The organism is Aureimonas sp. AU22 (assembly GCF_001463745.1).
In the GTDB taxonomy this organism is placed as follows: domain Bacteria; phylum Pseudomonadota; class Alphaproteobacteria; order Rhizobiales; family Rhizobiaceae; genus Aureimonas.
Genome location: NZ_BBWJ01000028.1, coordinates 1 through 92716, shown reverse-complemented (window position 1 = coordinate 92716; position 92716 = coordinate 1). Strand labels below are relative to the sequence as shown.

Annotated in this window: 72 protein-coding genes; 36 read left to right on the top strand and 36 right to left on the bottom strand. The window is 69.7% G+C overall.

Translation table 11 applies throughout. The features are described 5' to 3' along the window. The first annotated feature begins 415 nt into the window (after positions 1-415). Entirely contained in the window at positions 416-2527 is a 2112-nt protein-coding gene (gene betB / locus AUL34_RS10145) for a betaine-aldehyde dehydrogenase (RefSeq protein ID WP_061933588.1), read from the top strand. A 15-nt stretch (positions 2528-2542) separates the two neighbouring features. Continuing rightward, complete coding sequence (gene betA, locus AUL34_RS10140; RefSeq protein WP_082653287.1) at positions 2543-4213, top strand: choline dehydrogenase; 1671 nt, start codon at positions 2543-2545, stop codon at positions 4211-4213. A gap of 4 nt (positions 4214-4217) precedes the next feature. Here betA and AUL34_RS10135 read toward each other — a convergent pair whose 3' ends face one another. From AUL34_RS10135 to AUL34_RS10095, 9 genes are all read right to left on the bottom strand, one after another. Further along, positions 4218-4655: a DUF1810 domain-containing protein gene (locus tag AUL34_RS10135; protein WP_061933587.1), complete on the bottom strand. Its 438-nt coding sequence runs from the start codon at positions 4653-4655 to the stop codon at positions 4218-4220. A gap of 26 nt (positions 4656-4681) precedes the next feature. After that, positions 4682-5746, bottom strand: a complete 1065-nt coding sequence (locus AUL34_RS10130; RefSeq protein WP_061933586.1) for a dipeptidase — start codon at positions 5744-5746, stop codon at positions 4682-4684. 24 nt (positions 5747-5770) lie between these two features. Continuing rightward, positions 5771-6541: an ABC transporter ATP-binding protein gene (locus AUL34_RS10125; protein ID WP_061933585.1), complete on the bottom strand. Its 771-nt coding sequence runs from the start codon at positions 6539-6541 to the stop codon at positions 5771-5773. Next, the gene (locus AUL34_RS10120; protein WP_061933584.1) at positions 6538-7377 is read right to left on the bottom strand and encodes an ABC transporter ATP-binding protein; all 840 of its coding nucleotides are present in this window, start codon (positions 7375-7377) and stop codon (positions 6538-6540) included. The genes AUL34_RS10125 and AUL34_RS10120 overlap by 4 nt, the downstream gene beginning before the upstream one ends. Then, positions 7374-8297 carry an ABC transporter permease gene (locus AUL34_RS10115; protein ID WP_061933583.1) on the bottom strand — a complete coding sequence of 308 codons (924 nt, stop codon included), beginning with the start codon at positions 8295-8297 and terminating at the stop codon, positions 7374-7376. Before AUL34_RS10115 ends, AUL34_RS10120 begins: the two co-directional genes overlap by 4 nt. Then, complete coding sequence (locus AUL34_RS10110) at positions 8294-9388, bottom strand: ABC transporter permease (RefSeq protein ID WP_082653286.1); 1095 nt, start codon at positions 9386-9388, stop codon at positions 8294-8296. Before AUL34_RS10110 ends, AUL34_RS10115 begins: the two co-directional genes overlap by 4 nt. Positions 9389-9397: 9 nt before the next feature. Beyond that, positions 9398-11002: an ABC transporter substrate-binding protein gene (locus AUL34_RS10105; RefSeq protein ID WP_061933582.1), complete on the bottom strand. Its 1605-nt coding sequence runs from the start codon at positions 11000-11002 to the stop codon at positions 9398-9400. A 133-nt stretch (positions 11003-11135) separates the two neighbouring features. Then, entirely contained in the window at positions 11136-11903 is a 768-nt protein-coding gene (locus AUL34_RS10100) for an SDR family oxidoreductase (RefSeq protein WP_061933581.1), read from the bottom strand. Between the two features lie 212 nt (positions 11904-12115). Beyond that, entirely contained in the window at positions 12116-12970 is an 855-nt protein-coding gene (locus AUL34_RS10095; RefSeq protein WP_061933580.1) for an amidohydrolase, read from the bottom strand. Positions 12971-13308: 338 nt separating this feature from the next. On the opposite strand from AUL34_RS10095, the gene AUL34_RS22220 reads away from it, so the two are divergent. The 7 genes from AUL34_RS22220 to AUL34_RS10065 all read left to right on the top strand — a co-directional run bounded on the left by AUL34_RS22220 (position 13309) and on the right by AUL34_RS10065 (position 20310). After that, the gene (locus AUL34_RS22220; protein ID WP_156420867.1) at positions 13309-13467 is read left to right on the top strand and encodes a hypothetical protein; all 159 of its coding nucleotides are present in this window, start codon (positions 13309-13311) and stop codon (positions 13465-13467) included. A 156-nt stretch (positions 13468-13623) separates the two neighbouring features. Next, positions 13624-14763 carry an acyl-CoA dehydrogenase family protein gene (locus tag AUL34_RS10090; RefSeq protein ID WP_061933603.1) on the top strand — a complete coding sequence of 380 codons (1140 nt, stop codon included), beginning with the start codon at positions 13624-13626 and terminating at the stop codon, positions 14761-14763. Positions 14764-14770: 7 nt separating this feature from the next. Next, positions 14771-16366 carry a carboxyl transferase domain-containing protein gene (locus AUL34_RS10085; RefSeq protein WP_061933579.1) on the top strand — a complete coding sequence of 532 codons (1596 nt, stop codon included), beginning with the start codon at positions 14771-14773 and terminating at the stop codon, positions 16364-16366. A 2-nt stretch (positions 16367-16368) separates the two neighbouring features. Beyond that, positions 16369-18222: a biotin carboxylase N-terminal domain-containing protein gene (locus tag AUL34_RS10080; RefSeq protein ID WP_061933578.1), complete on the top strand. Its 1854-nt coding sequence runs from the start codon at positions 16369-16371 to the stop codon at positions 18220-18222. Continuing rightward, positions 18222-18677 carry a MaoC family dehydratase gene (locus AUL34_RS10075; protein WP_061933577.1) on the top strand — a complete coding sequence of 152 codons (456 nt, stop codon included), beginning with the start codon at positions 18222-18224 and terminating at the stop codon, positions 18675-18677. Before AUL34_RS10080 ends, AUL34_RS10075 begins: the two co-directional genes overlap by 1 nt. Next, a complete protein-coding gene (locus AUL34_RS10070; protein ID WP_061933576.1) occupies positions 18674-19525 on the top strand; it encodes a CoA ester lyase in 852 nt (283 codons plus the stop codon). The genes AUL34_RS10075 and AUL34_RS10070 overlap by 4 nt, the downstream gene beginning before the upstream one ends. Continuing rightward, on the top strand, positions 19522-20310 hold the full coding sequence (locus tag AUL34_RS10065; protein ID WP_061933575.1) for a thioesterase family protein: 789 nt from the start codon (positions 19522-19524) through the stop codon (positions 20308-20310). Before AUL34_RS10070 ends, AUL34_RS10065 begins: the two co-directional genes overlap by 4 nt. 58 nt (positions 20311-20368) lie before the next feature. On the opposite strand, the gene AUL34_RS10060 is transcribed toward AUL34_RS10065, so the two are convergent. The 3 genes from AUL34_RS10060 to tkt all read right to left on the bottom strand — a co-directional run bounded on the left by AUL34_RS10060 (position 20369) and on the right by tkt (position 24363). After that, a complete protein-coding gene (locus tag AUL34_RS10060; protein WP_061933574.1) occupies positions 20369-21205 on the bottom strand; it encodes a Cof-type HAD-IIB family hydrolase in 837 nt (278 codons plus the stop codon). A gap of 1 nt (position 21206) precedes the next feature. Further along, positions 21207-22184 carry a phosphogluconate dehydrogenase (NAD(+)-dependent, decarboxylating) gene (gene gnd / locus AUL34_RS10055; protein ID WP_061933573.1) on the bottom strand — a complete coding sequence of 326 codons (978 nt, stop codon included), beginning with the start codon at positions 22182-22184 and terminating at the stop codon, positions 21207-21209. 79 nt (positions 22185-22263) lie between these two features. Next, entirely contained in the window at positions 22264-24363 is a 2100-nt protein-coding gene (tkt, locus tag AUL34_RS10050) for a transketolase (protein WP_082653285.1), read from the bottom strand. Positions 24364-24673: 310 nt separating this feature from the next. Here tkt and exbB point away from each other — a divergent pair, with 310 nt between their 5' ends. The 3 genes from exbB to AUL34_RS10035 are packed head-to-tail and all read left to right on the top strand — an operon-like array spanning position 24674 to position 27197. After that, positions 24674-25777 (top strand): tonB-system energizer ExbB, encoded by a 1104-nt coding sequence (gene exbB / locus AUL34_RS10045; RefSeq protein WP_082653284.1) that lies wholly within the window; start codon positions 24674-24676, stop codon positions 25775-25777. Positions 25778-25782: 5 nt separating this feature from the next. Beyond that, positions 25783-26250: a TonB system transport protein ExbD gene (gene exbD / locus AUL34_RS10040; protein WP_061933571.1), complete on the top strand. Its 468-nt coding sequence runs from the start codon at positions 25783-25785 to the stop codon at positions 26248-26250. Then, entirely contained in the window at positions 26247-27197 is a 951-nt protein-coding gene (locus AUL34_RS10035; RefSeq protein ID WP_061933570.1) for an energy transducer TonB, read from the top strand. Before exbD ends, AUL34_RS10035 begins: the two co-directional genes overlap by 4 nt. Positions 27198-27201: 4 nt before the next feature. On the opposite strand, the gene AUL34_RS10030 is transcribed toward AUL34_RS10035, so the two are convergent. Next, a complete protein-coding gene (locus tag AUL34_RS10030) occupies positions 27202-28533 on the bottom strand; it encodes an NAD(P)H-dependent oxidoreductase (RefSeq protein ID WP_061933601.1) in 1332 nt (443 codons plus the stop codon). Positions 28534-28707: 174 nt separating this feature from the next. On the opposite strand from AUL34_RS10030, the gene AUL34_RS10025 reads away from it, so the two are divergent. The 5 genes from AUL34_RS10025 to AUL34_RS10005 all read left to right on the top strand — a co-directional run bounded on the left by AUL34_RS10025 (position 28708) and on the right by AUL34_RS10005 (position 35397). Further along, positions 28708-29382 carry a response regulator transcription factor gene (locus AUL34_RS10025; RefSeq protein ID WP_061933600.1) on the top strand — a complete coding sequence of 225 codons (675 nt, stop codon included), beginning with the start codon at positions 28708-28710 and terminating at the stop codon, positions 29380-29382. Between the two features lie 217 nt (positions 29383-29599). Beyond that, the gene (locus tag AUL34_RS10020) at positions 29600-32020 is read left to right on the top strand and encodes an extracellular solute-binding protein (RefSeq protein ID WP_244492512.1); all 2421 of its coding nucleotides are present in this window, start codon (positions 29600-29602) and stop codon (positions 32018-32020) included. A 231-nt stretch (positions 32021-32251) separates the two neighbouring features. Next, positions 32252-33202 (top strand): tripartite tricarboxylate transporter substrate binding protein, encoded by a 951-nt coding sequence (locus tag AUL34_RS10015; RefSeq protein WP_061933569.1) that lies wholly within the window; start codon positions 32252-32254, stop codon positions 33200-33202. Then, positions 33202-33690, top strand: a complete 489-nt coding sequence (locus AUL34_RS10010; RefSeq protein WP_061933568.1) for a tripartite tricarboxylate transporter TctB family protein — start codon at positions 33202-33204, stop codon at positions 33688-33690. The genes AUL34_RS10015 and AUL34_RS10010 overlap by 1 nt, the downstream gene beginning before the upstream one ends. Before the next feature lie 96 nt (positions 33691-33786). Then, a complete protein-coding gene (locus AUL34_RS10005) occupies positions 33787-35397 on the top strand; it encodes a tripartite tricarboxylate transporter permease (RefSeq protein WP_061933567.1) in 1611 nt (536 codons plus the stop codon). A gap of 87 nt (positions 35398-35484) precedes the next feature. On the opposite strand, the gene AUL34_RS10000 is transcribed toward AUL34_RS10005, so the two are convergent. Continuing rightward, complete coding sequence (locus tag AUL34_RS10000) at positions 35485-35664, bottom strand: hypothetical protein (RefSeq protein WP_061933566.1); 180 nt, start codon at positions 35662-35664, stop codon at positions 35485-35487. Positions 35665-35893: 229 nt separating this feature from the next. Here AUL34_RS10000 and AUL34_RS09995 point away from each other — a divergent pair, with 229 nt between their 5' ends. After that, complete coding sequence (locus AUL34_RS09995; RefSeq protein WP_244492511.1) at positions 35894-37894, top strand: AI-2E family transporter; 2001 nt, start codon at positions 35894-35896, stop codon at positions 37892-37894. A 202-nt stretch (positions 37895-38096) separates the two neighbouring features. Here the strand turns inward: AUL34_RS09995 and glgX (AUL34_RS09990) are convergent, their stop codons facing one another. Next, the gene (gene glgX, locus AUL34_RS09990; RefSeq protein WP_244492510.1) at positions 38097-40319 is read right to left on the bottom strand and encodes a glycogen debranching protein GlgX; all 2223 of its coding nucleotides are present in this window, start codon (positions 40317-40319) and stop codon (positions 38097-38099) included. Positions 40320-40505: 186 nt separating this feature from the next. Here glgX (AUL34_RS09990) and AUL34_RS09985 point away from each other — a divergent pair, with 186 nt between their 5' ends. Next, positions 40506-40934, top strand: a complete 429-nt coding sequence (locus tag AUL34_RS09985) for a CBS domain-containing protein (protein ID WP_082653282.1) — start codon at positions 40506-40508, stop codon at positions 40932-40934. Here the strand turns inward: AUL34_RS09985 and AUL34_RS09980 are convergent. From AUL34_RS09980 to AUL34_RS09970, 3 genes are read right to left on the bottom strand one after another with little or no spacing between them, the layout of a single operon-like run. Continuing rightward, a complete protein-coding gene (locus AUL34_RS09980) occupies positions 40912-41505 on the bottom strand; it encodes a DUF533 domain-containing protein (protein ID WP_156420866.1) in 594 nt (197 codons plus the stop codon). The genes AUL34_RS09985 and AUL34_RS09980 overlap by 23 nt on opposite strands. An 11-nt stretch (positions 41506-41516) precedes the next feature. Beyond that, a complete protein-coding gene (locus AUL34_RS09975) occupies positions 41517-41897 on the bottom strand; it encodes a response regulator (protein WP_061933564.1) in 381 nt (126 codons plus the stop codon). Next, positions 41894-45274: a response regulator gene (locus AUL34_RS09970; protein ID WP_156420865.1), complete on the bottom strand. Its 3381-nt coding sequence runs from the start codon at positions 45272-45274 to the stop codon at positions 41894-41896. The genes AUL34_RS09975 and AUL34_RS09970 overlap by 4 nt, the downstream gene beginning before the upstream one ends. 135 nt (positions 45275-45409) lie before the next feature. Between AUL34_RS09970 and AUL34_RS09965 the strand changes: the two genes are divergently transcribed. Beyond that, entirely contained in the window at positions 45410-47179 is a 1770-nt protein-coding gene (locus AUL34_RS09965; protein ID WP_061933562.1) for an SLC13 family permease, read from the top strand. Positions 47180-47186: 7 nt separating this feature from the next. Here AUL34_RS09965 and AUL34_RS09960 read toward each other — a convergent pair whose 3' ends face one another. The 9 genes from AUL34_RS09960 to fni form a co-directional block, all read right to left on the bottom strand. Beyond that, on the bottom strand, positions 47187-48641 hold the full coding sequence (locus AUL34_RS09960; protein WP_061933561.1) for an alkaline phosphatase D family protein: 1455 nt from the start codon (positions 48639-48641) through the stop codon (positions 47187-47189). Between the two features lie 84 nt (positions 48642-48725). Next, positions 48726-49847 carry an ABC transporter ATP-binding protein gene (locus AUL34_RS09955; RefSeq protein ID WP_061933560.1) on the bottom strand — a complete coding sequence of 374 codons (1122 nt, stop codon included), beginning with the start codon at positions 49845-49847 and terminating at the stop codon, positions 48726-48728. Then, the gene (locus AUL34_RS09950) at positions 49844-50659 is read right to left on the bottom strand and encodes an ABC transporter permease (RefSeq protein WP_061933559.1); all 816 of its coding nucleotides are present in this window, start codon (positions 50657-50659) and stop codon (positions 49844-49846) included. The genes AUL34_RS09955 and AUL34_RS09950 overlap by 4 nt, the downstream gene beginning before the upstream one ends. Then, the gene (locus tag AUL34_RS09945; RefSeq protein ID WP_061933558.1) at positions 50656-51546 is read right to left on the bottom strand and encodes an ABC transporter permease subunit; all 891 of its coding nucleotides are present in this window, start codon (positions 51544-51546) and stop codon (positions 50656-50658) included. The genes AUL34_RS09950 and AUL34_RS09945 overlap by 4 nt, the downstream gene beginning before the upstream one ends. A gap of 215 nt (positions 51547-51761) precedes the next feature. Beyond that, complete coding sequence (locus tag AUL34_RS09940) at positions 51762-52787, bottom strand: ABC transporter substrate-binding protein (RefSeq protein ID WP_370539039.1); 1026 nt, start codon at positions 52785-52787, stop codon at positions 51762-51764. A gap of 370 nt (positions 52788-53157) precedes the next feature. Beyond that, a complete protein-coding gene (locus AUL34_RS09935; protein ID WP_244492509.1) occupies positions 53158-54216 on the bottom strand; it encodes a TerC family protein in 1059 nt (352 codons plus the stop codon). A 270-nt stretch (positions 54217-54486) separates the two neighbouring features. Next, the gene (rpe, locus tag AUL34_RS09930; protein ID WP_061933556.1) at positions 54487-55164 is read right to left on the bottom strand and encodes a ribulose-phosphate 3-epimerase; all 678 of its coding nucleotides are present in this window, start codon (positions 55162-55164) and stop codon (positions 54487-54489) included. 1 nt (position 55165) lies between these two features. Continuing rightward, a complete protein-coding gene (locus AUL34_RS09925) occupies positions 55166-56209 on the bottom strand; it encodes a class 1 fructose-bisphosphatase (RefSeq protein ID WP_061933555.1) in 1044 nt (347 codons plus the stop codon). 77 nt (positions 56210-56286) lie between these two features. After that, entirely contained in the window at positions 56287-57357 is a 1071-nt protein-coding gene (gene fni / locus AUL34_RS09920; RefSeq protein WP_244492508.1) for a type 2 isopentenyl-diphosphate Delta-isomerase, read from the bottom strand. A 178-nt stretch (positions 57358-57535) separates the two neighbouring features. Between fni and AUL34_RS09915 the strand changes: the two genes are divergently transcribed. Both AUL34_RS09915 and AUL34_RS09910 read left to right on the top strand, forming a co-directional pair. After that, positions 57536-58468 (top strand): polyprenyl synthetase family protein, encoded by a 933-nt coding sequence (locus AUL34_RS09915; protein ID WP_061933554.1) that lies wholly within the window; start codon positions 57536-57538, stop codon positions 58466-58468. Between the two features lie 127 nt (positions 58469-58595). After that, positions 58596-59105: a sterol desaturase family protein gene (locus tag AUL34_RS09910; RefSeq protein ID WP_061933553.1), complete on the top strand. Its 510-nt coding sequence runs from the start codon at positions 58596-58598 to the stop codon at positions 59103-59105. On the opposite strand, the gene AUL34_RS09905 is transcribed toward AUL34_RS09910, so the two are convergent. From AUL34_RS09905 to AUL34_RS09890, 4 genes are read right to left on the bottom strand one after another with little or no spacing between them, the layout of a single operon-like run. Further along, positions 59102-60028, bottom strand: a complete 927-nt coding sequence (locus AUL34_RS09905; protein WP_061933552.1) for a phytoene/squalene synthase family protein — start codon at positions 60026-60028, stop codon at positions 59102-59104. The two genes, AUL34_RS09910 and AUL34_RS09905, sit on opposite strands and share 4 nt — an antisense overlap. After that, positions 60015-61532: a phytoene desaturase gene (locus tag AUL34_RS09900; RefSeq protein ID WP_061933551.1), complete on the bottom strand. Its 1518-nt coding sequence runs from the start codon at positions 61530-61532 to the stop codon at positions 60015-60017. Before AUL34_RS09900 ends, AUL34_RS09905 begins: the two co-directional genes overlap by 14 nt. Continuing rightward, complete coding sequence (gene crtY / locus AUL34_RS09895) at positions 61529-62695, bottom strand: lycopene beta-cyclase CrtY (RefSeq protein ID WP_061933550.1); 1167 nt, start codon at positions 62693-62695, stop codon at positions 61529-61531. Before crtY ends, AUL34_RS09900 begins: the two co-directional genes overlap by 4 nt. Next, complete coding sequence (locus AUL34_RS09890; protein ID WP_202814943.1) at positions 62692-63954, bottom strand: glycosyltransferase; 1263 nt, start codon at positions 63952-63954, stop codon at positions 62692-62694. Before AUL34_RS09890 ends, crtY begins: the two co-directional genes overlap by 4 nt. 137 nt (positions 63955-64091) lie before the next feature. On the opposite strand from AUL34_RS09890, the gene AUL34_RS09885 reads away from it, so the two are divergent. Further along, complete coding sequence (locus tag AUL34_RS09885; protein WP_061933549.1) at positions 64092-64673, top strand: DUF2585 family protein; 582 nt, start codon at positions 64092-64094, stop codon at positions 64671-64673. A 3-nt stretch (positions 64674-64676) separates the two neighbouring features. On the opposite strand, the gene AUL34_RS09880 is transcribed toward AUL34_RS09885, so the two are convergent. The 5 genes from AUL34_RS09880 to AUL34_RS09860 form a co-directional block, all read right to left on the bottom strand. Then, on the bottom strand, positions 64677-65201 hold the full coding sequence (locus tag AUL34_RS09880; protein WP_061933548.1) for a GNAT family N-acetyltransferase: 525 nt from the start codon (positions 65199-65201) through the stop codon (positions 64677-64679). A gap of 49 nt (positions 65202-65250) precedes the next feature. After that, positions 65251-66771 carry an ATP-binding protein gene (locus tag AUL34_RS09875; RefSeq protein WP_082653280.1) on the bottom strand — a complete coding sequence of 507 codons (1521 nt, stop codon included), beginning with the start codon at positions 66769-66771 and terminating at the stop codon, positions 65251-65253. 134 nt (positions 66772-66905) lie between these two features. Continuing rightward, entirely contained in the window at positions 66906-67604 is a 699-nt protein-coding gene (locus AUL34_RS09870; RefSeq protein ID WP_061933592.1) for a D-lyxose/D-mannose family sugar isomerase, read from the bottom strand. Positions 67605-67877: 273 nt separating this feature from the next. After that, complete coding sequence (locus AUL34_RS09865) at positions 67878-69356, bottom strand: UdgX family uracil-DNA binding protein (RefSeq protein WP_061933547.1); 1479 nt, start codon at positions 69354-69356, stop codon at positions 67878-67880. Next, positions 69356-70591 (bottom strand): putative DNA modification/repair radical SAM protein, encoded by a 1236-nt coding sequence (locus AUL34_RS09860; RefSeq protein ID WP_061933591.1) that lies wholly within the window; start codon positions 70589-70591, stop codon positions 69356-69358. Before AUL34_RS09860 ends, AUL34_RS09865 begins: the two co-directional genes overlap by 1 nt. Before the next feature lie 229 nt (positions 70592-70820). Here AUL34_RS09860 and AUL34_RS09855 point away from each other — a divergent pair, with 229 nt between their 5' ends. The 13 genes from AUL34_RS09855 to mutL all read left to right on the top strand — a co-directional run. Beyond that, positions 70821-71261 (top strand): BA14K family protein, encoded by a 441-nt coding sequence (locus AUL34_RS09855; RefSeq protein ID WP_192845727.1) that lies wholly within the window; start codon positions 70821-70823, stop codon positions 71259-71261. Positions 71262-71447: 186 nt separating this feature from the next. Next, a complete protein-coding gene (locus AUL34_RS09850; RefSeq protein WP_061933545.1) occupies positions 71448-71894 on the top strand; it encodes a BA14K family protein in 447 nt (148 codons plus the stop codon). A 394-nt stretch (positions 71895-72288) separates the two neighbouring features. Continuing rightward, entirely contained in the window at positions 72289-74262 is a 1974-nt protein-coding gene (locus AUL34_RS09845; RefSeq protein WP_244492507.1) for an autotransporter assembly complex family protein, read from the top strand. Continuing rightward, a complete protein-coding gene (locus AUL34_RS09840; protein WP_061933543.1) occupies positions 74263-79641 on the top strand; it encodes a translocation/assembly module TamB domain-containing protein in 5379 nt (1792 codons plus the stop codon). A 175-nt stretch (positions 79642-79816) separates the two neighbouring features. Beyond that, on the top strand, positions 79817-80044 hold the full coding sequence (locus AUL34_RS09835) for a hypothetical protein (protein ID WP_061933542.1): 228 nt from the start codon (positions 79817-79819) through the stop codon (positions 80042-80044). A gap of 201 nt (positions 80045-80245) precedes the next feature. Further along, positions 80246-81895, top strand: coding sequence for a glucose-6-phosphate isomerase (pgi, locus tag AUL34_RS09830; protein ID WP_061933541.1), 1650 nt, complete (start codon positions 80246-80248; stop codon positions 81893-81895). Positions 81896-81903: 8 nt separating this feature from the next. Further along, positions 81904-84393: a glycogen/starch/alpha-glucan phosphorylase gene (locus AUL34_RS09825; protein WP_061933540.1), complete on the top strand. Its 2490-nt coding sequence runs from the start codon at positions 81904-81906 to the stop codon at positions 84391-84393. A 227-nt stretch (positions 84394-84620) separates the two neighbouring features. Continuing rightward, the gene (gene glgC / locus AUL34_RS09820) at positions 84621-85889 is read left to right on the top strand and encodes a glucose-1-phosphate adenylyltransferase (RefSeq protein ID WP_061933539.1); all 1269 of its coding nucleotides are present in this window, start codon (positions 84621-84623) and stop codon (positions 85887-85889) included. Further along, a complete protein-coding gene (glgA, locus tag AUL34_RS09815) occupies positions 85886-87331 on the top strand; it encodes a glycogen synthase GlgA (RefSeq protein WP_061933538.1) in 1446 nt (481 codons plus the stop codon). The genes glgC and glgA overlap by 4 nt, the downstream gene beginning before the upstream one ends. Beyond that, on the top strand, positions 87328-88959 hold the full coding sequence (locus AUL34_RS09810) for an alpha-D-glucose phosphate-specific phosphoglucomutase (protein WP_061933590.1): 1632 nt from the start codon (positions 87328-87330) through the stop codon (positions 88957-88959). The genes glgA and AUL34_RS09810 overlap by 4 nt, the downstream gene beginning before the upstream one ends. Next, positions 88956-89546, top strand: a complete 591-nt coding sequence (locus tag AUL34_RS09805; RefSeq protein WP_202814944.1) for a DUF2585 domain-containing protein — start codon at positions 88956-88958, stop codon at positions 89544-89546. The genes AUL34_RS09810 and AUL34_RS09805 overlap by 4 nt, the downstream gene beginning before the upstream one ends. A gap of 12 nt (positions 89547-89558) precedes the next feature. Continuing rightward, positions 89559-91577 (top strand): glycogen debranching protein GlgX, encoded by a 2019-nt coding sequence (glgX, locus tag AUL34_RS09800; protein WP_061933537.1) that lies wholly within the window; start codon positions 89559-89561, stop codon positions 91575-91577. A gap of 69 nt (positions 91578-91646) precedes the next feature. Continuing rightward, a partial coding sequence (mutL, locus tag AUL34_RS09795) for a DNA mismatch repair endonuclease MutL (RefSeq protein ID WP_156420863.1) occupies positions 91647-92716 on the top strand: 1070 nt, incomplete at its 3' end.

Sequence of the window (92716 nt, the reverse complement as noted above, 5' to 3'; positions counted from 1 at the left end):
ACGGGAGAGCCGCGATCACGAGGGTGGCAAGGCTTGCGGCCAGAACCCGGCTCGACGACATCATTCGCTCTCCCTCCGGACCCCGGATATCCCCGCCATCGCAGTGATGACAACAAACGAACCGCCTTGCGGATCGCCCGATCAATCGAACCGTCGCCGCCTATTGAGAACTGCGTCCCGGCGCCTGTCAAGCACCTGTTGAACGCACGTTCAATTCTTGTGGCCGAAGACGTTCCCGGACCAATTCGAAGTCAGCGTGCACGAGTTTTGCGCATATTTCTCGCTCTACTGCCGGTAACGAAGCCGGTACGCTTGTGCGCCTGCGCGGCATCGGGGATTGCATCGGCCGGGTTTTCGGTCGATTGAATGGGTGATCAACCCGCTCTGCCCTTCGCATGCGACGGAGACTGTCTTCATGGGCCGCCCCAACACCGCCCCTCGTTTCGGCCTCGAAGACCAGCGCCGCAGGCAGCTGATCGAGGCAACGATCGAGGCGCTCGCCGATGTCGGCTTCGCGGCCGCGAGCCTCTCGGAGATCGCTGGCCGTGCGGGGGTCGCGCCCTCGCTGGTGTCGCACTACTTCGGAGACAAGGACGGCCTCCTCGAGGCGACGCTACGTCACCTGGCGACGCGCGTCTCCGACGGCACGCGCTGGCGCCTCCAACGGGCCGACGGCCCGCGCGAGCGGATCCAGTGCGTGATCGACGCCAACCTCGCGCCGGAAGAATTCGATAGCCGCACGGGCTCCGTCTGGCTCGCCTTCTGGGGGCAGGTGCTGCATTCGGCCCGGCTGAAGCGCGTTCAGCGGGTCTACCAGCAGCGCATGCTGTCCAACCTGCGTCACGACCTCCGGCAGCTGGTGGCGGCCGAGGACGTCGGCCGGGTCGCGGTGGCCATCGCCGCGGTGATCGACGGGCTCTGGCTGCGCTCCTCCCTGTCCGATGCCGGGGAAACCGACAGCGCGGCGGCTTGCGCCATCGCCACGAGCTTCACCGACGTGCAGATCGCCGAAGCAAGGCCGAAACCCGCGAACCGGCGCCTGGGCGCGACACCGCGCATGCCGGGCGTGCCGGTGCTCACCAGTCATGTCGGCGGAGCCTACCTGCCGCAAGAGGCCGAGACCGAGACCTTCGCCACGATCAACCCCGCGACCGGGAAGGTGCTGGCCGAGATCGCGATCGCCGGCGAGCGGGAGGTGAACGAGACGGTGGCGCTGGCGCGCGAGGCGCAGCGGGCCTGGGGCGCGATGACCGGCGCCGAGCGCGGGCGCATCCTCAACCGCGTGGCCAGCCGGCTGCGCGAGCGCAACGACGAGCTCGCGCTCTTGGAGACGAAGGACACCGGCAAGCCGATCCAGGAAACGCTCGCCGTCGACGTCCTGTCGGGCGCCGACTGCATCGAATACTTCGCCGGGCTCGCCGCCGGCATCGCGGGCGAGCACGTCGATCTCGGCCCCTCCGCCTTCGGCTATGTCCGGCGCGAGCCGCTCGGGGTCGTCGCCGGCATCGGCGCCTGGAACTATCCGCTCCAGATCGCCTGCTGGAAGGCGGCTCCCGCGCTCGCCGCCGGCAACAGCTTCATCTTCAAGCCGGCCGAACTGACGCCGCTGACCGCCCTGAAGCTCGCCGAGGTGATGGCCGAGTGCGGCGTGCCGGCCGGCGTCTTCAACGTCGTGCAGGGCGACGGGCGCACCGGGCGCCTCCTGTCGCGCCATCCCGGCATCGCCAAGATCTCGCTGACCGGCGAGGTCGGCACCGGCAAGAAGGTGATGGCCGACGCCGCCACCACCTTGAAGCAGGTGACGCTGGAGCTCGGCGGCAAGTCGCCCCTGATCGTCTTCCCCGACGCCGACCTCGATGATGCCGTCGGCGGCGCGATGCTCGCCAACTTCTATTCGGCCGGCGAGGTCTGCTCCAACGGCACGCGCGTCTTCGTCCACGACGACGTGCGCGAGGCGTTTCTGCGCAAGCTCACCGAGCGGACCCGCGCCATGGTCGTCGGCGATCCCGCCGACCCCGCGACGCAGGTCGGCGCCCTCATCTCCGAGGCGCACATGAAGAAGGTCCTGTCCTACATCGAGGCGGGCAGGCGCGGCGGCGCGACGCTCCTGGCCGGCGGCGAGCGCGCGACCGCCGGACCTCTGGCGGACGGCTTCTTCGTCGAGCCGACGATCTTCGACGCCTGCACGGACGACATGGCGATCGTGCGCGAGGAGATCTTCGGCCCCGTCATGACCGTGCTGCCGTTCCGCGACGAGGACGAGGTGGTACGCCGCGCCAACGACACGCGCTTCGGCCTGGCCGCCGGCGTCTTCACCCGGGATCTGGCCCGCGCGCACCGCGTCGTGGCGCGCCTCGAGGCGGGTACGACCTGGATCAACACCTACAACATCACGCCGATCGAACTGCCCTTCGGCGGCGCAAAGGAATCGGGGCTCGGCCGCGAGAACGGGCGCGCGGCGCTTCTGGCGCACACGCAGGCCAAGAGCGTCTACGTCAATCTCGGGCGCGTCGACGCCCCCTACTGACCGGAGCGGCAAGCCGTGGAGATCGAGAGCTTCGACTATGTGATCGTCGGCGCCGGCTCGGCCGGCTGCGTCCTTGCCAATCGGCTGAGCGAGGACGGCCGGAGCACCGTCCTCGTCCTTGAGTTCGGCGGCTCGGACCGCTCGGTGCTGATCCAGATGCCGAGCGCGCTGTCGATCCCGATGAATATGCGCAAGTACAACTGGGGCTATGCATCCGAACCGGAACCGCATTTAGGCGGCCGGCGGATGAACTGCCCCCGCGGCAAGGTGCTGGGCGGCTCGTCCTCGATCAACGGCATGGTCTATGTGCGCGGCGCGCCGGCCGATTTCGACCGCTGGGAGAACGAGGGTGCCGCGGGCTGGAGCTACCCGGACGTCCTGCCCTACTTCCGCCGGGCCGAGAACCGGCGAGCGGGGGGCGATCCCTATCGCGGGGCCGAGGGCGCGCTGCACACGACCTACGGCACGCTCGCCAACCCGCTCTACGACGCCTTCGTGCGCGCGGCGGGCGAAGCCGGCCATGCACTCAACGAGGACATCAACGGCGCGACGCAGGAAGGCTTCGGCCGGATGGACATGACCGTCCACAACGGCCGGCGCTGGTCCACCGCCAACGCCTATCTGAAGCCGGCGCTCGGCCGGCCGAACCTCAAGGTCGTCACGCATGCGCTGGTGGAGCGCGTCCTCTTCGACGGCACCGCCGCGTCCGGCGTCGCCTACCGGGTCGGCGGTGTGGCGCGCCGGGCGCTGGCCCGGCGCGAGGTGATCCTTGCCGCCGGGTCGATCAACAGCCCGAAGCTCCTGAAGCTGTCCGGCGTCGGACCCGGCGCCGAGCTGAAGAGCCACGGGATCGCCGTCGTGGCGGACCGACGCGGCGTCGGCGAGAACCTGCAGGATCATCTGGAATTCTATTTCCAGGTCGCCTGCCGCGAGCCGATCACGCTGTTCTCTGCGATGACGCCGTTTGCCAAGGGATCGATCGGCGCGCGCTGGCTCTTCACCAAGCGGGGTCTCGGGGCCACCAACCATTTCGAGAGCTGCGGCTTCATCCGCTCGCGCCCCGACGTCGAGCATGCCGACATCCAGTACCACTTCCTGCCGCTCGCCGTGACCTACGACGGGCGCGGCCTCGCTTCCGAACACGGGTTCCAGGCCCATGTCGGACCGATGCGCTCGAAGTCGCGCGGCCACGTGCGCCTCGCCTCCGGCGATCCGGCGGCAGCGCCCCGCATCCTCTTCAACTACATGAGCCATCCCGACGACTGGGCGGAGATGCGCGCCTGCGTGCGTCTGACGCGCGAGATCTTCGCGCAGCCCTCGTTCGACCGCTATCGGGGCCGCGAGATCCAGCCGGGCGAGGCGGTGCAGAGCGACGAGGAGATCGACCGCTTCGTCACCGAGCACGTGGAGAGCGCCTACCACCCGTCCTGCACCTGCAAGATGGGAGCGGTGGACGATCCGCTGGCCGTGGTGGACCCCGAAACGCGCGTGATCGGGACGCAGCGGCTTCGGGTGGTCGATTCCTCGATCATGCCCTCGATCACCACCGGCAATCTCAACGCGCCGACCATCATGATCGCGGAAAAGGCCGCCGACATCATTCGCGATCGCGCAGCGCTGCCGCGCGCCGACGTGCCCTACGAGCGGGTGGCCTTCCTGCCGATGCCCGCGCAAGGAGCGCTGTAGCGCCTCAACGCTTGGGCGCGCCACCCAGAATGCTGAGCGTCGCGGGGTCGGCCGCGCCGGCGAAGTACTTGTCCAGCGCGGCGGCGAAGGGCGGGTCACCGTCGGAGGCATGGTTGAACAGCGTCATGCTGGAGTGGAACTTCACGTCGTCCGGCGAGCCGAAGATCTCGAGAACGGAGCGTCCGGCGACGGCGTTGACGAGTTCGGTGCAGCGCCGAAGGCGGGTGCCGAGTTCGGGATGGGCGAGAAAGGCCTTTGCCTCGTCCAGCGACGCGATGGCGTAGTGCTGCGCCGTCGGGCTTCGACCGAGGCCCGCGATCTGAGGAAAAACGAACCACATCCAGTGGCTGCGCTTGCGGCCATTCCGGAGCTCGGCGAGCACGGCGTCCATCACGGGCTCCTGTGCATCGACGAAACGCTGCAATCGGTGGGGGTCGTCCATCTCGTTCCTCCCGAACCTCGTCCCGATCAGCTCCCCCAGGTCCGACGCAGGACCGACAGCCAGTTGCGCCAGGCGATGCGCTCGACGAGGTCGCGCCCGTAGCCGGCCGCCGCCATCGCTTCCAGGAGACGCGGCAGGCCGGCGGCGGTTCCGATCGCGGCGGGGATCGTCGCGCCGTCGAAGTCGGAGCCGAGCGCGACGCCGTCCTCGCCCAAGTGCTTCAGGAGATGGTCGAGATGGCGCAGCATCGGGTCGAGGCCGATCGTCTCGTCCATGCCCCCGTCGCCGAGAAATGCGGTGGCGAAGTTGAGGCCGACGAGGCCGCCCGTCGCGCGGATCACATCCAGCTGCCGGTCGGTGAGGTTGCGGCTGTGCGGCGTCACCGCATGGGCGTTGCAGTGGGTGGCGACGAGCGGTGCGTCGGTGAGGGCCGCGACGTCGTCGAAGCCCTTCTCGTTGAGATGCGACAGGTCGACCAGGATGCGCAGCTCGTTGCAGCGCTGGACCAGCCGCTTGCCGGCATCCGTCAGGCCCGGCCCGGTGTCCGGCGAAGAGGGAAAGCGCATGGGCACGCCATGGCCGAAATGGTTCGGGCGGCTCCAGAGCGGCCCGACCGAACGCAGGCCCGCGGCATGGAGGACGTCGAGCGCGTCGAGATCGGCGTCGATCGCCTCGGCGCCCTCGATATGGAGGACCGCGGCGAAGCGCCCCGCGATCATCGCCGCTTCGATATCCCCGGCCGTGCGGCAGATCGCGAACGCGCCCTTCGAGGCACGCTCCAGCCGCAGGAAGATCGCGACCATCCGGAGCGTCGTCTCGCGCGCTTCAGCGAGACTCGGCGTGTGCGGAAACGGCAGGGAGTAAGGCGGCACGCGCATCGCGTCGGAGAGCGAGGCGTCCATGTGCGAGGGCGGGAACACGGCGAAGAGTCCGCCGGCAAGGCCCCCTTCCCGCGCCAACGCCATGTCGATATGACCGCCCGCCCCGCCCTCGAAGAAGCGACGTTCGGCCTCGCCGGTCGCATCCTCCATCAGGCGGAGCAGCGTGTCGTTGTGACCGTCGAAGACGGGAATGCGGTCGGTATTCGACAAAATCTCGAGTCCTTCGGAAAGGCGTCACACGGCAGCGGGGCGCACGAAGCCCTCGCTCGCCTTCATCAGCGCCTGGGTATACGCGCTTTCCACCTGCCGTGTCGCCAGCGCCTCGGCGTCCAGTTCCTCCACGGCCTCGCCCGCGCGCATCACCAGGAGGCGATCGCACATGTGGTCGATCACCGCGAGGTCGTGGCTGACGAAGAGGTAGGTGAGCCCATGCTCTCGCCGCAGCCGCGCCAGGAGGTTCAGGATCTCGGCCTGGATCGAGGCGTCGAGTGCGGAGGTCGGCTCGTCGAGCAGCAGGACGCTCGGCTCGAGGATCAGCACCCGCGCGATGGCCACGCGCTGACGCTGCCCGCCCGACAGCTGGTGCGGCAGGCGGAAGCGGAAGGCGGGATCGAGCCCGACATCGGCGAGCGCCGCCTCGATGCGGCGGTCGCGGTCGGACAGGCCGTGGATCGACAGCGGCTCGGACAGGATGCGGTCGATCGTGTGGCGGGGATGGAGCGACCCGTAGGGGTCCTGGAACACCATCTGCACCTGGCGCGTGAACGCGCGGCTGCGACGCCCCGAAAGCGCCTCGCCGTCGAAGAGGACGCGTCCACCCGACACCGGCGCGAGGCCGCACAGCGCCCGGAGAACGGTGGACTTGCCCGATCCCGATTCGCCGACGAGGCCGAACGCTGTGCCCGGCTCGACGCTGAAGGACACGGCCTTCACCGCCTCGACCCGACGCGCGCCCTCGCCGTAGACGGTGGTAAGGGCGTCGACGGCGATACGCGGCACGCTCATGCTTCGCTCCAGGCGGCCTGGCGCTCCAGCACCGGCAGGTCGCCATGCCCGCCGCCGATGCGGGGCAGGCAGTTGAGAAGACCCTGCGTATAGGGGTGCGTCGCCTGGTGCAGGCGTTCGGCCGCGATCTCCTCGACGATCCGGCCGCGATACATGACGAGCACCCGGTCGCAGAAGGTCGAGACGAGGCGCAGGTCGTGGCTGATGAAGACGAGGCCCATGCCGCGTCGCCGCACGAGGTCGTCGAGGATGCGCAGGACTTCGAGCTGCACCGTGACGTCGAGCGCGGAGGTCGGCTCGTCGGCGATCAGGAGCTCGGGCTCGGTCACCAGCATCATCGCGATCATCACGCGCTGGCCCATGCCGCCCGAGAGTTCGTGCGGATAGGCGGCGAGCACCCGTTCGGGGTCGCGGATCTGCACTTCCGTCAGCATGTCGATCGAGCGGCGCCGGATCTCGGCGGCGGACGGGCGGCCATGGACGCGCAAAGCTTCCGCGATCTGCCGCTCGACCCGCATCACCGGGTTCAGCGAGTAGCGGGGATCCTGCATCACCATCGAGATGCGCCGGCCGCGGATCGTGCGCATCCGGCGCTCCGGCAGCCCACGCAGATCGGTGCCGTCGAACACGATGCGGCTCGCCTCGACGCGGCCGGGCGGGCGCACGAGGCCGAGCACCGCGCGCCCGGTCATCGACTTGCCGGAGCCCGATTCGCCGACGATGCCGACACGCTCGCGCCCGACGTCGAACGAGACGCCGCGCACCGCTTCGAAGGGTCCGCGCCGCGTGTCGAAGGTGACGCGAAGATCGAGAACGGACAGGAGAGGCTCGGTCATCGCGCGCCGCTCCGGGGGTCGAGGATGTCGCGCAGCGCGTCGCCCAGAAGGTTGAAGCCGAGGCTGACGGTGAGAATCGCAAGGCCCGGGATCGTCGCCACCCACCAGTGCGACAGCAGGAACTGGCGGCCCGTCGAGATCATCGCCCCCCATTCGGCCTGCGGCGGCTGTGCGCCGAGGCCGAGGAAGCCGAGACCGGCGGCGGTGAGGATGATGCCGGCCATGTCGAGCGTCACGCGCACCACGACAGAAGACAGGCACATCGGCATGACGTGGCCGATGATGATGCGCAGCGTCCCGGCCCCCTGCAGCCGCGCGGCGGCGATGTAGTCGGAGCGTCGCACCGTCAGCGTCTCGGCCCGTGCGACGCGCGCATAGGCCGGCCAGGCGGTGAGCGCGATGGCCAGCACCGCGTTGACGATGCCCGGCCCCAGCGCCGCCACGAAGGCCAGCGCCAGGATGAGGCGCGGAAAGGCGAGGAAGATGTCGGTGACGCGCATCAGGACGCGATCGGTCCAGCCGCCGAGCGTGCCCGACACCGTGCCGATCACGAGCCCGAAGACCGGTGCCGTCACCGCCACCAGCGCCACGATGTAGAGCGTCACGCGCGAGCCGTAGACGAGGCGCGAGAAGATGTCGCGGCCGAGTTCGTCGGTGCCGAGGAGGTGGCCGTTCCAACCCGGCGGGTTGAGGCGGCCTGCGAGATCCTGCGCGTTCGGCGCATGGGTCGCGATGACCGGCGCGAAGGCGGCCATCAGGACGAGGAGGACGATGATCCCGAGGCCGACCATCGCGAGCGCGTTGCCGGTGAGCGTCCTCCATCCGTTCCAGGCGGCGATGCAGCGCGCCTGAAGTCGCGAACGCGGCGTGTCCGAGCTGAGCCAGGCGCGCCAGGACGACGGGGGGGCCGGAACGCTCATCGCGCCCTCGGATCGACGAGCGTGTAGAGGAGGTCGGACAGGAGGTTGAGGACGATGAACGTCGCGCCGATCACCAGCGTGCCTCCCAGAACCGCGTTGAAGTCGGCGGCAAACAGCGCCTGCGTGATGTAGAGGCCGAGCCCCGGCCAGGCGAACACGGTCTCGGTCAGCACCGAGCCCTCCAGCAGGGAGGCGTAGGACAGGGCGATCACGGTGATCAGCGGCACCATCGCGTTGCCGAGCGCATGGACCCAGACGACGCGCCATTCCGGCACGCCCTTCACGCGGGCGGCCGTCACGTATTCCTGGCCGAGCTGCTCCAGCATGAAGGAGCGCGTCATGCGCGCGAGGTAGGCCATGGAGAAGTAGCCCAGGACGCCTGCCGGCAGCACGACATGGGCGAGCGCGTTGCGGAGCACGTCCCAGGCCCCGGAAAAGGCGCTGTCGAGGATCACCGAGCCGGTGTAGCGGGTGACGTCCATCTCGTAGGTGAACTGCTCCGTCACGTCGAGCCGGCCCGGGCCCGCGGTCCAGCCGAGCTGTCCGTAGAAGACGAGGAGCGCCACGAGACCCAGCCAGAACACCGGCATGGAATAGCCGAGCAGCCCGACGACGCGGATCACCTGGTCGGGCCAGCGGCCTTGGGTCACCGCTCCGACGACGCCGGCCGGAATGCCGAGGAGGACGCCGATGAGGGTGGCGAGCGTCGCAAGCTCCAGCGTCGCCGGAAAGGCGCGCGCGATATCCTCGAGAACCGGGCGGGAGGTGAGGTTGGACTGCCCGAGATCGCCGCGCACGACCTCCGAGACGTAGCGCACGAACTGCTCGGGCAGCGGCCGGTCGAGCCCGAGCTCGACGCGCGCCGCCTCGTACTGCGCCTGCGTCGCCCGGTCGCCGACCACCGCGAGCACCGGGTCGAGCGGCACCACGCGGGCGATCAGGAAGGTGACGAGGAGGAGACCGAACAGGGTGACGAGAAGCGAGAACAGGAGGCCCGCGCCGCGCGCCAGAATGCGCGGGGCGCCAAGACGGGCGAGCACTCCCGCGCGCGCGAAGGTCCCGCGCGGGGTCCCGGTATCGAACGTGCTCATGCCGGCGCGTTACTGCGTCTTGTGCACCGGCCAGTAGAAGGCCGAGGCGACGGCGCCGCCGGCCGTGAAGTCCGTCACGTTCTGGCGCATCGCGGTCTGCTCGATCCGCTGGAACATCAGGATGAAGGGCGAGGACTTCTGCGAGATGCGCTGCATCTCCTCGTAGAGGGCGCGCCGCTTGGCCTCGTCCTTCTCGACCACCGCCGCTTCCACCATCGGGGTCGTCTCGGTGGCGGCGTAGTCGTTGCGCCAGGCAAGGTTGCCGGTCAGCTGTGCGGCGTCCGAGTTGTCGGCATTGGCGGCGAAGACGGACGCGTTGGTGTGCGGGTCGGGATAGTCCGGCCCCCAGGTCTGGAGCGTCAGCTGGTGGTTGCGCGCACGGTAGATCGACAGGGCTTCCGCGCCCGTCGTCGAGCGGATCGACAGGTTGATGCCGGCCTGCGCAAACTGGCCCTGCAGCGCCTGGCTGATGTCGATCCGCTCCTGCTCGTTGCGGATCAGGACCTCGATGTCGAAGCCGTTGGGATAGCCCGCCTCGGCGATGAGCGCCTTCGCCTTCGCCGGATCGAACGAGAAAGGTTTGTCGTCGATGGCGCCCAGGAACCCGGCCGGCAGGAAGGACTGGTGGACGACGTTGGTGCCTTTCACGATCGTGTCGGCCATGCCCTTGTAGTCGATCGCGTAGCGCAGCGCCTCGAGGACCTTGGGCTTGGCCAGGATCTCGTTCTTCTGGTTGGCGGAGAGGTAGTAGATCTGGCCGCGCAGGTTGTCCTCGATCTTGACCCCGTCCTTGCCCTGGATCGCCGCGACGTCGGTGGGCGTCATGTTGCGCGCCATGTCGACGTCGCCCTTCTCCAGAAGCAGGCGCTGGGTCGCAGGCTCCACCACGTGGCGCACGAAGACGCGCTTCATCGCCAGTTCGCTGGCGCGGAACCAGTTGGGGTTGGCCTCCAGGATCACCGATTCGTTGGGCGACCAGGAACGCAGCGTATAGGGCCCCGATCCCGCCGAATGGCGCGACAGCCAGGCGTTGCCGAGGTCCTCGCCGGAGGCGTTCGCCATCACCGTCTCCATGTCCACCACGGAGCCGGCCTCCGCCGTCAGGGCGTTGTAGAGGAAGGACGGCGCGAAGGGGCGGTCGGTCTCGATCACCAGCGTCCGGTCGTCGGTCGCGCGCACCTTGGCCTCGACGTTCTCGGGCGTCAGCCCGAACTGGCCGATCACGAAGGCGGGCGTCTGGTTGAGCTTGACGACGCGCTGCAGCGAGAAGGCGGCGTCCTGCGCCCGCACCGGATTGCCGGAGGCGAACTTGCGTCCCTCCGTCATGACGAAGGTGAAGGTCTTGCCGTCCTCGGATACCGACCACTGGGAGGCGAGGCCCGGGATCGGGGTCAGCGTCTTCGGATCGAGCTCGACCAGTGTCTCGTAGAGATTGTTGACCTGATCCTGGCCGGAGAACTCGAAGCTCTGGGCGGGGTCGAGCGAGATCATGTCGTCGATCGCGTTGGCGATCACCAGCGTATCGGCCGGCGTATCCGCAAAGGCCGGAAGGTTGGTCGCCAGGGCGCCGAGAAGCATCGTGCCGGCGAACAGAGACGTCGTGAAACGGAACATGGGGGACCTCGCCTGGTGACCGCCGGCAGCATTGGCGCGCCGGCATGCTTCCTTGAGTCGCGACGCTATGCGATGCCGAAATTTCTGGCAATGCCTCTTCACGGGGCAGGTCGGCGGCAGCCTCCGGCCCCTTCTAGAGGGTGGCCAGAACCCCGCCGTCGACATAGACGATCTGCCCGTTGACGAAGTTCGAAGCATCGGAGGCGAGGAAGATGCAGGCGCCCTGCAGCTCCTCTACCCGCCCCCAGCGGCCGGTCGGCGTCCGCTGGGTCAGCCATTGCGTGAACGCCGGATCGTCCACCAGCGCCTGGTTCAGCGGCGTCTCGAAATAGCCGGGGCCGATGGCGTTGACCTGCAGCCCATGGCGCGCCCAGTCCGTGCACATGCCCTTGGTGAGGTTCAGCACCGCGCCCTTCGTCGCGGTGTAGGGGGCGATCGAATAGCGCGCGGCCTGCGCCTGGAGGCTGGCGATGTTGACGATCTTGCCGCGCCGGCGGCCGATCATGTGCCGGGCGACAGCCTGACCGACGAAGAACACCGAGTCGACGTTGGCGCGCATGATCTCGGACCAGGTCTCCGCCGGGTAGTCCTCCAGCGGCGCCCGGCGCTGGATGCCGGCGTTGTTGACGAGGATGTCGATCGGACCGATCCCGGCCTCGATGCGATCGACGCCGGCCTTCACCGCGGCGTGGTCGGTCACGTCGAAGACGGCGACCTCCGCCGCGATGCCCTCGGCCCGCAGGCGCTCGGCGGCCGCATCGAGCTTGGCCCCGTCCCGGCCGTTGAGCACGACGCGCGCGCCGGCCCGGCCAAGCCCTTCGGCGAGCGACAGGCCGATGCCCTGGCCGGAGCCGGTGACGAGCGCCGTGCGCCCACTCAGGTCGAAAAGCTTCAAGGACATATCCCCTCCCGGTCCCATGCCATCCCCTGCGATGCTGATAACCGCGCCCCGTCGATCGCGCGAGGGCGTTTTGCCGGGCCGGCAAGACGAACCGGCCGCCTGGCGGCCGTTCGGGCGGGATGGAGGGGCGCCGCATGCCGCAAGAGCGCGGACTTCCCGGGATGAAGACCGGACCGACCGAAACCCTTTCGTGGGAGGGAACAGACGAACCTTCAGGCGCCGAGGCCGTAGAATCGCGCGGCGTTTTCGCCGAACACCTTGGCCATCTCGTCCGGCCCGAAATGGCGTCCGAGAAGGGCCCGCGCCGCGTGGGCGACCTCGCCGTATTCGGCGGCGAGCGTCGCGACCGGCCAGTCCGAGCCGAACAGGAGCCGGTCCGCGCCAAAGCAGCGGGCGACGTGGTCGACGTAAGGCGCGAGATCGTCGAGCGTCCAGTCGGTTCCTGCCTCCGTCACCATGCCGGACACCTTGCACGAGACGTTCGGAAAGGCCGCGACCGCCGCGATGTCGGCGGCCCAGGGGTCGAGGTCGCCGGTCGCGATCGCCGGCTTGGACAGGTGATCCACCACGGCGCGCAGGCTCGGCACCCCCTCCAGCGCCTTGGCGACGTTCGGCAGATGGCGCGGGAAGGTCAGGATGTCGAAGGCGAGACCGCTGTCGGCGACCCGCCGGAGGTTGTCGAGGACGCGCGGGCGCAGGATGAAGGCGTCGTCCTCGAGATCCTGCAGCATCGGCCGCAGCCCGACGAAATACGGGTTCGCCCGGTAATGCGCGAGGCGCTCGGCAAAGCCGTCCGCATCCATGTCGAGCCAGCCGACGACACCCGCGACGAAGGGCGTGCGGGCCGCGATCTCGAGGAGGAAGTCGGTTTCGGCTTCCGTTTCTGCCGCCTGGACGAGGATCGTCCGGTCGATGCCGGCGCGGCGCAGGAGGGGCTCGAGATCGCCCGGCATGAAGTCGCGCAGGAGCGGCTTCACATGATCGCCCATCCAGCCGTAGTCGCCACGCGAGGTCAGCCAGAAATGCTGGTGGCTGTCGATGGCACTCGGCCGGATGGTGGATGTCATGGATGCAGCATTCCCTTGCGAAGCAGAACGTCACCATACAGCCGCCGCTCGCCAGTGGCGATCAGGGCGGCGGCATTTCGGGATGCCTGATGACCTCGGCCGGCGATCGCCGACGGAGCCGCTCCGGAACAGGCGATCGCCGGGAATGCAGGCGGTCCATAGGCGCATCGGGCCCCGGCGATGCATGCGGGAGACCCATTCTCGGTCGACGGCGACGGAACGTGCGCGACCGGCTTTTCGGCGCGCGGGTAGGGTTAACGAACGGTTGCGACTGGTCCGCCCGACGCCTCGCGCGATATGCATCCCGGCGCCCCGTCCATTTCCGAAGGAGACGTCCGATGTTGCCCCCCATGCCCGGGCCGAACCCGAATGCTCTAGGGGCGCTGGCGCTCGTGCTTGCCATCGGCGCGGGCGGCACGGTTCTGGCGATCGCCGCGCTCCTCGGCTGGACCGCGCTCGAACTCGCCTGTCTGATCGAGCACTACGGCGAAGCGTAGGGCGGCGCCGGTCCGCCCGGACGCCTAGCGCGGCGCCGCGTTCTCGTGGCCGCTGCCCCCATCTTTCGATTTTGCGCGCCGCGCCCGGGAGCCGTAGACTTGGTTCCGGCAGCTTGGGAGGGCGCGTTGACGGACCTGGATTACGGCCTCGGGGAAATGGCGGATACGATCCGCAGCACCACGCGACGCTTCGCGCTGGACCGGATCGAGCCGATCGCAGCTGAGATCGACAGGCAGGACCGCTTCGCCCGCGAACTCTGGCCGCAGATGGGAGCGCTCGGGCTCCATGGCATCACGGTTGAGGAGGCGGACGGCGGCCTCGGGCTCGGCTATCTCGAGCACCTCGTCGCCTGCGAGGAGGTGAGCCGCGCGTCGGCTGCCATCGGCCTTTCCTACGGCGCCCACTCGAACCTGTGCATCAACCAGATCCGCCGCTGGGCGAGCCCCGAGCAGAAGGCGCGGTATCTGCCGGGGCTCGTGTCCGGCGAGCATGTCGGAAGCCTCGCCATGTCGGAGGTGTCAGCCGGCTCCGACGTCGTCTCGATGAAGCTGCGGGCCGACCCTGTGGACCGCGGCTGGCGTCTCAACGGCACCAAGTTCTGGATCACCAACGCGAGCCACGCCGATACGCTGGTGGTCTACGCCAAGACCGATCCGCAGGCCGGCTCGAAGGGGATCACCACCTTCCTGGTCGAGAAGGGGATGGCCGGCTTCACCATCGGCCAGCATATCGACAAGGTCGGCATGCGCGGCTCGCCGACGGCCGAACTCGTCTTCGACGACTGCTTCGTTTCGCACGAACAGGTGATGGGCCCGTTGAACGGCGGCGTGCAGGTGTTGATGTCCGGGCTCGACTACGAACGCGTGGTGCTGTCCGGCATCCAGATCGGCATCATGCAGGCCTGCCTCGACGTGGTCGTCCCCTTCGTGCGCGAGCGCCGGCAGTTCGGCCGCCCGATCGGCGAGTTCCAGCTGATGCAGGCGAAGGTCGCCGACATGTATGTCGCGCTGAACGCCTCGCGGTCCTACTGCTACGCGGTGGCGAAAGCCTGCGACGCCGGCCGCGTCACGCGCTTCGATGCGGCGGGATGCATTCTCCTCGCCTCCGAAAGCGCGGTGCGGGTGGCGGGCGAGGCGATCCAGGCGCTCGGCGGGGCCGGCTATACGCGCGACTGGCCGGTGGAGCGCTACTGGCGCGACGCCAAGCTCCTCGACATCGGCGCCGGAACCAACGAGATGCGGCGCATGCTGGTCGGCCGCGAGCTGATCGGCCAAGCCGCGCCGCGCGTGCAGTAGGCCGACGATGCCGACGCTTCGATCGCTGGTCGACACCCGCTCCAACACCTTCGCCGCCCAGGCCACCCACAACCGCGCGCTGGCAGAGACCCTGCGCGAGACCACGGCCAAAACGGCGCTCGGCGGCTCGCCCGAGCACCGCGCCCGCCACGTGGCGCGGGGCAAGCTCCTGCCGCGCGACCGGGTCGGCCGCCTCCTCGACCCGGCCTCGCCCTTCCTCGAAATCGGCGCGCTCGCCGCCAACGGCATGTATGGCGACGGCGCGCCCGGCGCCGGGATGATCGCCGGCATCGGCCGCATTGCGGGGCGCGAATGCATGATCGTCGCCCACGACGCGACCGTGAAGGGCGGCGCCTATTTCCCGATGACGGTGAAGAAGCACCTGCGCGCGCAGGAGATCGCCTGGGAGAACCGCCTCCCTTGCGTCTATCTCGTGGATTCGGGCGGGGCCAACCTGCCGCATCAGGCCGAAGTCTTTCCCGACCGCGACCATTTCGGCCGCATCTTCTTCAACCAGGCGCAGATGTCGGCGACGGGCATTGCGCAAATCGCCTGCGTCATGGGCTCGTGCACGGCGGGCGGCGCCTATGTGCCGGCGATGTGCGACGAGACCGTGATCGTCCGCAACCAGGGCACGATCTTCCTCGCCGGCCCGCCGCTGGTGAAGGCGGCGACGGGCGAGGTGATCTCGGCGGAAGACCTCGGCGGCGCCGAGACGCACGGCCGGCGCTCCGGTGTCGTCGATCATGTCGCCGAGAACGACAGCCACGCGCTCCTCATCGTGCGCGACATCCTCGGCACGCTCAACCGGCCGAAGGCCGTGGACATCGAGCGCCAGCCCCCGCGCCCGCCGCTCCACGACCCGGCCGAACTCTACGGCATCGTGCCGACCGACCTTCGCACCACCTACGACGTGCGCGAAGTGATCGCTCGACTGGTGGATGGGTCCGAGTTCCACGAGTTCAAGGCGCTCTACGGCACCACGCTGGTCTGCGGCTTCGCCCATCTCTGGGGCATGCCGGTGGCGATCCTCGCCAACAACGGCGTCCTGTTCTCTGAGAGCGCCTTGAAGGGCGCCCATTTCATCGAGCTCGCCTCGCAGCGCCGCGTGCCGCTCCTCTTCCTCCAGAACATCTCGGGCTTCATGGTCGGCGGCCGTTACGAGGGCGAGGGCATCGCCAAGAACGGCGCCAAGCTCGTGACGGCTGTGGCGACCGCCACCGTGCCGAAGATCACCGTCCTCATCGGCGGCAGCTTCGGGGCCGGCAACTACGGCATGTGCGGGCGGGCCTACTCGCCACGCTTCCTGTTCTCCTGGCCGAACGCGCGCATCTCGGTGATGGGCGGCGAGCAGGCGGCGAGCGTTCTGGCCACCGTCCACCGCGATGCCGAGAGCTGGAGCGCGGAAGAGGCAGAAGCCTTCAAGGCACCGATCCGCCGGAAATACGAGGACGAAGGCAACCCCTACTACGCCACCGCCCGGCTCTGGGACGACGGTATCATCGACCCGGCCGAGACGCGCGACGTCCTTGGCCTCGCCTTCTCGGCGACGCTCAACGCCCCGATCCCGGAGCGCCCGCGCGCCGGCCTGTTCCGGATGTGACGATGATCGAGAGCCTCCTGATCGCCAATCGCGGCGAGATCGCCCGCCGCATCCTCCGCACCGCCCGGCGGCTCGGCATCCGCACGGTGGCCGTCCATTCCGACGTCGATGCCGCGATGCCCTTCGTCGCGGAAGCCGACGAGGCCGTCTGCATCGGCACCGCGCCCGCCGGCGACAGCTACCTCCGGCAGGACCGCATCCTCGACGCCGCCCGCAGGACGGGGGCCGAGGCGATCCATCCCGGCTACGGCTTCCTGTCGGAGAATGCCGAATTCGCGGAAGCCGTGGCTGCTGCGGGTCTGGTCTGGGTCGGCGCCCCCGCCGCCGCGATCCGCGCCATGGGCCTGAAGGACGCCGCCAAGGCGCGGATGATCGAGGCCGGGGTCCCCGTCACGCCGGGTTATCTCGGCGCCGACCAGAGCCCCGAGCGCCTCCTGCGCGAGGCGGAGGCGATCGGCACCCCGCTCCTGATCAAGGCGGTGGCGGGCGGCGGCGGCAAGGGCATGCGCCGCGTCGACGCGCTGGCCGACTTTCCCGCCCTCCTGGAAAGCTGCCGGCGCGAGGCGGCCGCCGCGTTCGGCGACGACCGCGTGCTCTTGGAACGTTACATCACCGCGCCCCGGCACATCGAGGTGCAGGTCTTCGGCGACACGCATGGCAACGTCCTCCACCTCTTCGAGCGCGACTGCTCGCTCCAGCGCCGCCACCAGAAGGTGATCGAGGAGGCCCCCGCCCCCGGCATGGACGAGACGACGCGGCACGCCGTGTGCGAGGCGGCGGTGCGCGCGGCCAAAGCCGTCGACTACGTCGGGGCCGGTACGATCGAGTTCATCGCCGACGGGTCGGAAGGGCTGCGAGCGGATCGCATCTGGTTCATGGAGATGAACACGCGTCTCCAGGTCGAGCACCCCGTCACCGAAGCGATCACCGGCCAGGATCTCGTGGAGTGGCAGTTGCGCGTGGCCTCCGGCGAGCCCCTGCCCCTCGCCCAGGATGACCTTTCGATCAACGGGTGGGCAATGGAGGCGCGTCTTTACGCCGAGAATCCGGCGACGGGCTTCCTCCCCTCCACCGGCCCGGTCGAGCGCCTGCGCTTTCCCCCGGGCGTTCGCGTGGATAGCGGCGTCGACGAAGGGGATGCAATCACGCCTTTCTACGACCCGATGATCGCCAAGCTCGTCGTGCACGGCGCGACGCGCGTGGAGGCGGCGCGGCGTCTGGCGAAGGCCGCGCAAGGCGTGCAGGTCTGGCCGCTGAAGACCAATGCGGGATTTCTCGCCCGGGCCGCCGGCCATCCGGATTTCGTGGCGGCGGAGGTCGACACCGGCTTCATCGAGCGCCACGCGGAAGCGCTGGTCCCCGCAGCCGAGCCGCCGGATCGTGTGGTGGAAGCGGCCGCGGCCGCGCTCCTGCCAGCCCACACCGGCGACCCGTGGACCGACCTCGCCGGCTTCCGCCTCAACGCCCCGCCCGAGAGGGCCGTGGAGCTCGACATCGCCGGGATGCCCTATCGCGGCGATCCGAAGCGGCATCCGGCCGTCGCGATCGCGGGCGGCGTCGCCTTTCTCGACGGCGAGGCCTGGCCCTTCGGCCCTCGCCGAAGCGCCGGCGCCGGGACACAGAGCGAGGGCGACGGCGCCATCCTCTCGCCGATGCCGGGCACCGTCATCGCGGTCCATGTCGGCGAGGGGCAAAGCGTCGCCAAGGGTGAAAAGCTCATGGTGCTGGAGGCGATGAAGATGGAGCAGGCGCTTGTCGCGCCCTTCTCCGGGATTGTGACCGCGTTGAAGGTGGCGCAGGGCGCGCAGGTGCCGGAGGGCACGCTGCTCGCCCGGATCGAACGGGAGACGGTCTGATGGCGGGGCGCCCCTTCGAGGACTGGACCGTCGGCGAGCGGATCGTCCACGACATCCGCCGCACCGTGACGGAAACGGACAATCTTCTCTTCACGGTGATGACCCACAACCCGCAGCCGCTCCACCTCGACGCCGAGGCGGCGCGCGCGAGCGAGTTCGGCCAGATCCTCGTCAACGGCACCTTCACCTTCGCGCTGATGGTGGGCCTTTCGGTCGGCGATACGACGCTCGGAACGCTCGTTGCCAATCTCGGCTACGACAAGCTCGTGATGCCGAAGCCGGTCTTCCTCGGCGACACGCTGCGCGCCGAGACCGAGATCCATGCGCTGAAGGACAGCCGCTCGCGCCCGGAGGCCGGCATCGTCACCTTCGCGCACCGCATGCTGAACCAGCGCGACGAGATCGTGTGCGAGTGCCTGCGCACCGCGCTCGTGAAGCGGAAGGCAGTTGCGTGAACCTCCGCTCGCTTCTCTTCGTGCCCGGCGACCGGCCGGACCGATTCGCGAAGGCGGGATCCAGCGGCGCCGACGCGGTGATCCTCGACCTCGAGGACGCCGTCGCCCCCAGCGCAAAGGATGCCGCCCGCGCCGCAGTAGCGGATCGTCTCGGACAGGAACGCGGCCGGGCGCGCCTCCTCGTTCGGGTCAACCCGCTGGGAACGCCGCTCTTCGAGGCCGATCTCCGGGCGCTGCGGGGTCTTTCACCGAACGCCGTGATGCTGCCCAAGGCCGAAGGGGCGGCGGATGTCCGCGCCTGCGCCGCGCGGCTAGCGGAGGCCGGGATCGACGCGCCCATCCTGCCGATCGCCACCGAGACCCCCGCCGCGATCTTCGGGCTCGGCAGCTACGCCGAGGTCGGGGATCGGCTGGCCGGACTCACCTGGGGCGCCGAGGACCTGCCGGCCGCGATCGGCGCGTCCGCGAGCCGCGAGGCGGACGGCCGCTTCACGCCGCCCTACGAGCTCGCCCGCTCGCTCGCCCTTTTCGCCGCCCACGCGGCGGGCGTCGCCGCGATCGAGACCGTCTACCCGGACTTGCGCGACGAAGCCGGCCTTCTCGCCTTCGCGACCCGCGCCGCGCGCGACGGCTTCACCGGCATGATGGCGATCCACCCCGCCCAGGTCGCCGCGATCAACGCCGCCTTCACGCCGGATGCGGCGGCCGTGGCGAGCGCCCGGCGCATCGTCGCCGCCTTCGCCGCCGCGCCGGGGGCCGGGGCGCTTCAGGTGGACGGGCGCATGGTGGACGCGCCGCACCTTGCCCAAGCCCGCAAGCTTCTCGCCCGTGCAGGGGACATCGCATGACCGACCGACCCGGTTCCTATTTCGAGCGCGAGGGCGCCCGCGCCTTTCGCGCGACCCGTCTCACCGAAGGCGCATGGAACCCCGCCGAGCAGCACATCGCCCCGGCGCTCGGCCTCGTCGCCCATGCGATCGAGGCGGACATGCGGGAGCGGCGCGGCGCCGATCCGCTGGTGGTCTCTCGCGTCTCCTACGACATTCTCGGCGTCGTCCCGATCGGCGTCGTGACCGTCGAGACGAGCGTCCTGCGCCCCGGCCGAACGATCGAGCTCGTCGAGGCCCGGCTTCTCTACGACGGACGGCCGGTGCTGCTCGCGCGGGCCTGGCTGCTCAAGGCTTTCGACGCCTCGAGCATCGCCGGCACGGCCCTCACACCGCTCGCGCCCCCCGAAGGACTGCCCGACCACGCGTTCGACGGCTCATGGGCCGGGGCCTGCGTCGCCTCGATCGAGGGACGCCGCGAGCCGCTCGGCCAAGGCCGGGCACGAGGCTGGATCCGCACGCCCCACGCCCTCATTGGCGGCGAGAGCGTCAGCGGCACGGCCTGGGCGCTCGGCATGGTGGATTTCGCCAACGGCATCACGCCGCGCTTGCGGCCGGACGAGGCCTTCTTCCCCAACGTGGACCTGACCGCGCATCTCCTGCGCGTGCCGGCGCCGGGATGGCTCGGCTTCGACACGAGCGTCACCTTCGATGCCGGCGGGATCGGCCTGACGCACTCGATCCTGCACGACGCGAACGGCCCGCTCGGCTCGGTGGCGCAGAGCCTCACGGTGCGACCGCGCTAAGGACCCCGCAGCGAAATCCGGCGCGGCCTTCGGGTTCGCTGGGTGCGGCAAAGGAGGCTCAGTCGCGCTGCGCCTCGACCAGTCGATCGAGGAAACGCGCCACGCCGTCCTCCTCGTTGGACGCGGTGACGAACCCAGCCGCCGCGCGCACCGCCTCCCCGGCCTGTCCCATCGCGACGCCGAGCCCGGCGCGCGTCAGCATCGGGATGTCGTTCGGCATGTCGCCGACCGCCGCCGTCCGTTCGAGCGGCACGTCGTGGGCCTTCGCCAGGAATGCCGCCCCGTCGCCCTTGTTGGCGACCTTCGCGGTCACGTCGAGAAAGTAGAGCTGCGAGCGGACGACGTTGGCGGTCCGCCCCAGCGTGGCTCCGATCTCCCGCTCCATGCGCTCGACCAGGGGATGGTCGTCCGACACGCCGACCACCTTGTCCGTCCGGTCGAACCAGGGCGAGAAGTCCTGGACGATCGTCGGATCGACGCACGCCGCCTTGCGCTCGCGGTCTCCGTGGAGCGCGTCCTCCGAACGGGCGAGCCACAGCCCGTCGGCGAAGACCCAGACCGGAACTCCGGCCGCATCCAGACGCTCGACCGCCTCCCGCGCGTCCGCCGCCGCCAGGCGATGGGCCTCGATCACCTCGCCGTCCGCCCGGAAGAGAGTGCCGCCGTTGAAGGCGCCGACAGCACCTGCGATCTGGAGATCGCGCACGATGCTTCCGAGTCCGCTCGCCGGCCGCGCGCTGATGAGCGTGACCGCGATGCCGGCCTTCTGCGCACGGGCGACGGCCTCGACCGTGGCGTCCGCGAGGGTCTTGTCGTCGCGCACCATCGTGCCGTCGATGTCGCAGATGACGAGGCGGATGGACCTGGCGAGATGGAGGTCGAGCGTCGTTCCCATCCTATTGCGGGATCTCGACGTGGCCGCCGAAGCCGTAGCGCATGGCCGACAGCATCTTGTCGCCGAACGTCGCCATCTGGCGCGAGCGGTAGCGGGCGTAGAGGGCGGCCGAAAGCACGTTGACCGGCACCGCCTCCTCCATCGCCGCTTCCAGCGTCCAGCGTCCCTCGCCGGAATCGGCGACATTGCCGGAGAAATGCTCGAGGTTCCGGTCGCCTGCCAGCGCGATGGCCGTGAGGTCGAGGAGCCAGGAGGAGATCACCGAGCCGCGGCGCCAGACCTCGGCAATGTCGGGGAGGTTGAGGTCGAACCGCTCATCGGCAGGAAGATGCTCGGAATTCTTGGTCTTCAGGATGTCGAAGCCCTCGGCATAGGCCTGCATCAGACCGTATTCGATGCCGTTGTGGACCATCTTGACGAAATGGCCGGCGCCGGCCGGTCCGGCATGGATATAGCCCCGCTCGGCGCGGTCGTCCGGGGCATTGCGGCCTCGCGTGCGCTCGATGTCGCCATAGCCCGGCGCCAGGGCGTCGAAGATCGGATCGAGCTCGCGCACCGTATCCTCCGGCCCGCCGATCATCATGCAGTAGCCGCGCTCCAGCCCCCAGACGCCGCCGGAAGTGCCGACGTCGACGTAGCGGATGCCCTTCGGCTCCAGTTCCTTGGAGCGCCGGATGTCGTCCTTGTAGAAGGAGTTGCCGCCGTCGATCACGACGTCGCCGGGCGAGGCCAGGTCGGCAAGCTCGCGGATCGTGGCCTCCGTCGGTTCTCCGGCGGGCAGCATGACCCAGAAGACGCGCCGTCCGGTGAAGAGGCCGGCGAGCTCGCCGAGCGACGAGGCCCCCTTGGCGCCCTCGCCAGCCAGGCCCGAGACTGCCTCCGCGTTGCGGTCGAAGACGAGGCATTCGTGGCCGTGCGCCATGAGGCGGCGGGCGATATTGCCGCCCATGCGGCCGAGGCCGATGATCGCGATCTGCATGATGATCCTGCGGTTTTTTCTGGAAGATCGGTGGGAAGTGGCGGACGGCGTTGGGGGGAGCACGCCGCCCGAAGGCCCGTCAGCGGCCGGCGGCCGCCTGCTCCTTGGCAAGCTTCACGACGTTGTCGACCGTGAAGCCGAACTTCTCCTGGAGCTTGGCGATGGGAGCCGAGGCGCCGAAGGTCTTCATGACGATCTTGGCGCCCTTCGAGCCGGCATACTGGTCCCAGCCGAGCGAGCCGCCCTGCTCCACCGCGACGCGCGCCATGACGTCCGGGGGCAGAACCTCATCGCGGTAGCTCTCGTCCTGGCGTTCGAAGAGGTGCCAGGACGGCATGGACACGACCCGCGCCTTGATGCCCTCGCCGGCCAGCCTGTCGCGCGCCTCGACGCAGAGCGACACTTCCGAGCCGGTGGCGAGAAGGATCACGTCCGGCTTGCCGCCTTCGGCCTCGGCCAGGATGTAGGCGCCCTTCCGAAGCCCGGAGGCGGGTGCGAACTTCGAGCGGTCGAGCGTCGTCAGCGGCTGGCGCGAGAGCACCAGCGCGGTCGGCTCGTGCGTCTGTTCCATCGCGACGCGCCAGGCTTCCGCCGTCTCGTTGGCGTCGCAGGGGCGGATCGTGTTGAGGCCGGGAATGGCGCGCAGGCTCGCCAGGTGCTCTACCGGCTGGTGGGTCGGCCCGTCCTCGCCGACGCCGATGGAATCGTGCGTGTAGATCCAGACCACCGGGATTTCCATGATCGCCGACAGGCGCACCGGCGCCCGCATGTAGTCTGAGAAGACGAGGAAGGTCGCAGCATAGGGCCGGACGTAGGAGAGCGCCATGCCGTTGGCGATCGCCCCCATCCCATGCTCGCGGATGCCGAAATGAAGGTTCCGGCCGCCGTAGTCGTCGGCCTCGAAGGAGCCCGCGCCTTCGAAGCCGAGCTTCGACTTGTTCGACGGCGCAAGGTCGGCCGAGCCGCCGATGAGGTAATGCACGCGCTCGGCGATGGCGTTCAGCACCTTGCCCGACGCGTCGCGCGAGGCGACGCCCTTGGCATCCGGCTCGAAGGTCGGAATGCCGGCGTCCCAGCCGTCCGGCAGCTTGCCCTCGCGCATGGCGTCGATCTCGGCGGCGAGGTCCGGGTGCGCCTGCCGATAGCGGGCGAAATCGGCTTCCCAGGTCTCGCGCGCGGCCTTGCCGCGCGTCTCGACGCGCGAGCGAAAGTCCTGCGCGACGCCGTCCGGTACGTAGAAGCTCTTGTCCTCGGGCCAGCCGTAGGAGCGCTTGGCGCCTTTCACGTCCTCGGCGTCGAAGGCCTCGCCGTGGGCGGCGGCCGTGCCCTGCTGCTTCTTGAGCCCGTAGCCGATCACGCTGTCCACGACCACCAGCGTCGGCCGGTCGTCGGTCCGGCGGAACTCCGCCACCGCCTCGCGGATCGCGCCGAGGTCGTTGGCGTCCGAGACATGCAGCGTCTTCCAGCCGTAGCCCCGGAACCGCTTCGCGACGTCCTCGGAAAAGGCGAGGCTGGTGAAGCCTTCGATCGACACCTTGTTGTTGTCGTAGATCCAGAGAAGGTTCGACAGCTTGAGGTGGCCGGCGAGCGAGGCGGCCTCGGAGGACACGCCCTCCATCATGTCGCCGTCACCGCACAAGACGATCACGTCATGGTCGAAGACGGTGGCCTCCGGCTTGTTGTAGCGCGCCGCCAGCCAGCGCTCGGCGATCGCCATGCCGACCGAGTTGCCGCAGCCCTGGCCGAGCGGGCCCGTGGTCGTCTCGACGCCCGTCGTCATCCGGTATTCCGGGTGGCCCGGCGTCTTCGACGAAAGCTGGCGGAACTGTTCGATGTCCTCCAGCGAGACGGCAGGCTTGCCGGTCTTCTTGCCGTGGGCGTCGATCTCCTCGACGCCGGTGAGATGCAGCACCGAATAGAGCAGCATCGACCCGTGGCCGACGGAGAGCACGAACCGGTCGCGGTTCGGCCAGTCCGGCCGGCCGGGATCGTAGCGCATGAACTCGGTCCACAGCGTGTAGGCGACGGGGGCAAGGCCCAGCGGCGCGCCGACATGGCCCGAATGGGCCTTGAGGACGGCATCCATCGACAGGGTGCGGATCGTGTCGATGGCCTTCTGCTCGGGCGAGCCGGCTCCAGTCGATCCGTGATCGGGTGCGGCGGCGGGGTTCGCGCTCATGGGCGGTCCTTCCTTCGAGGCCGGGCACATCGCGGCGGTTCGATCCTGCGGCGCGGCGTCCCTTGATATTTGCGCCTTATGGTGGGGCGCATCGCGACCTTGTCGATGGGGGCGACCCTCGGAGGGGGCCGTCGAACTGGCAAAGCCCTGCGGTGGGGAGAGTTGGAACGGGGGCTTGTGCGATGGGGACCCGGTGCGTATGGAAAACATGACTTCATGGTTCATGTATTGCAGCCAAGCAGTCGGCGCCCCCCCGCCGGCGGCACTGCGGCACGGGCGACGCCTCGCCCGATCGACGAAAAGGTCGACGATGGCACACGACACGGTCTCTTTCGCAGGGCGCCCCCGGGCCGGGCGCGCGCTCCTCGGCGCAGTTCTCGCCCTGCCCCTCCTGATAGGCGGCGCCCTCGCGCAGGACGCGGCAAGCCCGGCACCCGCCGCACCCGCGACGGCTTCGGCTCCGTCCCCGGCCGCCTCGTCCCCGGCTGCCGCTCCGGGATCGGTGATGCCCCAGACGCCGGGCACGGTCTTCCCCTCCGGCATGCCGAGTTCGATCCCACCGCTCGGCAGCCCCCCTGCGACAGCCGACGAACCGGCCCAAAGCGCGGACAGCGTCCCCGCCACGGCGCCGGCGGCCACGCCGGTCGTGCCGTCCGGCACCCCGGAGACCGAAGCCCCGACGGTAACTGGTGCCGCCAGCCTGCCGCACGACCTGTCCCCCTGGGGCATGTTCATGGCGGCGGACTACGTGGTGAAGGCGGTGATGATCGGCCTCGCCTTCGCCTCCGTCGTCACCTGGACGATCTGGCTCGCCAAGGTACTGGAGCTGACCGCGGCCAAGACGCGCGCCGGCGCCGGTGTTCGGCGTCTCGGCCGGGCCGAGGGGCTGCCGTCCACCGACGCGGTCGATGCCGAGGGCTGGAAGCGCGGGCCCGTCGCCGCGATGGTGCGGGCCGCGGCCGACGAGCGGTCGCGCTCCGCCGGCCTTCCCGCCGACGGCGTCAAGGAGCGCGTCGCCGCCGCCCTGCAGCGCATCGAGGCGCGGGCCGGCCGGCGCATGGCGCGCGGCACCGGGCTTCTGGCGACGATCGGCTCCACCGCGCCCTTCGTCGGACTGTTCGGCACGGTCTGGGGCATCATGAACTCGTTCATCGGCATCAGCCAGGCCAACACGACCAACCTCGCGGTGGTCGCGCCCGGCATCGCCGAGGCGCTGCTCGCCACCGCCATCGGCCTCGTCGCCGCCATTCCCGCCGTGATCATCTACAACGTCTTCGCCCGCGCGATCTCGGGCTACCGGGCGGTGCTTTCCGACGCTTCGGCCGCCGTGCTCCAGCACCTGTCGCGCGACCTCGATCGCGCCAGGATGGCCGCGCCGCGCGCTGTCTATCCCCACTCGGCGGCGGCGGAGTAGGCGCGATGGGTGTCAGCCTGAAAAACTCCGACGACGACGATTCCGGCGAAGTCTCCGAGATCAACGTCACGCCGTTCATCGACGTCGTGCTCGTGCTCCTCATCATCTTCATGGTGGCCGCGCCGCTCTCGACCGTGGACGTGCCGGTGGACCTGCCGGTGTCGAACGCGCAACCGCAGCAGCGGCAGGACGAGCCGCTCTACCTCACCGTGCAGGACGACCTGAACCTCGTGATGGGCGAGGAGGCGGTCGCGCGCGAGACCTTGCGCACCGCGCTCGACGCGCGAACGGGCGGCAACCGCGACGAGCGCATCTTCCTGCGCGCCGACGCCGCGGTCGACTACGGCGACCTGATGGGGGTGATGAACGCCCTTCGCGACGCCGGCTATCTCAAGATCGCACTGGTGGGCCTGGAGAACGCCGGCGACGCCTCGCCGCAGGCAGCCGGAGCCGGAGCCGCCCCGCAACCATGACGCTCGCCCGCCCGCACGACATCGAGCGCGGCTCCGGATGGGCCAGCGCGGCGCGCTGGGGCACGGCGATGCTCGCCATCGCCACGGCCCATGCGGCGGCGGCCTGGTTCTTCGTCCACATGCCCCCGGTGGCGACGCCGCCCGCCGGCGCGCCGGAAGCGCCGATCCTGATCGAGCTTGCGCCGCCCGAGGCCGCCGCTCCCGCCGCGCCGGCGATGGAAGCGCCGGAGCCGGAGGTCCAGCCGGAGGAAACGCCGCCCGAGCCTGCGCCGCCGGAGCCGCCGCCACCCGAGCCGCAGCCGGAGCCCGAACCGCCCCCGCCCGAACCCGTGCCGCCCCCGCCGGAGCCAGAGCCCCCGCCCCCGGTCGAGGAGCCCCCGCCGCCCGTCGAGGAGCCGGAACCCCTGCCCGAGCCGCCGCCGGAGCCCCAGCCCGAGCCGCCGCCCGTGATCGAGCAGCAGGCCGAAGCCGTCATCAACGCGCCGGTCCCGCGCGCCCGGCCCCGTCCGCCGGAACCGCGTCGCGAGGTCGCCGAGAAGCGTCCCGAACGTCGGCGCGAGGTGGAACGGCCGCGCCAGCGCGAGCGTCCGCGGCCGGAACGCCGCCAGCCGGCCGCGCCGGCGTCCAGCGCCTCGCGCGCCGCGCCCGATGCCTCGCAGGGGCAGCGTTCGCGTCCAAGCGTTTCGCCGGCCCGGTGGCAGTCCCAGGTCCAGGCCCGGCTCAACCGCTTCAAACGCACGCCGCGCGGAGGCGGAGCGGGCACCGTGCGCGTGTCGTTCACCATCACCGCCAGTGGGGCGGCGAGCGGCATCCGCCTTGCGGGCTCGTCGGGCAATCCGGTGCTCGACGAGGCGGCGCTCTCGCTCGTGCGCCGCGCCAGCCCTTTTCCCGCCCCGCCGGAGGGCGGCAGCGTCTCGATGACGGTGCCGATCGCCTACACGCGATAGGTGCTCAGGCGACCTTGCCGACGAACCTCTCGTCCGCCGCATCGAGCTCTCGGCGGACGCGGGTGATGTCCAGCGTCTCGTCGGGCGCCGCGTTGGCGTAGGTGATCGTTTCGCCGGCCCGGATCGGCGCGGTCACCCGCGCGCCCTCCGCCAGCCCGAGCGGCAGGCCGCCGGCCGCGCGCGCCTCCCCCCAGGTCATCGCGAAGCCGCGATACCCCGTCTCGCCGATGCGCCCGAGCACCTCGCCGGGCCGGAGGTCGCGCTTGGCGACCGCCACGCATTCCGCCACCGGCCGGTCGAGCGGCTCCATGTGCGGCCGGCGATGGACGCTCGCATGGATCGCCGAGAGCGGCACCTCGATGGAGGTGAGGTGGAAGGGACGGAACAGCGCGAAGCAGGGCCCGGGACCTACTTTCAGGTCGGCGATGCGCTCGGTGACGCGCGGATGCCGGCCCTTGACCACGCAGAAGACGCCCGGCGCGACGCCTCGGCCGATCGTGTAGTCGACGCAGCCCGTGCGCGACAGGATGCCGCCGTCCTCTCGGGTGCACAGCACCTGCGCCAGATCCTCGGCCGTGGCGTTCGGTCCGTGCATGCCGGGCACGTCGGGCACGAGCCCCGTGGCGTTGGCGATCGCGACCATCTCCACCATGGTCTTGGAGCCGTCCACGAACTCCACCAGCATGCGCGCGTTCATGTTGCGCCGCGCGGCTTCCTCCTCGTAGTCGGCGGGCACGGCGTCGAAGTCGAGCGGGTTGTTCTTGCCCTTGCCGGCCGCGACGATCTCGAGACCGAGCGACTGGGCGAGGCCGATCAGCTCGATCGTCGCGTGCGGCTCATCGCCCGCCGCGCCGGTGTAGACGACGCCGGCGGCTTTCGCGGCGGCGTTGAGGTGGCGCCCGACGGCGATGTCGGCCTCGACGTTCAGCATCACCACGTGCTTGCAGTGGGCAAAGGCCTTCAAGGCCAGCGTCGTGCCGAAGCTCGGGCTGCCGGTCGCGTCCACCACGACGTCGATGCGCCCGGCCTCGCACAGAAGCGCGGCATCCGGCACGATCGCCGCGCGTCCCGCCTCGACGGCGGCATCGACCGCCGAGGCCTGCCCGGCGCGCACGCTCTCTTCCGGTGCGTAGCCGGCATAGCGCAACGCGGCTTCCGTCTCGGCCGGCCGGGAGGTCGACACGGCGCCAAGCCGGACCCCCGGCATCAGTTTCAGCTGCACCAGAAGATCGATGCCCATCTGCCCGGCGCCCGCGACCCCGACCGTCACCGGCCCGTGCCGCTCCGCATGAGCCAGGAGATCGGCCGCCAGGCCGACGCGCGCGATGGAATGCATGGGAGGCCAACCTTTCGGATGAGCGCCGCCGGGTTCGACGTCGTCGTCGACCGATAGCGGCAGGGCACCCGCGGAATCAACCATCCCGCCCCTCACGCCTTCGCCATGGTTCCCAAGCCGCACGCCGGTCCCTATGGTCGGCGCTTTCCGATCGTTCCGCGAGACCGGCCGTTCATGCGCATGCTCCTGGTGGAGGACAACGAGGGACTGGGCGATGCGGTGAACCGCCACCTGCGGGGCGCGGGCCATGCCGTGGAATGGGTGCGCAGCGCCGAAGACGCGGTGGAGGCCTTCGGGCTCGACACGTTCGACGCCGTGATCCTCGACCTGACGCTGCCCGGCCGCGACGGGCTCTGGGTGATCTCGCAGGTCCGCCGTGCCCGTTCGGCCGTCCCGATCCTGGTGATGACGGCGCGCTCCGAGATCGACGACAAGGTGAGCCTCCTCGACCAGGGCGCCGACGACTACCTCGTGAAACCCTTCGACCTTCGCGAGCTGGACGCCCGCCTGCGGGCGCTTCTGCGCCGCCCGGCCGGCCAGACCTCCAGCGTCTCGGCCTTCGGCGACGTCACGGTGGACCTTGCGGGTCACGCGGTGAGCCGGAGCGGCGAGCGTCTCGACATCGGGCGCCGCGAGTTCCGCCTGCTCGAGATCCTCCTGTCGCGGCCGGGCGTCGTGGTGGGCAAGGAACAGCTCATGGCGCAGCTCTTCTCCTTCGACGAGGCGGTCTCGATCAACGCGCTGGAGCTCTACGTCTCGCGCCTTCGCCGCAAGCTCGAGGGCTCGGCGCTGGAGATCGGCACCGTGAGGGGTTCGGGATACGTCGCGCGGGTGCGCGAAGGTGGATAGCGCTCGCAACGACGCCTCCGCAGAGAGTCCGGGCGGGACATCGTCGCCCCACGGCGAGGCGCGTGACGCGGCCGATGGCGCCGGCGGGCAGCGGCAACGCTCCGGGGGACCGGACGAGACTTGCGGCTCGCTCCCTGGTGAGGGGCGAAACGTCGCGGCCGACCGATCCGGCAAGGCCCCGGTCCGGGCTCCACGGTCCGTTTCCATCCGGCGCCGGGTGCTCGTCGCCGCGACGCTTCTTCTCTTTCTGGCCGCCCTCGTCCTCGTCGCCTTCGTCCGCGACTATGCCGAACGCGCCTCCGAGCGGGCCTTCGACCGGCTGCTCGGGGCCTCGGCGCTCACCATCGCGGGCGCCGTTCAGCTCGAGGAGGGTGAGGTGACGGTGGAACTGCCGCTCGCCTCCTTCGCCATGTTCTCCGGTCGGGACCGCATCTTCTATGCCGTGGAAGCGCCTGATGGCACCAACGTCACCGGCTATCCCGACCTGTCGCAGGGCCTGGCGCCGGAAGACGACAGCGAGCCGACCTTCGCGGATGCCGTCTATCGCGGCGAGCGGGTGCGCGTGGCGAGCGCCGGGCGCCTCGTCTCGACGGCGTCGGGCACCGGCTGGGCGACGGTGCGTGTCGCCGAGACGCTCGGCGAGCGGCAGGCGCTCGCCCGCGAGATCTTCGGCAACGCGCTGCTTCCCGTCGTGGCGCTCCTGCTCCTCGCCCTCGCCATCCTCTGGTTCGGCATCGGCCGCGCCTTCCGGCCGCTCCTAACGCTGGAGCGCCACCTGCGGGCCCGCGCGCCGGAGAACCTTGCCCCCCTGGACCTGCCGGTGCCGCTGGAAGCGGCCCAGCTCGTCGGCGCGCTTAACGACTTCATGGCCCGGCTGGCTCTCGCGCGCGAACGGCTGGAGGCCCTGGTGGCGGAAGCCGCGCACGAGGTGCGCACGCCGCTCGCGTCGCTGCGCCTCCAGGCCGAGGTGGCGCGCAGCGAGCGCGACCCCGAGGCCCTGCGCGCCCAGGTCGCGCGCATCCACGACGAGGCGGTGCAGGCGAGCCAGCTCGTCTCGCAGCTCCTCATGGACGCCACCATCTCGCATCGCCTCGACACCGCCCCGGTCGGCGCGACGCCCATCGGCGCCGTGGTGGCCGAGGTGGTGCGCCGGCTGGATCCGGACCTGGCCGATCGCGTCACCGTGCGGATCGAGACGGGTCTCACCGAAGCCACGCTCGGCGCCGACCGCGTGGTGCTTCGCGAGATGCTGCGCAACCTCGTGGACAATGCGCTCACCTACAGCGACGGGCCGGTGGAGATCGCCGTCTCCGCGCTCGCCCACGGCACGGTCGGCATCGATGTCGCCGACCGGGGACCGGGGATCGCCGTGGACGAGCGCGAGGCGGTGTTCGCGCGCTTTCGCCGCGGCGCGGCCTCCGGCGGCACCAACGGATCGGGCCTCGGCCTTGCCATCGTCCGGCGCGCGGTCGAGGCGCAGCGCGGGCGCATCAGCCTGGAGGACAGGCCGGGCGGTGGGCTCCTCGTGCGCCTCGCCCTGCCGCGGGCGGACACCGGCGGCGGCAACGGCCCGCCCCGCGCGCTCGCGGCTCTCTTGCTTCTGGCCGTCCTGCTGCTGCCGATCGGGGGGGCCGGCGCCGCCGAGACGATCTATCCCGCGCCCGACGGATCGCAGGGCGCGCGCCTCACCATCCTCGGCGCCACGGACACCGCCCTCTTCGCCCATCTGGTGCGCGGCTTCCAGATGCAGCGGCCGGACGTCACCGTCGCCTACGACGAGGGCGAGACGCTGGGCATCTACGAGGCGTTCGCCAAGGGGATGACCCCGCAGCCCGACATCATGATGAGCTCGGCCTCGGACCTGCAGGTCAAGCTCGTGAACGACGGCTTCGCACGAGGCCTGACCCTGTCCGGCGCCGCGTCCCTGCCGGGTTGGGCGCAATGGCGCTCGGAGCTCTTCGGCTTCACCTTCGAGCCGGCGGTGATCGTCTACAACCCCGACATCATCTCCGAGGACGAGGTGCCGCGCAGCCATCTGGAGCTTGCCGAACTCCTCGAGCGCCAAGCCGTGCGCCTCGCCGGCCGGATCGCGACCTACGACGTCGCGCGCTCCGGGGTCGGCTACATGCTGGCCGCGCAGGATCAGTCGGTCTCGTCCTATTTCTGGCGTCTCGCCAGCGCATTCGGCCGAGCCGGCGTGCGCCTGTCGGGCGCGAGCCCCGCCATCCTCGACGGCATCGAGCGCGGTGACCTCGCGCTCGGTTACAACGTTCTCGGCTCCTATGCCTTCGCGCGCCAGGCGGCGGGCGCGCGCATCGGCATCGTGGTGCCAGACGATTACGTCCTCGTGGTCACCCGCTCGATGTTCGTGCCGGTCGGGGCCAGGCGTCCCGATCTCGGCGAGGCCTTCCTCCAGTTCGCCCTGTCGGCGGACGGCCAGGCGATCCTCGCCGGCTCCGCCGCGCTCGGCGCCGTGGTGCCGGGATCGCCGGGGCGCTGGACGGCGGAGAGCATCGCGGCGCTGGGGCGCGGCGCCGTGCAGCCCGTGCCGCTCGGGCCCTCGCTCTTGGTCGGGCTCGACCGCCAGCGCCGTGCCCGGTTTCTGGACACGTGGATGGAGATCGTTGCACCGCAATGAGGCACGGCCGAGCCGTGACAGGTTTTTGACAGGAACACTTTGTTAGGATGTTTCCAGACGGCCGGGGAGGCTGGATGCGACCGCGGGCGGCCTGAGGCCGCCGATCGACCGAAGAGCCTGGAGGGGCGACGCGGTCACCCGAAGCCGACGCGATCATCGTGCGCCGCCCTCCCCGCGACCATCCATCGTTGTCCTGGGACGCCACGCGTCGCCATTCGGGAGGATCTATTCATGAAGTCCATGCTTCTGGGCGCGCTCGCCGCGCTTCTCGTGTCCACCAGCGCCTTCGCCCAGGCGCCCGCCTACGAGATCATGGCGCCCGCCTCGCCGGGCGGCGGCTGGGACCAGACCGCCCGCGCCATGCAGAACGTGCTGCAGGAATCCAAGCTCGCCAGCAACGTGCAGGTCGTCAACGTCCCCGGCGCCGGTGGCACGATCGGCCTCGCGCAGTTCGTGTCCACCAAGTCGGGCAACCCGAACGCCCTGCTCGTCGGCGGCTACGTCATGGTCGGCGCGATCCTCACCAACAAGTCGCCCGTCACCCTCGACCAGGTCACGCCGCTCGCCCGCCTCACCGGTGAGGACGAGGCCATCGTGGTGCCGGCGTCCTCGCCCTACCAGACGATCGACGATCTCGTGAAGGCGCTGAAGGAGAACCCCGGCGCCGTGGCGATCGCCGGCGGCTCGGCCGGCGGCACTGACCACATCGCGGCCGGCCTTCTGGCCCAGGCCGTCGGCGCCGATCCGAAGGCGATCAACTACATCGCCTTCTCGGGCGGCGGCGAGGCGCTCGCCGCCATTCTCGGCCAGCAGGTCGCGGCCGGCATCTCGGGCTACGGCGAGTTCGAAAGCCAGGTGCAGGCCGGCACGCTCCGCCTTCTCGCCACCACCGGCGCCGAGCGCGTCAAGGGCTCGCAGGCGCCGACGCTGAAGGAAGCGGGCATCGACATGGAACTGCAGAACTGGCGCATGGTCGCCGGCGCGCCCGGCATCTCGGCCGAGGAGACGGCCGCCGTCATCGCCAACATGGAGAAGATGGTGCAGACGCCGGAATGGAAGGCGGTCCTCGAGCGCAACAACTGGGTGGACACGTTCCTCGCCGGCGACGCCTTCAAGACCGAACTCGCCAAGAACATCGAGGACACCCGGACCGTCCTCACCGCGATCGGCCTCGTCCAGTAATGACCGCCCCGTCGGACCATGAGCCGACCGAACGCCGCCCCGACCGGGCGGCGTTTGCCATCGGCATAGGCCTGGGAATTCTCGGCCTTCTCGTGCTTCTGGACGCCAGCCAGATCGGCGGCGGCGCCTATGCGCGCATCGGGCCGGCGACCTTTCCGTTCCTGATCGGCGCCGCGCTCCTGGGGCTGGCCGGCTGGACGATGGTGGAGGCCTGGCGCGGCGATTTCCCGGAGCGGGACCACGACGAGTTCGCTCCGATCGTCTGGATCGTCGGCGGCCTCGCGGCCCAGCTTCTGCTCCTGACCACCGCCGGCTTCTCCATCGCCACCGGCCTTCTCTTCGCGGCCACCGCCCGCGCCTTCGGCAAGCGCAAGCTCTACGTGTCGATCCCCGTCGGCATCCTTCTCAGCCTCGCCATCTGGCTGATGTTCACGAAGGTCCTGAACCTTGCGCTGCCGGCCGGTCCGTTGGAACGCCTCTTCGGCTGAGCCGTCCGCCTCCGGCCTTTCGTCGGAGGCTTAAGTCCTTCTCCGGCGCCGCCGCCCACGGCCGGCCGCGCCCGCTCGAACCACGGGTCTCAAGCGATGGATACCTTCGCGCTTCTCGGTCAAGGCCTGGCGACGGCCGCCCAGCCGATGAACCTCCTCTACGCGCTGATCGGCGTGACGCTCGGCACCGCCGTCGGCGTGCTGCCGGGCATCGGCCCCGCGCTGACCGTCGCGCTTCTCCTGCCCGTCACCTACCAGCTCGATGCCGCCGGCTCGCTGATCATGTTCGCGGGCATCTACTACGGCGGCATGTACGGCGGCTCGACGACCTCGATCCTCCTCAACACGCCGGGCGAGAGCGCGTCGATCATCACCGCGCTCGAGGGCAACAAGATGGCCCGCAAGGGCCGCGGCGGACCGGCGCTCGCGACCGCCGCGATCGGCTCCTTCGTCGCCGGGCTCATCGCGACGCTCGGACTCGCCTTCCTGGCGCCGGTCATCGTCTCCTTCGCCTTGTCGTTCGGCCCGGCCGAGTATTTCGCGTTGATGCTGCTCGCCTTCGTCACCGTGTCGGCGGCGTTCGGCGACTCGGCGCTGCGCGGCCTCACCGCGCTCGTCCTCGGCCTGACGCTCGGCCTCGTCGGCATCGACCTCCAGACCGGACAGGCCCGCCTGACGCTGACGCCGATCGCCCAGTACTTCCAGGGCATGGCCGCCGACCCCGCCGCCTCTATGCACGGTCTCTGGGCCTCACTCGCCGGGCTCTTCGGCGGCATCTCGGCCAATCTTCTCGACGGCATCGAGGTGACAACGCTCGCCGTCGCGCTCTTTGCCATCGGCGAGTGTCTCGTGGTGGCGGCCGCCGCGACCCGCACGCCCGACACGGTCCAAGCGGTGACGGGCTCGCTCTGGATGACCAAGGAGGATTGGAAGCGGTCCTGGAAGCCGTGGCTGCGGGGCACCGCGGTCGGCTTCCCGATCGGCGCGATGCCGGCCGGCGGCGCCGAGATCGGCACCTTCCTTTCCTATTCGATGGAAAAGAACCTCACGAAGTACCCGGAGGAGTTCGGCAACGGCGCGATCGAGGGTGTGGCGGGCCCGGAAGCCGCCAACAACGCGTCCGCCGCCGGCACGCTGGTGCCGCTCCTCACGCTCGGCCTGCCGACCTCGGCCACCGCCGCAATCATGCTCGCCGCCTTCCAGCAGTTCGGGCTCCAGCCCGGCCCGCTTCTCTTCATCACCTCGCCGCAGATCGTCTGGGGCCTCGTCGCCAGCCTCCTGATCGCCAACCTGATGCTGGTGGTGCTCAACCTGCCGCTGATCGGCCTCTGGGTGCGCCTGCTGACGATCCCGCGCCCCTGGCTCTACGCGGGCATCCTCGTCTTCGCGACGCTCGGCTGCATCGGCGCCAACCCCTCGCCGGTCGAGCTCGGCATGCTGCTGCTTTTCGGTCTGATCGGCTACATGCTGCGCCGCTTCGGCTATCCGATCGCCCCGGTCGTGGTCGGCCTGATCCTCGGGCCGATGGCCGAGCAGCAGCTCCGCCGCGCACTCGCCATCAGCCAGGGTGATCCGTCGATCCTGGTCCATTCCTGGCTCGCCATCGCCCTCCTGACGCTCGCGGTGCTGGCGCTGGTGGTGCCGATGATCCTGCGCGCTCGCGGTCGCGGTCAGATCCTGTCGCAGATGGCGGCCGACGAGGACTGACCTCGCTCCTTGTTTCCAACGAACGAAAAAGGGCGGCTTTCGCGAGAAAGCCGCCCTTTTCATGCATGGGTCGTTAAGATGTCGGCGTCAGCCGAGGTGGACGTCGTCGAACGCGTTGGGCTCGATCCCGGCCGCCTTGAGTGCCGCGCGCGACGGGCGCTTGCCGGCCTCGGCCGCCGCCGCGCAGGCCGCGATGCCGCCGAAGGTCTCGGTCATGCTGCGGAGCCGCTGGCCGAAGGAGCGCGTGCGGTTGTTGCGGGGGCTCATCGAGATCGTCCTTTCAGGGGGTTTGTCTCTGTTCGTCTGACGGGAAGATGGGCCTTTCCCCCACGACTTTGAAGCGGTGTTTCGGCGCGGCAGCCATACGGATCCTGCATAGCTGGCCGAGATCGACCGATTTGTGCGTCGCGCGCCGCCATGGGAACCGCTCGGCCGGTCCTGCGTTTGGCCGAGTTCGCGTCGCTTTCGTCCGACGCCATGCAGGAGTTGCCGGGCGTTGGATATCGTCACTTCGCAGATGCTGCGCCGCGCGCTTCCCCTGTTCACGGCGCTGGCGATCGGCGTCCTGACGCTCACCATCGCCGCGATCCTGACGCTCGGGCGCGAGATCTTCGTGCCCTTCGCGCTCGGCATTCTCCTCGCCTTCATCCTGGCGCCGATCGTCATCAAGCTGCAGCGCATGCGCGTTCCACGCATGCTGGCGATATCGGGCGCGATCCTGGCCGCCACGGTGGTCATCGTCGCGCTGGGCTTCGTGATCGCGACGCAGATCACGTCGCTCGTCGGCGAGATCCCCTCCTATCGCATCACCGTCCAGCAGAAGCTCCAGTCGCTCTCGGCCTCGGCACAGGCGACCGGCAACGGCCCCTTCAGCCGGGCTGCCGTGGCGCTCGAAGAGATGGCGGCCGATATCCAGGCCATGGCCGGCTCGTCGCCGGCCGGCGGAGAAGGCGAGGAGGGAACGGCGACGCCCCACCCGATCCCGGTCACGGTCGAGAACGACAGTTCGATCCTCAGCACGATCAGCGCCATCGCGCTGCCGCTGCTCCAGCCGCTCGCGACCTTCGGCGTCGTCATCATCTTCGCGATCTTCATCCTCCTCCAGCGCGAGGACCTGCGGAATCGCTTCATACGCCTTGCCGGCACCGACGACCTCCAGCAGACGACCGCGGCCATCGACGATGCCGCGAGGCGCCTGTCGAAGCTTCTCCTGTTCCAGCTCGGCGTGAACGCCGCCTTCGGCGTCGTCACCGCGCTCGGCCTCTGGCTTCTCGGCGTGCCGAGCCCGGCGCTCTGGGGAATCCTCGGCGGCATCCTGCGCTTCATCCCCTATGTCGGCGGCTTCGTCGGCGCGGGGCTGCCGATGCTGCTGGCCTTCGCCGTCGATCCCGGCTGGTCCATGGTGATCTGGACCGCGGTGCTTTACCTCGGCGCGGAGGCCATCCTGTCGAACGTCGTGGAACCCGTCCTCTACGGCCATTCCACCGGCCTTTCGCCGGTCGCCATCCTCCTCGCCGCCACCATCTGGGCCTTCCTCTGGGGACCGGTCGGCCTGATCCTCGCGACGCCGCTGACGATCTGCCTCGTCGTCATGGGGCGCCACGTGCCGCGCCTATCCTTCATCGACGTGATGTTCGGCGACCGGCCGGCGCTGTCGCCCGCGCAGATCTTCTACCAGCGCATGCTGGCTGGCGGACCGCGCGAGGCGATCGATCAGGCGCACGAGTTCCTGCGCGAGCGCGAACTGGCGACCTACTACGACGAAGTCGCCCTCGAAGGCCTGCGGATCGCCCACGAGGACGTCGCGCGGTTCGCCGTCGAGGGCGAGCGTCTGGAGACGCTTCAACGCTCGACGCTGGAACTGGTCGACGGGCTGAAGAACGTGCGCACCTCCGCCCAGCGGGGACGGCGCTCCAAGAAGAACCTGACCGCGGAGGCCGCCGCGGCCGTCGATGCCGCCGGGCCCGACCAGGAGGTCACGCGCATCGTGCAGCGCCGGCAGGATCTCCTGCCGGCTTGGCGGGGCGAGCGCCCCGTCGTGTGCCTCGCCGGCGTCAACGCGCTCGACGGCGCGGTCACCGCCATGCTGGCCCAGGTCCTGACGCGTCACGGCCTGCGTGCGGAAGCGCTGGACCTCGCGACCCTTCAGAAGAACCCGCCGAGCCCGCAGGACGCCGAGGGCGTGGCCCTCGTCTGTCTGTCCTTCGTCGAGCCGCTGTCCACGGTGCACCTGCGCCAGGCAGTGCGGCGCGTCCATCGCGTGGCGCCGCGCGCGCGGATCCTGATCGGCATCTGGCGCCAGCGCGACCCGGCCATGCTGCAGGAGTTGAAGCGCCGCGTCCATGCCGACGCGCTGGTCACGACGCTGAACGGGGCGCTTGCCGCCGCGCTGGAGATGTCGGGACAGCAAGGGCACGTGCCCGAGCCGGAAGCGCCGGCCGCCCCCGACGTGGCGGACGAGACCAGGGTGGAGCCGGCGATCGCGGCGACGGCCTGAGACGATCGTCATCGAGTCATAGCCGAGCGGTCACGTTCGGGCGGCGGTTGGCGCCGTCCGGACGCCTCATGCCACACCGTTTCGGGCGCAAGACATGCACGGCGCGACCGGGATCGCGCGTTCCACGAACCCTCGCTGAACGACGAAGGCCGCCCCGGATCGGGACGGCCTTCGTCATGCGTCTAGGTCTGGTTTGCGTGCGTCAGCCCTGTTCGGGTCGCACGATGTGGACCTTCTCGGCCGCCGCACGCTGGAAGGCCTCCGACACGTGGGCGAAGGCCTGGTGGGCCTCGTCCGACAGGGAGTAGCCGTCCTCCGGCTCCAGGATGAAGGCCAGCACCGACCGGCCGGTCACCATGTAGTCCGTCTCGAATTCGAAGGGCATCAGCTCGTCGCGATCCGGCATGTTGGTGTCGATGATGCAGTGCCAGCGATGGCCGCCGGGCGCCGTCGGCAGCTTGAAGTTCACGACGTCATGATGGGCGTTGAGGATGAGCAGCATGGTGGCGTCGGAGCCGACACGCTTGATGCCTTCCGCCTGCGCGCGACCGTCGAGGAGGACGCCGAAGCAACGCGCGCCCGCGTCCTCCCATTCGGCCTGCTGCATCTCGCCGCCCGAGGGCGACATCCACGTCACGTCCTTGGCGCCGATCTCCTCATCGAAGCGGCCCTGCAGGAAGCGTCCGCGACGCAGCATCGGCAGCGCCTGACGCAGCATGATCAGCTTCTGCACGAACTCGGCGAGGTCCTCGCCCTCCTTCGAGACGTTCCAGTCGACCCAGCCGATCTCGTTGTCCTGCGCGTAGGCGTTGTTGTTGCCCCCCTGCGTGCGGGCGAACTCGTCGCCGGCGAGGATCATCGGCGTGCCGCGCGACAGGAGCAACGTCGCAAAGAAGTTGCGCAGCTGGCGGAAGCGGACGTTGTTGATCTCGGGATCGTCCGTCGGCCCCTCGACGCCGTAGTTGTTCGAGAGGTTGTGCGAGTGGCCGTCGCGATTGTCTTCGCCGTTCGCCTCGTTGTGCTTCTCGTTGTAGCAGACCGTGTCGTGCAGCGTGAAACCGTCGTGGGCGGTGATGAAGTTGACGCTCGCCCAGGGCTGGCGGCCGCGATTGTTGAAGAGGTCGGCCGAGGCCGAGATCTTGCCCGCCACCGCCGGCACCTTGCCCTCGTCGCCGCGCCAGTAGGCGCGCACCGTGTCGCGGTAGCCGTCGTTCCATTCGGCCCAGCCCGGCGGGAAGCGGCCGACCTGATAGCCGCCCGGACCGCAGTCCCAGGGCTCGGCGATGAGCTTGACCTGGCTGAGGAGCGGATCCTGCATCGTGGCGTGGAGGAAGGAGGATTCCTCGGAGAAGCCGGTCGGCTCGCGCGCCAGGATCGTGGCAAGGTCGAAGCGGAACCCGTCCACCCGCATCTCGCCGGCCCAGTAGCGCAAGCTATCCATCACCAACTGCATCACGCGGGGATGCGAGGTGTTGACCGTGTTTCCGGTGCCGGTGTCGTTGATGTAGTAGCGCTTGTTGTCCGGCAGGAGCCGGTAGTAGGTCGCGTTGTCGATGCCCTTGAAGGACAGCGTCGGACCGTTCTCGTTGCCTTCCGCCGTGTGGTTGTAGACGACGTCGAGGATGACCTCGAGGCCGTTGTGATGGAAGGTCGACACGAGTTCCTTGAACTCGTTGACGAAGGGCGTCGCCATGTAGCGCGGGTCGGGCGCGAAGAAGCCGAGCGTGTTGTAGCCCCAGAAGTTCCTGAGGCCCTTCTCGACGAGATAGCTGTCGTCCACGAAGGCGTGGATCGGCAGCAGCTCGACCGACGTGACGCCGAGGCTCTTGATGTACTGGACGACGTCATGGTGCGCGAGGCCGGAGAACTTGCCGCGGTCGCGATCCGTCAGGCTCGGATGGCGCTGCGTGAAACCCTTGACGTGGGTTTCGTAGAAGATGGTGCGCTCCCAGGCGACGTTCGGCCGGCGGTCGTTGCCCCAGGTGAAGGCGGGGTCGACGATCTGCGACTTCGGCACGAAGGCGGCGGAGTCGCGCTCGTCGAACGAGAGGTCGCCGTCGGCATGGCCGATCGTGTAGCCGAACAGGGCGTGGTCCCACTTCAATTCGCCCAGATGCTGCCTGGCATAGGGATCGAGAAGCAGCTTGTTGGGATTGAACCGATGGCCGGCATCGGGCTCGTAGGGACCGTGAACGCGGTAGCCGTAGACGAGACCGGGGCGCGCGTCCGGCAGATAGCCGTGGAACACCTCGTTCGTGTATTCGGGCAGGACGATGCGCTCGAGTTCGGTCGTGCCCGTCTCGTCGAAGAGGCAGAGCTCGACCTTCGTCGCATTGGCGGAGAACAGGGCGAAGTTGACGCCCAGCCCGTCCCAGGTCGCGCCGCGCGGGAAAGGCCGTCCCGCCTCGACCCGCGAGCGCTTCAAGCCCGGCTTCGCGAGGGTGGACGCAAAGTCGGATTCATTCGGTTGAATGTTCAAGGGATCGATCCCGTCATAAAGGAAACACGCCGAGGAGAAGAAGATCGCAGTGCAGCTTTTGGTTCCCGCATCGCCGAACCCTTCGCGCCCCGATGCGTTGAGGTCACACCTTCCCTGTCAGGACCCGAGCCCTTGAAGATCCAGGACGTGATGAACCGGCATGTCGAGTTCGCCGGCGCCGACGAACTCGTGACCGAACTTGCCGTCACCATGGGCGACCTCGATGTCGGATCGCTGCCGATCGGCACGCCGGAGGATCCGAAGGGCGTCGTCACCGACCGGGACATCCTCTACCGCGTCGTGGCGCGTGGCCTCGACGCCTCACAGGTGCGGGCGCGCGACGTGATGTCGTCGCCCTTGATCTCCTGCCGGGCGGACGACAGTCTCCAGGCGGCGATGGATCTGATGACGGCGCACCGGGTCCGACGCCTCGCCGTCACGCAAGGCGGCGGCACGGTGGTCGGCTGGGTGACCCTGGCGGACCTGTCGCGGGTGCTTCTTCTGGACTCGCAGACCCTTCAGGCCGGCCTTCGCGAAATCACGCGCGAAAGCGCCGGTTGAGGCTGCCGACGACATTGCTGGTGAGCCCGAGGCGCGCGGCGAGATAGGTCAGATAGGCCTGGGCCACCGCCGATCGGTGGCCGAGGACGACGAGCGAGACGGCATAGGCGTGCGCGGCCTTGTCGAGCCGCCGCGCCGTCTCGACCATCGAGCCGACCGAGCCGACGGGCATCGAAGGCGCCAGCAGTGTCGCGCGCTGCTCGGGCGAAGCGCCGAGCCGCGCCAGCGTTTCCGCTGCCTTCTCCCGCCGCCCCGCATCCGCCCAGCCGCCATCGTCGGCCTCGAGCGCCAGGGCCGCGGCCTCCATCACCAGCGCCGCTTCCTCGTTCGAGAAGGACCGGAAGTCCAGCGTGAGGGGAAAGGACACCTGCCGGAAGTTCGCCAGATGCGCCGACAGGACCTTGAGGGCGAGCGATCCCTCGATCTCGTCGCGCCGCGACCCAGCGGGAAGCGCGATCGTGCCGCCAACCGCCTCGATGCCCGGAAGGTCCATGGCCTCGAGGTTCAAGCCCTGCCCGTCACGAGGACCCGCCTGGCGCCCCGCAAGACGCCACAGCCATTCGAAGCTCAAGCCCGCCGCCCCTATTGCGCCGCCGCCGCTTGCGGCAGCAGGGCCTCGATCTGGCCGAGGAGCTTGGAGAAGTCCACCGGCTTGGCATGATAGTCGTCGCAGCCGGCAGCCAGCGTCTTTTCCTTGTCGCCCGACATGGCATGAGCGGTGAGAGCGATGATGGGAATGCGCGGGATCGAGGCGTCGGCGCGCATGGTGCGCGCGGCGGTCCAGCCGTCCAGCACCGGCAGGTTCATGTCGAGAAGGATGATGTCGGGCGCGGTGCCGCGCGCCTTCTCGATCCCGTCCTGCCCGTCGTGCGCGAGCACGACCTCGTAGCCGCGCCGCTGGAGGCGGCGGGACAGGAAGTCCCAGATTTCTTCGTGGTCCTCGACCAGCAGGATGCGTGTCATGATGTCGGCTCCGATCCGGACTGTGCCGTCTGCGCAAGGTCGCGCGCCCCGGACGGGGTGCCTTGCGCGACCATAACGCGGATCTGGGCCGCAAGGTCCCTGAGATTTACATCGCCCTTGGCGAACACATCCTCCGCCTGCCCCTGCAGGAAGCGCATTTCCTCGGCGGTCAGGTCCTTGGACGTCAGGACCACGACGGGGATGTCGCGCAGGTCGGCGCGCTCGCGCATGGCGCTGAGAAACGCGAACCCGTCCATTTCCGGCATCACGAGATCGAGGAGAATGAGCCCCGGCCGCTCGTGCTCGATGCGCGCCAGCGCTTCGCGCCCGTTCAGCGCGGTGATGACCTTCAGCCCTTCACGCTCCAGCATCGTGGCGGTGCGGTGAAGCCCGTCCTCGTCGTCGTCGACGGCGAGGACCAGCCCGTTGTCCGCGGTGCGGAAGCGGTCGAGCACGCCCTTCAGGCGGTTCCACTCCACCGGTTTCAGAAGGTAGTCGGCGGCGCCCAAGGCATAGCCGAGACTGTGTTCGTCGATGATGGTGATCATCACGACCGGAATGTCGGAAACGTCGGGATCGCCCTTCAGCTCGGTCAGCACCGCCCAGCCGTCCATCTTGGGCATGGTCACGTCGAGAAGGATCACGTCGGGTTTGAGCAGCCGCGCCATTTCCAGGCCGCTGAGGCCATCGGCGGCCGTGCGCACCGAGAACCCCTCGCGCAGGAGGAAGCGGGTGACGAGCTCGCGGGCGTGCGGATCGTCGTCGATGGCCAGCACGAGACCCGCCCCGCCCTCTGCGGGCGGCTGCGCGGTCGCGGTCTCGGCCGGCAGTTCCTCGACCGGCGGCTCGACTTCGGCGGGAATGCGGATGGTGAAGGTGGTTCCCCGCCCAGCCTCGGACGTGACGCCGATGTCGCCGCCGAGCAGCCGGCAGAAGGCACGTGTGATCGCAAGCCCGAGGCCGGTGCCGCCGAACTTGCGCGTGGTGGACTCGTCGGCCTGCGCGAAACGCTCGAACAGGCGCTCCACCTGATCCGGCGTCATGCCGATGCCCGTGTCGATCACCTCGAGGCGGATCCAGTCGCCGCCATCCTGCGGCTCGCGGCAGGCCGACAGGGTGATCGTGCCGTTCTCGGTGAACTTCGCGGCGTTCGACAGGAGGTTGATGAGGCACTGGCGCAGCTTGACCTGGTCGGTATGGACCTCGCCGAGCTCGCCCTGCTTCTCGACCACGAGCTGGTTGTTCTTCTTGGCGATCAGCGAACCCACGGTGGAGGCGACCTCGTCGAGAACGTCGGGAAGCGCGAAGCTCTCGGCATAGACGTCCATCCGCTCGGCCTCGATCTTTGAGAGGTCGAGGACGTCGTTGATGAGGCTGAGGAGGTGGCGGGCGTTCTGCTCGATCTTCTTGAGGTCGCCGAGGAGATGCGCCTCGCCGAGATCCTCGACCTCCTCTTCGAGCATCTCGGCATAGCCGATCACCGCCGAAAGCGGCGTGCGCAGCTCGTGGCTCATGTTGGCGATGAACTGCGACTTGGCGCGGTTGGCGTTCTCTGCCGCCTCCTTGGCCGCCGCAAGCTCCTGCTCGGCTGCGCGCTGCGCGGTGATGTCCGTGTTGGTGCCGAACCAGCGGGTGATCTGCCCCGTCTCGTCGCGGATCGGGATCGCCTGGCTGAGGAACCAGCGATAGTGCCCGTCCGCGCCCCGCAGCGGGAAGGAGTCCTCCCACTTCACCCCTTCGGCGAAGGATCGCATGAGCTGCTCGCGCACGCGGTCGAGATGGTCGGGATGGTGGACCTTCGTCCAGCCATGACCGCGCATCTCCTCCATCGTGGTGCCGGTGTAGTCGAACCAGCGCTGGTTGTACCAGTCGATGTCGCCCTTCGGATCGGCGATCCAGGCGAATTGCGGGATGTTGTCGGCGATGATGCGGAACTGCTCGCTGGAATGGCCGAGCTCGGCCGCGATCCGCTTCTGGTCGGTGATGTCGGTATGGGTGCCGACCCACTCGGCGATGGTCCCGTCCGGGTCGCGGATCGGAACGGCGCGCGCCAGCATGTCGCGCCATTCGCCGTCGGCGCGGCGCACCCGGTGCTCGATCTTGTAGGCCCCTTCGCGGGCGACCGCGTCCTTCCAGGTCTGCGCGCTGCGCTGCCGGTCGTCCGGGTGCACGGCGTCGGTCCAGCCGAAATCGGCGTACTGCTCTTCCGTCTGGCCGGTGAAGGCGGCCCAGCCGGGCTGATCGCCGCTGAAGCGGCCGGAACTCGGCACCGACCAGACGATCGCCGACGTGGCCTCGATCAGCGAACGGAAGCGCGTTTCCGAATAGGCCAGGCGCCGCTCGGCCCGCAGTCGCTTGGTGGCGTTGGAGAGGACGACGCCCGCCCCCACCGTCTCGTGGTCGGCGCGGCCCTCGGTGCGCAAGGGATAGAGGCTGGCGAGGTAGATCTGCTCGTCCGCCCCCTCGCCCGCCCGCAGCTCCACGCCGTTGTGGACGCGCCCCCAGCGCAGGGTCTCGTCCAGCATGCGCTCCAGCATCACTCGGTCGCGCGGGAAGAGGTCGAGAAGGGGGTCGGCAACCGCAACCTCCCGGCCGAGGCTCGCGCCGGCCTGGGCGAAGGCCGGATTGATGCGCCCGAGGCGCCCGTCCTTGTCGACGAAGCCGATGGCGACGGGCGAATTGTCGAGGACGGCCGACAGCATGCCCGAGGCCCGCCGGCTCTCGATCTGGCGGCGGAAGGCGACGACGGCAAGGGCCCCGGCCGAGAGGATCGCGGCCAGGAAGGCGATGTTGGAGATGAGGTCGTTGCGGCGGGCCGTCGCGTTCGCGAGATCCACGCGCTTCTGCGCGTTCGTCTGCGCCATGCCGACCTCGGCCCGGATGTCGTCCATCAGCCGCTTGCCGGTGCCCGTGCGCACGAGTTCGGCCGCCGGCTCGATGCCCTGTTCGGTGCGAACGCGCACCACCTCGGTCTCGACGGCGATCTCCTGCTCCGCAAGCTCGCGCAGCCGCGACAACCGCGCCGGGTCGCCGGCCCCTTCTTCCCATACGCTTTCCATGCGCGTCAGCTGGGCGGGAAGATCCGCGACGTTCTGGCGGAAGGGCGACAGGAAGTCTTCCGTGCCGGCGATGACGAAGCCGCGGGTCGAGGTCTCGATGCTGGTCATCATCGAGAGGAACCGCTCGGCCTCCGCGACGATGGCGCCGTTGCCGGCGGCTGCCGCCTCGCGCCGCGTATCCTGTGCGACGGTCCATCCGAAGGCGGCGATCGCCAGGGCGAGTAGCAGTCCGGCCAGGACGGCCGTGCGACCGAGCGCCGCCTGCTTCGGTGCGACGCCCTTATTGCCGGATGCGATCCCGGCGCCACCTTGTGTCATGCTCGAAAGTCCCCCGAATGCGGACGACGGCGCCGCACCGATCGGGGTAACGGCGATGGCCGGATTTCGTTCGACGGGCACGGTCCTTGCACGCAGATTTTCGATCGTTCCCCGCCGCCCCCTTCCGTGAGCGCCATGACACTCGACCAAGCCCTCGCCTTTGGCCTTGTCGGCCTCACCGTCGCCGGCTTCGTCTGGGGGCGGCTGCCCTACGACCTGATCGCGCTGCTCGGCCTCCTCGCAGGGGTCGTCACCGGCATCGTGCCGGTGAAGAGCGCGTTCACCGGCTTTGCCGACGACGTGGTGGTGATCGTGGTGGCCGCGCTCCTCGTCAGCGCCGCGATCGCGCGTTCGGGCGTCGTCGAGGACATCATGCGCCCCCTCATGCCGCACATGAAGACGGCGCGAAGCCAGGTGTTCGTACTCGTCGGCGCGGTGACGCTGCTCTCCATGGTGACCAAGAACGTCGGCGCGCTCGCCATGTTCATGCCGATCGCCGCGCAGGTCTCGCGCAAGAACGGCACGTCGATCTCGCAGCTCCTGATGCCGATGGCCTTCGGCTCGCTGATCGGCGGCCTCGTGACGCTGGTGGGCACCTCGCCCAACATCATCGTCTCGAAGATCCGCCAGGACATGACGGGCCAACCCTTCGCCATGTTCGACTACGCGCCCGTCGGTCTCGGCGTCGTGGTCTGCGGCTTCCTGTTCCTGTCGCTCGCGTCCGGCCTCATCCCCAAGCGCAAGCCCGCCGGCGGCATGGGCGAGGCCTTCGCGCTCGACGCCTATACCGCGGAAGCCGAGGTTCCCGAGACCTCCGCCATCGCCGGCCGCACGGTGGCCGAACTGGAATCCGCCGCCGACAACGACATCGCCGTGCGGCTCGTGATCCGCGAGCGCTTCCGCCGCCACGAGCCGACGCCCGGCATGGTGCTGAAGGCGGGCGACCTCCTGCTTCTGGGCGGCGAGCCGGAGGGCATCGAGCGCGCGGTGGCACGCGCCGGCCTTCATCTCACGGGCGACCTGCCGGCCGGTGGCGACATCGAGACGGAGAGCGTCGTCGAGGGCGTCGTGACGCCGCAGTCGCCGGTGATCGGCTCGCGCCTCGGAAAGCTTTCCCTGGAATCCGCCCACGGCGTGGCAGCGCTGGCCGTCAGCCGGTCGGGGCGGCCGATCGGTCAGCGCCTCGCCTCGCTCCGCCTTCGCGAGGGCGACGTCCTCGTCCTCAAGGGCACCAGCGAGAGCGTGCCGGCGGCGCTCGCGAACTTGCGCATCCTGCCGCTCGCCGAACGCTCCATCGTGCTCGGCCGCTCGCGTCGGTCCTTCATTCCGCTGGGAATCCTCGTCGCCGCGATGGTGCTGACGGCGACGGGCTACGTTCCGGCCGTCGCCGCCTTCTTCGGCGCGGCGGTGATCCTGCTTCTCCTGCGCGTCATGAGCATGCACGAGGCCTATCAGACGGTGGAAGCCTCGGTGATCGTGCTCCTCGCCGCGCTCATCCCGCTCTCGGAGGCGATCCAGACGACGGGCGGCACGGATCTCATCGCCGGATGGCTGTCCACCGCGCTGCACGGCCTGTCGCCGCTCACCTCGCTGTTCATGGTGACGTTGCTCGCCATGGCTGTCACGCCGTTCCTCAACAACGCGGCGACGGTGCTGATGCTCGGGCCGATCGCCGGCAGCCTCGCGATCCGGCTGGGGCTGAACCCCGACCCGTTCCTGATGGCGGTGGCGCTCGGCGCGGCTTGCGACTTCCTCACCCCGATCGGCCACCAGTGCAACACGATCGTCATGGCGCCCGGCGGCTACCGGTTCGGCGACTACTGGCGCCTCGGACTGCCGCTGTCGGTGATCGTGCTGGTCGTGGGCGTGCCGCTGATCGCGCTGTTCTGGCCGGTGGGGGGCTGATTCCCCGTCAGAGGCCGAGTTCGGCCGTGCGACCGGATTCCTCCAGCTCCCAGGCAGCCGTCCAATGGCCGGCGCGCCGGCGCAGCACGAGGTAGTTGCGCTCGGCGGTATAGACCCTTGCCTGCCCCGGCAGGCGCTTCAGCCGGATCGGGCGGCCGGGGAGCGGCGAATGGCCGAGCCGCGACAGGAGGCCGAGGCCGAGCCCGAGCGCCGCGGGGGGCTTGGGATGGGTGATGCCCGACGCCACGAGCTGGTGCAGCGAGGATCCGTCCGACAGGCGCATCTCGCCGCGCGTCGCCAGATGGATCTCGCCCGAGACCACCGTCACCGGGCCACCGCGAGTCACGGCTTCGCGTTCCATCGCGAAGAGGAAGCGCGCCCATTCGGCCCGGTGGCCCCGGCTCTGCCACTGGTCGCGCAGGTCGTCCTCGTATTGCTGCTGTCCGGGATAAAGGTCGAGCAGCGCCTCGACGAGCGACAGGCGCGGCCCGAGTGCGGGAACGCTGGAGACCACGATCCGCCGATCGCCGTCCGGTGCGGCCTCCAGTCCCGCCTCGAAGGCCTCCCAGCCCCGTTCCCCCATGACGCGCTCCGGCGTGCGCTCCGAGCGAAGGTCCGGCAGCAGCACCGAGAAGCCGGGAAAGCGCGCGTCCTGCGAGAAGCTCGCGCCCGACCGGTCGCGGCAGGTGAGCGGCAGGGCGGCGGGGTCGGCGCCGAGCTGGAACAGCATGAACATCTCGCGCGCCGCCCGGAAAAGGCCGAGCGCCACCGGGCTCTCCTGCAGGCCAGCGGGATGGCTGCCCCAGCCGTCGAAGATGTCGTGGTCGTCCCAGATCATCAGGGAGGGTACGCGGGCGCCGAGCTCGGCGAAGGCCGGCTGGCGCATCAGCGCGAGATAGCGGCGGAAGAAGTAGCCGCGCACGGCCTCCTCCATCGGCGCGTCGAAGGCGACACCGGGCTTCTCGTTGATCGACAGCGCCGCCCAGCGGCGCGTCTCGGGATGGGCCTCCACCGCCTCGTCGGCATAGAGCTGGTCGCCGCCGTGCAGCAGGAGGGCGAACGGGCGGGCGCGGTGCTCGGTCGCCAGCCGCCGCCACATGACGTCGCGGTCCTCGTGGCTGCGGCCTTCGTCGCCGTTCTCCTGCCCGTTGCAGGACACGAAGCCGACCGCGACGTCGCCCGACAGATCGGTCACGACGGGGAAACGGCGGCCATCCAGCCGGTAGCCGACGTCCTCACCCGTAGGCAGCGAGAATTCGGCGCCCCAGACGGCATGGCCGAAGAGTTCCGCGCGCAGCGCGAGGGCGACGGGTTCCGCCCCGTCGGCTTCGAGACGCGGCGCCGGCGCGCCCTCACGGGTGACGGCGACGAGGCCGAGCCGCACGCCCTCGCCGTCCGCCCCGCGCGCGTAAAGGACGGGGCCGGCGACAAGGGTCGGCTCGTGACGATCGGGAGTGCTCAATGGTCTTCGGATCCTCGGCTCGGCGGCCCTTCAGAGGCGCACATGTCGTGCGCGGGGCCACCGAAACAAGGTGGAAAGCCGACCTCAGACCGCGAGGGGTGCCCGAAGCCCCGCCGCGGGCGCCTGCGAGCGGGGTCCCGAATTGGACGCTCCGGGTTCGGCGCCCAGGCACAGGACATCGGTGGGCGCGAAATGCACCGCCACCGTCTCGCCGTGTCCCGGCGGGGGCATGGCGGGATCGTTGAACGTGTCGATCAGGAGCTCGTCGCGGCCAAACCGGGCGCGCAGGCGTACGACGGAGCCGAGGAAGGCGACGGCGGTAATCTCGCCGCGCAATTCGTTGGAGCGCTCGCGGCTGGGGTTGAGCGACAGGGCCTCGGGGCGCAGCGCCAGCGTCACCGTGTCGCCCACCCGCGCCTCGCCGGCATCGGCCTCGATCTCCTGCCCGTCGACGATCACCCGGTCGCCATGGACGACCTCGCCCTTCAGAAGCCCGAGCGTGCCGACGAAGGAGGCGACGAAGCGGGTGCGCGGGCGGTTGTAGATCTCGAACGGCGTGCCGACCTGCTCGATGCGCCCTTCCGACATGACCACGATCCGGTCCGACATGGAGAGCGCTTCCTCCTGGTCGTGCGTGACGAAGATCGTGGTGATGCCGAGCTCGCGCTGGAGGTCGCGGATCTCGGTGCGCAGCGAGACGCGGATCTTGGCGTCGAGGGCCGAGAGCGGCTCGTCGAGCAGAAGGACGCGCGGGCGCGGCGCGATGGCGCGGGCGAGCGCCACGCGCTGCTGCTGGCCGCCCGACAACTGGTAGGGGTAGCGGTCGGCGATGTGGGGCAGGCCGATGAGGCGCAGCATGTCCTCGACGCGCGTCCGGCGCTCGGCCTTCGGCACGCCCGCGACCTTCAGACCGAAGGCTACGTTGTCGGCCACCGTCATGTTGGGAAAGAGGGCGTAGGCCTGGAACACCATGCCGATGCGCCGGGCGTTGGGCGCAAGGTCGGTGACATCCTGCCCGTCGATGCGCACCGTGCCGCGGCTCGCGGTCTCGAAGCCGGCGACGATGCGCAGCATCGTCGTCTTCCCGCAGCCGGAGGGGCCGAGGAAGGTGACGAACTCGCCCTTCTCGACACCGAGGTCGAACCCATGCAGCACCGTGTTCGGTCCGAAGCTCTTGGCGACGCCCGCGATCTCGAGAAAGCTCATGGAACAGCCCTCGCCTTGGGTTTGAAGAAGGAGCGCGCGCGGCCCGGCCCGGCGCCGCCAAGGAGATGCAGGCAGACCATGCAGCCCCAGGTGACCGCGAAGGCGATCATCGCGAGCGCCGCCGGCTCGTAGGCCCGGTTGGCGCCGACGTTCTGGAGATAGGGCCCGAAGGCCGGGCGGTTGAGGAGGCTCGCCAGCACGAACTCGCCGATCACGATGGCGAATGTCAGGAAGGCGCCCGACAGGACCGCCGCCCGGACGTTGGGCAGGATCACCTGCGCCATGATGGTGGAGCGCTTGGCGCCGAGACTTTCCGCCGCCTCGGTCAGCGTGCGGATGTCGATCGCCTGGAGGCCGGTGTCGACGGCGCGGTACATGTAGGGCAGCGCCAGCACCGTGTAGCCGAACACGAGGATGACGTTGGTGCCCCAGACGGTGCCCGTGAAGGGCAGCCACGAGGAGGAGTTGTAGAGCCGGAGATAGCCGAACACGAGGACGATCGGCGGGATCACGAGCGGCAGGAGCGTGACGAACTCGACGACGGGACGCAGCCGCGGCAGGCGCAGGCGCACCCAATAGGCCGTCGGCACCACCAGGAGCGCACCGAGCACGATCGTGGCGAGCGCGCAGATGCCGGAGAACAGGAAGGTGTTCTGGAACCGGTCGTCGGCGAAGACGACGCGGTAGGCCTCGAACGTCCACTGCCCGCGCAGCATCGACAGCGAGAACTGGAAGGTGGCCCAAAGCGGCAGAAGAAAGTAGAGCGCGGCCAGCACCACCGCGATCGTGGCGAGGATGCGGGGGGCCTTCATCGCAGCCACCGCTCGGCGCGCGAGCGCAGCCAGATATAGAGGAGGTTGGAGCAGCCGGTGATGACGATCATGCCGAAGGCCAGCGCATAGCCGAGATTGGGGTTGTAGAGGACGTCGCCCCGGATCTGCGCATAGAGCAGGATCGGCACGATGTTCAGCGAGGAGCCGGTGAGCGCGTAGGCTGTGGCGATGGCGCCAAAGGCGTTGGCGAAGAGCAGCAGGAAGCAGCCCATGATGCTGGGGAACAGGACGGGCAGCGCCACCATGCGCCAGTACTGCCAGTTGGAGGCGCCCAGAATCGAGGACGCTTCGCGCCATTCCCGCTTCAGGCCGTCCAGCGCCGGCGTGATGATCAGCACCATCAGCGGGATCTGGAAGTAGAGATAGGTGATCGTCAGGCCCCAGAAGCTGAGGAGGTTGAAGCCGAGGCGGTAGATGTTGATCCCGAACGCCTCGTTCAGGAACCAGGTGACGAGGCCGATGCGCCCGAGCGTCGCGAGGAAGGCGAAGGCGAGCGGGATGCCGGCGAAGTTGGACGCGACGCCCGAGAAGGTGACGACCGAGGAGCGGATCCAGGACGGCAGCCCGCCATGCACGATGGCGTAGGCCAGGAAGAAGCCGAGCAGCGTGCCGAGGCCGGCGGAGGCGAGGCTGATGCGGATCGAGATCCAGTAGGCCGACAGGATCTGCGGCTGGAAGAGGCCCGCGATGTTGTCGAGCGTGAAGGCGCCGGCCGGGTTCTGGAAGGCGCCGACCACGAGATAGAAGGTCGGCGCGATCAGGAACAGGATGGCGAAGGCGAAGAAGGGGACGACGCCGAGCCAGGCCAGCGATCCCTTTCGCGCGCGCTCCACAGGCGGGCCGGCGGCAGCGACCGCGCCGCCCATGCCGGGATCGAGGGCCTGGACACTCAACGACGGACCCTTTCACTGGAGCCGCGAGGCGGCGGGAGGAGACGGGACCGCCGCGCGGGCGCGGCGGACGTTGGAGCACGTCCGTCGAACCCGAGGTTCAGGGGACGTGCTCCAGACATTTCTTCGTCGCGTGGCCCGGGCGCGAAGGCCCACTTGGCCTTCGCCGGAATGCTCCGGCGGTTGCGACCTTACTGGACGTTGGCGCCGACGACCTGATCCCACTTGGTGGTGATCTCCGCCTTGGCGGCGTTCTGGTCGTCGAGCGAGGGGAACTTGGCGGCCTCGTAGCTTGCCGCGGGCGGCAGACGGTCGAGGAGATCCTGCGGGATCTTGCCGGCCTTGGCCATCTCGTTGAAGCGGATCGGGTGGCAGTAGCCCTTGAGGTAGGTCAGCTGGCCCTCGTCGGAGTAGATGTACTCCATCCAGAGCTTGGCGGCGTTCGGGTGCGGCGCGTAGGCGCTGATCGCCTGGACGTAGACGCCGGCGAGAACGCCGGTCTTGGGCACCACGACCTCGACCTCGGGGTTGCCGTTCAAGGTGTCGCGGCTCGACAGGGCGTTGTAGTCCCAACGGATCATGATCGGCGTCGTGCCCTGCGCGAGCGAGGCCGGCTTGCCGATCACGGGCACGAAGTTGCCGGCGGCGTTGAGCTGCTTGAAGAAGTCGAGGCCGGCATCGGCGATCTCGGCGGCCGAACCGTTCGGCGACTTGGCGAGACCCGCGGCGTAGACGGCCTGGATCGCCTGCGCCGAGGCGCGGGGGTCACCGGCGAGCGCGACGGAGTTGGCGTAGTCGGACTTCAGGAGGTCGGCCCAGTCCTGCGGCACGTCGGACACGATGTCCTTGTTCACCTCGAAGGTGAGCACGCCGTAATAGTCGCCGTACCAGTAGCCCTCGGCATCCTTGGCGTCGGCCGGGATCTCGTCCCAGGTCGCGACCTTATAGGGCTGGATGAGCTTGTCGGTCTTGGCCTGCGGGCCGAAGGACAGGCCGACGTCGATGACGTCGGGCGCCTGCGGGCCGGTGTTGCCCTGGTTGGCCTTGATCGCCTCGATCTCGTCGGCCGAGCCGGCGTCGGGGTTCAGCTCGTTGACCTCCAGGCCGTACTTGGCCTTGAAGCCCGAGATCATCTCGCCGTAGTTGCACCAGTCGTGCGGCAGGGCGATCGTGGTGAGCGAGCCTTCCTTCTTGGCGGCCGCGACCAGCGCGTCCATGTCCTGTGCCCGGGCGCCGGATGCGGCCGCGCCCAGCGCGAAGCTCGCGAGAACCGCCAGCGACACGCCCTGTTTCATTGTCCCGATCATCCAGCTCTCCTGAGAATTCTCTTGCTATGGGCATGCCGCGCGGCGAGCGCCTGCGATCGGCCGTGCGGGGGACTATCACCGACGCGTGACAGTTCCGTGTCGCTCGCCGAAGCGCAGGATCCCTTGCGTCAACGCCCGTATGTGACCGGGAAATCGACGGAAGGGCAAGTCCCCCGCGGCAGGCCCCGCGCCCCAGCGCAGGCCGAGGATGCGCGCACGAAAAAGCCGGCCCCGAAGGGCCGGCTCTCGCTGTATGCCGAAGCTGTGGAAAGCCCGGTCTTCAGTGGGCCTTCCTGCCGTCCGACCGGCTCTTCAGCAGGCTCGCCACGGTGGTGACGACGAGGATGCCGACGATGACCATGAGCGAGGTGGTCGTGTCGACATGCATCCAGGCCGGCACCGCGATCGGCTCACCCCCGTTGACGAAGGGCAGCGTGTTGGCCTCCACGGCATGGACGATCAGCTTCAGGCCGATGAAGGCGAGAATCAGCGACAGGCCGATGCCGAGATACACGAGGCGATCGAGCAACCCGCCGATCAGGAAGTACAGTTGCAGCAGCCCGAGCAACGCGAAGGCGTTGGCGGTGAAGACGATGTAGGGCGCGTCCGTCAGACCGTAGATCGCGGGGATCGAGTCCAGCGCGAACAGGAGGTCGGTCATGCCGAGCGCCAGGATCACGATGAACATGGGCGTGAATAAGCGCTTGCCGTTCTCGATCACCCAGAGCTGGTTGCCGCGGAAATCGTCCGTCGTGTTCAGGTGCCGCTGGAAATACGTCACGATGGCGTTCGGCTCGTATTCCTCGTCCGTCGACTTCTGGTGCTTCAGGCTTTCGACGATGAGCTTCCACGCCGTCCACAGGAGGAACAGGCCGAAGATGTAGAACACCCAGGAGAACCGCTCGATGGCCGCCGCGCCCAGCGCGATGAAGATGCCGCGCATGATGAGCGCGATCACGATGCCGATGAGAAGCGCCTTCTGCTGGTAGGCCCGCGGCACCAGGAAGCTCTTCATGATGATGACGAACACGAAGAGGTTGTCGACCGACAGCGACTTCTCGGTCACGAAACCGGCGAAATACTCGATACCGTGGTCGCGGTCCCAGAAGTGCCAGACGCCCCAGCCGAACAGGAGCGCGAGACCGACGTAGAAGGTCGACCACAGGGCCGATTCCTTGAAGGTCGGCTCGTGCGGCTTGCGGACGTGGGTGACGAAGTCGAAGACGAACAACGCGGCGATGCCGGCGACGGTGGCGAGCCACACCCAGGTCGGCACAACGTCGGGCGAGATGCCCGTCGCGGCCGTCTGCGCCGCCGCGTCCGAAAGTGATTGCTCCAACGATCCCTCCTTCACGCCGTCCATCCCGGATCGGCACCAAAACTCACACAGCCGCGCACGACCGATCCATCGATAGAGGACCGGACCGGAGACGATCGCCCTCGGCCCCGGTCCGGTCACGCGGCCGCTTAGGTGTGTAGTCCATATCGCAATGCAATATCCCGATCGCACAAATCTTGGAGATGTGCCCGGGCGGCATGAAACGCCCCCGCCCATATCGGCGACGAACCGGTTGAAAGGAGGGGTGTTGTCGGAATTACTTGCCAGCCATCACGCTTTGTTGACCTCGGCGTGCTTCCGTAAGGCTTCAATATTATCCCGGTAATGATTCTCGGTCCCGCCGCGATAGATGGCGGAACCCGCCACGAACGTGTCCGCGCCCGCCTGCCGGATGGCGCCGATCGTGTCGGGCGCGACGCCCCCGTCCACCTGCAGGCGGATGGGCCGGTCGCCGATGAGGGCGCGAAGGCGGCGGATCTTCTCCAGCGTCGCCGGAATGAAGCTCTGGCCACCGAAGCCGGGGTTCACCGTCATCACGAGCACGAGGTCGACGCGGTCGAGGACGTATTCGATCGCGGTCTCGGGCGTCGCCGGGTTGATCGCGACGCCGGGCTTGCACCCCAGCCCCCGGATCGCCTGGAGCGTGCGGTCGAGATGGGTGCAGGCCTCGGCATGGACCGTGATCCCGTCGCAGCCCGCCTTGGCGAAGGCCTCGAGATAGGGGTCGGCCGGCGCGATCATCAGGTGCGCGTCGAAGAACTTCTTCGAGGCGCCGCGCACCGCCGCCACGACCGGCGGCCCGAAGGTGATGTTGGGCACGAAGTGCCCGTCCATCACGTCGAGATGGATCCAGTCCGCTCCCGCCCGGTCCACCGCCGCGATCTCTTCGCCAAGCCGAGAGAAGTCCGACGACAGGATGGAGGGCGCGATGAGGATGCCGCCGGCCATCTCAGATCCCCCCGATCGGGCGCTGGCCGAAGAGCGGCGAGGTCTCGGTGAGGCTGGCGGGATCGGCCATCACGCGGGCGAACTCCACCACCTCCTCGCGCGAGCCGAAGACGACCGGCGTGCGCTGGTGCAGCCCCTCCGGCACGATGTCGAGGATCGGACGAAGCCCGTCGCTCGCCGCGCCCCCCGCCTGTTCAGCGCAGAAGCCGACCGGGTTCGCCTCGTAGACGAGCCGGATGCGGCCCCGGTCGTAGCCCTTCCGGCGGTCGCCGGTGTAGATGTAGATGCCGCCGCGCACGAAGATGCGGTAGGCGTCGGCCACCATGGAGGCGACCCAGCGCATGTTGAAGTCGCGACCGCGCGGGCCTTCCGCGCCGGCCTGCGCCTGCTCGATATAGAGCCGCACCGGCTCGTCCCAGTGGCGGGCGTTGGAGGCGTTGATCGAATATTCCTTGGCCACCGGCGGGATGGTGAGCGGGCCCATCCGTGTGAAGACGCCCGTCTCCGGCGACCAGCCGAAGGCGTGCGTGCCCTCTCCGAGCGTCACCACCAGCATCAGCCGCGGGCCGTAGACGAAGAAGCCGGCGGCAAGCTGCGCCCGGCCGGGCTGCCGGAACACGGTGTCGGGGGCCGCGCGATGCGCGTCCGTCACGGGGAGAACAGAGAAGATCGTGCCGATCGAGACGTTGGTCTCGATGTTGGACGAGCCGTCGAGCGGATCGATCGCCATCGCAAGGCTCGAGCCGAGGTCGAGCGGCACCGCCTCGTCCTGCTCCTCCGAGCCGTAGAAGGCGACGGGCGCGGCTCTCGCGGCCGCCAGGAACAGGCGGTCGGCCTCGCGGTCCAGGACCTTCTGGATGTCGCCGCCGCCGTTGGGATCGCCGCCCGGGCCCGTGGCCGCCCCCGCGTCGCCGGTGGCGCCCGTCGAGATCAGGCGCTGCAGCTCGCCCGCCGCCGCCGCCAGCTTGCCGATCAGGACGGCGACGTCGCGCCGCTCGGGGGACGCGGCCCCATGGGCGTCGAGATACTGGGTCAGCGTCGTCATGCGTCCTCCGTGTCGAACCTTGCGTCCCCTGCGGGATTAGCGGATCGCGCGCACAACGGGCAAACGGAAAGCGGCGCTCACCCCACAGGCGGCAGGAGGCGGGCGCACCGCAAGGCGGCGAGATCGGGCGAACCCGTGCAGAAGCAGGCGATGCGCAGCTCGGCGATCACCTGTTCGAAATGCGCCACCACGGCCTCGGCCGAACGGTCGGCGGCCGGCAGCCCGGCCGCGGCCTGCCCGACGAGGTCGGCGCCGAGGCGAATCGCGCGCGCGGCGTCGAGTCCGTTGCGCACGCCGCCCGAGCCGATCACCACCGCGTCCGGGCAGGCCGCCCTCGCATCGGCGATCGCCTGCGCCGTGGGAATGCCCCAGTCCGAGAAGAGGAGCGCCGCGGCCCTGGCGCGCGGGTCGCCCGTGCGCTCGGCCTCGATCGCCGCCCAGCTCGTGCCCCCCGCCCCGGCGACGTCGATCGCCGCCACGCCGGCGTCGACGAGCCGGCGCGCCAGCGTGCCGGAGATACCGGCGCCGACCTCCTTGACCACCACCGGGAAGCGGACGGCCTCGACGAGCGCCGCGATGGCCGGCAGGACGCCGCGCCAGCGCCGGTCGCCGCCGGGCTGGAGCGCTTCCTGCAAGGGGTTGAGGTGGACGATCAGCGCATCGGCCTCGATCATGCCGACCGCGCGCCGGGCCTCCTCCGCCCCCCAGCCGGCGACGAGCTGGGCGGCGCCGATGTTGGCGAGCAGCGGAACGCCGGGCGCCAGGCGGCGCAACGCGCCGTCGAGACCGCCCGAGCCGCGACCCTCCAGCGCGATGCGCTGCGAGCCGACGGCGAGCGCGAGGCCGAGATGCTCGGCGGCCTCGGCCAGCCGCTCGTTGATCACGCCCGCCCGCTCCGGCCCGCCCGTCATCGACGAGATCAGGATCGGCGCCCGCATCGAGCGTCCGAGAAACCGCGTCCCGAGGTCGATCGCGTCGAGATCGACCTCGGGAAGCGCGACATGCTCGAAGCGGACCGCATCAAAGCCCGAGGCCGCGCGTGGCCCGGCAAGGCGGGGCGACAGCACGATGTCGAGATGATCAGCCTTGCGCTCGGCGATGCCGCCGGTCCTCTCGTCCATGCCTGCCTTGCCCTCGCCCGCCGTCATTCGTTTCCCTGCATGCCATCACCGCAAGCGTTTTCGCGCTACGTCGATTCGTCGCATTCCTGCCGCCTCGGGACGCCGCCGCTTCCAGCGACGCCTGCCCGTGCTACAACCTCGTAACGAACGCCAGTCCTTCGTGACATTCAGACATGTCCCCGTGCCGGAAAGTGACCAAGACGCGATGAGCCCCTCACCCGACGGCCCGAACTCCGCTCTCCTCTCCCGCATCGACGCGCGTCTGGCCGATCTGGTTCCCGTCGTGCTGGCCGGGCAGCAGGGCCTGGAGGCGGCCATGCGCGACAGTCTGCTGGCGCCGGGCAAGCGCCTGCGCCCGCTGATTGCGGCAATCGTGGCGCAGGACCTCGGCGGGCCGCTGGACGCGGCGCTCGACGCCGGCTGCGCGGTGGAGATGGTGCATGCGGCGTCCCTGATCCTCGACGACCTGCCCTGCATGGACGACGCGACCCTGCGGCGGGGGCGCCCGGCGATCCACCGCGGGCACGGCGAGGACGTCGCGGTGCTCGCGTCCATCGCCATGCTGACGGAGGCCTTCGCCGTCCTGTCGCGCATTGAAGGCCTGAGCCCGGAGCGCCGCAACGCGGCGGTCGGCGTCCTTGCCTCGGCGGTCGGCGCGCTTGGTCTCGTGGGCGGCCAGTACCAGGACCTTCGGGGCGGCCGGGGTCCCCGGTCGGCGCAGGACATCGGCGACGCCAACGGGCGCAAGACGGGTGCCCTCTTCCTGTCGGCGGTGGAACTCGGCGCGATCGTGGCCGGCGCGACGCCCGGCCAGCGCGCCAACCTCAGCGCCTTCGCCGCCGAACTCGGCCTCGCCTTCCAGCTCCTCGACGATCTCCTGGACCTCACGGCGGATCCGGCCGCGATCGGCAAGGACGTCGGGCGGGACGCCGGCAAGTCGACGGTGGTCGCGCTCGTCGGCGTGGAGCGCACGCAGCGCCTCGTCGAGCGGCATATCGGCGCGGCGCGCGCGCATCTCGAAACCGTCTTCGGCGCGGATTCGCGGCTCGACGCGCTCGTCTGCTCCCTGGCGCTGTCGGCCCGAAAGGGCTCCGGCGAGCCCGCCCAGGCCCTGGAACAGGAGAGCGGACGGCGCTGACCGCGCCAGTCCGGAATCATTCCAAACCCCTGATTTGCAAGGGCATCCCGCAAATCGCGGGGGGTTTTTCGCCGCCTCCCGATCCTATATGGATGCCTTGTCTCGACCGGAAGGGATCGCTCGACCCATGGACAGCTGGCCCGCCCTGATCGCGATCGCGATCGCCGTCTTCTTCGTCATGGAATGGGTGGCCTGGGCCGCGCACAAATACATCATGCACGGCTGGGGCTGGGGCTGGCACGAAAGCCATCACGAGCCGCACGACGATCTGTTCGAGAAGAACGACCTCTACGCCGTGGTCTTCGCGATCTTCGCGGTCGCGCTCTTCGCGCTCGGCACATTCGCGGACCTGCCCGTGGTGACGGCGATCGCCACCGGCATCACGCTCTACGGCCTGTTCTACTTCATCGTCCACGACGGGCTGGTGCACCAGCGCTGGCCGTTCCGGCACATTCCCCACCGGGGCTATGCCAAGCGCCTCGTCCAGGCGCATCGGCTGCATCACGCCGTGAAGGGCAAGGCCGACTGCGTGTCGTTCGGCTTCCTCTACGCCCCGCCGGTGGACAAGCTCTCGGCCCAGCTCAAACGCTCGGGAAAGGTCGCAGCGGAGGCCGAGGAGCGACGCGTGGCGCGCTAGCGCGGACGCGTCCACAGAAGGGGCGAGCGGGCGGTCCCGCCACCCCGGCGCAGGGCCATGGCGCCACCCCGGCCGATCTCGGCGAGCTTCTCCGCGCCGGTTGTCGAGACCCGTCCGGGAACGGGTTGGGGTCCGAGGGCGACGAGCTTCAGTCCGATCCGCCGATACACGCCGAAAGCCGTGCCGACGGCCCAGGCGGAACGGCGCGGCAGGGCCGCGATGCCGATCCGCGCCGAGGCGTAGTAGGGCTCGGCCGCCTCCACCAGGCGCCGGCGCAGCCGGAACACGGCCTCGGCCTTTGCCGGGTCGGTGAGGTCGCGCGCTGTCAGCCCCTCCTGTTCCAGCCATTCCAGCGGCAGGTAGACGCGGCCCGCCACCGCGTCGTCCACGACGTCGCGCGCGATGTTGGTGAGCTGGAACGCGAGGCCGAGATCGCTCGCCCGGTCGAGCACCGCCTCGTCCCGCACGCCCATGATGCGTGCCATCATCACGCCGACGACCCCGGCCACGCGCCAGCAGTAGAGAAGGAGGTCGTCGAAGGTCCGGTAGACCTCCTCGTCGACGTCCATCGCAAAGCCCGCCAGATGCTCGGCGGCGTCGGTGCGGCTGAGGTCATGGCACCGGGCGACCTCTGCAAGCGCCGCGAACGCGGGATGAAGGCCCGCCGTTTCGCCCGCGAAGGCGGCCTCCGTATCGCGACGAAGCTCGGCGATGCGCTGGCCGGCGGGGCGCTCGTCCGCATGGCGAAGCGCCGATCCCGCCTCCTGGTCGTCCACGACGTCGTCGCAGTGGCGACACCAGGCATAGAGCATCACGACGCTCCGGCGCGTCTGCCGGTCGAAGAGCCGCGAGGCAGCGGCGAAGCTCTTCGAGCCCTTGGCGATGGAAGCGGCCGAGAAGGCCGCCAGATCAGGCTCGCTCATGCCCGAGCATCAGGCCTGCCGTCGCCTTGGCCGAGCCGACGACGCCCGGCACCCCGGCGCCGGGATGGGTGCCCGCGCCGACGAGGTAGAGATTGGGAATCGCGTCGTCGCGATTGTGGGCACGGAACCAGGCGGACTGGGTGAGCACCGGGTCGAGCGAGAAAGCCGAGCCGTGGTGCGCGTTGAGTTCCGACTGGAAGTCGTTCGGGGTGAAGATGCGCTGTGTCACGAGATCGGCGCGCAGGCCCGGCATGTAGCGCGCTTCCAGGTAGTCGAAGATACGGGTTGCGTAGCGCGGCCCCTCCACCGACCAGTCGATGTCGGCGTTGCCGAGGTGCGGCACCGGCGACAGGACGTAGTAGCTGCCCATGCCGGGCGGTGCGAGCGAGGGGTCGGTGGCGCAGGGGCTGTGCAGATAGAGCGAGAAGTCGCCCGCGAGTTCGCGGCCCTTGAAGATCTCGTCGATCAGCGCCCGGTAGCGTGCGCCGAACAGCACCGTGTGGTGCTGGAGCTGGGTCTGGTGCCGCTTCAGCCCGAAATACAGGACGAAGAGCGACATGGAGAAGCGCTTGCGCTTGAGCTTGGCCGCCTGCGAGGCTCCGCGCGTCGTGCCCTTCAGGAGCTTGTCGTAGGTGTGGACGACGTCGGCGTTGGAGGCGACGGCGTCCGCCTCGAAGCTCCGCCCGTCGTGGAGGACGACGCCGGTCGCGCGCCGCCCGTCCACCGCGATGCGCGAGACCTCGGCATTCAGCTCGACCCGCCCGCCGATGTCGGTGAAGAGCCGGGCCATGCCGTTGATCAGCGCGCCCGTGCCCCCCTTCGGAAACCAGACGCCCCATTCGCGCTCCAGCGCGTGGATCAGCGCGTAGATCGAGGAGGTCGCGAACGGGTTGCCGCCGACCAGCAGCGAATGGAACGAGAAGGCCTGCCGGAGCTGCTCGTCCTCGATGAACTCGGACACCTTGGCATAGACCGAACGCCAGGCCTGGAGCTTGGCGAGCTGCGGCCCCGCGCGCACCATGTCGCGGAACTGCAGGAAGGGCACGGTGCCGAGCTTGAGGTAGCCCTCCTCGAAGACCGCGCGCGAGTAGGCGAGGAAGCGTCGGTAGCCCTTGACGTCCCTCGGGTTCTTGGCGCCGATCTGCCGGTCCAGCTCGGCCTGGTCGTTGGCGTAGTCGAAGCTGTAGCCGTCCTCCCAGCAGAGCCGGTAGAACGGGCTGACGGGCAGGAGCGTGACATAGTCGGCAAGCCGCTTGCCGGCCACCTCGAAGAGCTCTTCCAGCGCGGACGGGTCGGTGATGACGGTGGGACCGGCATCGAACACGAAACCTCCATCCTCGTAGACATAGGCGCGCCCGCCCGGCTTGTCGCGCTTCTCCAGAAGCACGGTCTGGGTTCCGGCCGCCTGGAGCCGAATCGCCAGGGCCAGTCCGCCGAAGCCGGAACCGATGACGATGGCCGTCTTCGGGGCGGTGGAGCGGGCGGACGGGATCTCTTCGTTCATGCGGATTCCTTGGGCAAACGGGAGGCGGCGAGCACCCGCAGGGCGCTGAACACCGGGACCGGGGGCTTGCCGGCGAGAATGCGGACCTTGTCGGCAAAGTCCAGCCGTGCGGCATAGAACCGCGCCACGAGCGGATCGGGCAGGCGGTGGAAATGCTCGAGGATCCGGTAACGCTCTTCCGGGCGTCCCGCATGGAACAGGAGCCGGTTGAGCATCCGGAAATAGCTGCGGTCGCTCCAGATGTTGCGGGCATGCGCGTCGAGAAGCCGCGCGAGCCCCTCCGGCGAGATGTCCGGCGCGCGCGAGACGAGATCGGCAACATGCACCGCGTCGGGCAGTGAGTACCCGGTGGTCGGATGGAACAGCGCGTGGGCAAGGCCCACCGTCGGCATGCCGTTCGACGACGCGATGAGGGCGTCGATGTCGCCGCCGAGCGCGATGGGCAGAATGCCGTGCTCCTCGCGCACGAGCCGCCCCTCGCCCCAACCGGCTCGCGTCGCGTAGTCGGCGAGATGGCCGCGCAGGACCTCGGTGTCGAGCGTGCCTCGGTCAGCGTAGTACGTATCCTCCACCAGAAGGCGCGTCGGCGAGAAGGGCAGGACGTAGACGAAGCGATAGCCGTCGCGCTGGGGCACGGTGGCATCCATGATGACGGGACGCTGCAGCCCGTGCGGCCGATCGAACTCCCATTCCTGGCCGAGGAACTTCTGGAAGCCGAGATCGAGATGCGGGCTCGGCCGTGCGCCGCGACCGTCGATCACCGCGCGCGCGCTGAAACTGCGCTGATCGGCCAGCGTCACGCTCGTCGGAGTGACGTCGACAGCGGGGATGCCGGCGAGGATGCGCTGTCCGAGCTGCCGCGTCAGCAGTTCCCGGAAGCGCTCGGACGAGACCGAGGCATAGCCCGTGCCGAAACGCCGCTCGCGCCGCGGGAACCGCACGTCGTAGTCCGTCCAGCGCGCAGCCACGAAGGGCGCGATCCACTCGTGCTCGGCTTGGCTGAGATCGCCGTCGTGGAAACTCCAGGTGTGATTGCCGCCCAGCGTCTCGCCGCCCTCGATCACGAGGATGCGCAGGTCCGGCCGGCGCGTGGCCAGCCGATGGGCGATGAGGCCGTTGGCAAGACCGCCGCCGAGGAGGATCAGATCGGCATCGAGGCTCATGCCGGCTCCGCCTTGCGGGCCGGGCGCCGCATCGGCCGCGCCTCGGCGATCCAGTCCTCGATCGCGTCGGCCGCGCGGGACACACCCCCCGCCTGTCCGATCGCCGCGCCGATCGCCTCTGCCCGCTCCCGGAAGCGAGGCTCGTTCAGGAGCCGTTCCAGCGCCGTTTCCACGGCGTCGGGCGCAAGGCGCCGGCGCGAAAGCTTCAATCCCGCGCCGTGATGCACGAGACGGGCGGCGACGCCCGGCTGGTCGTAGGCGATGGGGATGGCGAGCGTCGGCACGCCCGCCTCCATCGCATCGAGGACGGTGTTGAGCCCGGCATGGGTGACGCAGGCGCTTGCCGCGCGCAGGACGGCGCGCTGGGGCAGGAAGTCGGTGACGACCCGTGCGTCGATCGTCGCCGCCTCGTCCGCACTCAAGCGGCCGCAATGGGCCACGGCAAGGTCGAGGCCGAGCCGCCGGCAAGCCTGCGCGACGGCGCGAAACAGGCCCAGCCGATGGCCCTGCAGCGTGCCGAGCGAGGCGAAGACGAGCGGCCGCGCCGGGTTGGGCGCGAAGGGCAGCGGCTCCTCCCCCTCCCCCGGCGCGCGCAGCGGACCGACACCGAGGATCCGGCGCCGCCCGCCATAGGGAAATTCGAACGCGAGCGGGGTCTGCGAGATCGTTCCGAGCGGCGAGAGCCAGTCTTCCATCGTGCCGTGCGGCGGCAGGCCGAGCGAAAGAGCGCTGCGGCGGATCGTCTCGGCCTGTCGACGCAGAAGCAGGTTGGCGATCCGCCGCCCCCCGCGGTTGCGCTTCAACCCTTCACTGCTGGGGTCATAGGACCAGTCGAGATAGGGCGGCGGCGTCGCCAGGTCGGGATCGATGGCGAGCGCCGAGGCGATCGACACGAACGGCAGGCCGAGACGGGCGGCGAGAAGCCCGGAGGCCGGCTCCATCTGATCGCCGAGAAGCGCGTCGACGCCCATCGCTTCCAAGGCCGCTACACCCCCGACCGCCAGGCTTTCGGTGCGCCGGGCGGCGTCCGCCACGGTGCGCAGGATGCCGAAGAGCCCGGTGGAGCCGGCGGTCCCTGCGCGTTGTGCGGGACCGGGGCCGACCTCGCGGACCTTCCAAGGTCCGGACCGTACCAGCGCCCCCGCACCGGCGTTGAGGAGAAAGCTGGCCCGGTGGCCGCGAGCGGTGAGCGCACAGGCGATCGCCTCGAAGACGCGCACATGGCTCGGGAACGGAGGACAGACGAGGCCGAAATGCAAAATGGTGCCGGAAGTTCGTGCGGGCGACACCGCTAGAGATAGCGTGGATCGGCCAAGAAGCGACGCAGAAGACTGTGGACGGCGCCGAAGTGCGGCAACCGTGATCGGGAGGTGCGCGTTCTCCCGCCATGACAGATATGGCCCCCCGCCCCGGAACGAACGCGCCACACGCTATTTTCGGCAGTTCGGGGGGGCAGATCCTCGTCGGCGCCGCGATCGTGCTCGCGATGGCGGCCATTCTCGACCTCTTGGGGCGCCCGATCGCCTGCGATTGCGGCACGATCCGTCTCTGGGACGGCGACCCGCATTCGCCGGGTTCCTCTCAGCAATTCGCGGACTGGTATTCGGCGCTTCACGTCGTCTACGGCATCGGCCTGTTCCTGGCGCTCGACCGGGCTCGTCCGCACTGGCCGACGAGCTGGCTTTTCCTCACGGCGCTGGCCTCCAGCGCCGCATGGGAGATAATGGAGAACACGCCGTGGATCATCGCCTTGTTCGGCGGGGCGGTCGGCGCGCCGGACTACCATGGCGACAGCGTTCTCAACGCCGTCGGCGACACGGTGTTCGTGGCGCTGGGATTCTTCGCCGCGCGCAGGCTGCCCCTCAAGGGCACGATCGCGCTCGTCGTGCTCCTGGAACTCGCCATCGCCCTCGCCATCCGCGATGGCTTCATCCTCGGCACGCTGCGACTTCTCGGCGTCTCCGTGCCGCCGGTATGACGGTCAGCGCGTCCGGGCGAAGATCCAGCAATCGCGCGGCGCGTCCTCGACGTTCGGATGCACCATCCAGCGCTTGAGAAGCCCCTCGCGCAGAAGGCCGGCCTTCTCCATCACGCGTGCTGCCGCGACGTTGTCGACGTCGCAGGTCGCGCCGACGCGCCAGACGTCGCGCTGCTTCATGGCCCAGCCGACGACCTCGGTCAGAGCCTCGGTCATCAGGCCCTGGTTCCAGGAGCGGCGCGACAGGACGTAGCCGAAGCCGATTCGGCCCGGCACATCGCGGCGGATCGTCAGCGCGCCGCGCAGCTGGCGGTCGCGCCGACCGAGAAGGGTGAAGGTGCGCGAGGTCTCGCTCGCGATGCAGCCGGAGATATAGTCCTCGGTCTCGCGCACGGACGCGTGCGGCGACCATGTGAGGTAGCGCGTGACCTCGGGGTCCTGTGCATACTCGTCGAAGATCGCGCCCGTATCGCCGAGGGCGATGGGTCTGAGGATCAGGTCTTCGGTCCAGAGCGTGTCGGGAAACATGGGGCCCTTCTGGCACGGATCTGCGGCGGGGACGAGCCCTGACCGTTCCTCACTTCACGCGGCGCAGGCGCGGCGCGGCTTGACCGCCGCGCGGCTTGGCGCTTCCCGCGCCCGTGCGCCAGTTGTTGCCGGCGATGGTGACGACGCGGTTGCCCCGGAAGTCGGTCTCGGCGGCGATGTAGCCGCGCTCGGCCATCCAGGTCAGGAGGAAGCGACCGCGCGAGGGCGAATGGCTGCCGTAGGCGCGCGCCAGAACCTCGTCGCCGGGACAGGGTTCGGCGTCGCGCGCGGCCTTGGCGAGCATGAGGTAGACGCCCTGCATGTCGTCGGGGAGTTCCTCCGAGCGCGCGACGACCTCGGCCCAGGCATCGTCCTCGCCGTCCGACCCGACGCCGGCACGCGCCAGCGCCAGCTTGCGGCGGAAGCCGGCAAGGTCCAGCGCGCCGGGCGACAGGCGCTTCAACCGGCAATGGGTGAGGAAGTCCTGGTAGAGCGTCTGGACGGGGCGGAAGGCGGCTTCGGGATCCGCCATCAGTTCGGCGAAGATCGCATCGATGCCGGCCTGACGCTCGGCGACCGTCTCCTCGTCCTCTTCGGGGTCTTCCTCGACGGGGGCAAAGCCCGCGACCCGGGGCGCGGAGACGCGCTCCAGAAGCTCACGCGTCGCCACCGCCGGCTCGCGCCGGACGGGCGCCGGCAGCGCGACGGGCTCGTCGGCGCCGGCCGTGAAGATGAGATCGGCCATCTCGGCGGCGCTCGCCTCCGGCAGCGCCATCAGAACGGGGCGCCCCGAGCGCCCGGCCGTTTCCACCGGACCTATGCGAAGCGGGATCGGCTTGCGCGAGAGCGCCGGCCCGAGCGCCACGAAATGGCCGGGCTCGAGATCGCGGAAGCGCTCGGCCTGCCGCCGGTCCATGCCAAGGAGATCGGCCGCGCGTGCCATGTCGATGTCGAGGAAGGTGCGGCCCATCAGGAAGTTCGACGCCTCGGCCGCGACGTTCTTGGCAAGCTTTGCGAGGCGCTGCGTCGCGATCATGCCGGCCAGCCCGCGCTTGCGGCCGCGGCACATAAGGTTCGTCATCGCGCCGAGCGAAATGCGCCGCGCCTCGTCGCCGACGTCCCCGGCGATGGCGGGCGCGAAGATCTGCGCCTCGTCGACGGCAATCAGCATCGGGAACCAGTGGTGCCGGTCGGCGTCGAAGAGCCCGTTCAGGAAGGCGGCGGCGCAGTTCATCTGCACCTCGGCGTCCAGCCCCTCGAGGTTGAGAACGACGGAGGCGCGATGCTGGCGGATGCGCGTCGCGATCCGCGCGAGCTCCGCGGGCGTCCGGTCGGCGTCGACCACCACATGCCCGAACCGGTCGGAGAAGGAGACGAAGTCGCCTTCCGGGTCGATGATCGCCTGCTGCACCCAGCCGGCGCTCTGCTCGAGGATGCGGCGGAAGAGATGCGACTTGCCCGAACCGGAATTGCCCTGCACGAGAAGGCGCGTGGACAGGAGTTCCTCCAGGTCCATCTCCGCCGGCTCGCCCGTGGCGGTCGTTCCGAGATCGACGGCGACCTTGGTCAAACGGCTCTTCTCCGCAATGCGAACGGTCCCGCGCGCGAGGGATGGCGCGGGCCCGGATTGTTCATGGTCGAGGACGACTTAACCTAGCGGAGGGCACGCCATTTCTGGAGTCCCGCAGCCTGCGGCGTCCACAGTTATCGGTTACCGCCAAGCCAGGTGTCGTAGTCGGAAACCAGAAGGTGCAGCGGCTCCTCGTCCTCCTCGATCTCGGAGAACCGGCCGATCGGCTCCGCGAAGACGTTGTCGGTCATGTCGTCGTTGACGGTGGAGACCTCGCCGATCAGCACGTCCCCGCCTTCGCCCCAAAAGGCGTGCCAGTCGGTGCGCGGCATCAGGGTCACGCTCTCGCCCGGCGACAGACGCAGGATATCGCCGCCCTTCATCTGCCGCCGCATGCCGTCGGTGACGACGTTCACGGGCAGCGATTTGTCGATCTCACCGTCCGGCCCCGCCGTGTAGAGCTTCAGCGCCAGCGTCGCACCGCCCCGGTTGATGATGTCCTCGGCCTTCAGGTCGTGCCGGTGCATCGGCGACAGCTGATCTTTCCGCGAGATCATGATCTTCTCGGCATAGAGCATGCCGCGCCCCGCCTTCAGATCGGCATTGTCGCCGTTGCGCGTCGTGAACAGGAAGAGGCCGAGCCCGTCGAAGTCGCCGCGCCCGTAGTCGGTGATGTCCCAGCCGAGCCGCCGATCCACCACCGCCTGGAGATCGCCCCGCCGCGCCCGCATCTCGGCCGGCGACAGATAGGCGAAGGGCGGCATGACGTAGCCGAACGAGCGGATGAACTCGTCGCTCTGCCGGATGATCTCGTTGACCCGCGATCTCTTCATGATGCCCTCCTCCGGCATGCCTCATCGCCGATGCCCTAGCACGAGATGGCGCCGGGGCGAGAGGGCGAACGTCGATGGCAGGGGCGCGGCCCCTGCACCCCGCCAGGGGAAATGATTTCCCCTGGACCCCTCATGTGTTGAGAGATGTCCGAGATTGGGGAGGGCCGACGGCCCTCCCCAATCTCGGAAAAGTCCCAAGGCAAAAGAAGGGTTCGGGAATTCTTTCCCGAGCGGGGCTCGGGGCGGCAGCCCCGCCAACCCACGTCCGCGCCCTCACCCCAGCGCAATCGCGGGCACGTAGGCCTTGGCGCGGTCCATGTCGGCGTGGAAGGCGGCGCGTTCGCGGGCCTGGGCGTCCGGGTCGGGCAGGCGCAGGATGTAGGCAGGGTGGACGGTGACGAGGAGCTTGGTGTCGACGCCGGGCAGGTCGATGAGCTTGGAGCGCGTGTCGCGGATCGTGACGGTCTTGCCCAGCACCGAGGCGGCGGCGGTGGCGCCCAACGCCACGATGAGCTTCGGCTTGATGAGCTCGCGCTCCTGTTCGAGCCACCAGCGACAGACCTTCACCTCGCCCATGTTGGGCTTGGCGTGGATGCGGCGCTTGCCGCGCGGCTCGAACTTGAAGTGCTTGACGGCATTGGTGACGTAGGCTTGCGAACGGTCGATGCCGGCGGCGGCCAGCGCCTCGTCGAAGACCTTGCCGGCGGGGCCGATGAAGGGCTCGCCGGCCAAATCCTCCTGGTCGCCCGGCTGCTCGCCGACGAAGATCACGGGTGCGTCCGCCGGGCCCTTGCCGAAGACGGTCTGGGTGGCGGGCTCCCAGAGCGGGCAGGCCTTGCAGTGCCTGGCCTGTTCACGGGCCTCCTCAATATCTTCCGGCGGCTTGTTGAAGCCGTTGAAGGCCGGGACCGTCGATGCCGCACGTGCCATGTCGTTGCGCTCCGCCTGTTTCTCGTGGCGGAAACTCGGCAGGGTCGGCTGGGTTTCGATCATGCGGCGCTGCGCCGCCTCGGCACCCCGGATCAGGGGTTCGATGAGCGTGGCTTCCGGCAGGTTGTGCCAGTATTTCTTCGGCATTTCCGCCTGCATCGCCTTCACCTTCAGCCGCGCCGGGTTGAAGATCGAGGCGTAGTAGGTGAGCCAGAGCGCTTCCATGTCGTCGTCGGCGGGCTTCTGGCTCACGTCCGCGCCGGGGGCGAAGACGAGATCGACGCCGTCCCAATGGACGGAGCGCTTCGGCGTCAGGATGCTCCAGATCATGCCGGGGAAGCGGCGCATGAAGAAGGGAGCGGTGAACTCGACGACGTGGTGGAAGGGCTCGAACCAGGCGATGTACTGGCGCTCGCCCTTCTCGTCCTCGATCTCGCGAAAGCGCACGAAGGCCTTCATCTTGTGGCTGTCGCGATAGACCGCCTTCTGCATCTCGACGGCGCGGCGGGTGTCGGGGTCGGACACGATCTCGAGGAGCTTCTTCTCCTCCTGCAGGCGCCAGAGGAGGCGATAGGCGAAGAGGAAGCGTTCGGGGTCGGCGTGGCAGATCAGCTTGCGCGCCACATCCGGAAAGGCCTTCGGCACGTTGAAGGGCGGCGCGTCGGCCGGGCGTTCGGGCAAGGGTTCGGCAAAGAGCGGCACGGGCTCCTCGCCCACCGCGAAGGCCATCTCCTCCGGCGGCACGTGGAGGGCCAGCGCCGTGCGGGCCGCCTCGCGCCAGCCGTCGAAATCGGCGGGGTGGTCGAGGCGCGCCAGATACATCAGAACAGGCTCAGCTGCTGCGCCTTCGGCGCCACCAGCCCGCGCAGGTTGTCGCGGTCGGTGAGCCCGCCCGGCGTCCAGTCCAGAGCCTGCACGAAGGGGCGGACCTTCTCGACGGAATGGCAGAGGCGGGCGACGTCGTCGAGCCGCAGCGTCCGGTGGCGGCGGGTGGAGAGGATGCGGTCGACGGCCTTGGTGCCGAAGCCCGGCACGCGCAGGAGCATCTCGCGGTCGGCCCTGTTGACGTCGACGGGGAAGCGGCCGCGGTTCTTCAGGGCCCAGGCGAGCTTCGGGTCGATGGCGAGGTCGAGCATGCCATCCGTTCCACCGGACACGATCTCGTCCTTGCCGAAACCATAGAAGCGCATCAGCCAGTCGGCCTGGTAGAGCCGGTGCTCGCGCATCAGCGGCGGCCGGGACAAGGGCAGGCGGGAGGACGAGTCCGGGATGGGGGAGAAGGCCGAGTAGTACACGCGCCGCAGACGGTAGTTGCCGTAGAGGTTCTCCGAACGGCCCAGGATATCCTCGTCGTTGGCGGCGTCGGCGCCGATGATCATCTGCGTCGACTGGCCGCCGGGCGCGAACTTCGCAGGTCTGGCGCGGTCCTTCGCCTCGCCCTTGTGCTCGTCGATCTTGAGCCGCAGGTGGCCCATCGAGCGCTTGATGTCGCGCGGCTTCTTCTCGGGCGCCAGCGCCTCCAGCGCGATGTCGGTCGGCAGTTCGATGTTGATCGACAGGCGGTCGGCGAAGAGGCCGGCCTCTTCGATCAGCTTCGGCGAGGCGTCGGGAATGGTCTTGAGGTGGATATAGCCGGCGAAGTTCTCCTCCATCCGCAGCTTCCTCGCGATGCGCACCATCTCCTCCATCGTGTAGTCGGAGTTGCGGATGATGCCGGACGAGAGGAACAGGCCCTCGATGTAGTTCCGCTTGTAGAACTCCATCGTCAGCTTCACGACCTCCTCCACCGAGAAGCGCGCCCGCGCGACGTTGGAGGAGGAGCGGTTCACGCAGTAGACGCAGTCGTAGATGCAGAAGTTGGTCATCAAGATCTTGAGCAGCGAGATGCACCGCCCGTCCGGCGCATAGGCGTGGCAGATGCCCGACCCTTCCGTCGAGCCGATGCCCTTGGTCTTGACGGAATCGCGTTTCGACGTGCCGCTGGACGCGCAGGAGGCGTCGTACTTGGCGGCGTCCGAGAGGATCGCGAGCTTCTGCATCAGGGTCGGCTTGCTCATCGCGACGATATAATGTTCCCGCTTCGTTCGGACCATGGCGGTATCCGACTTATCCACCGGCCCTTGATCGGAGCGCCAAAGCGCCGCACCCGTTCACGCCCGGTTCAGGTTGCAAAGCCCACCTTACGACCCATCGATGGAACCGGACGCGACCTTGCCGGTTCCTGCGGTCCGCCGCGCCGGCCGAACAGCCGCCGCGGCCTTCCGCTTCCTTGGGAGAAAGTCCTTCATGCGTAAGCTGTTCCAGTCCTTCATGGCGGCCGCGGTCCTGGCCACCGGTGTCGTCACGTTCTCCGCGCCGCAGGCCGAAGCCCAGAGCTTCCGCGAGCGCCAGCGCTTCGTGGAGCGCTTCTGCGCCCGCAACCCCGGAGCACGCGACTGCCGCGACTTCCGCCGTGACGCCCGCCGTTGGGACGACCGCCGCTACAACCGCTGGTACCGCGAGAACTACCGCGACCGGAACCGCGGCGACGCGGCCGCCGCCGCGATCTTCGGCTTCGCCGCGGGTGCCGCCGTCGGGGCTGCCGCCAACAGCAACCGCGCCCCGGCCTATCGCGGCAACAGCCGCGACCATGTCGCCCGCTGCGCCGCGCGCTATCGCACCTATGATCCGCGCACCAACACCTACGTGGCCAACAGCGCGGGCGAGCGTCGCATCTGCAACCTCTGATCCGGCTAGCCGGAGAGACGCGCGAGGCGCCGGGCACCCGCCCGGCGCCTTTCGCCGTTTTAATGGTCGGCGCGGGAAACCTCGGCGTTCAGTTCTCGTTCATGTGAACTCGTGCTTCATCACCGTCGACAAGCGGGCCGGTGCCCGCTTCCGAACGAACCGGCGGTGCCGGATGGGAGTGTTTCCATGCGCAAGACGCTTCTTGCTCTCGTAACGTCGGCCGTGGCCTTCACCGCTGCCGTTCCCGCGGCGCAGGCCGATCCCTGGCGCCATCGCGACCGGTCGAACACCGGCGACGTGCTGCTCGGCGGCGCGGTCGGGCTCGCGGCGGGCGCCCTTCTCGGCTCGGCGCTGTCGCAGCCCCGTCAGCCGGAATACTACGCGCCTGCGCCGGGCTACTACGAGCCGCCGCCGCGCCCGGTCTATGTCGCGCCGCCGTCCTACGAGGACACGATCCCCGCGCCGCCGCGCTACTACCAGCCGCGCCAGGCGCGCTACTACGACGACTACGGCACCTACACGCGGGGCGGCGGCAGCCACGTGGAGCGCTGCCTCGCCCGTTATCGCTCCTACGACCCGCGCAGCGACACCTATGTCGGCTACGACGGCTATGAGCGCCGCTGCAATCTCTGACGGGTGCACCCGTCAGGCATGAGGAGGGCGGGCCCGACGGGCTCGCCCTTTTTTCGTCGATCGACCGGTATCGCCCGGCTCCCGTCACTCGCCCCACGGCGTCACGACCCCGTCGACGCCTTGCGCGACGCAAGGTCGCGGTGGGTCCGGCGCAAGCCCGGTGGGCGGGAACGCGAGTGTGGCGCAACTCCCACAAAACCTCCCGCGAATCTTGCGCCAGGCTCACCAAGCGGTTGTTATTTCGGCCCGGTCCGGCATTTTGAAGCCTTGTCGCTCGGGGAGGGCGACGGGCGTTTCGCCGCCTTCGGACGGGGAGCGCACCGCCAGAAACCGGTCGCGAAACCGGCCTCCGCCCCGAAACCGCAAGGCCGACCAGGCGAAGAGAGAATCCGCGTTGATTTCTGGATTGAAGCGCCTCGCCCGCCGACCGGCGGTCTCCGTCCCGCTGACCCTCGCCTTCGCGTTGCTGCTGGGTGCGCCGTCCGCCCGGGCGCTCGACCTCGGCTTCCTCGATCCGTTCAACCTCTTCGGCCCCTCGAAGGAGGAGCAGGCCGCCGCCGAACTGCCCGATCCCGTCCGCTACGAGGTGACGGTGAACGTGTCGCCGGACGAGGACGACCTGCAGGACAAGATGGAGGCGGCTTCCTCGCTGAAGGCCGACGAGGACGAGCCGGTGTCGGGCTCCCTCGGCCTTCTCGCCAAGGCGAAGGGCGACCGCCGCCGCCTCGTCGGCACGCTCTACGAGAACGCGCGCTACGACGGACTGGTGACGATCCGCATCGAGGGGCAGGACATCGCGGATCTCGCGCCCGACGCGACCTTCGACACCTCGCGGCCCGTGCCGGTGACGATCGACGTGACGCCGGGCCCGCTGTTCCAGGTCGGCACCGTGCGGCTCGACGCCAACGGCGTGCCGCTCGATCCGGCGACCTACGAGCTGACGCCGGGCTCCGCGGCCGATTCGGTGCGCATCCTGCAGATCGAGAACCGCATCGTGCAGGACCTGCGCAACGAGGGCCGGCCCTTCGTCGCCGTGACGAAGCGCGACGTCGTGGCCGACTCGGCGACGCAGCGCCTCGACATCGCCATCACCCTGTCGCCCGGCGAGACGATTCCCTTCGGCCAGACCTTCGTGACCGGAACCGAGCGGATGAATCCGGGCTTCGTCGCCTACATGACCGGCATCCGGCCGGGCGACACCTATTCGCCCGCCGCGCTCGAAAAGGCGCGCGAGCGGCTTCGCAAGCTCAACGTCTTCTCCACCGCCACGATCCGCGAGGCCGACGCGCAGGCCGCCGATGGTACGCTGCCGATCCAGGTGACGGTGGCCGAGCGACCCCGCCGCGTCTTCGGCGCCGGCGCCACCTTCTCCAACACCGAAGGGGCGGGCGCCAACGCCTACTGGGAGCACCGCAACCTCTTCGGCCGCGCCGAATCCCTGCGCATCGAGGGCGCCGTCTCGCGCATCGGCGCCAATACATTGTCCGATACGGGACGCGAGACGGACGGCTTCGACTACCGGGCCTCGGCCGTCTTCCGCAAGCCGGGCGTGCTCGGTCCCGATTCGGTCTATATCGGCTCGATCACCGGGATCTCCGAACAGCCGCTCGCCTACGACCGCCAGTCCATCGCGGTGAGCAACGGCGTCGAGTACATGATCGACGACCAACAGAAGCTCGTCGTCAGCGTGGTGGCCGAATACGAGAAGGTCGGCACCTATCTCGGCGAGGACGAGTTCCTGCTGGCCTCCGTGCCCGTCACCTACACCTACGACGGGCGCGACAACGAGCTGAACCCGACGACCGGCTTCCTCGCCAAGCTCTATGCCGAACCGACCTACGAGATCGAGGACGGCACGCCCTTCATCAAGGCGCGCGGCGACGTCTCGGCCTACCTGTCGCTCGACGAGCGCGACCGTTTCGTCGTCGCGGGGCGCGTCGGCTACGGGATCATCGCGGGAGCGGACCTTCAGGACGTGCCGGCCGACCGGCGCTTCTTCGCCGGCGGCGGCGGTTCGGTGCGGGGCTACGTCTTCCAGTCGATCGGCCCCTACTATCCGCCCATTCCCTTCCCCGGCACCGACCCCGACTTCGTCAACACGCCGATCGGCGGCCTGTCCGTGTTCGAGGCCTCGGCCGAATTGCGCTTCAACGTCACCGACAAGATCCAGATCGTGCCCTTCGTGGACGCCGGAACGGTGGGCGACGACTTCGCGCCCGACTTCGGCGCGCTGAAGATCGGCGCGGGCGTCGGCGCGCGCTACCTCACCGGCTTCGGCCCGATCCGCGTCGATGTCGGCATTCCCCTCGACCCCGGCCCGCGCGACGGGTCGTTCCAGATCTACGCCGGCATCGGACAGGCCTTCTGAATGATCGCGATGCGCCTCCTTCCCGCCGTTCTCCTGAAGCTCCGGCTCGCGGCCCTCGTCGTGGCCACGCTCCTGTGCGCCCAGCCGGCCCATGCGCAGTTCCTGGCCGGGCAGCTGGAAAACCTCCTGTCCACCGAGGACCGGCAGGTGAAGATCCAGGGCCTTTCCGGCGCGTTCAGCGGCGAGGTGCGGATCGACGAGGTGACGGTGGCCGACCGCGACGGCGTCTGGCTGACCTTGCGCAACCTCGCGCTCGACTGGTCGCCGCTGGCGCTGGTGCGCAAGACGGTGGATGTCGAGACCCTGACCGCCGGGCAGATCGTGATGGACCGCCTGCCGCGCGCGGCGCCCCCGACCACAACGGAGGAAAGCAGCGAGCCCTTCTCGCTGCCCTCGATCACCGCCCGCATCAACCGCATCGCGATCGACGAATTCGTGCTGGGCGAGGCGGTCGCCGGGATTCCGGCGCGCCTCTCCGCGGAAGCTTCGCTCAATCTCGCCCCCGATCCGGCCCAGCTCGACGCCGCAGCGACGATCCGGCGTCTCGACCAGGGCGGCGACATCGCCCTGAAGCTCGGCTTCCAGCCGGATGCCAACCGCCTTGAGATCGCGATCAACGCCAGCGAGCCGGCGGGCGGCATCGTCGCCGGGCTCCTGAAGCTGCCGGGCGCGCCGCCCGTGCGCCTTGCGGTCAACGGCACGGGTCCCTTCGACAACTTCGCCGCCGACGGCACGCTGGACCTCGGCTCCGAACGGGCCGCCACCTTGCGCGCCACCGTGCAGAACGGTGCCGAGGGCCGGCGCATCGGCGTCGATCTCACCGCCCTGTCCGCCCCCTTCGTGCCCTTGGCGTACCAAGGCGTCGTCGGCGAGAACCTGACGCTTGCCGCCAACGTCCTTCTGCGGCCCGACGGCGTAATCGGCATCGATGCCGGCCGCCTCCAGTCCGGCCCGCTCGACCTTGTCGCGTCGGGCACGTTCGATCAGGCGGGCGCCGGCAACGATCTCTCCGTCCAGCTGCGAACCGACGCCGCCAATCCCGTGCCACTGGCGTTCGGCTCCGACGGGGCGCGCACCGCGCTCGAAATCTCGTCGGTCGACGCGTCCTTGCGAGGCAGCCTGTCCTCCGCCGCGCTCCAGGTCGCGGCCGCGGCTCGCACCGCCGGCTTCGAGGACTACGTCGCCAACGCGCTCACGCTGAACGCGACCAGCCCCGGCTTCGACCTCAACAATCTCGTCGGCGCCGTGGTGGTGGACCTCGATGCGCAGTCCGCCTCCGTGCCGGACGGCATCGCGACGCGCGTCCTCGAGGGGCCGATCGCGCTCGACGCCGACGGCGCCCTGACGGCCGACGGGCTCACCTTCAACGCAGCCAAGCTGACCACGGGCGCGGCGAACCTTGCCCTGTCGGGCAGCGCCGCCCTGAACTTCTCGACCTTCCAGCTTCGGATCGACAGCGACTTCGAGACCGCCGCACTGTCCGCCGATGCCGTTCCCTATGTCGGCCCGCGCGTGGCGATCGCCGGCGACGCACGACGCGCCGCGGACGGCTCATTCGGCGTCGATGCCTTACGCGTCGACGGCGACGCGCTCGACCTGTCCGGCTCGGCCAGCCTCACGGGCGAGGAGATCGCGGCCGCGATCACCGGCCAGCTCAACCAGGCCGCCATCGCCGACTCGGCCCTCGACGGCCAGGCGCAGTTCGACCTCAAGGCGTCCGGCACGACGAGCGCCCCCGTGGTCGATCTGACGGCCACCGCGTCCAACCTCGACGTCGTCGGCCGCCGGCTCACCGATCTCCAGGCGCGGGTGCAGGGCACCTTCGCCCCCGAGGCGCCGAGCGGCACGGTAGCGCTCGACGGCACGTTCGACGGAGCGCCGCTCGCGCTTTCCGCCGACCTCGCGACGGAGGGCGACGTGCGTCGCCTCACCAACCTTCTCCTTCGCCAGGGCGAGAACCGGGTCGAGGGCGAGGTGGCGCTGGACGGCGAGAACCGCCCGACCGGCGCGATCCGCCTCGCCATCCCCGATGCCACGACCCTGCTCTCGCTCGCCGGCCAGGACGGCTCGGGCGACCTCAACGGCACGATCGGGCTGGCGGTCGGCACCGGCGGCACCCCGGTCGTCGATCTCGATCTCACCAGCAACGCGCTGACGCTGACGCGCAACGATGCCGAGACCGCCCTTCGCGGCGCCCGCATCCAGCTTCGCGCCACGGATTACCTGACCGCTCCGCGCGCCGCGGGCACAGTGGCGGCCGCTTCGCTCTCCAGCGGCGGCCTGACGGTGGAGCGCCTCGACGCCACGCTGGAGGAGATCAACAACGCCACGGCGCTGAACGCTTCGGCTCGGCTGAACGACGTTCCCACCGAGCTCGCGGGCGACCTCGCCTTCACCGACGCCGGCACGGTGATCGAGCTGCGCCGACTGAACGCCGCGATCCCGGACGCCGCCCTGTCGCTGGCAGCGCCCGCCGCCGTGACGCTCGGCTCGTTGCGCACCACCTTGAGCGAAGTCCGCCTCAACGCCGGACCGGGCTCCCTGACGTTGTCGGGCTCGGCCGGCGACCAGCTCGACCTCGACCTCGCGCTCGACCGGTTCCCGCTCGCCATCGCCAACCCCTTCGTCGCCGGGCTCGATGCGGCCGGCAGCGCCAGCGGCACCGTCGCCGTCGGCGGCCTGTCCGCCGCGCCGGACCTCGACTTCGACCTGCGCGCCAATGGCGTCGCGACCTCGCAGACCCGAGCCGCGAACCTCGATGCGATCGACGCCGCCTTCGCCGGCCAGTATCGCGACGGCACGGCGACGCTCTCGGCCGCGCGCGTCGACCTCGGCACCGGCTCGGTGGAGGCGACCGGCACGGTCGGCAAAGCGCTCGATCTCGACCTCAACATCACCGATCTGCCCGTCGCGCTCGCCAACGGCTTTGTGGACGGGCTCGGCGCCGAGGGAACGATCAACGGCACGGCCTCGGCCACCGGCTCCCTGGAGAACCCCGCCGTCACCTTCGATCTCGCCGGGCGCGGCATCACCGCGACCGAGGTGCGCCGCGCGGGCGTCGAGCCACTGTCGCTGGACCTTGCGGGCCTTTATCGCGGCGGCACGGCACGGCTCGACCGGGCGCTGCTCACGGCCGGAACGGGACGCATCGAGGCGACGGGCACGGTGGGGCGTGCGCTCGACCTCCGGCTCGGGATCAACGAGCTTCCGCTGGCGCTCGCCAACGGCCTGCGCCCCGGGCTCGACGCGCGCGGCACGCTGAACGGCGAAGCGACGGCGACCGGCTCCATCGCCGATCCCAGCGCCACGTTCCGGCTCGCGGGCAGCGGCCTGTCGGCCGCGCCGCTGCGGCAGGGCGGCATTGAGGCCGTGACGCTCGATGTCGCCGGCACGTTCGCACAAGGGACGGCGCGCTTCGAGCGTGCCCGGATCGATACGGGTGCCGGCTCGCTCGAGGCGTCCGGCAGCGTCGGACGCGCGCTCGACCTCCGGCTCGTCCTCGACCAGCTTCCGGTCGCGCTCGCCAACGCGGTGCAGCCGAGCCTCGACGCGCGCGGCACCCTGTCGGGCAACCTCGCTGCGACCGGTACGTTGGCGGCGCCCTCCGCCACCTTCGACCTTCGTGCCGCCGATGTTTCAGTGGCGCAGACGCGTGCCGCCGGCGCGCCGGCGATCGACGCCACGGCGGCCGGCTCATATGCCGACGGCTCCGTCCAGCTTCAGACCGCCCGCATCGATCTCGGTACCGGCTCGGTGACGGCCACGGGCACGGCGGGCCAGCGGCTCGACCTCAACGTCGCCTTCGACAACGTGCCGGCCTCGCTTGCGGCGGCCGCCGCGAGCGGCATCGACCCGCAGGGCACGCTGAACGGCACGGCGCGCGCCACCGGCACGCTGTCGGCGCCGCGCGCCGAGTACGACCTGCGCCTCACCGGCTTCTCCGTCACGCAGACCCGCGAGGCCGGCGTCGGCGCGCTCGACATCGCCGCGCGCGGCGCCTTCGCCGACAACCGCGTGAGCGTGGACGGCTCGCTCTCGGGGAGCGGCCTGGCCTTCACCGCGGTCGGATCGGTCGGCATCGCGGGCACACCCTCCTTCGACCTCGCCCTCAACGGCACGGCGCCTCTCTCGCTCGCCAACCGGATCCTCGCCGAAGGCGGTCGCTCGGTGCAGGGCACGGTCCGGGTGGACGCGCGCGTGCAGGGCACGGCGGCAGCGCCCGACGTCACCGGCACGATCTCGACGGCCGGCGCGTCCTTCGTCGACACCGGCCTCAATCTTGCTGTTAACAACATCAACGCGCAGGTCTCGCTGAACGGCCGCACCGCGACGCTGACCAGCGTCACCGCCCAGCTCGGCGCCGGCGGCACGGTCAGCGTGGTTGGTACGATCGGCCTCGACCCCGGCTTCCCCGCCGACCTCCGCATCCAGGTCGCGGACGGGCGCTATGCCGACGGCGAGCTCGTCACCGTGCGCCTCGACGCAGGATTGACCCTCACCGGGCCGCTGACCGGCGACGCGCTTCTGGCCGGCACGATCGACGCCCGCGAGATCGGGATTCTTGTGCCGGACAACCTGCCGAGCTCGGTGGCTGAGATCGACCTCAAGCGGCGCAACACCCCGCCGGCCGTGGTCCAGCAGATCCGCGAGATCGAGCCGAAGGGCTCGAGCGGCGAAGGCGGGGCGAGCGGGGGCATCCGGCTCGACGTGACGCTGAATGCGCCCAACCGCGTCTTCGTGCGCGGTCGCGGTCTCGATCTCGAGCTCGGCGGCACGATCCGCATCACCGGGCCGGTGTCGAACCTCGGCATATCCGGCGCCTTCGAGCTGCAGCGCGGCCGCTTCCAGCTCCTGTCGCGCCGGCTCGACTTCCAGCGCGCCACGCTCACCTTCGACGGCAACCTCGTGCCGACGCTGGACCTTCTGGCCGCGTCCGACACGGGCGAGGTCACGGTCTACATCGCCATCACAGGCCCGGCCAACAATCCGAGCTTCAACTTCACCTCCTCCCCTGCCCTGCCGCAGGACGAGGTGCTGGCGCGGCTGATCTTCGGCCAGGGAACGGCCGACCTGTCACCGCTCCAGATCGCTCAGCTCGCCTCGGCGGCGGCGCAGCTGTCCGGCGTCGGGGGCTCGACCGGGCTTCTCGACAACCTGCGCTCGCAACTCGGTGTCGACGACATCGACATCCGGACCACTGCCGACGGCCAGGCGGCTGTCGGCGTCGGGCGCTATCTCAACGAGAACACCTATGTCGGCGTCGATTCGACCGGTCGCGTCTCGATCGACCTCGAGCTCGGCGCCGACATCAAGGCGCGCGCGGCGGTCACCGCCAACGGCGGCGGCGAGGTCGGCGTCTTCTACGAAAAGGAATATTGAGCGGCGTTTTCGGACGGTTCCGGCGAAGCACCGGCAAGACCACCGCGGAGCAGGTCGGCACGACGGACCGACCCGCTTGGCGTGTCAAAACCGTCTGCAAAGGGGCAACCGCCTCGTCGGCTCGAACGTTTCGAACGGCACCCCCTGTGAAGGGTGCCCGTCAGGAGTCCCAGCCATGAGCACCGAGTCCCTTAAGCACGCTAAGTTCGACCGCGAGGACGGCACGTCGTTCGATTCGCCCATGGCCGTGGTGGAGGACGGGTTCCTGGACGCGCACGAGAAGCGTTCGATTCTCGGCGAGTGGAAGCGCCGCGTGGACGCGGAGAACCGCGCCGACGGCATCGACCCGATGTCGCAGACGCTGGATCACGCCATCGAGAAGCTGGCCGGCCTTCGAACCTGAGGTTTTCACCTCTCACGGGCCTGTGACGGGTAGGCAATTCCGTAATGGCTTTCGGCTATTGATCATCCCCGCCCGGTGCCGAGCCGGGGCGGGAGAGCCGAGGCTGTTCGGGAAACTGTTGGGCACGGCTGCGAAACGCTCTATCCTTCGGCGCCCGAGCGCGAGCCTGTCGGCTCGCCGACGCAGCCATGGATCGAACGCGTGACCGACCCGATCTCGAACGACGTAACTCTCGATCAGCTGAAGGCGCGGGGCGAAGCCGCGGCGCAGAAAGGCATCCGGGCCCTCTTCGCCGCCGACCCGGATCGCTTCCGCCGTTTCTCGTTCCGGCACGACGACCTCCTCCTCGACGTATCGAAGACCGCGCTGTCGGGCGACGACCTCGCGGCGCTTCACGCCTATGCCCGCACCGTCGGGGTCCTGGAGCGCCGCGACGCGATGTATGCGGGCGCGCGCATCAACACGACCGAGAACCGCGCCGTGCTCCACGTCGCCCTGCGGGCGCAGGTGGAGGACGGGTTCGCGGTGGAAGGCCAGGCGGTCGGCGCCGAGGTCGAGGCGGTCCTCGTGGCCATGTCGCGCTTTGCCGACGGCATCCGCAGCGGCACCACGAAGGGTGCGACCGGCAAGGCGATCACCGACATCGTCAACATCGGCATCGGCGGCTCCGACCTCGGGCCGGTGATGGCGGCGATCGCGCTGAAGCCCTATCACGACGGCCCGCGCGCCCATTTCGTGTCCAACATCGACGGCGCCCATATGGCGGACACGCTCGAGGGCCTCGATCCCGAGACGACGCTCTTCATCGTCGCCTCCAAGACCTTCACCACGATCGAGACCATGACCAACGCGCAGACGGCGCGCGCCTGGGTCGCAGCCGCTCTCGGCGAGGCGGCGGTCGGCGCCCATTTCTGCGCCGTCTCGACGGCGCTCGACAAGGTCGGCGCCTTCGGCATCGGCGCCGACCGCACCTTCGGCTTCTGGGACTGGGTTGGCGGTCGCTACTCCGTCTGGTCGGCGATCGGCCTGCCGCTGATGATCGCGATCGGACCGGAGCGCTTCCGCGAGTTCCTGGCCGGCGCGCGCGACATGGACCGCCATTTCCGGGACGCGCCGGCGGCGGAGAACTTGCCCTTGATCCTCGGCCTCGTCGGCTGGTGGCACCGCGTGCCGCAGAAGCACCGCACGCGCGCCGTGATCCCCTACGACCAGCGTCTCGCCCGACTGCCGGCCTATCTCCAGCAGCTCGACATGGAATCCAACGGCAAGCATGTCGGCCTCGACGGACGACGCGTGGCGACGGCGACCGGCCCCGTGGTCTGGGGCGAGCCCGGCACCAACGGCCAGCACGCCTTCTTCCAGCTCCTGCACCAGGGCACCGACATCATTCCGGTCGAGTTCATCGTGGGCGCCAACGCGCACGAGACGAGCCCCGAGATGCGCGTCCACCAGGATCTCCTTCTCGCCAACTGCCTCGCCCAGTCGGAAGCCCTGATGAAGGGCCGGACGCTGGAGGAGGCCCGGCAGCAGCTTCTGGACGCGGGCCGCTCGGAAGGAGAGGCCGAGCGCATCGCCCCGCATCGCGAATTCTCCGGCGACCGGCCCTCGATCACCATCCTCCACGATAAGCTCTCCCCCTTCGCCTTCGGCCGCCTCGTGGCGCTCTACGAGCACCGCGTCTTCGTCGAGGCCCAGCTCTTCGGCATCAACGCCTTCGACCAGTGGGGCGTCGAGCTCGGCAAGGAGCTGGCCACCGGCCTCCTGCCCGTGGTGCGCGGCGAGGCCTCGACCGACACCCGTGATTCCTCCACGGCGGGCCTCGTGTCCGCCATCGCCCATCTGAGGACCTGAGACCTGTCATGACCCCATCCAACCTCGCCGTCCGTCAGGCCCGCACGGAGCCCGGCGACAAGTCGCAGCCCCGGCTGAACGACACCGACACGATCGCCAAGGAGATCGTGGAGAAGCTGACCTACTCGATCGGCAAGACCACCGGCGCCGCGCGCATGCACGACTGGCTGGAAGCCACCACGCTCGTGGTGCGCGACCGAGTCATCGACAACTGGTTCAACTCGACCATCGAGACGCGGCGCAGCGAAGCCAAGCGCGTCTGCTACCTGTCGATGGAGTTCCTCATCGGCCGCCTCCTGCGGGACGCCATCTCCAATCTCGGCCTGACCGATCCGATCCGCGAGGCGCTGGCGCGCTACAATGTCGAGCTCGACCTCGTCGAGCTGCTCGAGCCGGACGCAGCGCTCGGCAACGGCGGTCTCGGGCGCCTCGCCGCCTGCTTCATGGAATCGATGGCGTCCACCGGCGTGCCGGGCTACGGCTACGGCATCCGCTACGTGCACGGCTTCTTCCGCCAGGAGGTGGTCGACGGCGCGCAGGTCGAACTGCCCGAGACCTGGCTCAAGCACGGCAATCCGTGGGAGTTCGAGCGGCGCGAGAGCTCCTACGAGATCGGCTTCGGCGGCAAGGTCATGAGCATCGAGGAAGGCGGGCGCATGCGCTCCGTCTGGCGCCCGGCCGAGCGCGTGCTCGCCGTCGCCTACGACACGCCCGCCGTCGGCTGGCGCGGTGCCCACGTCAACACGCTGCGCCTCTGGAGCGCCCAGTCGCTCGATCCGATCCTGCTCGACGCCTTCAACGCGGGCGACCACATCGGCGCGCTTCTGGAATCCAACAAGGCGGAGGCGATCACCCGGGTACTCTACCCCGCCGATTCGCACCAGGCCGGCCAGGAGCTGCGCCTGCGCCAGGAGTTCTTCTTCTCCTCGGCCTCGCTGCAGGACATCATCCGCCACCACCTCGCCCAGTACGACGACCTGACCAATCTCGCCGACAAGGTCGCGATCCAGCTCAACGACACCCACCCCGCCGTCTCGGTGGCGGAGCTGATGCGCCTTCTGGTCGATGTCCACGGCATGGAATGGGACGAGGCCTGGACGATCACGCGGGCGACCTTCTCCTACACCAACCACACGCTTCTTCCGGAAGCGCTGGAAACCTGGCCGATCCACCTCTTCGAGCGGCTTCTGCCGCGCCAGATGCAGATTATCTACCAGATCAACGCCGGCGTCCTGCGCGAGGCGACGCAGAACCAGGGCTTCGACGACGCCACCATCTCGGCGATCTCGCTAATCGACGAGGGCAACGGGCGCCGCGTGCGCATGGGCCAGCTCGCCTTCGTCGGCAGCCATGCCGTCAACGGCGTCTCGGCCCTGCACACGGAGCTGATGAAGCAGACCGTGTTCCATGACCTGCATCGGCTCTACCCCACCCGGATCGAGAACAAGACCAACGGCGTGACCCCGCGTCGCTGGCTGCACCAGGCCAATCCCGGCCTGTCCAAGCTGATCGACGAGACGATCGGCCCCGGTTTCCGCGACGACATCGACGAGATCGCCAAGCTCGACGCCCACGCCGGCGACGCGGCCTTCTGCGAGCGCTTCGGGGCGGTGAAGCGTCGCAACAAGGAGCGGCTGGCGACGCTGGTGCAGGAGCGGCTGGCGATCACGCTCGATCCCGACGCGCTCTTCGACATCCAGGTCAAGCGCATCCACGAGTACAAGCGCCAGCTCCTCAACATCCTGGAGACGGTGGCGCTCTACGAGCAGATCCGCTCGCTGCCCCATCTCGACTGGACACCGCGCGTCAAGATCTTCGCGGGCAAGGCGGCGCCCTCCTACGTCCAGGCCAAGGAGATCATCCACCTGGCCGGCGACGTCGCGCGCGTCGTCAACTCGGACCCGACCGTGCGCGGGCTTCTGAAGGTCGTCTTCATCCCGAACTACAATGTCAGCCTCGCCGAGATCATCATGCCGGCGGCCGACCTCTCGGAGCAGATCTCGACGGCCGGCCTCGAGGCGTCGGGCACCGGCAACATGAAGTTCGCCCTCAACGGCGCGCTGACCATCGGCACGCTCGACGGCGCCAATGTCGAGATGCTGGAGCATATCGGCGAGGACAACATCTTCATCTTCGGCCTGAAGGCCGACGAAGTCGCCAGGATGCGCACGGAAGGACATAGCGGTCAGGCGGTGATCAACAGCCAGCCGCTCCTGCGCTCGGCGATCGAGTCGATCTCGTCCGGCGTCTTCAGCCAGGGCGATCCCGGCCGCTACGCCAACCTGATGAACTCCATCCGCGACCGCGACTGGTGGATGATCGCCGCCGATTTCCGCGCCTACTGGGACACGCAGCGCCAGCTCGACGTCCTGTGGAAGGACCGCGCGGCGTGGAACGCGATCGCCACCCGCAACACCGCGCGCATGGCCTGGTTCTCGTCCGACCGCTCGATCCGCGAATACGCGCGCGACATCTGGAAGGCCGGCCCCGGCGCCTGAGGCCACGGCGGCTCGCGAGCGATGCCTCGAAGGCCCCGGCGGACGCACCGCCGGGGCCTTTTGGCGACATGGGTGCCGCGCGCCGCAAATTCTCTGTGCAAACCGCCGGGTGCGCCGGTTGCCGGTTGCGCCTCGGCCCTATCTTTCCCTGGCGGAAACACAGAAGAGTGGACCCGGGGCGCCCTCCGGCGGGAGGCCGAGGGCGGACGGCGCAGGAGGAGACGAGGATGGCTGACCACCGGCGCGCAGGGCCGATCTCCCGTGACACGATGGCCTATGTGCTGGCCGGCGGGCGCGGCTCGCGCCTCATGGAACTGACCGACGACCGCGCCAAGCCGGCGGTCTATTTCGGCGGCAAGTCGCGCATCATCGACTTCGCCCTGTCCAATGCGATCAACTCCGGCATCCGCCGCATCGGCGTCGCGACGCAGTACAAGGCGCATTCCCTGATCCGCCACCTCAACCGCGGCTGGAACTTCCTCAGGCCGGGGCGCAACGAGAGCTTCGACGTCCTGCCCGCCTCGCAGCGCGTATCCGAAGACCAGTGGTATGCCGGCACCGCGGACGCCGTCTACCAGAACATCGACATCATCGAGGCCTACGCGCCCGAATACATCGTCATCCTGGCAGGCGACCACGTCTACAAGATGGACTACGAGATCATGCTCCAGCAGCATGTCGACACGGGCGCGGACGTGACGATCGGCTGCCTGGAAGTGCCGCGCATGGAGGCAGTCGCCTTCGGCGTGATGCATGTCGACGAGAAGAACCAGATCACCGCCTTCGTCGAGAAGCCAGCCGATCCGCCGGCCATTCCGGGCCGTCCGGACACGGCGCTGGCCTCGATGGGCATCTACGTCTTCAACACCAAGTTCCTCGCCGAGCAACTGCGCCGGGACGCAGCCGATCCCGGCTCCAGCCGCGACTTCGGCCACGACATCGTGCCCTATGTCGTCAAGCACGGCACTGCCTACGCCCATACCTTCTCCTCCTCGGTGGTGCGCTCGGAGGCGGAGTACGGGTCCTACTGGCGGGATGTCGGCACCGTGGACGCCTACTGGCAGGCGAACATCGACCTCACCGACGTCGTGCCCCAGCTCGACATCTACGACCGCGACTGGCCGATCTGGACCTATGCCGACGTGACGCCGCCGGCCAAGTTCGTCCATGACGAGGACGGGCGGCGCGGCATGGCGATCTCCTCGCTGGTCTCGGGCGACTGCATCATCTCCGGCGGCTCGCTGCACCGCTCGCTGCTCTTCACCGGCGTGCGACAGAACTCCTATTCCGTGCTCAACGAGGCCGTGGTCCTGCCCCATTGCCATATCGGCCGGGGCTCGCGCGTGACGAAGGCGATCCTCGACCGGGGCGTCCACATCCCCGACGGGCTGGTGATCGGCGAGGATCCCGAACTCGACGCGCGCCGCTTCCGCCGCTCGGCCGGGGGCGTGTGCCTCGTCACCCAGTCGATGATCGACCGGCTCGCCCAGGGATGACCGCGGTCCTCTCCGTCGCGTCGGAGGTCTTTCCGCTGATCAAGACCGGCGGCCTCGCCGACGTCGCGGGCGCGCTGCCGCTGGCGCTCGGCGCCATCGGCGTCGACGTGACGACACTCTTGCCGGCCTATCCGTCCGTGCTCGGCCAGATCGAGGGCGCGCGCGAGGTGGCCGATATCGACGACCTCTTTGGCGGTCCGGCGCGCATCCTCCAGGCCGAGGTGGCAGGCCTTGCCATGCTGCTTCTGGACGCGCCCCACCTCTACGACCGGCCGGGCGGTCCCTATGTCGGGGCGAACGGCTACGATCACCCGGACAACTGGGCGCGCTTTGCCGCCCTCGGACGGGCGGGCGCCCTCATCGGCACCGGGCTCCTGCCCGGCTACCGGCCCGACATCGTCCATGCCCACGACTGGCAGGCGGCCCTCGCCCCCGTCTATCTCGAGCACATGGGGCCCGATCGGCCCCGCACCGTCATCACCATCCACAACCTCGCCTTCCAGGGCGCCTTCCCGCAGACGATCTTTCCCGAGCTCGGCCTGCCCGAAGTCGCCTGGGGCGTCGACGGGGTCGAGTACTACGGCTCGGTCGGCTTCCTGAAGGGCGGCCTGCGCGCCAGCGACCGGATCACCACGGTCAGCCCCAACTACGCCCGAGAGATCCTCAGCCCCGAGGGCGGCATGGGGCTCGACGGCCTGCTGCGCGGGCGCGAGGACCGCCTGTCCGGCATCGTCAACGGCATCGATGTCGAGACCTGGGACCCGAACACCGATCCCCATATCGAGGCCGGCTTCGACCGCGACACCCTGTTTCGCCGCGCGATCAACAAGCGGGCCCTGGAGGCTGAGTTCGCGCTTGCGGAGGACGACACGCCGCTTCTGGCGGTGGTCAGCCGCCTGACCTGGCAGAAGGGCCTCGATATCCTGGCCGAGAGCTGCGACGACATCGTGGCCGCCGGGTGCCGGCTCGCCGTGGTCGGCTCCGGCGACCGGATGCTGGAGGGCGCGTTCCTGTCGGCCGCGGCGCGCCATGCGGGGCGGATGGGCGTCCGCATCGGCTACGACGAGATCCTGTCGCACAGGGTGCAGGCCGGCGCCGACGCGCTCCTCGTTCCCTCGCGCTTCGAGCCCTGCGGCCTGACGCAGCTCTATGCGCTGCGCTACGGCTGCATGCCCGTGGTGGCCCGCGTCGGCGGCCTCGCCGACACGGTGATCGACGCCAACTTCGCCGCGCAGACGGCGGGCGTCGCCACCGGCATCATCTTCGCCCCGGTCACGCGCGAGGCGCTGATGGAGGGCATCGGACGCCTCCTGACCCTCTACGCAGACGCGCCGCTTTGGCGCGACATGCAGCGCACCGCCATGGCGAGCGACCTGTCCTGGACCGCCAGCGCACGCCGCTATGCCGACCTCTACCAGAGCCTCGTCGAGGAACGACCCTGATGATTTCGACCGTCGCGACCAAGCCCTTCGACGACCAGAAGCCCGGCACGTCGGGCCTGCGCAAGAAGGTCCCGCATTTTGCGCAAGCCAACTACGCCGAGAACTTCCTGCAGGCGATCTTCGACGCGACCGAGCGCCCGGCCGGCTCGGCGGTCGTGATCGGCGGCGACGGGCGCTTTCTCAACGCCACCGTGATCCGCAAGGCGATCCGCATGGCGGCGGCCAACGGCGTCGCCAAGGTGATCGTCGGCCAGAACGGCCTCCTGTCGACGCCGGCCGCCTCCAACCTCATCCGCCAGCGCAAGGCCGCCGGCGGCATCGTGCTCTCGGCCTCGCACAACCCGGGCGGGCCGGACGGCGACTTCGGCATCAAGTACAACATCGCCAACGGCGGCCCGGCCCCGGAGGGCGTCACCGACGCGATCTACCGCCGCACGCGCGAGATCCAGGACTACCGCATCTGGGACGGCGAGGCGCCGGACCTCTCGGTGATCGGCACGAGCCGCCTCGGCGACATGGAGGTCGAGATCGTCGATCCCGTCGCCGACTACGCCGCGCTCATGGAGACCCTGTTCGACTTCGCCAAGATCCGCGCGGCCATCGCGGGCGGCCTGACGCTGCGCTTCGACGCCATGCACGCCGTCACCGGCCCCTATGCCACCGAGATCTTGGAGCGACGGCTCGGCGCGCCGGCGGGCACGGTGCTGAACGGCGTGCCGTCCGAGGATTTCGGCGGCGGGCACCCCGATCCCAACGTCGTCTGGGCCGCCCCGCTCGTCGACATGCTGATGGGCCCGACCGCGCCCGACTTCGGCGCGGCGTCCGACGGCGACGGTGACCGCAACATGATCCTCGGGCGCGGCATCGTCGTCACGCCCTCCGATTCGCTCGCGATTCTCGCCGCCAACGCGCATCTGGCGCCGGGCTATGCCAAGGGCATCGCCGGCATCGCCCGCTCCATGCCGACCAGCCAGGCGGCCGACCGCGTGGCGCAAAAGCGCGGCATCGGCATCTACGAGACGCCCACCGGCTGGAAGTTCTTCGGCAACCTCCTCGACGCCGGCAAGGTGACGATCTGCGGCGAGGAGAGCGCCGGCACCGGCTCCGACCACGTGCGCGAGAAGGACGGGCTCTGGGCCGTGCTCCTATGGCTCAACATCCTCGCCGAGCGGGGCCAGTCGGTGGCCGAGATCGTGAAGGCGCACTGGGCCGAGTTCGGCCGCAACTACTACCAGCGCCACGACTACGAGGAGGTCGACAAGGCGGCCGCCGAGGAGCTGATGCACGATCTGCGCGGGCGCCTCGCCTCCATGGCCGGCCAGCGCTTCGGCACGCTCGTCGTCTCGGAGGCCGACGACTTCTCCTACAAGGATCCGATCGACGGCTCGGTCTCCACCGGTCAGGGCGTGCGCATCGTCTTCTCCGGCGGCTCGCGCATCGTCTTCCGCCTGTCGGGCACCGGCACGGTGGGGGCCACCTTGCGCGTCTATCTCGAGCGCTTCGAGCCCGATCCGTCCCGCCACGACCTCCCCGTCGAGGAGGCCTTGAGGGAACTCGTCGAGACGGCGGACGCCATCGGCGAGATCAAGGCCCGCACCGGCCGCGCCGAGCCGGACGTGCGCACCTGAGCGCATCGTCCGCCCTGCCGGGCGCGCGGCGCATCTCGCCGCGCGCCGTCGCCCTCGTCCTCGGCGCCGTGGCGGCGACGGCCGCCATCCTTCTCTGGATGGGCCGGGTGCCGATCTGCGCGTGCGGCACGGTCAAGCTCTGGCACGGCACGGTGGTGAGTTCGGAAAACTCGCAGCACCTGTCGGACTGGTATTCGCCCTCGCACCTCATCCACGGCTTCCTGTTCTACGGGCTTCTCCACCTCCTCGCCCGGCGGTGGTCGCTCGGAAGCCGGCTGGTGGCGGCGACGCTCATCGAGGCCGCCTGGGAGATCACGGAGAACACCAATGCCGTGATCAATCGCTACCGCGAGGCCACGATCGCGCTCGACTATTTCGGCGACAGCGTCGTCAACTCGATGGCCGATATCGGCTTCATGGTGGCGGGCTTCCTTCTCGCCTCCCGCCTGCCGGTCTGGCTCACGGTCGCTATCGCGATCGGCTTCGAGATCCTGACCGGCTGGCTGATCCGCGATAACCTCACCTTGAACGTCCTGATGCTTCTCTATCCCCTCGAGGCCGTGCGCGACTGGCAGGGCGCGCTGTAGGGACGGGAATCCATGGCAACCATCACGGCAGAGCGCGGACTGCCCGAGCGGCTGGGCGCGAGCCTCCAGGCGGACGGGGCGCATGTCGCGGTCTTCTCCGCCCATGCGACCCGGATCGAGCTCTGCCTCTTCGATCCCGGCGGGATCACGGAAGCCAAGCGGCTGGCGCTGCCCGGTCGCGCGGGCGACGTCCATTTCGGCTTCGTGCCGGGACTGGACGAGGGCGCGCTCTACGGGCTACGCGCCCATGGGCCCTACGACCTCCGCCGAGGCCATCGCTTCGATCCGTCAAAGCTCCTGGTCGATCCCTATGCGCTGCAGCTCGACCGGCCCTTCGTCTACCACACGGCGCTTGGGAGCCCGGCCGTGCGGCAGCTCGACACCGCGGCGCTGGTGCCGCGTGCCGTCGTGTGCCGGCCGGAAGCCGGAGCGCCGGTGCTGCCCCGCCGCGCCCCCGGCTTCACCTACGAGCTTCTGGTCCGCGCCTATACGCAGCGCCACGACGGCGTGCCCGCGGAGTTGCGCGGCACGCTCGGGGGGCTCGCCGAACCCGCGGTCCTCGACCACCTCTCGCGCCTCGGTGTCGAGACCGTAGAGCTGATGCCGCTCACGGCCGCGATCGACGAACGGCACCTCGTCCACCTCGGCCTCTCCAACGCCTGGGGCTACAACCCGGTCTGCCAGATGGCGCCCGACCCGCGCCTCGTGCCGGGCGGCTGGGCGGAGGTGTGGCGCGTGACCGGGGCGCTCCACGCGCGCGGCATCCGCGTCCTTCTCGACATGGTGCTGAACCATTCGGGCGAAAGCGACCATGGCGGGCCGACGCTGTGCTATCGCGGGCTCGACAACGCCACCTACTACGCCGCCGACCCGGACGAGCCAGACCGGCTCGTGAACGACACGGGCACCGGCAACACCTTCGCCTTCTGGCGCGAACCCGTGATCCAGCTCGGGATCGACGCGCTGCGCGCCTGGGTGGAGTTCGGCGGGGTGGACGGGTTCCGATACGATCTCGGCACGATTCTCGCCCGCACGCCGGAGGGCTTCCGGCCCGACGCGCCGTTCCTCCAGCGCCTCATGGCCGATCCGGTGCTGCGGGATCGGCTCCACGTGATGGAGCCCTGGGACATCGGCCCTGGCGGCTACCAGGTCGGCGCCTTCCCCGCGCCGTTCCTCGAATGGCAGGACCGGTTCCGCGACGACGTCAGGCGTTTCTGGCGCGGCGAAGGCGGGCTTCTTTCCGCGCTCGCCACCCGCCTCGCCGGCTCGCCCGATCTCTTCGCCGGGCCGGGTCGCAATGCGGCAGCGGGCGTCAACTTCGCCGCCGCCCATGACGGATTCACGCTGGCCGACATCGTGGCCTTCGCCGACAAGCACAACGAGGCCAACGGCGAGGGAAACCGCGACGGGCACGGCGAGAACCACTCCTGGAACAACGGTGTGGAAGGCGAGACCGACGACCTCTCGATCCGCGCCGCCCGCCGGCGCGACATCCGGGCGCTGCTGGCGACGCTCTTCGTCGCGCGCGGCAACCCGATGATCGTCATGGGGGACGAGATGGGCCGCACGCAGCGCGGCAACAACAACGCCTACGCGCAGGACAACGAGACCGTCTGGGTCGACTGGGCGGCCGCGGATGGGGACCTCGCGGCCTTCACCGCACGGCTCGCGACGTTGCGCGCGGCCGTTCCCGCGCTTCACGCCCCCGCCTTCCTGACCGGCGCCGGCGTCGACGGTGCACCGGATGTCGCCTGGCTGGGGATCGACGGCGCGCCGATGGGACCGGACGACTGGCAGGACGGCCGCCGGCACTGGCTCGGCGCGCGGATGGCAGCGCACGGCTCGGCGGCGCTCGTCTATCTCAATGCCGGCCGCGACGGGCTCTCCCTGCGTCTGCCGCCTGCCCCGCCGGGACGCTCCTATCGCCTCGCGCTCGCCTCGGACCGGCCGGACGAGGCCGAGCGGACCCTCGACCCGGACGCGGCGCTCGCCGTCGGGCCCCGGTCCGTCGCGATCGTCGTGGAAGGCTGAAAGCCGCCGTTTGCCCCGGCGCGCGCCACAGCCTATGTGACAGGCAGTCCCCCGCGCCGAAGGCCCGCGATGCCGATCCGCCAGCTCTCCGAAACCCTGATCGACCAGATCGCCGCCGGCGAGGTGGTGGAGCGGCCGGCGAGCGTCGTGAAGGAACTCGTCGAGAACGCGCTGGATGCGGGCGCGCGGCGCATCGAGATCGTGACGGCGGGCGGCGGCAAGAGCCTCGTGCGCATCACCGACGACGGCTGCGGCATTCCCGTGTCCGAACTGCCGCTCGCCGTGCGCCGCCACTGCACCTCCAAGATGGACGGCGGGCTTCAGAGCATCGAGACCCTCGGCTTCCGGGGCGAGGCGCTGCCCTCGATCGGCTCGGTGGCGCGTCTGTCGCTCCGCTCGCGGGCGCGCGGCGCGGACGCGGCGCACGAGATCCTCGTGAATAGTGGGCGCCAGGACGGACCCCGGCCGGCGGCCCTCTCGGCCGGCACGGTGATCGAGGTGCGCGACCTCTTCCATGCGGTGCCGGCGCGCCTCAAGTTCCTCAAGAGCGACCGGGCGGAATCGGCTGCGATCACCGAGGTCGTGCGCCGCATCGCCATCGCCTTTCCCGGCGTGCGTTTCGAGATTTCGGGCGACGACCGCAGCCCGCTCGTACTGCCGGCCGTGGCAGAGACCCAAGCCCTCGAGCGCATCGGCGCAATCGTCGGCGAGACCTTTGCCGAGAACGCCTTTGCGCTGGATGCCGGCCGCGAGGGCGTGTTCCTCACCGGACATGCGGGCCTGCCGAGCTTCCATCGGGGCACGGCGCAGCACCAGTATGTCTACGTCAACGGCCGGCCCGTACGCGACCGGCTGATCCTGTCGGCGATCCGCGGCGCCTATGCCGACGTCATGCCGCGCGACCGGCATCCAGTCTGCGTCCTGTTTCTCCAGGTCGACCCGCGCGACGTCGACGTCAACGTCCATCCGGCGAAGGCCGACGTGCGCTTCCGCGATCCGGGCCTCGTGCGCGGCCTCGTGGTGGGCGCGATACGGGCCGAACTCGCGCGCCTGTCCTTGCGCGGCTCGACCGAAGGGGCGGACGGCCTGATGGCGCGCTTCCGGGCGGGCGGCATGGCGGGCGCCGCGCCCATTGGGCC

What these genes read in the sequence shown, in the direction of transcription:
- AUL34_RS10105 (WP_061933582.1), bottom strand. Translation starts at nt 11,002, where the DNA reads ATGTTCCGTTTCACGACGTCTCTGTTCGCCGGCACGATGCTTCTCGGC.
- glgA (WP_061933538.1), top strand. Translation starts at nt 85,886, where the DNA reads ATGACCGCGGTCCTCTCCGTCGCGTCGGAGGTCTTTCCGCTGATCAAG.
- AUL34_RS09925 (WP_061933555.1), bottom strand. Translation starts at nt 56,209, where the DNA reads ATGACGACGCTGACCCAGTATCTCGACGCCCATGGGGCCGCGTCCCCC.
- AUL34_RS09825 (WP_061933540.1), top strand. Translation starts at nt 81,904, where the DNA reads ATGACCCCATCCAACCTCGCCGTCCGTCAGGCCCGCACGGAGCCCGGC.
- AUL34_RS10085 (WP_061933579.1), top strand. Translation starts at nt 14,771, where the DNA reads ATGCCGACGCTTCGATCGCTGGTCGACACCCGCTCCAACACCTTCGCC.
- AUL34_RS10100 (WP_061933581.1), bottom strand. Translation starts at nt 11,903, where the DNA reads ATGTCCTTGAAGCTTTTCGACCTGAGTGGGCGCACGGCGCTCGTCACC.
- AUL34_RS10015 (WP_061933569.1), top strand. Translation starts at nt 32,252, where the DNA reads ATGAAGTCCATGCTTCTGGGCGCGCTCGCCGCGCTTCTCGTGTCCACC.
- AUL34_RS10035 (WP_061933570.1), top strand. Translation starts at nt 26,247, where the DNA reads ATGACGCTCGCCCGCCCGCACGACATCGAGCGCGGCTCCGGATGGGCC.
- glgC (WP_061933539.1), top strand. Translation starts at nt 84,621, where the DNA reads ATGGCTGACCACCGGCGCGCAGGGCCGATCTCCCGTGACACGATGGCC.
- AUL34_RS09910 (WP_061933553.1), top strand. Translation starts at nt 58,596, where the DNA reads ATGGACAGCTGGCCCGCCCTGATCGCGATCGCGATCGCCGTCTTCTTC.
- AUL34_RS10075 (WP_061933577.1), top strand. Translation starts at nt 18,222, where the DNA reads ATGGCGGGGCGCCCCTTCGAGGACTGGACCGTCGGCGAGCGGATCGTC.
- AUL34_RS09970 (WP_156420865.1), bottom strand. Translation starts at nt 45,274, where the DNA reads ATGACACAAGGTGGCGCCGGGATCGCATCCGGCAATAAGGGCGTCGCA.
- AUL34_RS09885 (WP_061933549.1), top strand. Translation starts at nt 64,092, where the DNA reads ATGGCCCCCCGCCCCGGAACGAACGCGCCACACGCTATTTTCGGCAGT.
- AUL34_RS10135 (WP_061933587.1), bottom strand. Translation starts at nt 4,655, where the DNA reads ATGGACGACCCCCACCGATTGCAGCGTTTCGTCGATGCACAGGAGCCC.
- AUL34_RS09835 (WP_061933542.1), top strand. Translation starts at nt 79,817, where the DNA reads ATGAGCACCGAGTCCCTTAAGCACGCTAAGTTCGACCGCGAGGACGGC.
- AUL34_RS10125 (WP_061933585.1), bottom strand. Translation starts at nt 6,541, where the DNA reads ATGAGCGTGCCGCGTATCGCCGTCGACGCCCTTACCACCGTCTACGGC.
- AUL34_RS09870 (WP_061933592.1), bottom strand. Translation starts at nt 67,604, where the DNA reads ATGAAGAGATCGCGGGTCAACGAGATCATCCGGCAGAGCGACGAGTTC.
- crtY (WP_061933550.1), bottom strand. Translation starts at nt 62,695, where the DNA reads ATGAGCCTCGATGCCGATCTGATCCTCCTCGGCGGCGGTCTTGCCAAC.
- AUL34_RS10110 (WP_082653286.1), bottom strand. Translation starts at nt 9,388, where the DNA reads ATGAGCACGTTCGATACCGGGACCCCGCGCGGGACCTTCGCGCGCGCG.
- rpe (WP_061933556.1), bottom strand. Translation starts at nt 55,164, where the DNA reads ATGGCCGGCGGCATCCTCATCGCGCCCTCCATCCTGTCGTCGGACTTC.
- AUL34_RS10120 (WP_061933584.1), bottom strand. Translation starts at nt 7,377, where the DNA reads ATGACCGAGCCTCTCCTGTCCGTTCTCGATCTTCGCGTCACCTTCGAC.
- AUL34_RS10030 (WP_061933601.1), bottom strand. Translation starts at nt 28,533, where the DNA reads ATGCATTCCATCGCGCGCGTCGGCCTGGCGGCCGATCTCCTGGCTCAT.
- AUL34_RS09915 (WP_061933554.1), top strand. Translation starts at nt 57,536, where the DNA reads ATGAGCCCCTCACCCGACGGCCCGAACTCCGCTCTCCTCTCCCGCATC.
- AUL34_RS10005 (WP_061933567.1), top strand. Translation starts at nt 33,787, where the DNA reads ATGGATACCTTCGCGCTTCTCGGTCAAGGCCTGGCGACGGCCGCCCAG.
- AUL34_RS09865 (WP_061933547.1), bottom strand. Translation starts at nt 69,356, where the DNA reads ATGTATCTGGCGCGCCTCGACCACCCCGCCGATTTCGACGGCTGGCGC.
- AUL34_RS09905 (WP_061933552.1), bottom strand. Translation starts at nt 60,028, where the DNA reads ATGAGCGAGCCTGATCTGGCGGCCTTCTCGGCCGCTTCCATCGCCAAG.
- AUL34_RS09965 (WP_061933562.1), top strand. Translation starts at nt 45,410, where the DNA reads ATGACACTCGACCAAGCCCTCGCCTTTGGCCTTGTCGGCCTCACCGTC.
- AUL34_RS09900 (WP_061933551.1), bottom strand. Translation starts at nt 61,532, where the DNA reads ATGAACGAAGAGATCCCGTCCGCCCGCTCCACCGCCCCGAAGACGGCC.
- AUL34_RS09975 (WP_061933564.1), bottom strand. Translation starts at nt 41,897, where the DNA reads ATGACACGCATCCTGCTGGTCGAGGACCACGAAGAAATCTGGGACTTC.
- AUL34_RS10060 (WP_061933574.1), bottom strand. Translation starts at nt 21,205, where the DNA reads ATGGGAACGACGCTCGACCTCCATCTCGCCAGGTCCATCCGCCTCGTC.
- AUL34_RS10080 (WP_061933578.1), top strand. Translation starts at nt 16,369, where the DNA reads ATGATCGAGAGCCTCCTGATCGCCAATCGCGGCGAGATCGCCCGCCGC.
- gnd (WP_061933573.1), bottom strand. Translation starts at nt 22,184, where the DNA reads ATGCAGATCGCGATCATCGGCCTCGGCCGCATGGGCGGCAATATCGCC.
- AUL34_RS22220 (WP_156420867.1), top strand. Translation starts at nt 13,309, where the DNA reads ATGTTGCCCCCCATGCCCGGGCCGAACCCGAATGCTCTAGGGGCGCTG.
- AUL34_RS10095 (WP_061933580.1), bottom strand. Translation starts at nt 12,970, where the DNA reads ATGACATCCACCATCCGGCCGAGTGCCATCGACAGCCACCAGCATTTC.
- AUL34_RS10090 (WP_061933603.1), top strand. Translation starts at nt 13,624, where the DNA reads ATGGCGGATACGATCCGCAGCACCACGCGACGCTTCGCGCTGGACCGG.
- glgX (WP_061933537.1), top strand. Translation starts at nt 89,559, where the DNA reads ATGGCAACCATCACGGCAGAGCGCGGACTGCCCGAGCGGCTGGGCGCG.
- exbB (WP_082653284.1), top strand. Translation starts at nt 24,674, where the DNA reads ATGGCACACGACACGGTCTCTTTCGCAGGGCGCCCCCGGGCCGGGCGC.
- AUL34_RS09880 (WP_061933548.1), bottom strand. Translation starts at nt 65,201, where the DNA reads ATGTTTCCCGACACGCTCTGGACCGAAGACCTGATCCTCAGACCCATC.
- AUL34_RS09955 (WP_061933560.1), bottom strand. Translation starts at nt 49,847, where the DNA reads ATGAGCTTTCTCGAGATCGCGGGCGTCGCCAAGAGCTTCGGACCGAAC.
- AUL34_RS10025 (WP_061933600.1), top strand. Translation starts at nt 28,708, where the DNA reads ATGCGCATGCTCCTGGTGGAGGACAACGAGGGACTGGGCGATGCGGTG.
- AUL34_RS10115 (WP_061933583.1), bottom strand. Translation starts at nt 8,297, where the DNA reads ATGAGCGTTCCGGCCCCCCCGTCGTCCTGGCGCGCCTGGCTCAGCTCG.
- AUL34_RS09840 (WP_061933543.1), top strand. Translation starts at nt 74,263, where the DNA reads ATGATCGCGATGCGCCTCCTTCCCGCCGTTCTCCTGAAGCTCCGGCTC.
- AUL34_RS09860 (WP_061933591.1), bottom strand. Translation starts at nt 70,591, where the DNA reads ATGAGCAAGCCGACCCTGATGCAGAAGCTCGCGATCCTCTCGGACGCC.
- fni (WP_244492508.1), bottom strand. Translation starts at nt 57,357, where the DNA reads ATGACGGCGGGCGAGGGCAAGGCAGGCATGGACGAGAGGACCGGCGGC.
- AUL34_RS09855 (WP_192845727.1), top strand. Translation starts at nt 70,821, where the DNA reads ATGCGTAAGCTGTTCCAGTCCTTCATGGCGGCCGCGGTCCTGGCCACC.
- AUL34_RS09945 (WP_061933558.1), bottom strand. Translation starts at nt 51,546, where the DNA reads ATGGGCGGCGCGGTCGCTGCCGCCGGCCCGCCTGTGGAGCGCGCGCGA.
- AUL34_RS09950 (WP_061933559.1), bottom strand. Translation starts at nt 50,659, where the DNA reads ATGAAGGCCCCCCGCATCCTCGCCACGATCGCGGTGGTGCTGGCCGCG.
- AUL34_RS10000 (WP_061933566.1), bottom strand. Translation starts at nt 35,664, where the DNA reads ATGAGCCCCCGCAACAACCGCACGCGCTCCTTCGGCCAGCGGCTCCGC.
- AUL34_RS10010 (WP_061933568.1), top strand. Translation starts at nt 33,202, where the DNA reads ATGACCGCCCCGTCGGACCATGAGCCGACCGAACGCCGCCCCGACCGG.
- exbD (WP_061933571.1), top strand. Translation starts at nt 25,783, where the DNA reads ATGGGTGTCAGCCTGAAAAACTCCGACGACGACGATTCCGGCGAAGTC.
- betB (WP_061933588.1), top strand. Translation starts at nt 416, where the DNA reads ATGGGCCGCCCCAACACCGCCCCTCGTTTCGGCCTCGAAGACCAGCGC.
- AUL34_RS10065 (WP_061933575.1), top strand. Translation starts at nt 19,522, where the DNA reads ATGACCGACCGACCCGGTTCCTATTTCGAGCGCGAGGGCGCCCGCGCC.
- AUL34_RS09850 (WP_061933545.1), top strand. Translation starts at nt 71,448, where the DNA reads ATGCGCAAGACGCTTCTTGCTCTCGTAACGTCGGCCGTGGCCTTCACC.
- tkt (WP_082653285.1), bottom strand. Translation starts at nt 24,363, where the DNA reads ATGAGCGCGAACCCCGCCGCCGCACCCGATCACGGATCGACTGGAGCC.
- AUL34_RS09940 (WP_370539039.1), bottom strand. Translation starts at nt 52,787, where the DNA reads ATGGACGCGCTGGTCGCGGCCGCCAAGAAGGAAGGCTCGCTCACCACG.